Consider the following 115,343-nt stretch of genomic DNA (forward strand, 5'->3'; position numbering starts at 1 on the left):
TCAAAAGTAGATCCCAATCTATTCCAAATGTGAATTCCCTTCTAAAACCAAATAGTGAGTATATAAAAAAGATAATATTGGTCACCGCCAATGATCCAAGGACGCCTTTAGCCCCCATATCAAAGACAATTACGCTCAATAGCAACAAAGAGATGTTCAAAATAAAAAAACCCATATTGTTTTTGCCATACCGGATTCCTTCTTGTTTTGCCTGTAGAGAGTTTTGATAAATTGTATAGCAAGGATTGAACATCACGGATACCAAACCTAGCAACATGTATGGGAAAAATTCAATGTCCGCCAAAAAAGGCTGAAGTAGCCACTTTCGCCCTATGAACAAGATTAAAGAAATTAAGAGACTATTGAAAAGAACAAAAGTTACAATGGTTCCAAATAATTTTTTGACCAACTCATCATTCCCCTTGAACTCATAAAAAAAACGATTCAAACTTCCGTTAAGGGCCAGTAAATAAAAAACATTTAAAAAGGTGTTCACTGCCATAACCACGGCAACAACGCCATAATCATAAGGAGTCAAATAAATGGTCAAAACAGGGATCAGGAAGAAGTTGATTCCCTTTTGCAGTAGCATAATTACACTGTAGATTGCAGAATTTTTTAATAAGCTTCCCCTACTCATTCAATACTTAAAGTTTCCTTAATAATATTAGCAGCTTTTTTAGCAGAGGTTCCATAAAAATCACTCCCTATAGCAGCGTTATAATATGCGGCCTTTTTTTGAACATTCGGTTTTTCGCATTTCAATGAGATAATCTGTCTACTTAAATCATCAATTGAGTCGAAATGGTCAATGAGGCCATTCTGGACAAATCCATAATAATCAATGAAATTATTATTGCTAAAACTATAACTCATCGAAAAGATGTTTAAAAGTACCGCTTCTAAATGGATGGAAGAGTCTGAAGCAATCAGTGCATCGATTCTGGTTAAAAACTCAAAAGAATTTTCTTTGCGGGAACTTGAAAAATTTACTTTCAGGCCTTTCACTTCTCGTTGATCTGAGGGATGTGGTCTTATTATAAACTTTAAATCAGGAAAACTCTTGGTGAGGTGGCAAATCATTTTTTTAAGTAACTCAATGTCATCCATGGCATTATAGGCTATACCTATGGACTCTAATCTATTTTCTTTGTTGGCAAGCTCGACATACTGATCAAATTTAGGCATTCCAACAAGGTATATCTTTGTGTCAGTTTTTTGAATCTTCAAATATTTCTTTTTTGAATCTTCTCCCTCCAAAAGTGCAAAATCAAAGGATAGGGGGGGGAAATATTTTGATACCGATGCATGTTGCACATAATAAGTAGGGATGTTCAACTTTTTTGCCGCCAACAACAATGCCCTTGGCATAATTTCATGGTCATTGGTAAATACAATGGCTTTAGGGCAATATTTTCTTAAAACCCTTAAGCTTTCCGGGTAGCAACCATTGACTTTAAAAAGAAGGTCATAGAATCTGATTGCTTTAACAGGATTCCTGCTCGAATAAATCATTAAATTAAGAGGGAAAAAAAATAAGTATATAAATCTGAATCTATAATTACAGTAGTAGGTCCTATAACTTGGCTTCTCCTTTATAGTGTATTTTGAAACAAAAATGGAATCCTCTACATTTTCTTGAATAGATTTTAAAGCGTTATAGTTGTTAGGGGAAATGCTTAAAAACCATATTTTGTTTTTAGGTATTTTTTTAGTGACGAATAGTCTTATAAAACTCCCAATAAAATCTGTTATAATCAGCTTTGCTTTTTTTGAATGCTCTCGAGGGGAAATTTGATTTCTTCTTTCTTCAGAAACAATATTCAAATAACCTCCAAACCAAAGTTGTAAGATATCATTCCATCTGCTACTTATTTGGTTTGAATTATCATCCATATTGATTCGTCTTATCTAAAAAAATAGATTGAGAATAATGGTAGAAAATAGTATTCTACTTATATACCTTAAAAATAATCCCCGCAGGAGACAGAAGCCCTAACGACAATAATACTTTTTGAAATACTTGTAAAATTCCTTCTATTAATATTATTGGCCAAACTAGCAATCTTATCACAATCGATTTTAAAGGTGACTTTTTTTTATCTCTTGAAAAGAATCTTTTGGTAACCGTATTACTGAACCAAGATGTACGATAATATAAAATTTCATGACTAATTCCTACATGTTTTGATTTCTCCACCAAATATTTGAAACTATCTTTGGAGAATGAATAAAGATGTCTAGGGGGGTCACAATGCCAAAATCTTTTTAAAAACCCTCTAAAAGTCATTTTAATAGAATTATATTTTAATGCAGTGAATAAGTACTTGTTTATTGAAATCATAGGATTAAAATAAGTTTCAGTATTCCCTGAATGAGGGCTTTTTATTACCAACTGACCCCCATCATTCAACAAATTCAATAAATTTTCTATAAAAGTAAACGGGGTTTTTACATGCTCAATAACATTGTCAGAAAAAATCAAATCAAATTTCTTATCACAAGACTCAATATCTTCTATTATGTTTTTGGATTGCAATCCAAAATTTTTAATAGTAAAATCTTTTGCTTCATTATCAAGGTCCTGATAATAACATTCAAAACCAAGTTCGCATGCTGCTTTATATGCTATTCCTGTACCTGCTCCAAAATCCAAGAATTTTTTCCCCAATGACCAGTCCGTTTTATTTTCCTTTAGTTGAAAAAGCCGTATCAGTTCCTTTTTTTTTCTTTTAACTTTTCTATCAATTTCATAGGCCTCCGGTTTTTGGAACATAAAGCCCTGATAAAATGACGTAAGTTCGCTATCTAAAGGCAAAGGTGCGCAAAAAGTTAAACGACAATTTTCACATCGAATTATATCATATTTTCCCCAATTAATAAGTTGCTGTGTTTTTCTTGAATTACAAGCTGGGCATACTTCCATGTTTTATTGTTTAAAATGATTAAAATTCTCCTGATTAACAATTGAGAAATCTTATCCCATTGCCCAAGAGGTAAAGCTAGTTTTTTGTTCCTATCATACCGAAAACATAATTATTAATAAATCTAATTTTAGTAAGCTGACGTATTATTATTATAAACAGTATCTCAAGCATGAAAACCACTATATAAAAGTGTTGGAGATTATCTATACCAACCCAATTTTTATATGCTGTTATAGGAAGTACATGCCAAAGATAAATGGCAAGGGAATTCACTCCAATCCAGTGGATTATTGTCACTTGAGCCATTAGGTTCAGGCGTATGACCTTCACTACAGTCAATAACAAAGAAAAATTAAATAAGAAGAAAATCACTATTTCTATACTTACACTGTTTTTAAAAAAGAGATATATAACCCCTCCAAAACAAAGAATAGAAAATAAAGTGATTCCAGAAAAAGAATAGTTCCAAAATGCCCTTCTCAACCAAATACCCAAAACAAAAAAAACATAATAATAAGGCCTAAAGGTATGTAGTATAAATCCAAAAATATGGTTTACAGTTTCTGAATCATTATAAAACTTAGGGAAATATTTTAAAATTAAGAAAATAGAAGAAATGAAGATGCCAATAATCAATTGTATCCAAATAGATGTTTTCAATTTTAGAAAAATAAGCGAAAGCAACACCCAGCTAAGAAATGCAGGAATAAACCACAAATGATAAAAAGGAAATACGAATGCCCCTAAAATTGCTTTGGATGGTGGAATTATATTCTCATAATTTACAATAGTATAACCTATGACTGCAATTGTCCATGGTAATATGATACGAAAGAAATATTTTTTAAACAATGACGCTATTGAAAAGCCAGCTAGTTTATCAACGTTGATAAGATAGCCCCCTAAACCAATAAAAAGAGGCATATGAAAACTATAAATTAAATAGCGGCCAACGTTTTCATCTAGTGAGCCTTGTAACACATGGCCGACGATTACCAGTATAATCAATAAACCCTTAAAAAAATCGATGCTTTCTAACCTTGTACCATCTCCCACTATATAGTTATTGAATATTTTTTTTATTTATTGAAGCATTATTTTCAATCAATTGCTCTATAGAAATACCGTTGTCCACCAAAATTTTTTCTATAAACTCCCTAAACACACCTTCCCCTCCTTTTTTTGTCAATTTCCATTTTACTACTTTTCTAATGTATTCAGGTGCACTTGACGGACATGCACTTAAACCCACTCTTTTCAAGACATGATAATCATTAATATCATCACCTAGATAGGCGATACTTCCCCATTCGACTCCTAATTCCTCAGCTAGTCCCCCTATTATATCCACCTTATCCTTCACCCCTAGATAGATGTGCTCCATTTTCAATTTTTCACCTCTTCTCTTTACAGAATTAGCGTTTTCTCCTGTTACTAAACCACATGGAATACCTAGCATTTTACAAAAAAGAACTCCTGCACTATCGTAAGTGTTGAATTTTTTAAATTCGTTCCCATGTTCATCATAGTACATGCCCCCATCAGTCCAAACACCATCAATATCCGTAAGAATCAATTTGGGAAGCATAGGCTAATCTTTAAGGGTATTGGGGTATATGATTTCATCTTTTGGAAGATTCTGAATTAATTTTTTGCCTAGAATCAAATCCTTATCGGTCCATTTATAGCCGTCCCCAGGGCTTAAAAGGTGAATGTCATTTTCCGATAGTATATGCCCCTTTTGCAAGGGTTTTAGCGTAGCAATAGATCTTTCCAGTTTCTCCCGGGCCGATTTGACAGAATCTTCAATAAAAATCTTTTCCTCTCCAAATGAAAGCTCCAAATTCCTTATATCTCGCATCATTCTGTAGATACCATCAATAGCTAGGGAGCCAGCTTGATCCGTGCCCTTCATTTGTCTATCCAAAGTAATATGTTTTTCTATAATCTCAGCACCCATAGCAACTGCAGCGATAGGAGTGGCAATACCCACCGTATGATCTGAGTAACCAACAACAAACCTGGGATAATTTTTCTTCAGATAGGTAATGGTTTTTAAATTAACATTTTCATACTTTGTTGGGTATTCCGAAACGCAATGCAAAATAGATATATTGGAGTGATACCGCCCAATAGTGTCTAAAGCATTGTTAAGTTCTTTCTCCCCAGCCATACCTGTTGAAAGTATTATTGGAATTTTAGTCTCTGCCATGGCGGATAACAAAGGCAAATTAGTAAGATCTCTTGAAGCTACCTTTAGTTTGTCCGGGGTAAATAGTTTTAAAAGGCTTAAGCAGCCCACCGCACATAGGGTTTCAACAAAATCCAATCCTTTTAACTTTGCATATTTATATATCTCAAAATGCTGTTGGTCATCAAGCTCTAGAAAAGATCTATGCTCTCCATAAGTAGTGCCAAAAGAATGGGAGGTGTTGTAGGGCCTACTCATTTGTGAGGCGGACAGCTCCTTATTTAAATCTCTTTTTGTCAATTTAATCGCATCCATGACCTTTAGTTTCTTTCCAAAAAGTTTGTCATGAACTGGCCTACTAACTACATCAATCATTAGTTTAGCAATATCAACAGAACCATTATGGTTTTGTCCAATTTCTCCTATTATGTAAGTCATTTACTATATTTTTTAATGTTCTTAATCATGGGTAGTTTATAAAATGGATTGCAGTCTATATGTTCAATTGTTTTGAAAATATTAGAATCCATTTCAATATACTTGCCGTATAGTTCCGAAAGGTTCTCAAAATCATCTATATCATCAATCGTAAATCTAAGGTCCTTCCTACAAAAAACCTCTGGAAAAGCATTTTTTAGATGTATTTTAAACTTTTGCGGGTGTGAGTAAATATAGTTGGTAACATGTTCTCTATATATGATGTCTTGCGTTTCTTTATGTGTTTTTTCCAATGCAGCAAGGGTGACTATTTCAGCAAACAGGCCTATGTGAGTCTTTATAACCGGGACTCCTTTGTTGTCCTTATAGCTACAATAGTCCAAAAGCTTGTTCTTATCATAAATTTCAATCAGATCGGTAATATGATCAATATCCAAAAAAGGATTGTCAGAGCATACCCTAACTATTACATCAATTTCATAAAACCTTGCCGTATCAATAAATCTTTTGAGCACATCGGATTCACTTCCTCTATAAAAATCTATTTGATGTTTAGACGCATAATTCTCAAGTATGTTATCCTCGGAATTGTTAGGTGTAGTTAATATGACTGGATACCTTTTTTTTAATTGGTCAAACTTCTCAAGTAAAATATCCAGAATTGATTTATCATCGTAAAAGGGTAATACAATTTTTTTTGGCAGCCTAGAAGACCCTAATCTGGCTTGAATAAGAATACCAATTTTATACATTTAGATAAACCCTTGGTTTATTAGGTTCTTAACCATTCATAGAACCTTATCTATAGTTTGCGAAATGAACAGTGTTATTTTTGTTTTAATCTTTGACAAAACTACGATATTTATTATCCTTTACAACTTTTGACGGAGCCTACATTTTGCTTTTTTTACTTTGTGATGCAAAGTCATGGCATCACCGTCTGCACAGTGGTAGGCCTCATAAGTTCCATATCTGAGATAATAAAACTAATAGTTTATTTAGCCAAATTGATTGTGTTGGTAAGCGGCTTATATAACCGTTTGCAGTACATAATACTTTGGTTTGAGCATTTATATAATGGTCCTCGGCTATTTCCAAAAAGCACAACTGTTCATTAAATATTGGTTCTTATAAAAATCATTGGTTCTAACTTTACTTGGATGTTTTAGCCCACCAACATGGATTAAATAGTCTAAATTTTCATATGTAATGATGAGTTTGTCCAAAAAGTTAAGTGATTTAGTTAATGCCAATAAATCTTGTAAGTTAATCAAGTATATTTCTATTGGGGACTATAAATCTATTTCCATAGCTTTCTTGTTAACATACTTAATTACAGAAAACGCAAAAAACAAACCAACTAAAAATAATGGTACAAGCACAATGCCTCTTGCAAAAAAGTCTTTTTTTACCCGTTGAGCATTTCCAAAATTAATTATGTTAATGGCTTCCTTTTGCTCCTTTAGTTCCATGGTTTTTCTCTCCGTATTATTAATAATTTGGTTTTTTAGACTAAAAAGCCCTGTAACATTCATCTTTTCATTATTGTCCAAAACAATTCGCCCATCAATGTTCTGACTGCTTTGAGCATTAAAGCTTTGAGAGTAGATATTAATTAATTCATCTATTTGTTTGACAAATAATTCATTTCTTTCAATTCTTTCCTTTGCATTTTGGTTGGAAGTAGCCACCAAGTCATTAAAATACCCATTAGAGTTTATATATTCCATAACCTTTTCTGCAAAGATTTTACCTTCTGAAAGGTCCTTAAATAAAAAGGTGATTCTATGGTTCAATGTGCTTTTATTAGAAAGCTCAGATTTAATAATATCCATGAATTCCGAATTGGCCTGAAATTTCTCCAAGAGTTTAAGGTATTCCAAATCCCCTTCCTTATTTTTTTCATCTTCTATGGGTTCAATAGAAATTTTAAACTCCCCTAAATTAGAGAACTCAAGCCCTATGTTTTTAAAAAAGACTGAATCTTTGGATCTAATGTTACTTTCTATTTCTGCGACCACATCATATAGATAATTCTTACTTTCCAAATTAGGTTTTACGATTACCTCAATTTTCAACTTACTTCTAGAAATCTGATTGAGTCCGTATCCCAAGCCCACACCCACAACAGCGAGGATTCCCAAAACCAATGCGTTTTTTTTTAGGTACAAAAACAGTTTCAAGAAAGATATTCCAATCTTATTAAACCCTCTCCCTATCATTTGAAACAACTGTCCCAAGTCTATTTCGTCCGAAGTGCTGTTGTTTTTTGGTTGATCCGCCATTTTATGAATTAAATATTTGTTTTAAAATCCTATCTGTAATTAAATATGTGGGTTTTACGCCTGTTGTTCCCAATCCACCTGAAGCCAAAGTGCTTCCAGTTTCCAACGGGTTATCAGAAGCGTAATAAGCATACCTCACCTTCACATCTTTTTTGATGCTTTTCCTGATTTTGGATGCTGATTGAACTGCCTTTTGGTAATGCACCCCTTCCATTTCCAGTCCAATAACATTCCAAGTGGATTCATGAAAAAATCGCAGGATATCTTTATTCTGCAATGATGTACCTAAAACAGTAACCATGGTTCCCTCTAAAACCTTTAGGCCATAGCCTTCAAAGTCCGCCGCACATAATTCGTTTTTAAAGGGGTAGTTGTCCGCTGTTCCTTCAAAAATATGGGCTGAAGGAATCATTAAATCTCCCTTGCCTCCTTCTAAAATACCCGCCTTACCCATTACCGATATGGAATCCACATTTAAAAATTTCTTCTCCTCCTCTTCTCCGCCCATTGGCTTTAAAAGCTCATCTATGGTTTCATAGGCTTGCTCCCCAAATGCATAGTCCATAACAAAGATAACGGGTTTTTCATGGTCGGAAATGTTGGTTGGGAAATCATAGCAACAGGTGTTCTTTCCAAATTTGGCTGAATCAAAAATCTGCACATCAATGTTTGCTCCAGATTCGTCATCTATGAAAATCATTCCATTATTCTCCCCTACCTTCATGACTTTTCTTCGCAATTCCTTGTTTTTGGAAGAACTTAGCGCTTCATAAATATCCAATGATTTGGAATCCGGGAATTCTTTTGCCAAAACTTTCTTCGCAAACAACGAATTCATGACACTATGCATGTTTGCGCTTATGATATGAATTGGCCTGTCCAATAATTCATGCTTGCTCAATGTTTGTTTGATCCTAGCGGCCCAACGTTCACCATGTATGTGGTGCCCTAACCTTTCTCTTAGTAAAGGACTAAATGTAATTGTTCGTTTATTCCCGGTAGTTTCTTCTTCTATGGCTAACTTTCCCAACCAAAAAATGATGTTCAAAAAGCGATCTGGTTGCGCTGTGGTGCTTAGCTTATTTTCAATTTCCACTACTTCCTCAAAAGTTCTTCCAAGGATATTTGCTACATGTATGAGCGCAACTTCCCTTTCCGACTCGTTTTTTTCTTCACTTTGTACAAACTTGGCCAGTTTGTCCCAATCCCTAATAGTAGCATTTCCTTCTTCTACAAGAACTCTTTTGCAAATCTTCCCAGATTCTATAAACAAGAATGTGAGGTGGGTAAGAATATCGTAAATATCACTGCGTCCTCTGGTAATCTCAATATTCATCTGTTCATCGTCAATGCGATAACAGTTTCTTCTTCGCTTTGGAGGAACAATTGCTTTAAGATGTGATTTGGAAAAACCTTCATCCGAGGTTAGATTGATAAATCGACACTCTTCAATCCCATCTGGCAGCCTTTCTAAGACATAGATCAGTCCATCGAGTTCGGCTTTTTGCTCTGCGACCGATCCATAGATTTCTGGTCTTAACAGAAGTAGTGCGGTACGCAAAGCATTTCCTGAAACTCCTGAAGGTTTATAAAATCCACGGTTAAGCAAATGCCGCATTGTAATATACAGCCGTTCAATTGCGTTGGTGGATTCTTGCGCTCTTGTAGTTTGTTTTACTTCGGTTGCCATCATAAGTTCTGGCAAAAATACATGAATTCCTACTAAACAAGAACTGTTGTTCGTTATCTAAATTTGAAATGGGGCCAACCCCTCTGCTACTTTTCTGTCATTAGATAGTCTTTGAACTTTGTTTTGTCCTCCCAATTTCCCAATACTTCTCATATAATCCTGAAAACCTCCAGGTTTTACAAAGGTAATTTTCAATGGTTGCAATATGTTTCCTTCCAACAGATCAAAATAATAGCTGTTCTGTTTTTGCATACTTTCTTCTATGAAGTTTGAAAACTTAGAAATGTCTGAAGGCGCTCTTTCAAATTCTATAAACCATTCATGATAGGGAAGTTCGTTGTTTTCCGGTGATGTTTGTGGTGCAACTGTAAATTCATTTACTAGGGCGTCTGTCTGTTCGGTAGCAATTTTTATGGCCTGTTCCACCTCTTTTGCAATAACGTGTTCACCAAAGGCGGATATAAAATGTTTTATTCTTCCTGAAACAACGACTCGATATGGTTTTGAAGAAATAAACCGAACGGTATCGCCAAGGTTGTACGCCCATAAGCCTGCATCTGTTGAAATAATCATGACATAGTCTACATTTAGTTCAATCTCAGCTATTGTCAATCGGCTACGGTTTTCGTTGAAAAACTCATCTGCTTTTATAAACTCATAAAAAATTCCGGAATCTAATAGCAGTAGCATTCCTTCTTCCTTTTGGGAATCTTGGTAGGCAAAAAACCCTTCACTTGCTGGGAAAAGTTCTATGCTGTCCACTTTTCTGCCTATCAGGTTCTCGAATTTTGCTCTATAAGGCTCGTAATTTACACCTCCGTATATGAAAAGTTTAAAGTTTTTAAAGAGTTCCCCAACTTTTTTGCCAGATACGGCATTAAGTTTTTCAAAATATATCTGCACCCAAGATGGTATTCCCGCAATTACAGTCATGTCCTCATTTTTGGTCTCTTCTACAATCTTCTCTACCTTGGTTTCCCAATCTTCAATACAGTTGGTCTCCCAACTAGGCAATCTGTTTTTTTGTAAATAATTGGGTACGTAGTGTGCAGAAATGCCAGAAAGACGCCCCAATTTAATGCCTCCTTTTTCTTCAAGAACAGGGCTTCCCTGAAGAAAAATCATTTTCCCGTCTACAAAATCAGCTTTTCCAGTCTCATTGATGTAAGTTAAGATTGCATTTCTTGAGGCCTCCACCTGATGTTTAATGGATTCTTTGGTAATGGGGATGTATTTAGCTCCAGATGTGGTCCCAGATGTTTTGGCAAAATAAATAGGTCTTTCTGGCCATAGAACATCGCTGTCCCCTTCAATTATCTTTTCAACATAACCTTTTAGCTCCTCATAATCCCTAACCGGAACTTTTTCCGCAAAATCTTCATGTGTTTTTATGTTCGCAAAATCATGGTCTTCGCCAAATTGAGTCTTTTCGGCAACGGAAACGAGGTGTTTAAAAACCTTAAGCTGTGTTTGCACAGGGTCGGCAGCCCACTTATTTGTTTTCCTAACAATGTTTTTAGCAAAAAGTTTTGCTGCAAAGGATTTTAAGGACATTTATTTAAAATCAATGTAATTCAAAGGGTTTACGGGCTTTCCATTGTTCCAGAGTTCAAAATGTAAATGCGGGCCCGTGGTTAACTCTCCCGTATTACCAATTGAGGCAATAACTTCTCCTGCCCTTACCAAATCTCCCTGTGATTTACTTAAGGAGCCGTTGTGCTTATATACAGAAGTAAGATTGTCCTGGTGTTCAATAATGATCACATATCCTGTTTCTGCTGTCCACTCAGAAAAAAGAACCGTTCCATCAGCAATTGATTTTACCGGAGTATCCTTGGGCGCAACAACATCTACGGCGTAGTGCTTGGCTTTAGCATCAAAGGTTTGGGAAAGTGTACCGCTAACCGGCGAAAACAATAAACTGCCAACATTTTCCACATTTCGCTCAAAAAGATTGTACTTGTCCTCCAGCTCCACCTCTTCTCTTAGAAGTAAATCTTCTCGAATAGGTGTTAAATCCACTGTAGAGGGGTCAAGTTTGTATTTTTCAAAAAGTGAATCTCTGTTGACCTCATTATTTTCAATATCACCCCGTAATACAAGACGAACATTATCTAAATACCTGTTGGTATAATTTAAAACAGTTACCAGTGAGTCTGTTTTATAAGTAAGCTCTGTGGCCTGTCTTTTTAGCCTTGTAGATGAATACCCAGGTATATATTCTCGCAGGGGTGAAAAAGCGATAATAAGCGTCGTTAGGCCTATTAAGACTATAATGAACAGCGTTCCCGTTACAAAAACGTTGAGCCTGCTCAGCTTAAAAGAAATCTTTTCTTCAAAGGTGTTTTCGTTCAATATCACCAGCCTATACTTGTGAAGCAGCTTGCGTTTGATCTCTTTTCTTTTCTTCTTGTCCTTTGCCATAATGAACAAAGATAACCTTAGATTTTAATTTTGTTGTTAAGCTTTTTAAAATGTGTATGGGTCTTGCAAAAGGACATTAAACAATTTACAATGCTAATTTTCGTTAAATTGAACAGGGCCTTAAGGTTCTTTTTAGTAATTTTACTATTCATTTAAAGGCGTTGATGTTATGATTGCTCAAACTATTTTTCTTGGTATGCTAGGCCCTTGGCAAATTGTCCTCATTGTGCTTGTGGTTCTTTTGCTCTTTGGAGGGAAAAAAATTCCTGAACTTATGAGAGGTTTGGGCAGTGGCATTAAAGAATTTAAGGATGCTTCAAAAGAAGATGAAAAACTAGAGAACGGCAAAGAAACGGACTCTTAATTCTATTTTATTATAAAGGTTTTTCCTACTCACATAAAGCCCATACTTAAAGGGTTTATCGATGAAGAACCACATTTTTGCTACATTCACGTTATAAATTCCCTCTTTCACAACAAAAAGTTATAAACGCTAGTGCCATCATCTATTTTAGCGTTTGAAACTGGTATTATGCCTTTCTGGGCAATACCTAATCAATCACCTGACGACAATTTATGCAGACGGAGTGATTATGAAGAGACTGATTTTTATTTTATTTCTGATTCTTGCACCAGGGCTTAAATCCCAGGAGGTTACCCTATTGCAGTTTGACGATGAGGAATTGTCTTTTAACCACCCTAGCGAGCAACAGACTGAATATTCCAAGCCCGTTTTTATAAAACAACTTGAAAACCTTGACCGTAGAGAGTTAACCCAATTTGTTCGTGAAAAGGGCACAACCGCCAAGTTGATTAAGCAAGCTGATTCGTATTTTGATAAAATGTGGTATGCGGAGGCTGCCCGCGTATACGATGTCGTTCTGGAAAAAAGCGAGGCCAAGCATACATTCAAACTTCTATCCAATGCTGGAGACTCGCACTACTACACCGGTAATCTAGAGAGGTCCTATAAATGGTACCATGAGCTTTATGAGACATTCAGAGAACAAATAACCGAGGAAAAATTCTTTAAATATGCCCATAGTCTAAAAGGAACCGGTCGGTATAGAAGGGCTGCAAAGCTTACTAAACTATTCAGGCAAAAAAGAGATGAACCTCTCCACGAATTGGGCAAGGACAATGTTGATACTTATGCTCCCGCTTTGGTAGAGATTAAGAATATGGCCATCAACTCTAAATATTCGGACTTTTCTCCAATGTTCCACAACGAGTCAGAGGTGGTTTTTGCATCTGCACACGATTCTTCTTTTCTTACCACAAGAAGATATAAGTGGAACAACCAGCCATTTTTGGATTTATACGTGGCCAAGGCAGATAGTGAGGGTAAAGATTTAAGAAGTCCAAAAAAATTCTCTAAACAGATTAATACAAAATTTCATGAAGCCTCCGTGGCGTTCTCTCCCGATCAAAAAACCATCTATTTTACAAGGAACAATTATGGCAAAAAGCTTAAGCGCGGCAAAAACGGAATAAATCACCTCAAAATATACCGGTCCAAGCTTGTTGAAGGTGAATGGACCAAGGCACAAGAAGTATCCTTTAATAGTGAAAACTTTTCTACAGGGCACCCCTCTGTAAGCCCAGATGGCAAAAAACTATATTTTGTTTCTGACAGACCCGGTGGTTTTGGTCTAACGGATGTATACAAGGTGGACATTCTTGAGAACGGTGGTTTTTCTGAACCAGAAAACCTGGGAAGAACCGTGAACACCAATAAAAAGGAAATGTTTCCTTATATAACAGAAAACGCCCTTTATTTCTCGTCTGACAGAAACATGGGAATGGGAGGTTTGGACATATACAAAGCAGATTATGCTGGCGGTGTTTTTGGAGTAGGCATCAATTTGGGAGAGCCCATCAATAGCAATAGAGATGATTTTTCGTATATAATTGATGAGAATAATGAAAAAGGATATTTTGCTTCAAACAGAAAAGGAGGTAAAGGAGATGACGACATTTACTCCTTCAAGCACATCTTAAACCTCAATGCTATTTCTGGTTCAATACAAGACCTTATCAGTGAAGATCCCATTGCAGATGCCATGGTTACTCTGTTTGATAAAGATAACCTTAGGGTTGATTCCGTTTTAACAGAAAAAGACGGCAGTTTTATCTTTAAAAACCTTATGCCTTCAAATAAGTATACCGTTAAGACGGTTAAAAAAGGTTATTTTGAAGAAAGCCTATTAGCAACTACTAAAAACAATGAAAAGATTACGGTGACTCAATCTTTAAAACAATTAAAAGAAATCATCGCAGAAGAAAAAGGGGTCTTAAAGCTCGAAACAGAAACTATTTATTTTGACTTTGATAGGTTTAATATTAAGATGCAAGCGGCAGAGGAACTGGACAAATTGGTTCAGGTAATGAGGGAATATCCAGATATGGTCATAAAAATTGAATCTCATACTGATGCCATTGGAAAGAAAGCCTATAACAAATACCTCTCCGATAAGCGGGCAAAATCCACTAAGGACTATATTGTTTCCAGAGGAATAGATGCCTCTAGAATACAAAGTGCCATAGGTTATGGGGAAGAACAGCTATTGAATGAATGTTCTAGCGGAGTTAGGTGCTCCAGAACCAAGCACCAACAGAACAGGCGGTCAGAATTTATCATAGTAGAAATGTAACTGCTATTTTCTAACAATACTAAAGAAGCCCCTCTAATTTATTGGGGCTTTTTTTATGCCTTTTTATTCCTTGGAATGCATTACACCGATTTTCCTCTCGTTAACCTGTCATTCTTCAAGTGTATTTTGCCGATGAATATTTGTGCTTTATAGGATTTTAAAAATTCACAGGTTGTTTGTCGCACTTTTTTGGAATTTCATCTTGTTGTTTTTCAAGCGGATTGCCAAAGCCTAATCTTTGTCTTGTCTTTAAATCTTAAAAACTGACTTATGAAAAAATTATTACTCGTAAAAGAAATTTATTTAGAAGGGTTTAGAAACCTCGGCAGCATTATAGTGGAAAAATATTTCAAGGTGTTCGCCTGGTTTAGTTTTGTAATGTTCTTTATAGTGCTATACGCATTTGTATATAGAATTGCTACGGGTTTTGCTTTTGACTAAGTAGATCCAAAGTATTTAAAGAACAAAAAAGCCCAGTTAGCTGGGGAGCACTGGGCTTTTCTGTTTTACATTTTATCTTGCTTATTATTAGGAGCCGCTATTAAACTTTACGGTTCTTAAAATTGCTTCTAATTCAAACATATAGTCTCGTTTTTCAGCAGAAGGTGCAAAAGTAAACCCCTCCAGAACGAGTTTCCTATTGTTCTCCTTATCATTGATAATGTAGGTTAGAAAAGGACCTGCCATAGGATATCCACTGATTTCCCATATTCCTCTAGCTTCAGCTGCTTTCTTTCCCCCGATTTGAGCAGGAAAAATATACGGCGAAAAAGCTTTTTCCGTAACCATAAAAGTATTCTCATAAGGTCCAGGCACATATTTTTTGCCTATGGAATCTCTCATCTTAACAATATCGTTTACAAAGGTGGAATCATTGGAAAAACTATTCCACGGCATCGTATATGCCACAATGTTCATTGTCCCTTTAGGAATCTGAATATCCATCCAAACAAAGTTCTTCTCTCGCTTTCCCACCTTATATAAAGAGGGAACTTTTAGGCTTATGCCAAACTCTTCTTCAAATGCTTTTTCCTTATTCAAGGAACGGGTAAAACGCTTTTGAGCTTCGGAAATTTCCACTTTTTTAAAGGACGAAATTGCGATCCCCGCCAAAGAATCAATATTTCCCACCAAATCATTATACGTCTCACCTTTTACTACAGCAATCTTTTGCGGCTTGGCATAAACGTCTGTTTTTATATGGCCCAAAGACAATGTGTCCTGTTCCACAAAAAGTACCGATCTAGAGTAAGTAATAGCGCCCTTAAATACTTGAGGTGGAATTTGGGTTATGCTGAACTTGGGCTCTCCTTGTGGCAAACCCAATACTGGAGCGGCAAATTGTTCCCGTATCCTATCTCCTACACCGCCCTGCCAAAGTTCAGTGTCCATAACAACCATAAGAGAGTTAATCCCTCCTGTTGAAGGTGGCAGAAATCGTTGCTTTGGTCCAGAATCTTTACATGATAACATCACCAAAAAAGAAGTGGTGATGGATAGTATAATTAATTTTTTCATCTTGAGTTAAATTTACGAAGAACAATCGCACAATTTAAGTTTTGTGCCCGGTTTTAAGTTGTTACCACTAAGACCGTTCCATTTTCGTAAATTTTCAATAGAAACTCCAGGATATTTTCTTGATATGGTCCAAAGAGAGTCTCCTTCTTTGACTGTATGTATCTTTGACCCACTTGCCAGAGCAACACCAGATGTTGATTTTGATGTGCTGCTTTTTGCTACAGTTTGTTTGGGGATGTATGGCTTTCTGGGGAAAATTGTTAGCCGTTGTCCAACTCTTAGGTTATTGCTCCGCAATCCATTCCATCTTTTTATCTGACTTACACCAACGCCATATCTTTCAGCTATTTTTCCTAGGTAGTCCCCACTTCTAACTTTGTACCTGACTTGGTTTTTTGCCTGTGTTAACTGAGGTAAGGGTTTTTCCAAGGAATCCAATTCCTTTTTAGCATATGCATAAATGGCCTCTTCATTGTTTACAAACTTTCCAATTTTGGTTACCGGTAAACGAAGCGCATAGCTTTTACCCTTTATCTTGGGTATAATATTCAGTTTATAGGCTGGGTTCAACATTTCCAGTTCTTCCTTGCTTATGTCAACCAATTTGGAAATTTGGTCAAACGTAATCAGGTTTTTTACATGAACCGTATCCGTTTCAAAATAAGGCCTATCGGCTTTTTTATATTGAAGCCCATGCTCCTCAGCATATTCAAAAATGTACATGGTCGCAAGAAATGCAGGCAGGTATCCGGCCGTTTCACGTGGAAGGTTTCTTCTAATGTTCCAATAGTTTTTATACCCTCCTGATCGTCTTATGGCTTTGTTCACATTTCCCGGACCTGAGTTATATGCTGCCAATGCCAAATCCCAATCGTTAAAAATGCCATGGAGTTTTGATAAATACTTGGCCGCCGCTTTGGTAGCAAAAATAGGGTCGTTACGTTCATCTACGTAACTACTAACTTCCAAACCATACATTTTTCCAGTTCCATACATAAACTGCCATAGTCCTTTAGCTCCAACTCTTGATCTGGCTCTAGGATTTAATGCAGATTCTATTATGGCTAAATATTTTATCTCTAACGGAACGTCTTGGTTGTCCAGTTCTTGCTCAAACAAGGGGAAATAAAACTGGCTAGCAGTGATCATCCTCTGCATTAAATCTTTCTTTCTTACCAAAAAGGACTTTATAACACTCTCCAAAGAAGAATTGTATGAAATATTGAAAGGTGTTTTTTCGTCTAACAATGCCAATCTTGCCTTGAGTGTATCTGTAGGTAAATCAACCATTGTGATTTCTTCTTCGGATGGATTTTGTACCTCAAGCAGTAACTCACTAAAGAGCTGTGCGCTATCATGCAGCTCTTTGAGCCAAAGACTATCATATCTTCTTGCCTCTTCCAAGTCCATTAACTTGGTTTTGTTATCATCCCCAACAGACACTGCAATGGTGTTGCCGTCTATTTTCTCCTCAGCAACTTTTAAGTTCAATGGCTTGATCGGTTGTACAGAAACAGAGTCTTCTTGTAAAGTTTGTGACAAAACTTCCTTGGAATTAGTTTGTTTTGTGCCTGCAGAATCTATCTCTTGTGCAAAGAGTGAAGAAGCTGAAAAAAGAAACGCTGTAGATACAGCTATTTTAAATATTTGGTTCATTTTGGACAAGGTTTGATTTTGGGGCAAACGAAAATGGTGTTTTTTTCTGAAATATTAAAGTTTTCAGTCCAAAACCTCCCACCGCATAAGATTTCTCCTATTAATTCATAACGTGCATATTAGCCCAATATTGCAGCGATTCCAGGCAGTGTTCTTCCTTCTAAACTCTCCAGCATTGCACCTCCACCAGTAGAGACATAACTCACCTTGTCTTCAAAGCCAAATTGTTTTACTGCGGCTACAGAATCCCCACCTCCAACAAGTGAAAATGCTCCATTTTGTGTTGCTTCGTCAATAGCATTCCCTACGGCAATCGTTCCCTTGGCAAAATTTTCCATTTCAAAAACACCAACGGGTCCGTTCCAAAGTATAGTTTTGGAATCCAGAATCACTTGTTTGAAGTTTTCCAAGGTCTGCGGTCCGGCATCCAGACCTTGCCACCCATCAGGAATTTCGTTAACATCCATAAACTGAGTGTTTGCATTATTGTCAAAAGCATCCGCAGCCAAAACATCAACAGGTAAGTGGATTTTAACCCCCTTTTCAGACGCTTGTTTTAAAATATTAAGGGCCAATTCCATTTTATCATCCTCACATATGGAATCTCCAACCTTTCCTCCTTGAGCTTTTACAAAAGTGTAGGTCATTCCGCCGCCAATGATCAGGTTGTCCACTTTATCCAAGATGTTTTCAATAATTGTGATTTTGGAAGAAACCTTAGCTCCCCCTAAAATGGCAGTTATAGGTTTTTCGCCAGTTCGCATCACTTTTTCAATGGCCTTAATTTCCTTTGCCAATAAATATCCAAAACACTTGTTCCCAGAAAAATAGTTGGCCACAATAGTTGTTGAAGCATGTGCCCTGTGCGCAGTTCCAAATGCATCGTTTACATAAATATCACCATGTTTGGAAAGTGCTTCGGCAAAAGATTCATCTCCTTTTTCTTCCTCGCCATAAAAACGAAGGTTTTCCAACAACAGCACCTCACCACTTTGCAATTCTGAAACTGCAGTGTCGGCAATCTCGCCAATACAATCTTTTGCAAATTTGACTTGTACACCAATAATTTCCGAAACCTTCTCGCAAATATGAGATAGAGACATGTCAGGATTAACTTTTCCTTTAGGTCTTCCTAAATGACTCATCAAAACAGCACTTCCCCCATCTTCCAAAACTTTTAATATGCTAGGTTTGGCAGCTTCAATCCTACTGGTGTCCGTAACATTAAAATCCGCATCTAAGGGTACATTAAAGTCAACACGGATCAATGCTTTTTTATCTTCAAAATTGTAATCGTCTATGGTCTTCATTCGTATCTGTTTATGGCAAGGTCAAATGTAAAGATTTCCTGCTTTCCAGTTTGATGTTGGCGATCATATTTTTAGAGCTGCAACAAAAAACCAATCAAAACACATGGAACCTAAAAAATGTATCTTTGAAGCATGCTGTTTAAAGATGTTTTAGGGCTTGAGCATATCAAAAAGCATTTGGTGACCACAGCCGATTCTGGTAGAGTGGCCCATGCACAATTGTTTATAGGTCCTGAAGGTTCTGGAACATTGCCCATGGCAATTGCATACGCGCAATATTTGCTCTGTGCCAATAAAGGGGGTGAAAATGAGGGCGAAAATCTGGATTGCAACACCAAATGCAATTCCCTTACCCACCCAGATTTACATTTTGCATTTCCTGTTTCAAATTCTGACAAGGTAAAATCCCATGCCGTAAGTGACCATTATATACAAGATTGGCGGCAGTTTGTAAAAGAGCAGCCCTATGGCAACTTGTTTGATTGGTACAGACTAATTGGAATAGAGAAAAAACAGGGGCAAATAGGGGTCGATGAGGCACAAGATGTGGTAAAAAAGCTTTCCTTAAAATCATATGAAGGAGGTTTTAAAATATTAATCATCTGGATGGCAGAAAAAATGAATATTTCTGCTGCCAACAAACTGTTAAAACTCATTGAAGAGCCTCCTGAAAAAACCGTTTTAATTCTAATTGCGGAAGAAGAAGAGCAAATTATCAATACCATTCTTTCACGTTGTCAGATTCTACATTTTCCGCCATTGGCCCAAAGTGATATCACTGCAGAATTGATAAAGCGAGGAGCAGGTGAAAGTGAGGGGGCTTCAATTGCGCATGAGGCTCATGGTAATTTTAACAAGGCCTTGGATCTACTAAACAAGGACTCAGAAGATTTGGTGTTTGAACGCTGGTTTGTACAATGGGTGCGGAGTGCCTTTAAGGCAAAGGGAAATAAAGCGGCCATACAAGAGTTGATTCTCTGGAGTGACGAGGTGGCCAAGACAGGGAGAGAAGTTCAAAAGCAGTTCTTAAGTTATTGCCTTACCATGATGAGACAAGCCCTTTTATTGAACTATAAGGCAAATAGTCTGGTCTATGCCAAAATGCATTTAGAAGGGTTTGATTTGAACAAGTTTGCGCCCTTTGTTCATGAAAGTAATATCCTGGATATTGTGGAAGAGCTGGAAAAAGCAATTTTTCACGTGGAACGCAATGGGAACTCTAAAATTATTTTTACAGATTTATCAATAAAACTCACCAGGCTGCTGCATACCAGAGCAGCTTAAAAACCAACACAATATGGAAAATTTAACTTCACATGCAACGCAGATCTTGCTACTTGCATTTTTGGCCGTAACATTTTTGCAAAGCGGTATTGACAAAATCATGGATTGGAAAGGAAACCTAACTTGGCTAACAGGTCATTTTTCAAAAACTTTTTTTAAAGGTATGGTGCCCTTGCTTTTGGGGATAGTTTTGCTTGCTGAAATGATCTCGGGCATTCTATCGGCCGTTGGAGCCTTTCAATTTATAGCTGCTGGGGAGAGCAATATGGCTTTTTGTGCTGCCCTTCTTTCTTCAACTACTTTGTTGTTGCTTTTGTTTGGCCAAAGGGTTGCCAAAGATTATGAAGGAGCAAAAACTATAGTAATTTATTTTATCCCAACTGTCTTTTTGCTCTATTTGCTTCAATCCTAATTTTTGTCTTGGACAATCTTTTGAGCTAATATCACATCAAACCAAAAACACATCCTTCTAAAACAAACAACATGAAACATGCACTTTCCATTTTCCTAATTGTTCTGCTGGTCTCTTGCGGTTCTTCTGATAAAGAACAGGAGTATGCCTCAAAAAACTATAATGTTTATATGAGAGGAAATCTCGCTGGAAAGCACTCTAGTTCCTTGGATGCCGAGGGATTCTATGTTTACTCTTTTGAATATAATGATAGGGGAAGAGGGCCTGAAATTGAAGAAAAAATCAGATTAAATGATCAAGGTTCCATAGCCGCTCTTGAAATATCAGGAGTTAATTATTTAAAGGATACCATTTCTGAGGTTTTTAACTACAGTGAAGAAAAGGCAAGTTGGAAAAGTACTTCTGAAGAAGGGAATGCAGCATCAGATGGAAATCCATTTTACGCTAGTGTAAATGGAACTTTGGGTGATACGGAACTACTGGTGAGAAAGCTATTGGCCTCTCCCAACCATGCTGTGGAACTTTTGCCAAGCGGAACCGTTAAAATTGAAAATATTGAAGACATTGAAGTTAAAAACAAAACCTTAAGGCTTTTGGAAATAACCGGTTTTGGACTTGTTCCTTCTTACCTCTGGCTAGACGAGAACGATAGGGTTTTTGCTTCCGTCTCGTCATGGTTAACCATTATTGAAGAAGAAAATGCTGAACTTACAGAGCAGCTTTTGCAGATACAGACCGAAAAGGAAAACGCTTTCTTCAAATCTCTTGCCCAAGAGTTAACGGAGACGCCAAATGGTGCTGTTGTCATAAAAAATGTAAACCTGTTCGATTCCAATTCAGGGGAAATTTTACCAAACCGAACCGTTGTTGTTAACGCAAATACCATTGAGGCCATTTTAAACAACAATGAGCCCTTGCCAAGTGGCGCTACCATAATAGATGGAACGAACAAAACTTTGCTCCCTGGACTGTTCGACAATCATTGCCATGTACAAAAAGAAGACGGGTTATTACATCTGGCGGCCGGCGTAACTTCAATTAGGGATATGGCCAACTCCATGGAACTTGTTGAAATGAAAAAGGAATTTGATACCAACACCAATATTGGCCCACGGGTGGTGACAATGGCCGGGTTTATAGATCAAAAAGGTCCTTTTGCGGGTCCAGGGCTCACTATCACAAATGTTGATGAAGGAATAAAAGCCATCCAAGATTTTAAGGACAATGGTTATCATCAAATTAAACTATACAGTTCTATAGACCCTGCTTGGGTAAAGCCCCTTGCTAAAAAAGCGCATGATTTAGATTTGAAGCTCAGCGGGCATATCCCCGCCCATATGTTGGCGGAAGATGCAATAAAAGATGGTTTTGACGAAATACAGCATGTAAACATGTTGGTACTAAATTTCTTGTCTGATACTATTGATACAAGAACACCTCTTCGGTTTTCTGCCGTTGCCGAACATGCGCATGCCTTAGATTTGAAAGGAGAGGAGTTTAAATCATTCGTCACACTTCTAAAGGATAAAGGCATTGAGATTGATCCAACCGTTTCTATTTTTGAAGGTATGTTTACTACAAAGGCCGGTGAGCCCGACCCTCAGTTTGAAGCTGTTCTCGATAGGTTGCCCATTCAGCTTCAGCGCGGTTTTTATTCTGGAGGATTACCAATTCCTAAAGGAAAGGAACAACAGTTCAAGGATTCATTTCAAAAATTATTGGATATTATTTACGAATTGCACATCAATGGCGTGACCATAATTCCAGGAACCGATGCCACCCCCGGATTTGCCCTACATAAAGAATTGGAAAACTATGTTCGAGCCGGTATTCCAGCCAATGAAGTATTGCAGTTGGCCACAATAACATCTGCCAAAAACACTTCTACAGATGATAGATTAGGTTCCATAGAAAAAGGAAAGCTTGCAGATCTTATTCTGGTAGATGGTAACCCTTTAGAAAACATAAGTGATATTAGACGGGTTGTATTGACCATAAAAGATGGCAAAATCTTTAATCCAAAAAGTCTTTATGAATCTTTAGGTATTAAGCATTTTGAGTAAATAAATTTAGAAACGCCTGATTTGCTAAACCAAAAAGCCCCTTCTTTTGAAGGGGCTTTTATTCAAAGATTAATTCAATCTTATTTCTTGTACTTATCGTTCAATATTTTTAGAACCGCATCGGTAAGGTTTTGTGCATCTTCGCCATAAAGTACAGCTCCTCCATCTCCGCCTCCAAGAATATAGGTATAGCCATTTGCTTTACCGTAATCTTTTATCTCTTCTTTAATCTTGCTCACCAAAGAGTCCATTTCTATTTGGCTTCCTTGCTGCAGCACTTGTTCTTCTTGTTGCAATTGTTGTCCTACAAATTGTCCCCTTTGTTGCAAGAGACTGTATTCTTCCTGAGCATTTTTTTGTGACATTTTCTGTGCTTTTGCCTGAAAAGCTTGGAGCTCTATTTGAAAGGCTTGGGAAATACTATCTCTTTTCTTGGTCAATGCCTCAGCTTTAACCTTAAACCTAGCTTCAACATCTATCTTTTCTTGGTAACCATCCATTAGCTTTACATTGTCCACATATCCAATCTTGTTTTGCTGACAAGCGATGGCGGTCAAAGCGATTGCAAATACTATAAGTTTTTTCATGTTTCTCTTTTAATGATGCGCAAAAATAGAAAAGCTTTTTGAATGACTGTCATTATCTTTTATGAATCCAAAAAAACCTTTTGCAAGAACTATAAGCAATCTTTATCGAAAAAATGAATCAAAATTGATGTTGTCTATTTAGATGGCTTCCGGAAACAAGCCTTGACCAGCGTTTCTTTTTTTCAAAGGGCAATCACATCTGTTTAGGCAAGAAATCATCAGAAATGGCCTAAAATAGCTTAATTCTTCTTTTTTATCACATAAATTAAAGAAGAATATTCTTTTGAAAAATACGCCTTCATATTTGACCACAGTCCAACAAAAAAGGCGCTGATCAAATACAATTTGTTCCCCTTGTATTTTTCCGATAAAAGAGAAACATAAAACGAATCAAAAAGCATGGGTCGGATTTCAACTACCTCCATTGCATGTTTTTCAAAAAGTCTCTTTATTGATATTTGTGAGAAATGCCATAGATGTCTGGGAACATCATAGGCCGCCCAATAAGACCCGTAGTGTTTAGCATCGTAAGATTTGTAGTTAGGAACAGCGACCACCACTGTACCATCTTCCTCAAGTAAATTGCTTATTCCAGCTATTTGTATGTCCAAATTAGGTAAGTGTTCCAAAACATGCCAAAGTGTAATCACATCATAGCGCATTTCTTTTAGGTCTGCAGAATTAGCAGTTAACTGTATTCCTTTTCTTTCTGCATTAGCTCTTGCCTTCTCATTTGGTTCTATTCCTTCGGCATCAAAGTCCTTTGCCATGGCTTTTACCAAAAAATCTCCCGTTCCTGCGCCAAAATCTAGTAGTTTTTTTGATTTAACAACTTGATTTTCAACTAGTTGAATCTTTTTACGAAGGCTGTATTGTTTTACTCTTTGATATAGTTTATCGGTAAGTGAAGCTTTAGAATCAGTATGCGAAATGTACACCTCACTATCATAATACCGATTTGTATCTTTTGGCTGTGGATGAGTTACCAGCATTTCCAGTTCCGAGTCATAAACCAACTCAAAGGGTTCTTGAGAAACGGAAAAATCTTTAGTTTTTAAATACGACTTCATTGTAGTTATGGGTGGAAAGGTATTCCTGTTTGAGATTTCGAAGATACGGCAAAACCATATCCTTTGAAATTGAATCTTCTCTCAAACAATCCTTTTCCGTATTGCTAAAAACTTCTATGGCTATATACCAATTTCCCGATCTTAAAATTGGTTCGGCATCTTCTGAAAGAACAGGTTCAATTTCATCATTGCCAACCGCGGCACTAAAGGCAAGGTCAAAAACAATTGGAAAAAGGTTTATGGCCTTATCGTGAATTTCAACTTCGTAAAAGGACAAGTAGAACTGCTCATTCCCAAGCTGAAATGGCACCTGCGTATCCACATAATAATCCTGAAGTTGAAATTTAGTGTTGATGTAATTATAAAATTCATCGGCATTTTTAGAATCCTCAAAAACAAAAACCGTTTTCTTTGGCAAACCACGTTTGAATCTTTTGCCTTTCGTTATCTTATAATCTTTGATGCTTGGAGCAATTCTAACTGGGATACAAGAATTTAAGACAACACCTAAAACTAAGAGGAGCATTACACTTTTCATTGGTCTTTGTTTGATTCATGTATTGAATCAATAACTAAGCCAAAAAGCATGTGGTTTGTTCCACGTGGAACATAAGATGTCTATCTGCCGAGAAAAACCAATAAAACACTCACATCTGCAGGCGAAACACCACTTATTCTGGAAGCTTGCGAAATAGTAACAGGTCTAATCGCCTCAAGTTTTTCTTTTGCTTCATAGGACAATGACTTTAACTTGGAATAATCAAAGCCATCTGGAATCTTTACATTTTCCAAACGGTGAAGTTTATCAGCATTGTTCTTCTCTTTTTCTATGTAGCCAGAGTATTTCACTTGAATCTCTGCTTGTTCCAGCACTTCCGAATTAAATTCGTTTTCCTTTACAAAATCAGAAACAGCATCCAACTGGAGCATATGTTCCATGGTCACTTTTGGTCTAGAAAACACTTTAAAGAGTTTGTCTGACTGACGAACAGTTGCGGACGAGACTGATTCCAATATGGGATTAATTTCCTCTGGAGTAAAACTTGTCTTTCTAAAAAAGTTAATAAAACTATCGGATTCTTTTTGCTTTTTCTCCATGCGCTCTATGCGCTCTTTTGTAGCCAAGCCTATTTCAAAACTTCTAGGTGTCAGTCTTAAATCTGCATTGTCTTGGCGCAACAATGTTCTATATTCCGCCCTTGAGGTAAACATTCTATATGGCTCTTCTGTTCCTTTAGTGATTAAATCATCTATCAAAACACCTATATATGCCTCATCTCTTTTTAAAATAAAAGACTCCTTTTCATTAATCTTTAAGTGTGCGTTTATTCCCGCCATTAATCCTTGCGAGGCTGCTTCTTCATAGCCCGTAGTTCCATTAATTTGACCGGCAAAATACAAGTTGTCGATCAATTTGGTTTCTAGTGTGTGTTTTAATTGGGTAGGGGGGAAATAATCATATTCAATTGCATAACCTGGCCTAAAGAACTTCACATTTTCGAAACCCTTTACGGACTTCAGCGCAGTGTATTGAACATCTTCTGGCAAAGATGTTGAAAACCCATTTACATAAACTTCAACTGTATTCCATCCCTCTGGTTCTACAAAAATTTGGTGTGAATCCTTATCAGCAAAACGGTTGATTTTATCTTCTATGGACGGGCAGTACCTTGGTCCTATACTTTTAATTCTTCCGTTGAACATTGGAGAACGATCAAAACCTTCGCGCAACAGATCATGCACCAAAGCACTGGTGTGTGTCATGTGACAATCACGTTGCTCTGTTAAAATAGGAGTTTTCAAATATGAGAATTTCTCAGGATTTTCATCCCCAGGTTGAAGAATCATTTTAGAATAATCCAAAGAACGTCCATCAACCCTAGGAGGCGTTCCTGTTTTCATTCTTCCACTATCAAAACCAAAATCAACAAGTTGTTCTGTAATTCCCGTTGCAGCTCTTTCACCTGCTCTTCCACCACCGAATTGTTTCTCTCCTATATGAATAAGTCCATTCAAGAAAGTGCCATTTGTCAGTACAACTGCCTTAGACTTAATATCAACTCCAAGAGATGTTCTTACACCTACAATTCTATTTCCTTTAACCAATAAACCAGAAACCATCTCCTGGTAAAAATCAACGTTCGGTGTGTCTTCCAATGCCAGTCTCCACTCCTCGGCAAAACGCATTCTATCGTTTTGGGCCCTTGGGCTCCACATTGCAGGACCCTTAGATTTATTAAGCATCTTAAACTGAATAGCAGACTTGTCCGTTATAATTCCGCTATAGCCTCCCAATGCATCTATTTCGCGAACAATTTGCCCCTTTGCAATTCCACCCATAGCTGGATTACAGGACATTTGTCCAATATTCTGAAGGTTCATGGTAACCAGCAAAGTACTAGAACCCATATTGGCAGCGGCGGCAGCTGCCTCAGCTCCTGCGTGACCCCCGCCAACTACAATTACATCATATTCTTTTTCAAACATATCTAATGTTCCACGTGGAACAATTTAATCTTTTCCTCTTCTTTTCCTCTCATCAAAACCTTCTCATCATCCGTCTTGTCGCTAAAACCCATTAAGTGCAAAACCCCATGACACATAACCCTCAAAAGCTCCGTTTCCAGACTTACCTTATACACTAGTGCATTCTCCGCAACTCTCTCTGTAGAAATAAAAATATCGCCAGATAGGGTTTTACCGCTTGAATAATCAAAGGTGATAATATCTGTATAAGTGTCATGATTAAGATACTTCTGATTGATGCCCAATAGCTCATCATCCGCGCAAAAAACATAATCCAATTGTCCTACTACAAAGCCTTCAGATTCTATAATTCTAGCAACCCAGTCGGAATAATGGGTTTTGTCCTCTAAAACAAACTCTGACTTGAAATGGAAATCAATCATTCTTAAAATAAACCTTAACCTTCTCTTCGTAATTTTGCCGCAAAGGTAGTGCTTGTCTATTTAATATTTCAATGTCGTTCTGGTATTCCTTAAGTAGTTCAGGCTTTGTTGTTATTGGATTGGTAAATATGTTAAGGTTTGTATTGCTTTCTCTTTCCTTTTTTTTGCCTTGTTTTAAAGTAGCATTCTTAAGCTTTAGCAGTTCATGTTGAATCGTATTCACCTTGTTTTTGGTGCGCTGTGTAATTCCATTTTCTAAAACATCGTTTTCAAAATCTTCCATTTGTCTAATAAGCTTCTTGGCCAGATTCCTGTCAGCATTATTGATTAAATCATTTAGCTGTTTCTCTAATTGCTGTCGTATGTACTGCTGCTCCTTATAGATTTCATAAATCTCGCTTAGTCCCATTTCACCATCTCCGTTTTGGCCTTCATTCCCATTTCCACCTCCTTGTTGCCCATCTCCCTTTTGTCCTCCTTCACCTTCTCCCTTATCACCTTTTTTGCCTTTATTTCCAGACCCTTGCTTTTCTCCTTCGCCCTGTTGTCCTTCTCCTTCTTTGCCGTTCTGCCCTGATTTATTAGCGCCCTGCTCCCCAGAACTGCCCATCTTTTCCTTAACGCCTTGTTGTCCTTCTATAATGTCCGGCAGTTGAAAATCTGCGCCTCCTTGTCCACTTCCTTGCCCGGGCTTCATATTCTGTTGCATATTGTCAAGAATGTTGGCTAAGAAATCGGCCAATGCGTTAGTGGCATTAATAACATATTGCTGATAAGATGCCCCTTGGAACACTTGATTCTCCGCTATGCTTTCAAGTGATTTATCTATATTATAATATACCTCCGTTATTTGCTCATTCACAAATTCAGATAGCTCTGCCCTTCGAAGCGATAATGCAAACAAGCTATCATCAACATGTTCAAATAATCTACGCAATTCTTTCTGATCTCTTACTGTTCTTGAAAACTGAGCTATATCAACATCAGAGCCATCTACAGCTTCGAACAGACTTTCTTGCTTAAAGGAAAATGTGACCAAATTGTCTAAAATTTGTCTGAGCATTTCAGCATCCTCAGTAATAGAAGAACCACCTCCACTCATTGACCCCTGTTGAAGAGACTTGCTCATTTCTTTCATCTTCTGAGCGGCTGACTTCTGCTTCTGGGCTGCCTTACTGTCTGGAGACCCATTCTGCTCCTTCTCCGATTTTTCTTGTTGCTCTTTACTTTTATTTAACTCATTCAAAGCTTTTTGTTGGTCCTCTTTGACTGCTTGTTTATCCTTATCCTTTACGTTTAAGCTAACAGGCTTTTTTAAACCTTCATTGTCCCTTTTAAGTTCGTCCAACTCTTTGGCCAATTGATTAAAATCATCATTTAACTTTTGCTGTTCTTTCGCTTCTTCAGATACAGCATGTTCCTCTTTAGAAAGGTTTTCCTGTTCTTTGGATAACTTATCTAGCTCCTTGGCTAACTGAGACATTTTCTCAGTTACATAATACCTTTTTGTAAGCTCTAAAATCTGCTCCAAATTACGTGCCCCCGAACTCTGTTTCTTTCCAAGCTCATCAAGCTTCTTCTTTAATTGTTCTTTATCTATCTTATCTGCAAGCTTGTTTAATTCTTCCAACAGCTTTTCATTCTTCCTGGCTTCCAATTCCTGGCGCTCCAATCTTTCCCGTAACATTTTCTTCCTATCATCTGAGCTATCATCCTTGTCCAAACTTTCCTTTAATTGTTTGCTGAACTTTTCCATCAATTCTTCCTGCCGTTCCTGCTTTTGAAGAAAATCTCTTATCTCATTCTTGTCATCAAAGTTTAATGTATTTTCCTCTTTTTGTTTATTGTTTATTTTTGAAAGAGTTTCTTGTTGTTCTTTATATTTCTCAAGAGACTTGTCCAATTTGCTTAAAACATTGTTTTGAAACTCTAACTCATTCTTTTTCAGCTGATTATCATCATAAAGTGATGTGCTAAAGGTTTTGCTTTTAGTCACCTTTCCGTTTCTAAGTCCATCATTGTCAACAACTTCAAAATACAACTTATAGTTCTTCCCTTTTTCAAGTGCAAAGCCAGACGGAAAAGTGTAATAAAATTGATGAACATTGGTGTTTGGTGATTCTAAAACCACTCTCTGTGCATTTTGTTCATCATCTTGTGGGTAACAAACGGCACGTATCCTACTTACCTTGTAATCATCAGCTGCCTGGCCCGTATAAAACGATTGGTTTGGATTAATAGAATCCAAAAGCTGGCTAACATCCAATGACGGATATTCATCCTTAACCACCTCCAGTTGATACCCCAGTTTCTCAAAGTTCTTCACATTGGCATTTGAGGTACTTAACTCATACCCAAAATCACTATAAACCCTTTCCGAATATTCAAATGCATTACTCTCCTTGGTAAAAGCCAACGTTGTGTCTCTAGTGGACATATTAATTTCTTCAACATACTTTCCCCAAATACTCCATGTTACCCTGGTTCCCTCAGGAACAATTGCATTCCCGGTTCCCTTTATCAGTTCTGCCTTACGTTGTGTGTATGTTGGAAAAGTCAATTGCATGCCAAAATCCACCAAAGCAGGTGTTTTAAAGCTTCGAACGATATAGTTTTTAGAGCTCCATCCATTGGCTGTCAAATAAAAGCTGCTTTCACTTACTGGTGCCTCAAAAGTATAGGTATAAATACCATCCAAATTTCTAAGCAACAACTCTTCTCCTTGCACCACCATAAAAATATTATCCGGTTTTACATCGCCAGTTGTTGTAACCTGTATGGTCAGTGGCTCATTATCCAATACCTCCAAGCTCTCGTTTAACACTTGAAATGCAAAAGGCGCCGGTTGCTCAAATGCCATATCATAATTGACCACCCTTTTGTATGAATTAAAAAAGGAAACAATGTTCCCAGACAACCATATAAACCCTAAAATAAGAATAGGAACAACAACATACTTAGCGTACTTAAAACTCTCTTTAAAGTCTATTGCTTTGGTAAATGAAACCTGGCTCAGGTCCTTGCTTCGCTGCTCAATACTCGCCAATAAAAGTTCCGAAGCCGATTTGTTTTCTGCCAATTCCAGCAGGTTGTACAGTTTATCGTCTATTTGTGGGAAATGTTTCCCAATAAGCAGTGAAGCCTCCTTGTTGGATATTCCCTTTCTAATCTTGAAAAGTAAGAACACTGGAACCAAAATAAAATTGTAGACCAAGAACAACTCAACAATCAAAAACGCTACAAACAGGGCAAGTCGCCAATCTTGGTTCAACCAAAGTATATATTCCAAAGACATTACTCCCAACAAAAACAGGAGCCCAATTGCCAAAAACAGCAGGCTTCCCTTAATTAATTGCTTTGTATAATACTTCTTACTAAACTCATTGAGCTTGCCAAGTATCTTATGGTAACTATTCAAAATCTGTTATATTTATTACCAAGATACCTGATAGCAGGGAATAGTCCTGAAAACTTTTTGTTAAAACATAGCTATGAAAGATTTTAAGTACCTCGCAGCCATGACAATACCGCTTTCTGCTCTTGTTAGCATTTATTTAAAGGGATATTGGAGTTATTTTACCCCTTTTTATGCATTTGTCATTATTCCGTTTTTGGAACTTTTGCTCCCCCTGGATTCATCCAACCTATCCGATCAGGAACGAACAGAAAAATCCAAAAGCAAGTTTTTTGATTGGATGCTTTACCTCAACATTCCTATTGTATTTGGATTCCTATTCTATTCGCTCTGGGATATCACAACTACCAATTATGCACTTTATGAACTAATTGGTCTTGTGTTTTCTATTGGAATTGTATTTGGTGTAAACGGAATTAACGTGGCCCATGAACTAGGCCACCGCCAAACTACCAATGAACGCCATCTGGGAAAGTTGCTTTTACTTCCTTCTTTCTATATGCATTTTTATATTGAACATAATTTTGGTCACCACGCAAATGCTGCCACAAAAGAAGACCCAGCTACTGCAAAATACAACCAACCCGTCTATTCCTTTTGGCTCACATCTGTAGTAAGACAATATATTAGTGCTTGGAAACTGCAGTTTAGACTGTTAAAGAATGATAGACTTCCTTTCCTTAGTTTCAAAAACGATATGCTATGGTATAGCTTGTTTCAGACAGCGTATTTAGTATTGGTCTATATTTTATTTGGCGCCAACGGCACTTGGTTTTCTCTGGGAGCTGGAGTTGTAGGCTTTCTTTTGTTGGAAACCGTTAACTACATAGAACACTATGGGCTCATGCGAAATAAATTGCCCTCGGGAAGATATGAGCGGGTACGTGAAAGCCATTCTTGGAACAGCAATCATGTAATTGGTAGAATAGTGCTTTATGAACTTACCAGACATAGTGACCATCATTACAAATCTGCCAAGAAATACCAGCTGTTGGACTATCATGATATTTCACCACAAATGCCATATGGTTATCCAACGTCCATGGTGCTTTCTTTTCTGCCTCCTCTATGGTTTAAGATCATGAACCCCAGGATTCCCGCTAAAATGAAAAAGGCATATTCCTAATCTCTTTTTAGATCTTTTAATGCACCGTATCTTTGCGGCTCAATTCAGTATCGCATGAGTCAAAAAGTACGGGTTCGTTTTGCTCCCAGCCCAACCGGGCCTTTGCACATAGGAGGTGTACGCACAGCTTTGTTCAATTATTTGTTCGCCAAAAAAAATGGAGGTGATTTCGTGCTCCGAATAGAGGACACCGATCAAAACCGATATGTAGAAGGCGCGGAGGAATATATAGCTGAAGCCTTAAACTGGTGCGGTATTCCCTTTGATGAAGGGCCGGGGAAAGAAGGAAGCTTTGGTCCCTACAGACAAAGTGAGCGAAAACATTTGTACAAGGCTTATGCCTTGGAACTGATTGAAAAAGGACATGCCTATTATGCGTTTGACACCTCAGAACGTTTGGACTTTCATCGCAAAGACCATGAAGCCAAAGGCAAGACTTTTATCTATAATTGGCACAATAGACTAAAGCTTTCCAATTCCCTTTCATTGACGACCGAAGAGACGCAAAAGAAATTGGACGCTGGGGAAGATTATGTTATCCGTTTTAAATCTCCGCAAGACCAACAGTTGGTATTAGACGATATCATCCGAGGTGAAATTAAAATAGACACCAATATTCTTGATGATAAAATCATTTTTAAAAGTGATGGCATGCCCACCTATCATTTGGCAAATATTGTGGATGATCACCTTATGGAAATCACCCATGTCATCCGTGGTGAAGAGTGGCTTCCCTCTTTGGCACTGCACCAATTATTATATAATGCTTTTGACTGGAAAGCTCCAGAATTTGCTCATCTTCCCCTTATCATGAAACCCGTTGGCAAGGGAAAACTGAGCAAGCGGGATGGTGAAAAAGGAGGTTTTCCTGTTTTTCCATTGTCTTGGAACGAATCTCAAGGGTATCGCGAAGCGGGATATTTTCCAGAAGCTGTTGTCAACTTTTTGGCGCTTTTGGGATGGAACCCTGGAACGGAGCAAGAGCTGTTTAGTCTAGAAGAACTGATTAAAGCCTTTAGTTTGGAGCGTGTAAACAAATCTGGCGCACGCTTTGATCCTGAAAAAACAAAATGGTACAATCATCAATATTTGCAGAAGAAAAGTGATGAAGAGCTTGCATCCTCATTTATAACATTTCTTCAAAAGAGTTTCACTTCTCTTCCTGAATCTGCAGTCAAGCTAGAATACGTTACAAAAGTAGTTTCGCTAATAAAGGAACGTGCCGACTACGTCTCTGATTTTTGGGAGTTGGGCAATTACTTTTTTGAGGCTCCTGCCGCCTACAACGAAAAAGCGGTAAAAAAACAGTGGAAAGAAGATACGCCTCAACTCATGCAAAAAGTAGCTGAGATTTTGGCGGCAACCGAAGACTTTAGCTCAGCTACTGCTGAGGCCAATGTAAAAGCATGGATTACGGAAAATGAACTTTCTTTTGGAAAAGTGATGGGCCCACTCCGACTTATTATTGTTGGGGAACTAAAAGGGCCCCATATTTTTGATATTCTTGCGCTGCTAGGTAAAGAAGAAAGTGTAACGAGGATTAAAAAAGCTTTGGAGGTTTTGGGGTAGAGTTGAAATTGACCTACAACTGTTATAATTTTTAGTTTGATTGCTCCAGTCTTTCACCAAAGCCATATATACAACCTGAACAACTATTTATCGTGGAGTTTCTTTTTTTTAGGTGACTGATTATCCGCATTTGCTCTGTACCAACCTTGCCCAATTTAAATAGGCCTAGAGCACCTAATGTCTGTAATTCTGGTGAAAACGATGTTAAAAATCGGCTTAATTGCCGTTTCTTTTTCTTTCTAACAAACCTCATTGACTCCCTTGTTTTTTGAGAAATATCAATTCCTGTAAAGCCACAGCCAAACCCGACTAAGTATTCTGTAACCATTTGCTCTTCAAAATCTTCAACAGTCAAATTTGATTTATACAATTCGTTGTGCTTTAGCACGTACTCATTAAGAAATAGCGAAGAATTCTTGAAGGCTTGTATACCAAAATGTTTCTTCTGTCTTGGGTTATATTCAGAAATCCAACCATGAACTATAGTGTCATTCCTACTTATCATGTTAACCCTTAGTTCTTCAACTATTACTGGTAACATTAAATATCGTTGATGTAAGTATCCAAAATCCAGCTTTCTCTCAACAAGGTCTGTCACTACCAATGTTTCAAATGACCCAAACTTCATATTTTTCAAAGTGCTAACTTCCTTAACCCTAACTAGCTTTCCAACATATTCTTTTACTTGATTAAAATCATCCTGTCCAACTGCATACTGGACAGTAATGAGGCTTAAAAGAAAAAATGCTTTTTTCATCCTGAATAATTTAGAAGAGCTCCATGTTATCAAACACCATAGTTTACTAGTAAAGTTAGAAAAATCACTATTATACCTCCTTTATTTGTATCTCTTGCCGAAAATCCAGATTACCAATTGACGGATGTGTAACAAAACTTGATCATTGGCTACCTATATCTTACAGAGTTTTGTACTTTAACTTTTTAACTTAAAATCTATCTGCTATGGGCAACTTTCTTCTTATTCCTTTAATCTTTGTTGGGCTTATCATTCTATTTTCATCCTTCTTTACGGTAAAACAACAAACCGCAGCCATTGTGGAACGTTTTGGTCGTTTCAACAGTATTCGTCAATCTGGTTTGCAAATGAAAATTCCGTTGGTGGATAGGATTGTATCCCGTGTTGGGTTAAAAATTCAGCAACTGGATGTTATCGTAGAGACCAAAACCTTGGATGATGTCTTTGTAAAACTTAAAGTTTCCGTGCAATACGTAGTCATCAAATCAAAGGTCTATGAAGCGTTCTACAAATTGGAATACCCACACGATCAAATCACTTCTTATGTTTTTGATGTGGTACGGGCCGAAGTTCCCAAAATGAAATTGGATGATGTCTTTGTTAAAAAGGATGACATCGCCATCGCCGTAAAATCAGAATTGCAAGATGCGATGTTGGAATATGGATACGACATTATTAAAACGCTTGTTACCGATATTGATCCAGATGCACAGGTAAAAGAGGCAATGAACCGTATTAATGCTTCAGAACGTGAAAAAATCGCGGCACAGTTTGAAGGCGACGCAGCCAGAATCTTAATTGTAGAAAAAGCAAAAGCTGAAGCTGAAAGCAAAAGATTGCAAGGACAAGGTATTGCCGATCAGCGTCGTGAAATTGCAAGAGGGTTGGAAGAATCCGTTGAGGTTTTGAACAAAGTTGGTATCAACTCGCAAGAGGCATCTGCCTTGATTGTAGTTACACAACATTATGATACGTTGCAATCCATTGGAGAAGAAACCAACACTAATTTGATTCTGTTGCCAAATTCTCCCCAAGCCGGTAGCGATATGCTTAACAATATGGTTGCTTCATTTACTGCAAGCAATATGATAGGAGAGTCTATGAAAAAGACAAACGTTAAAAAAGAGGAATAGAAATATTTAGTTCAGTAAATAAAAAAGAGAGCGAATTCCGCTCTCTTTTTCTTTTCTATCTGATAAACAAGGACCCCTCATAAGAAGTCTTCCTGAAAAGTTCAATTTCTTAATTAAAAGAATGCTTTATTACTTTCTTGTTTAAGGAAAGGAATTGGGTTACATATTAAAGAACATTGCTTAAATCGCTTTAAAACAGGTTTGTTTTAATAAATAAACCAAATGGTATTCTTGGATTGAATAGATAAACTCTATGTTAAGATTTTTGCTCCAATTTGGCCCAAGTATCTCTCAAGGTCACCGTTCTGTTAAAAACCAAATTTTCATTTGTTGAATCCGTATCCACATTAAAATACCCTAATCGTTGAAACTGAAATCTATCTCCAACTTTTGCATCTTTCAGACTCGGTTCTAAATATCCTGTGATTTTTTGTAAAGAATTAGGATTCACAAATTCCATGAATTCCTTATCCTTATGTCCATCTGGATTTTCATCATTGAACAAACGATCATACAAACGAACTTCAGCCTTAACGGCGTGCGCAACAGAAACCCAATGCAGAGTTCCCTTTACTTTTCTCAAACTTTCTTCTGTACCACTACCACTTTTACTTTTTGGATCATAAGTGCATTGCACCTCAGTGATGTTTCCTTCAGAATCTTTAGTGCAGCTTTCCGCTTTAATAATATAGCCGTTCTTTAATCTAACCTCCCCACCAAGTTTTAATCTAAAAAACTTACGATTTGCCTCTTCCCTAAAATCTTCCTGTTCTATGAACAGTTCTTTAGAGAATGGAACCTTTCTACTCCCAGCAGATTCATCTCCTGGATTGTTCTCGGCTTCTAACCACTCCTCCTTACCTTCTTCATAATTTGTTATAACCACTTTTAAGGGATTGAGCACCGCCATCACTCTTGGAGCAATTTTGTTCAAGTGCTCCCTTACATGAAATTCCAACAAGGACACATCCACAATATTCTCTCTTTTTGCAATTCCAATGGTGTCCGCAAAATTCCTAATAGATTCAGGAGTATACCCTCTTCTTCTTAAGCCAGATATAGTTGGCATGCGTGGGTCGTCCCAACTATCGACCACGCCACTCTCCACCAATTGTAACAATTTACGCTTGCTCACAACGGTATGGCTTAAATTTCTTCTGGCAAATTCTCGTTGTTTTGGGCGAAGTTTTTTAGAATCTACCAATTGGTCTAAAAACCAATTATACAATTCTCGGTGTGGCAAAAACTCCAATGTACAGAGAGAGTGCGACACCTGTTCTATGTAATCGCTTTCACCGTGGGTCCAATCGTACATGGGATAAATACACCAATCGGTATTTGTTCTATGGTGTGGTTTGTGCAAAACCCGATACATGATAGGGTCACGCATCAACATATTGGAAGATGTCATGTCTATTTTAGCTCGAAGCACATGTTTTCCTTCTTCAAAATCACCATTTTTCATGCCCTCAAAAAGCGTGAGGTTCTCTTCAACAGAACGATTTCTATATGGGCTTTCTTTTCCAGCTTCAGTTGGAGTTCCTTTCTGATCAGCCATTTCTTGTGAACTTTGACTATCCACGTAAGCCTTACCCTGCTTGATTAACTCAACCGCCCAGTCATAAAGCTGCTGAAAGTAATCTGAAGCATAGCGCTCTGTATCCCATTCATACCCCAACCAAGAAACATCTTTTTTGATGGCATCTACATACTCTTTTTCCTCTTTTGCCGGGTTTGTATCGTCAAATCGTAAGTTCACAGGTGCATTGTACCTAAGCCCCAGTCCAAAATTTAGACAAATAGAGCTGGCATGACCAATATGAAGGTATCCATTTGGCTCTGGCGGGAAACGAAAACGCAGGTCTTGCCTATCATATCCATTTGCCAAATCTTCCTCAACAATGTGCTCAATAAAATTCAATGATTTAACTTCTTCCTCCATTTTAAAAAATTGAAGCGCAAATGTAGTAAAATTCGGCGTTCAGGGCCATTAATCGTGCATTGGTGTATACAAAGAAAGCCATTTTCACAACACTTTTACCATAGCCTACAACAATATCTTTCCATTAGGCGAAATAAAAATCATATTTGTTATTAGAATATTATATGAAATAGCGGGTGTTTATGGCGCCCGGCAGAACTGAACAAAATTAAGGGGCACAACTATAGGGCATTATTGCCCACAACCTCTTAAAACTAACGCTGATGAAGAAAACTAGTTCATATAATAGCATTTTTGTGATTGTATTCGCAATTATGCTGCTTGGCACCCACTTCCTTGGGGCACAAGTACTAGATAAACCTACAACCGTTTGGACCGCTGCATGTGCTTCGGATAGTTTTAATTCTTATGACGTAAGCTTCAGGTGGAGTCCTCCCTTGGTTGATTCGGGTAATGAGTTCATCCTTGAGCTTTCAGATTCAAACGGAAACTTTGGAAGCCCCAGAGAGCTTTCTAGAGTTGGTGACAGAAACACAGATTTTAATTTTGACTTCAATTTTGCCGTACCTACAGATGTAAGCGGTGAAAACTACAAGCTTCGTGTTCGTAGCACAAGTCCAGCTAAAACCAGCCCGGCAACAGATGCATATCCAATGCATTATGTGCAATTCAACTCCCCGCTTCTAATAAGCGAAGACGGAAATGGCTCCATTCCCTCCGGTGGTGTAATACAATCTTGTGGTGGTGGGTCCGTTACCCTTTCTCCACATAATATTCCGAATGCCAACACCTATACTTACAATTGGTACAGGAGCGGAACATTGTTAGCCGAAAAAACAGAAAACCTTACCGTTTCCACTCCCGGAATGTACTATGTAGAGTTGGATTACGGGTCTGTATGTTCTGGGTCTGCAAATACTCTTTCCAACTCGATTGAGATTTCCACGGGAAGCAGTGTTGGTATTGCAATAACTGGTTCTGATGATATTGGACTCTGTCCCGGAGATTCACATGCTCTTCAAGCTAATATAACCGGCTTAGGGCTAACCTATACTTGGTACAAAGATGGAGCAATAGTTGCTGGACCCACTTTAGAAGCAGATACATATAATGTAAATACCTCTATAACTGGTTATGAAGGAAGTTATGAAGTTGAGGTTGAAGGGGCCGCTGCCTGTTTAGAAAGATCACCGTCAATAACCATAAGAAATCTAGGTGACTTTACTGTGACAAGGCAAAATGATGGTGATATTGTTCTATTGCCTTCGCAAATCAAAACACTTTCTGTTACCACAACAGCTACAGCGCCATCTTATCAATGGTACAAAGATGGAGTGCCTATTTCTGGGGCAACCAATAGCTCTTTGGCGGTTGACCTTATAGGAGTATACTTTGCAAGAGTAATCGAAAATGGAGGTGGGTGTGCAGCTTCTCCTCTAGACTCTGAAACCACAACGGTTGTTTCACCAGACTCTTTTGAGTTTGAAATTGACTATGTTGGGTCGTATACTTCATGTCAAAGTGGTGGCGCAACACTTAGTCTATCTGCTATTAACGCTGTAAGTAGTTCGGGAGCAAGAACAGATGTTACCTCCGATATTGAATCTTCATTTAGTTATCAATGGGTAAATGATGGGGGCGATATTAGCGGAGAGACTTCTAAAACAATAACGGTCTCAAATTTTGAAGAAAACGGATCTTATACACTAAATGGTGTTTTAGACAGTTTTACTCCTACATCTAACGGTTTAGACGTGACATTGTCTACAAACCAAGTTTTAGAAATTACAACAAACGGAACCGTTCTTTGCGATGGTGCAGACCCTATTGTCTTCAATAGTTCAGAAAGCTTGGCCGATGAAACATTTGAATGGTTAAGAGATGGTGTCATTATAGATACCTCCTCAGAAAATATTACCGCAACAGAAGTTGGGGTGTACCAATTAGTTATTAGAACCCATGATTGTCCCATTACCTCTAACGAAGTAACAATAAGGGAATTTGATGAATCGTTGTTGACTCTTGATAAAGAACAAGACCTTGTAATAATTGAAGGTGAAACAGAAACACTAACTGCTAGTGGGGCCGAATCGTATCAATGGTATGATTCCAACAACACTCTTTTGGGCGAACAGAGTTTCTTCAACTTTGAACAAGAAGGAGAGTATTTATTGGTGGCCAGTTTTGGAAACTGTAATACCAGCAGAGTTGTTACAGTAACCTTTAGAGATACATTTTCCATCCCTAATGTTATTACGGCAAACGGTGACGGAATAAATGATTTGTGGGTATTACCAAACACATATTCCAGAAACCAAGATGTTGTTGTTACCATATTTGATGAGAGAGGAAGACAGGTGTTTAGCCAATCCAATTATGAAAACAATTGGCCTCAATCTACCACTTCGTTCAATAAGCCTAACATGATTTTTTATTATAAAGTTACAAGAGGAGGACAAAGTCTAAAACAAGGAACTATAACTGTGATCAGATAAAACAGAATGTACTCAAACAAACCCCAACTATTACTAATCTTCATCCTAATGCTTTCTTTTTCTGGATTACGCGCCCAGGAAGAGAATCCGTTTGTAGCATATGATGTTCCTTCTCAAAATCTGCTGAAATTCAACAGGTTCTTGATAAACCCTACATTTTCAACAGTGCGGGAGGATAAATCATATGTTAATCTATTCCACAGAAACCAATCGGTATCTTTTAATGATAATAATCAAGTTTATTTTCTGAGTTATAGTGGTAGAATAGGAGATCGCAGTGGGGTTGGACTTAGTCTTTTTACAAATCGTGAAGGGCTCTTCAATAATTTTGGAGTCCACGCAAATTACGCTTACGGAATTAAACTAAGCCAAAAAAGTAATTTCACTTTTGGGGCCAATTTCTCATATTATCAAAGTGCATTTAATCAAAACCGTGCCAATGCTTTAGACAACGACCCTTTCTTAAATAGTTTGGAAAGTAGTTCTTTGATTACTTTTCAGCCAGGCTTCAATATCTCATATGGCAATTTTGATTTCGGTGCTTTTGCTGAAAATCTTTTTGACTATAATCTTAAAAACAGTGAGTCAGTAACCGAGTTTAATGAGAAAACTTATTCAGGCCACCTACAATATACCCATCAGTTTAAAAACGGTTCGGGTATTTTAGAAAAAGGTAGATTAATGCCATTGGCTCGAGTTCGTAAGACCGGTGAAGAGAACCTTGTTCTAGGCGGTAACCTTATCATGGATTTACCAAAACTAGGGTGGGTTCAAGCAGGGTATGATGACTTCTATGGAGCCTCTGCCGGATTGGGCTTTAACCTTAACAAAAGTCTTTCTATAGGATACACTGTTGAAAAGGGACTCTCCAACAATTTTGAAAATTTTGGTGTGAGCCATGAGGTTTCTTTAGCTTATTCATTCACTCCAAACCTGACAGAAGACCGTGTAATGCTTGAAAAAGAAAACGAAGATCTAGTAGATGCAGAAACGGTTCCTGAAGAAAATCTAACCCTCTCTGAAAAGGACCTTAAGATTGCCGAACTGGAAACAAAGTTGGCAGAAAACGATGCCATCCTCGATGAGCTATTACTTCGTCAAGATTCCATTGAAAGTGCTCGAGAAAGAGACCTTGAAAGAAGGTTTGAAACCGTAATGAAAATGGTGCGGAGAGAAACGAAAGGGGAGATGCCAGAACTGGAAGAAAAAGCCAAGGAGGTTTATTTTGCCAACATGGACAGTGTTGATATACTGTCAAGACAAAAAACAAGCCCTATATCAAATCATGGGCTGTCCAATACCACTGCGGCCAAAAAAGTTATTCATCTAAATGACTCCGAAAATTCGCGAGTTGCAGAAAAAACAACTATAAAAAGAGATAGAACAAATCGTACTTCCAAAAAGACCATTGGCCGTTTTAGATCCTTCAATATTCCAAATGTGGAAAGTGGTCATTACTTAATTGCGAACGTCTTTAAAGACCCTAGAAATGTAGACGCTTTTCTCGAAACACTTCAAGCACAAGGCATAGATGCCGGCTATTTTGAAAACCCAAAAAATGGACTCAACTATGTATACCTAAAAGGGTATAGAGACAAAAAAGAAGCTGTTGAAGCATACCATACACAGTTTAATGGTGCCTACCAAGGCGATGCTTGGGTCATGAACGTTCAAGGCGTAAATCCTAACAACAGTTTTGTTAAAGTGGACACACACAAAGAATCAAAATACGGAGATAATGCGCTGCATAAAAATATTGCCAACTCCAAAACAAAGGGCAATACTTCTCAAGTCTCCTACAAAACATACAAAATTAATGGCCTTAGTTCAGGCTTTTACATTATTGCAAATGTTTTTGAAAAACCTTCAAACGCAAAGCGATTTGTTAAAGAATTGAATGCCAAAGGTTTAAATGCGAGCTATTTTATAAATCCAGAAAACAATTATAGGTATGTCTACCTTAAAAAACATGAAACCTGGAACAATGCTCTCACCTCATACTATTCCAAACTAAATGCTTCGTATGATGACAAAATGTGGATCATGCGAGTAAAACCAAACTCCAATAGTTAAGATGACCAATCAATTTCTTAAAACAGCACTTTGCCTTATCGGCATATGGTTTATAGGCTTTAAAGGTCAAGCCCAGGAAGTGCCCTTTACAGCCAGACTTACTGACGGCGCGGGCAACAACTACATCAACATAAAGGGTGACTATACCTTCTTGTCCAATAGTGTAATGAACCGCGTTTTCTCTAACGGAACGGGCGTGAACACACCATATAATGGTAATGGAAGTAACAACAGTCTACATATTGAATATGTGGATATAGATTCCGACCCAACTACATACAGTTCCAGTAGTTCCACTTTGTCCGTTCCGGATTGTTCCCAAATATATTGGGCTGGTCTATATTGGGCTGGTAACTATGATGAGGAGAGGAAAAACCAAGCGGGTGATTTTAATAATAATTTTACAGTAGACAATAATCATTATGATGTCACGGCCATAAAATTTATGGTACCCGGAGGCAGTTATGTAGACATTGTTGCAGATAACAATCCAGATCCAGTAGGAGATGAAGATGCCATTATTGTTGATGGTTATAACATTCTTCCCAATGATCCTTATGTATGCTATAAAAATGTAACGCCACTATTACAGGCGCTTGCCGATCCTGAGGGAGAATATACTGTTGCAAACGTTAGGGGGACAAGAGGGTCAACAAATCACGGTGCTGCCGGATGGACTTTAGTGGTCATTTATGAAAACCCAACCCTCACTGGAAAATATATTTCTGTCTTTGATGGGTATGAAGGAATAACCACACAATCTGGTAACAGAACGGCCGACATCACAGTTTCTGGTTTCAACACCATTCCTGTTGGACCTGTAAATGCAAGAATTGGAGTAAGTGCGCTAGAAGGTGAGACTTCTCTTTCTGGTGATACTTTTGGAATTATATCAAACAGTAGTGCAACCTTCACAGATATTACAAATGCGGCCAACCCAAACAATAACTTCTTTAATTCAACCATTTCAGAAGACGGGGTCAATGTCGCTACAAGAAACATAAACAGTACCAACGCCATTGGTTTTGATTCGGATGTTTTTGACTTAAACAATCCAAGCAATAGTATTATTGACAATGGTGATAACAGTGCAACTCTTAGACTTGGAACGAGTGGTGACTGGTTCGCTTCTTTTCTGGTCGCCTTTGGTGTCGAGATCATTGAGCCAGACATTGTTCTAGAGAAAAAGGTGGAAGATATTGCCGGTACTGATATTACAGGTCTCGGCGTTAATCTGGGCCAAGTTCTGGATTATGTTCTTTCCTTTGTAAATACAGGTAATGATGACGCAACCAATTATGTCATAAGGGATATTCTTCCAGCAAATGTAACCCTAGATGAAACCACCATAACGGTGCCCGCAGGCGTAACATATACTTATGATTCAGTTACTAGGGAAGTCGTCTTCTCAATTCCTGATAATTTAGTGGAAGAAGGAGATCCTATTTCAGAAATTAGAATGCGAGTGCAAGTGGCTCAAAATTGTTTTGATTTTGTAGATGCATGTACAGATATTATACAAAACTTAGCTTACTCTACCTACGAAGGAGTAATAAACTCCAACCAAATTAGTGATGACCCCAGTGTATCCGATTTTGATGATTGCGGCTTTACCACACCAGGGGCAACCAACTTTTTACTTGATGACTTAACGGCTTGTAGCTTTACTAGTACAGCAGAATTATGTGGTGCAGATGTCTTATTGGATGCAGGGGATAATTTTGATTCCTATACCTGGTATTTGGATGTGGATGGATCAGGGACAATAACCGCTGGTGATACAGTTGTAACGGATGCGGATGCGGATGCGGACCCTAGTACACTTTTAGTGGACACTCCCGGAACATACATCGTGGACAAACAGGTGGCTGACCCTTGTAAGGACTTCATAGAAATCATAGAAGTTACGGTTTTTGGAGCAGGAGCAGGGCTTACCAATCCAATTACTGACCTAATAAACGATACCACCAATACGGTTGATGGAGAAATTTTAATCTGTCCAAACGATGGTAGCGAATTGCCAGAAATATTTCTGTGTGGTTTAAATGATACCGAACTTATACAAATTAACATTCCTGCGGCAAGCAGTATTGTTTGGGAACAATTGGATGAAGCCAGCTGCGCTGCTGCAACACCAAACTGTGCCAACACTAGCAACAGTTGTACTTGGAACGCAGTGGGTGCCGGAAATGATTTTATGGCTTCAGATGCAGGTGAATTTCGTGTTACCGTCAACTATGCAAATGGTTGTTTTAGAAGATTCAACTTTAATGTTTTTAAAAACCCATTAGATCCACAATACAATTCCAGTGATATTATTTGTAACACCGATGGTAACATCACCGTAACCAATATGCCATTGGATTATGAGTACCGTCTAATAGACCAAGTATCAGGAACTGTTGTGGTCGGATACAATTCAAACCCAAGTTTTGACATCACTACCAATGGTGCATATACCGTTGAAATGAGACAGCAGGGCGTAACGGATGGTTGTGTCTTTGTTTTGGATAATATTGGTATCTTGGATAGAGATTTTCAGGTAGATGTTGTTCCTAGGGACACAGATTGTAATGGTTTGGGGGAGATAGCAATCTCAATTCTAAATGTAGAGCCTCAGTATTATTATGAAATCTCTCAAGGAGGAACAACGGTAGACACCTTTGGCCCTTCCAATGACAACAACTACACTTTCCAAAACTTAAATGATGGTGTTTATGACGTTGATGTTTCAACAGATGATGGCTGTGTTTATTCAGAGCAGGTTACCATTAATGATTTGACAGACCTTGATCTAACGGCAAGAGTTTCTCAACATATCACATGTAGAGAGGGTAATATTCAAATGGAATCTACAGGAGGACAAACTCCACATACCTATGCTATTTGGTCCTATATTGATGATGGGGGAACAACAGTAACTTCCTACCCAACGGTTGGGGATATTCCAGCAAGTGAATACCAAACAAGTGTCATTTTTGACATTCTTGATCCGGGTGATTACACCTTTGTTGTTGTTGATAGAAACAACTGTTCTGCTTTTTCTAACACGGTAACCATTTTCTTTGAGCCAGCTGTTCAATATACCACGGCAGAGACAGACGAAACCTGTTTTGGCGCCAGTGATGGAACCATTTCATTTAACATGACCAACACCAACGGGTACCAAGTAACCTTTTTCTTGCTAGATTCTGGAGGTGTAGAAATTGATTCCAACACATCAGGAAGTTTTACAAATCTTCCTCAAGGAGATTATTCAGTTCGCTTAAACCAAAGAAAAGGAAGTTCTTCCTGTGATTATTTTGAAAACTACACTATTGGAGGACCAACCTCGGGCGTATCAGGAAACGCCGTTTTAATACAAGACTACACCTGCTTGCAGAATGGAATTATAGAAGCTCAAAATGTTATTGGAGGTACTGCGCCGTATGAATATAGCATTGATGGTGTAAACTTCGTCAATGGAGCAGGAGCAGAACGCTTTTCCAACCTTACAAACGGAGCTCATACCATTACCATAAGAGATGCTAACAATTGTACATTTACCACTAATGCAATTACCTTAGACCCTCTAAATCCACCCACAGATTTAACCTTTACGGCTTCAACACCTAGTTGTCCTGCCTTAACATCAGATGTAACAGTAACAGTAGTTAACGGAAATGCACCTTTCGTATTTGAAATTACCGCACCGGCACCTGTTGCTGCAACTTCAATTACTGGCAATGCGGCTGATTTTGATGGCCTAGCTCCTGGTACCTACTCGTATAGAGTAACAGACAACAAAGGCTGCGTATACAACGAAACTTTTACCATAGATCCTGTTTTTGAAATAACAGTTGTTGGACAATTGGTGAGCAACATTACCTGTTTTACAGATACTGATGGCGAACTTTTGTTTACCGTAGCAGATTTTAATACCGATTTCGATTATAGCGTTACGGGTCCTGCAAACTTTTCAGGAAATGCACAAACCAACGGTTCAATTTCATTGACCGGTTTGGACGATGGAACCTATACTATTGTTGTAACGGATAATCTAACAACTTGCACGGCAACTGCCAACGTAACAATAAATGCACCTCCCGCAGCACTAACATTAAGTGCTTCGGAAACACAACCAACATGTCCTACAGATGGAAGCGTAATCCTTTCTTCAACAGGAGGATGGGGTGGTAATACCTATAGCCTAACCAATCCAGATACTACACCTTTCGGCACAAATTCTACTGGTGCTTTTGGTTCGCTTACCCAAACAGGAACATATACTGCATCCGTAACCGATGCCAATGGTTGCGTGGTTACCACAACCTTTAATCTTAATCCAGCTATTGCGCCGGTACTTGCAATTGTTCCAAACGATACCTGCTATGATGATGCTATCGGGTTAACCCTTACCGCTAATGTAACTTCCGGTGGTGATGGCAACTTTGAATATAGCCTTAATGGCGGTGCTTTTGGGCCAAGCAACGTGTTTGCTGGTCTAACCAATGGAACGTATACTATAGATGTGAGAGACGGTAAAAGTTGTACAGATTCTGCATCAATTACCATAAATCCAGAATTAAGTGTCATTGCCTCCGCTCCAAACATTACTGCATGTGCAACCAGCACTAATGTAAACATTACCGCTGTTGGAGGTGATAACAACTATGTATATGCAATTGTAGGTGATGGAGTTGCTCCGACACCAGGTGATTTTGCAACAACAAACCCAGTCAGCATAACAGGCGCAGGGGACTATGATGTTTATGTACGAGACAATGCTGGTAATGCTGGCTTTTGTGAAGCTTCTTTTGATCTTACAATTGTTCAAGATGCTCCATTGTCATTGTCCATTGTAGACACTGGAATTCAGTGTAGTGGTGAGGCTCAGGCCACTATTACCATAACAGCATCAGGAGGAGAAGCTCCATTTGAATATAGTATTGATAACGGAACAACCTATCAAACTTCAAATACTTTTGTAAATCAGGCCGCTGGAAATTATGATATTAGGGTAAGGGATGCCAATAATTGTGACATTTCACAAGCCCATAACATAACGGAGCCCTTTACGCTTTCCGCTTCAGCTGCAGTAACACAATTGGCAGAATGTAACCCAGGCCTAGGGGCTGAGGTAAGAATTACGAATGCTATTGGAGGTACAGCACCATATGAATACAGCTTTGATGGAGGCACAAACTATGTTGCCAGTCCAATTGGCTTCTTGCTTCCAGGAACCCACACTCTATATATTAGGGATGCAAACAATTGTACATTCCCAATGACGGTAACTATTGACCCAGAGCCAACCCCTCCAGGTGTAACGACTTCAATAGATTACGAATGTGATGGTGAGGGAATAATTACAATAACTCCTGATAATGCAGGATACAGTTATACTTACGAGATTGATGCAACTCCAAACACCCCAAGCACATCCAATGTGTTTGATAATGTGCTGGTTGGATCGCACACTATTACCGTTAATTATACAAACAATACACCCCCTGCGCCAAGTGTGCTGTTAACTGAAGATTTTGGTGTTGGGCCCAACATTCCAATCCCCGAAGTCGATACTGCTTTCTACTGTTATGAATCTCAGGATGCCTCTCTGGGTACATGTCCGGACGCCAACTTCCAGATCAATGATTTACAATATAGTGTTACCAGCAATATTGTAGCTCCTTTTGGTGCTTGGACAAGTCCAAACGATGCGTCCCTGACTCCTAACGGAAGATATTTAGCCGTAAACGTAGGTAACCCTGGAGTAAACACCGTTGTCTATTTTAAAGAAGATGTTGAGGTAATTCCCAATAGAGATGTCGAGTTTTCCTTAGCGGTATTTAACTTAGTTGATCAAGGTAGTGGTCTTATCGAACCCAACATCCTTGTAGAGCTTGTTGATCCATTTGGGGTGGTTATTTCTAGTGGAACAACAGGTTTAATTCCAGAAAATACCGGTCCTAACGACTGGCAAAACCTTACAATACCTGCGCTAAATCCAGGCGCAAACACCACAATTGATATCGTTATTAGGACCATTGCTACGGGCACCAGTGGAAATGATGTTGCCATTGATAATATACAAGCTACCCAAACTCCTGAAGTTTGTGCTGGAACATTGACCGTAGATGTTGAAGTAGAGGCCGGAAATGCTTTTGGAGCTTCAATAACCGGTTTTTCAGATATTACCTGTAATGCAGCCAATGACGGGACAATCACTTTTGAAGTAGAAAACTTCGACGCTGTAAATGGTTTTGAATATAGACTAGGAGGAGCAGGGCCATATACTACTGCTTTTGCAAGTCCAGTAACAATTTCAGGCCTTCCAGCTGCAGCTCCTCATAACATTGAGGTTAGAGATGTATTGGACAATACTTGTTCTATTCCATTAACACAAGCGTTAGCTGAACCTGTTGTTCTAGAGACAACAGCAGTGATTACTGATGGCATAACCTGTATAAATGGAGGTGCAACCATTACGGCCTCTGTTACCGGGGGAACGCCGGCATATGAGTACCAATTAGAAGATGGTGTTGGCGGAGTGATTACTGCCTACCAAAATTCAACAATATTCTCAGGTCTTGCAGCCGGAGATTATATCGTGCGCGCAAGAGATGCAAATCTTTGCGAGGACCCAATAGACACTGCGTTGACAGTTGCTCCATTTATTCCAGTCACCTATACTTTTACTGCCTGCTATGGTGGGAACAATGATGGTACAATCCAAATTGATGTGACTGCTGGAAATAATGATTATGAATTTAGTTTAGATGGAGGGCCTTGGGTAACACCAACTCCGTCAACTGCAACAACACATACATTTACAAATCTTCCATCTGGAAATTACACCATTAACGTAAGGGATGGCTTTGGATGCACTGGAACATTAGAAAATGTCACCATACACCCGGCTCCAACGATTGATGTTGTTGATATCAGCACTTGTGCCGATGGAAGCATAACCGTAACTGCCCCAGCAGCTCTAACGAATTTGGAATATGCATTTGTGCCAACAGCGACAAGCCCTACAGGGTTATTCTCTGCAACAAACACGTTTGCCGTAACAGCAGGAAATGATGGAGACTATGATGTTTATGTTAGAGATACCTCAGCAGCAAATGCATACTGTGATTACGTTGAAACTGTAACCGTTAATCCTGCAACTCCATTAACTATTACCAATACACCAACGGACCCTCTTTGTCATGATGGTACAGGTTCCATTCTTGTTGATATTACTTCTGGAATCAGTCCATACATCATTCAGATTATTGACCTTGACAACGCAGGGGCTTCAGACCAAACAGATACTAATGTATTGACAACCAGTAGAACCTACTTCAACCTAATGCCAGGAGATTACACTATAAATGTAACCGATGCCACAGGCTGTACAGTTTCCGAAACACCGGTAAATATTGCTAATCCAGATGAGCTTACGGCTACAATTTTAGGTGTTACGCCAGCTACATGTACAGGAGATCCTAATGATTTTGGTTTTGAGTTCACTGCTTACCCAACTACTTTGGGAACTATTCAATTTAGCGCGGACGGAGGAACAACATGGGTTGTCAATACTACACCTGGAACCACTGACCAATTTACAGGATACAACTCTGGTAATGTCGTAAACCCTTCTATGCGAATAGTGGATGGGTCAAATAACACCGTATGTCAAACTGATTTTCCTCCATTTATCATTCCATATCCATTGGATGATTTAGATATTACCATTTTACCAATTATTGTTAACTGTAACGAATTACAGGTAACCGTAAGAGGGCAGAACGGAACGGATCCTTATGAATACACGTATTCAGATGACCCAGCAAACTTTAATCCCGCTACGGCCACATGGACAGCTCCTTTGCCATTAGGTACAACACATACATTTTTGGGGTTGGTGCCAGGTAGAACGTATACATTCTATGTAAGGGATTTTGCAGGTTGTGTAAGGGAAAGTAGTGTCAATGTAAACGACTTAATTGCCATTCCGTTAGACATCACATCAACGATAACTCCAACCTGTTCTGGAGCAACAAATGGAAGTATAACATATACCGTTACAGATACTCAAGCTCCTTTTGGACCGCAATTTAGATGGGAAGTCTTTGATATGAGTTCTGGTGCTCCTGTTTCCGTAGCTAATAGTGGAGGAAATGTTGCGTTTTCATCGCCACAAAATGTTACCATACCAGGTCTTGGTGCAGGAAATTACTTTATAGAAGTAGTTGAGGTAGACGGCGGTGGAGTTGATAGCTGTATTGGTGCTACTGAAAATGAATTATTGGAAGAATTGGATCCGTTAACAGGAACGCCAATTGTCCTACAAAATATAAGCTGTGATAATCCAGGATTAATCCAGGTTCAAAGTCCATTTGGTGGTGGCGGTACATACACTTATACTGTAACCGGACCAGCTCCTTTTGTTACAATCGTATCTACATCGGACAACCCAATAGAGATTCCTGCAAACTCACCTGCCGGAAATTATCATGTGACCATGGAGGATCAATATGGTTGTGCTGCGCCTTTAGGAAATGTTGCATTAACACTTACTCCAAACCCAACAATTGATGGAATCGTGGTGGACAACTGCACCAACCCGTCAACAGTTACCATATCGGTAACTAGTGCTGCCGCTCAGGTATTGTATTCTTTGGACAACGGAGCTACATATGCGGACAACGGAGGTATCTTCAATAATGTAACCGCCGGAACTTACAATGTTGCCATTTTGGATAGCAATGGTTGTTCTGCTACAAGCACGGTTACGGTTCATCCTATTCTAGAGGTGGATATCGCACTTACAAAACTATTGGATTGTTCTGGAACTCCAGATGCCCAAATAACCATTGAGGTCCTTTCAGGTTCTGGCGACAACTTGGGGTTTGCAGGAAGCTACGATTACGAAATTGTTGATGGAACGGGAACTGTGGTGAGCAGAACTGCATTGCCAAGCAATCCTTTTGTCTTTAATACAACAACAGTTGAGAATTATACCATAACCATTTTTGACAATAATACCTCAACTCCCTGTACACGAGTATCAAATATAGCTGTTGACCCAGCAATTATGCCATCCTTTAGCATAGATTCAAACACTGATGTTACTTGTAACAGTGATGATGATGGAACCATTAATGTAAGTGCTATTGATAATGGTATAGGCCCTTATGCCTTTGAAATTATTTCTGGCCCAGGAAGTGCCGCAGTGTTCCCAATTTTGCCTGCTTCAAACAGTGCTTCGACGGCTTCGTTTGCTGGTCTAGAGGGAACCGCTGCTGGAATAACTTATACTATCGAGGTTACAGCAGCGAATGGTTGTACCACAACACTAACGCAAGTAATTACACAGCCTGATCCGATTACCAATGTGTCAACAGAAGTAGTTGAGTTTGGATGTGCCACTGGAAACAATAGGGACAACGCAACCATTACCGTGAATACTGGGACTACTCCTTTGCCTACGGGACCAATTGTGGGTGGTAGCGGAACCTATGTTATCTATGAGTTTATTGAAGAAGATGACCCTAACACTGTTCCTGTTGAAGCCCCTGTAGTTGTTCAGTCTGGAGCAAGCAATGTATTTACTGAGACAGATCCTGCAGGTGGAAGCTATACCATAAATGTTTATGACAGCAATGGTTGTTTTGCAACAGTAACGGAGACTATTAATCCATTTGATGAATTACTAAGCGCAAGCGTAGCAGTTGACGTAGCCGCTACTTGTGTAACCGGTGAAGACATCACTATTACCGCTACAGGTTCTATAACAACTTCTGTAACAACCCCAGCTAACTATGAGTTCAGACTTTTATCTGCAGGTGCTTTTCAACCTTCAGGAAGTTTCACTGGTTTGGCCGTAGGAACCCATAACTTTGAGGTTAGAAACACGGTGACTGGATGTATCATTGCTGTGTCACATGAAGTCGTTGATCCACAAGTGCTTGATTTAATTGTGGTGAACACAACCAATATTACCTGTTTTGGTGACACCAACGGTACGGTTGAGTTTGATCTTCAAGATGCTGGTGCTGTAACTTATGCAAGCGCAACAAATTATACGCTATATTATGATGTAAACAACACGCCAACCAACTTGGCAGATGATGTTACTTCAATTGGTTCAGATGCAGATGGTAGTTTCACTATAAGCACCCTGGCAGCTGGAACATATTTCATTGAAGTAGAGGATACAAACCCTCCTGGATCAGCTTGTACCTATACGCAATCATTTAATATTGCAGGTCCAAGTGTTGGCATTTCTGCAAATACCCAAGTTACTCCTGTAACTTGTGCTCTTGGTGATGGTAGTATCGAAATTATTAACCCTGCTGGAGGATGGGGTAGCTATACCTACTTCGTAGATTTGGCTTCCAATCCTGCACCAACATTCCCTGGAAGTTATCAGGCTTCACCGCTGTTCTCTGGTTTAGCTGGTGGTGTTGGCCCAGGAACTGATTATCAGGTTTGGGTAGCAGATCAAAACGGATGTGAATTCCAGTTGCCAAATGAAAACTTGGTAGACCCTGCTCCAATTGTAGCTGATTTACAAATCAATCAAGAAAATTGTACTAATCTTCAAGGTGAAATTGAAGTAGTGGGTATTCCTGCAGCTAACCCTGTAACGGGTGGTCAAGGAAGCAACTATACGTATCAACTTGTTCGAAATGGAGCCAATGTTGGTTCTCCACAAACAAACCCTGTTTTCAGTGGTCTAGGTGAAGGGTCATATGAAGTGTATATAGAAGATCAATGGGCTTGTAATACCTTGGTTGGACCAGTAGTGTTGCTCAATGCGATGACTGCAACTCCAACTGTGGTAAAACCAATTGATTGTACCCCTGATCCAGGTGGACATGTGACCATTAATGTAACTGGTGGCTCTGCCAACCTAAACTACGATGTGGTTTTCCCTGATGGATTTACAACAGCAAACAATACATCCGGTGTGTTTACAGGGCTTGTACAACCAGGAACCTACACCTTTACGGTTACAGATGGGGATACTGTAACTCCATGTGTGGTTACGGTAACTCAAGATTTAGACGATAAAGTAGATCCCGTTATTACCAATGTGATTATGAATCCTGTAAGTTGTAATGGTGGTTCCGATGGAAGTCTTACTGTAGAATTGGATCCTGCTTCTGCAGTCAATCCGATTTATACTTACGAGCTTTACGAAACTTCTAACCTTGTTACACCATATAGAGCTGCACAAAACAGTGCCATTTTTGATAACCTTCCTCAAGGAGATTATCGTGTGCGCGTAATTTCATCTAGGTCTTGTGATGATTTCCATGATGAAACCGTTACGGAGCCTACTGCTTTGTTGGTTTCTGCTTCGGCAACACCGTTCTTGTGTAACGCTAGTAATACGGTTAATACATCAACCATTACCGTTGCTGCGGGCGGAGGAACAGGGCCTTACTTGTACAGTATAGACAACGTTAACTTCCAGACCGCAAATACATTTGATGTAGTAGATACAGGAGCTGTACAAAACATTACGGTATTTGTAACGGATGCCAACTCTTGTCCACAAACAGCAATAGTTGCACCTATTCAGCCAATTAATGTGTTCACTGTGGCAGTAACTCAAAACTTAGCAATTACATGTAACAATGATGAGGAAGTTTTGATTACGGTTACAGATGATGGAAATCCTGCAAACAACTATACCTATGAATTGTTGCCAGTAGGCAATGCCTTGGGCACACTTACAGGAACACCAACAAATGTTACCACAACTTTTGATTTAACCGATTCTGGCAGTTATACCTTCAGAATTACGGACACAACAACAGGTTGTTACGTAGATACTGCTCCATATGAAATTCTTCCTTATGATTTGATTGAAGTGGTTGCGACAGCAACGGCTCCCGCCATCTGTTTTGGAGATACAAATGGAGCTTTAGAAATCAATATAACAGGATATACAGGAACATATGATTATCAGGTTTTTGATAGTTCCAACAATCCTATTGGTCCCTTAGTGAATACAGATACCAGCGTAAACCCAAGACCAATTACAGGTCTTTCGGGAGGAAATTATTATGTAAGGGTAACCGAAACCGCCAACCCATTATGTAACGAAGACTCAAACACGGTAACCATAGCTTCTCCGGATAGGGCCTTAACCGCAACACCTGTTGAGGCGGCCAACGTTACATGTTCCAATGACCAAGGTGAGATCGAAGTGTCTCCTGATGGTGGGTTTACACCATATAATATTCAATTGACCAATACGACAACCGCTCAGGTATACAACGCCAATAATGTTGTAAGTTTTGTATTCTCTGGTCTTTCTGCCGGAACATTTGATGTTCAAATAACGGATAACGCGGGCTGTATCATCAATGAGCCTATTGTACTGGTACAACCAACGCCAATTACTGCAGATATTGATGCAACCCCAACAAACTTGGTTTGCTACGGTGATACCAATGCGACTGTTTCTGCCATTAATGTGTTGAACGGTGAAGGAGTTTATCAATATCAATTGAATGTTTATGATCCCGCCGGAACAACTATTGTTTCTTCTTCTGGTGCCCAATCAAGTCCAGTTTTTAACAACATTGGGGCCGGAATATATAGTATTACTGTATCTGACGGATGGAGTTGTGGTATGGAAACCATTCAGGTTACCATTTCCGAACCTGCTGAAGTTATGGCAAATTTGATTCAGTTAACACAACTTACCTGTACCGCTCAAGCCCAAATAGAGCTTTCAGCAGCAGGTGGTACTGGACCTTATGAATTTAGTGTAGATGGAAGCCCTGGCTCATATGCAGCAATGGCTGGAGGAACAACTCATACATTCACAGTGCCAGCAGGTCCATACCAGTACTATGTCCGTGATGCTTTTGGCTGCGAGGCCATGATCTCTAATCAAGTAACGGTTGACCCTATCGTTCCTTTATCAATTAATATTGATGATAGTGCCGCCATGATCAATTGTACGGGCGAGGCATCTGCCACCATAGCAGCAACAGCTGTTGGTGGTCTTGGGAACTATAGCTATGAACTCTTTTCTGACCCTGGGCTGACTGCTTCGGTAGCTGGGCCTCAAACTACAGGTGACTTTGCTGGTCTTGTAGCAGGTCAATACTATGTTCATGTTATTAGTGTGGATTGTCAGGCAACAAGTACAGTGATTGACATCATTGATCCTGCTCCGTTGCAAATAGATAGACAAGAATCTACAGATGTTACCTGTGCCGGTTTAGAAGATGGTACCATTACTGTTGAGGTTTCTGGTGGAACTGGTGAAATATTCTATGCCATTACCCCCAACCTTGACCAGTTTGATACAGAAAATACTTTTACTGATCTTGCGCCTGGTATTTATGATGTTATTGCCCAAGATAGAAATGGTTGTTTTGAAATCTTCCAGTTTGAAATAATTCAGCCAGCACCTATTCAAGTTCAGGCAATAAATGTAATGCATGAAGTATGTTTCAACAGTGCCGACGGTTCTTTTGAATTAGATATTACCGGTGGAACAGCACCTTACGAATCAAGTCTCAATTCCAATGCCGATGCAGACTATGTTCTAGACCAGGTCTTGTTCCAAAACCTTCCTGCAGGAACCCATGTGGTGTTTGTAAGAGACGCTCAAGGTTGTGAATCCAATGTTTTTGTTGAGATTAACCCAGGCGTTAATTTGGCCGCCACCGTAACACCAATTTATGAGTGTTCTGGTAATCTGCCAACCAACCGTTTGGAAATAGTGTTTGAAGACCCAACGGTTTCTGGGGATGTGCTTTATGGTTTGGATACTTCAGATCCTGCGATGATGCAGTTGACCTCGGACTTTACGAATATCCCGGCTGGTGACCACACACTGACCATTTTACATTCAAATGGTTGTCCAAACACCATCGATTTCAGCATTACCGGATTTGAGCCATTAACACTTGTTCTAGAAAACAGTAATATCAATGAAATTACAGCTACGGCTGAAGGAGGTCTAGAAGATTATACTTTCTTCTTTGGAGATGTTGATAATGGAACTGATAACACTTTTATAATAAATAGAACAGATACTTATCCTGTAACCGTTATTGATCAAAACGGATGTGAGGTTACAATGGAAATTTTTATGGAATTCATAGACATAGAAACTCCAAATTTCTTTACTCCTGACGGTGATGGTCTAAACGATCGCTGGTTACCCGATAACCTAGAGGCCTTTCCTAACGTACTAATGATCATTTTTGATCGTTATGGTAGAGAGCTCTATCGTATGGGATATGGCGATAGTGGTTGGAATGGAATATACAACAACAGCGACCTTCCCACTGGTGACTACTGGTACATCATTAAGCTTCAGGGCGAGACGGATGACCGTGAATTTATTGGACATTTTACCCTTTATCGACAATGATAGCTTAACCTACAACATCATGTTAAAAAAACTATATACCTCTATCTTTATACTCTCGCTAACCATTGGCGTGAAGGCCCAGGAACTGACCATTCCGCAGCTTTCCCAATACATTGCGGACAATCCTTTTTTAATGTCCCCAACCTACGCCGGAATTGGAGATCATATTAAAGTTCGACTTAACGGGTTAACACAATGGGTGGGTATTGAGGATGCTCCTGATACACAAACCTTGGCCGCAGATGCACGAATAGGAAACCGGTCCGGGATTGGCATGCTCATGTACAATGATAGCAATGGAGAAACAAAACAAAGGGGTGCCAGGGTTTCATTTGCTCATCATCTTATTTTAAATAGATATGATGATATTTTCCTTTCTTTTGGTATATCCTATAATTTTAATCAATTTAGAATTGATGTAGAGAATTTTGTGGATAATAATGGTCAGCTACCAACAGATGATAAGTCAACAACCAACCATAATTTTGATTTAGGTATTCTGTATCGTTTAAACAAATTCTATATCAGTGCAAATGCTTCTAACATCCTAAACAAGGATTTAGCGCAGTTCAACCCTGTATTTGAGCCGAACACGTTAAGAAATTACTACGTGTATGCCGGAGCAAGCATATCTAAAAACAAAAACAGCAAGTTGGAATTAGAGCCCTCCGTTTTCTTCCAATGGTTTGAAAGTGATGGCCGTTCCGTTACAGATGTGAACGCAAAATTCAGGTTCCATGATTTTGAGGATTATTACTATGTTGGACTTACTTATCGTTTTTTAAATGATCAAGTAGGAAAACCATTATATATTGCACCAATAGCTGGTCTAAAAAAGAGTGATTTCTATTTTGGTTATTCGTATCAGGTAATTACCAATGAAATTCTAGGGTACAGTTCTGGTACCCACGTTCTAACTGTGGGTCTAGATCTTTTCCAAGGTATTAGCAATTGTAGGTGTATGTACTAATTATTTGGTTTAACCTATTTTTGTCCCGCTTAACAAATACGTTGTGGGGAAAATTAGACTAAATAACATTAGGGTACACTCCAATCATGGGTGCCTTAAAGAGGAAATGTTAATTGGCAGTGATTACCGAGTGGACCTTGAGGTCTATGCTGATCTATCCAAACCTTCCCTATCTGATAAACTTACGGAAACCGTTGATTACGTTCATTTGAACAACATTGTTAAGGAAGAAATGGATATCCGGTCCAATCTTCTGGAACATGTTGCCAAAAGGATATTGAACCGTGTTTTTCTAGAAATAGAGTCTGTGACTACAGCTGAAGTTCAAGTTTCAAAAATTAACCCTCCTATTGGGGGAGATGTGGAAAGTGTCACCGTGGTTTTAGAGGCCAAAAGGCCAAGATAATGGTTTGGGTAAGCTAAAAAAGTAGTACATTTGCACCACTAAAATGGCATCGTGGCCGAGTGGCTAGGCACAGCTCTGCAAAAGCTTGTACAGCGGTTCGAATCCGCTCGATGCCTCTTCAAAACCCAGCAAAATTGCTGGGTTTTTTATTCGCTTATTCTTTCAATACCTTCTTTAATATTAAATTTTTCTTTGGGTAAAAACCCTTTTGTAATCAATACTATTCCGCATACTATCAAAACTATGCCCAATCCTTTCTTTATTAATACAATCCTTTCTTGTGTCAAATACTTTTTAAGTTGCTTTGCAAGCAATATCTTAATAAGGTCTGTGGCAAAGTAAACAATGATAACAGTACTAAAAAAGACTATTATTCTATTTGGACTATTGTCCAAACTGGGCCCAACAATCACAATTAATCCCAACCAAAATGCAAGCACCCCAATATTAATGAAGTTTAGCAAGAAGCCTTTAATGATAAGGTTTAAATACGTTCCCGTTGAAGCTTTTACATTATCTTTTTTTGAGGCTTTTTTAATGAATATTACTATTCCGTATACCAGTAAAATCATTCCGCCAAATACAAATAGACCTGGTTGGTTACTCAAGTTTTCCAACAACTGGAAACTACTAAAATAGGCAATGACCAGAAAAACAATATCTGCTATAATAACCCCAACATCAAAACTTACACCGGCCCTAAAACCTTTTGTAGCACTTGTTTCCAATAAAACAAAGAAGACTGGTCCTATCATAAAGCTTAATAGAAACCCTAATGGAATAGCCGTTTGAATGTCTTCGATCATTTTCTCAGTTCACTCTTTTTATTTTACCTCCAAATACTGTTTTTTCGTCCATTTTCAATGGATCTCCATATACCAAAACCTCCCCTCCTGCCTTAACATTGGCCTTCACATATTCAGTTGCATAAATATTTGCATTGCCCCCGGCATTTACTGTAATTGTGGTGTATTTTGTTTTGAAACCTTTACCATCATAGATTCCCCCAGTATTGATTATAACATCTTGATTATCTGAAAACCCTTTCACTAAGATTTCTCCTCCAGTTACTGCCTTTATTAAAAGCTGCTCTGTTTGGCAATTAACTGCCAATTCTCCACCTTCTTGTGCTTTAAGTTCTAAAACACCCTGAATAAATGGTTCTTCAGAAGATATTCTTGCATCCTCGTTTACATCTATTACCTTAAGTTCTTCTGTATAGTATAGGTCTATAAGTGTTCTATAACCGCTAAAGATTTTATCTATTTCCATCCGCAGCTTTAGAACACCTGTATTATTGACAATGGCAACTTTTTTTGTGTTTGCACCTGTTATGACGGCTCTGTTTACATCAGATTTTATAAGGTTTATGGAAAGACCATCAAAACCCTTTACTTCTGTAAATCTTTCAAGTTCTTGCGTAATCTTTTCTTCTTGTGCACATAATGTTTGAAAAGAGAACAATATCAATAAAACCTTTACTGTTTTCATAAGTTATAAATTGATTCTCAATGCATAACAAAATTTATTCCAAAAAAGTATCCTTATTTTTTACCAATCAACGAAAAATCTAAATGCCGTTTGATCAAATCTGTGCTTTTGACCATTACCTTTACCTCATCTCCTAGTTGATACATTCGTTTGGAACGTTCTCCAATAATTGCAAATTGTCTGTCATCAAAAACATAGTAATCATCTTTTATATCACGTATCCGAACCATTCCCTCACATTTATTTTCTATAATCTCTACATATATTCCCCATTCCGTTACTCCAGATATCACCCCTAAAAACTCACTGTCCTTATGATCTTCCATGAACTTGATCTGCATATACTTAACAGAGTCACGCTCCGCACTGGAAGCTAACAATTCCATGTTTGATGAGTGCTTGCATTTTTCTTCATATATAGTTTGCTTTGGTGGCTTTCCGCCATCTAAATAATGCTGCAACAACCTATGTACCATTACATCGGGATATCTTCTTATTGGTGATGTAAAATGACTATAATATTCAAAACCCAACCCATAGTGACCAATATTCTCTGTAGTGTAAATGGCCTTGCTCATACTTCGAATTGCCAAAGTATCTACCAAATTCTGTTCTTTCTTTCCTTTTACATCTTGCAATAACTGATTTAAAGAACTATTGATGCTCTTTTTATCTCTTAGGTTAATACTATGTCCAAATCTTGAAATAACCCCATTTAGAGCTATTAATTTATCTTCATCTGGGCGGTCATGAATACGATAAACAAATGTCTTTTTTTGTTTGCCTATAAATTCGGCTACTTTTTTGTTTGCCAAGAGCATAAACTCTTCAATAAGCTTATTGGCATCTTTTGCTTCTTTAAAATAAACCCCTTCTGGTTCGTTATTTTCATTAAGGTTAAATCTAACTTCAATCTTATCAAAAGAAATGGCACCATCATCCATTCGTTTTTTGCGCATGATTTTGGCAAGCCTGTTAAAAGTCAGTGTAGCATCAACTATTTCTTTAGAAACTTTGTAGCTACCTTCTCTAATAGAAATGCCCTCGGGAATAGTAGCTTGTTCCGTTTCTATAATATGTTGCGCCTCCTCATATGCAAAACGTTCATTCGAATTAATAACTGTTCTTCCAAACCATTGGTTGGTCAAATTAGATTTTTCATCCATTTCAAAAATGGCAGAAAAAGTATATTTTTCCTCATTGGGCCTTAAAGAGCATGCATTGTTGGATAAAACCTCTGGAAGCATTGGAACGACCCTATCAACCAAATACACCGAAGTTGCCCTTTCATAAGCTTCATCTTCTAGAATCGTATCCGGCTGCAAATAATGGGATACATCTGCAATATGGATTCCTATTTCAAAGTTGCCATTTTCCAGTTTTTTAAAGGAAAGTGCGTCATCAAAATCCTTGGCATCTTTAGGATCAATAGTAAAGGTGAGCACATCTCTCATGTCTCTCCGTTTTACAATCTCCTCTTTTTTTATGGAAGTATCCAATGTCTGCGCAAACTGTTCCACCTCATAAGGAAATTCATATGGCAATCCATACTCTGCTAGAATAGAATGAATTTCTGTGTTGTGCTCTCCTGGTTTTCCAAGTATTTGAGTTACTTCTCCATACGGAGAATCAGCATCTTTAGGCCAATCACCTAGATCAACTAAAACCTTATCCCCGTCTTCTGCATCTTTAAGCTTCTCAAGAGGAATGAATATGTCTTTGTACATTCTGGAGTCTGATGGTCTTACGAAAGCAAAGGTTTTTTGTTTGTCAACAATACCAACGTATGATGTTTTTTTTCGTTCTAGAATCTTCGCTATTTCACCTTCTGGTTTTTTCCCATTACGCCGGGGTTTAAGAAAAACTTCAACACTATCGCCATGCAAAGCCTTATTTAACCTGTTATAGGGAACAAATATGTCATCTTCCATTTCATCAACCACTATATAAGCATTTCCGCTTGAGGTCAAATCCACTTTTCCTGTAAAATAAGTGTGCAAAGAAGGCTTTTTCTTGAACTTTCCGCGACCTTCTTCTATGATTCTATCGGTTGATTTTAACTGCCCTAGCCGTTTAATTAATTCATTTCTGTCCTTAGTATCTGTAATCCCAAGTTTAGCAGCAATTTGCTTGTAATTAAAACTTTTGGAGGGTTCTTTTTCCAGTATTGTAAAAATGCCTTTCGTTATCTCATTCTTTCTTTGACTTCTTGTCCTCTTCTTTTTCTTTGACATTTATATTTTTAATTTCCGGAAAATTACAAATTAAAATCCTTGGCTACTGAAGTAACATAAAACTAATCCAAATCAAGAAGAAGTTTTATTAACACTATTAAATAATATTATTTTACTTTTTTTTAAATTAATATAAAAATGATGATAATGATTGCTTGTTGAAATGTGGAATAAAATATCTATTAAAAAATTGCTTTGAACACATAAAAGTTTTTGTTCACAATCTATAACATTGAAATTAGACTAATAATCAATTATTTACACTTCTTATAAACGATATTTAATAAGTGATTTCAACAGCTAATTTTTAAAAATTAAATAATGACGAAATGTTAACTAATAGAATTTAATGTTTCTTATATGTTGATTAATTTTTAATTGAATAGATATTGATGATTGAATAATAATGAGTAATGGAATTATTTTAGAGAAAAACAAAATTTATTTTTAGTAAAACAATAAACAAATAGACTTGTTTTACAAATGTCTGACAATTAGGGAAATGTAGAGGTTCTGTATTTTTTTGTCAACATACCTCCGTTAAAAGAATTGTACCTTTGTAAAGCATCAAGTTAAAAGAATAACCATGAAAGTAGCAATAGGAAATGATCATGCTGGCACAGACTATAAATTAGCGATTATTGGTCTGTTAAAGTCCAAAGGTATTGAGGTAATCAATTACGGCACCGACGGCACCGATAGTGTTGATTATCCTGATTTTGTGCATCCTGTTGCCACAGATGTAGAAGAAGGAAAAGTTGATCTTGGTATTGTAATTTGTGGAAGTGGAAATGGAGCAAGCATGACGATTAACAAACACCAAAAAGTTAGAGGAGCGCTCTGTTGGACCAAAGAAATAACGGCCTTGGCAAGAGAACACAATGATGCGAACATATTAAGTCTTCCAGCTCGTTTTATAGCTCTACCACAAGCTCTGGAGATGGTGGAAACTTTTTTGAACACAGAATTTGAAGGAGGCCGACACGAAAGAAGAATTGAAAAAATAGCCTGTAGATAGCATAAACCAAAACACATGGGGCACCACCACCATGGTCACTCACATTCACACGACGACTTAAAAGGAAGAAACCTATTAATTTCCATTCTTCTCAATATAGCCATTACCGTTTCTCAGGTAATTGGCGGAATTATCTCTGGTAGCCTTGCGTTATTATCTGATGCACTTCACAACTTTAGTGATGTTCTTTCCTTGATCATTAGCTATATAGCAACACGTTTGGGAAAAAAGAAGGCCTCAAGCCTTAAAACATTTGGTTACAAAAGAGCGGAAATTATGGCTGCCTTTGTTAATGCTGCAACACTTGTAGTAGTGGCTGTAATATTGATGATTGAGGCCGTAGAGCGCTTAATGGAACCTAAGGAAATAGAGTCCAATCTAGTTATCTGGTTATCATTGTTCGGTATTTTAGCCAATGGGTTTAGCGTTCTTTTATTAAAAAAGAACGCCAATGAAAACATGAACATGAAATCAGCCTACCTACACTTGTTAACAGATATGATGGCCTCGGTAGCTGTATTTATAGGAGGGCTTTTAATGAAATTTTATCAAGTTTACTGGGTAGATGCCATATTAACAATGGCGATTGGGGTTTATCTTATTTATATGGGGTATGATCTATTAAAAGAATCTACAAAAGTATTGATGCTCTTTACACCAAAAAGTATTGTGGTTAAAGAAATTGTAGAATCCATTTGTACTATTGAGCCGATAAAAAATGTACATCATGTTCACATTTGGCAGCTTAATGAAGAAGAGATTCATTTAGAGGCCCATATTGATTTTAAAGAAGATATTAAACTCTCAGAGTTTGATGAAATATTGGACAAAATAGAAGAACACGTTTATCACAAACACGGTATCAACCATGTTAATATTCAACCTGAGTTTGATAAATGTGATTCTAAAAATGTAATTGTACAGGATTAATGGAGGTTGTTGTAAAGACATTTGAAGAACTCACAAACACAGAACTTTATCAATTAATGCGGTTAAGAAGTGAGGTTTTTGTTGTGGAACAGGACTGTGTTTATCAAGACTTGGACAACAAGGACCAAAAAGCGCTCCATGTTTTAGGAAAAAAAGACAATAAAATAGTTGCATATACCCGAGTGTTTAAACCAGGAGATTATTTTAAAAACACCAGCATAGGCAGAGTGGTAGTACATGAAAAAGAACGAAAGTTTGGATATGGAATGATTATAATGGAGGCCTCACTGAAAGAAATAAAGAAAAGGTTTCCGGATAATTCCATTGAGCTTTCTGCGCAGACATATTTAGTAAAGTTCTACACCAGTTTAGGCTTTAAAGTCTTTGGGGAGGAATATCTTGAAGATGGTATTCCACATATAAGAATGATCAGAAAGTAAGGTTACACAAATTTTTTGCCCACACCCGCTTCAATTAAAAAGTCTAGTTTTAAAATCAGGTTTACTGGTTTTTCTGCCTTATTTTTTCTTGAGAAAAAAAGATATCCCTCACTTTTTACATTTAGTGCCTCTAGCGCTAATTTTCCATGGAAAGTTTTCACGGAGGTCACAATTTCTTGTAACCGTTTTTTTGTCAACCCACGGCATTTTAAAAACTCAATAAGCTTTTTTCTGTTTATAAAAGTTATGCTGCAAGAGGTAAACGTGTTTTCTTCATCAGCATAAATATTGGTGACCAAGGCATAAAAATGCGTTTTCTTGTTTGGGTCAAACAACCAGCCTTGTTTTTTAATCCCATTTTTTTCATAGAAAAGCTCAAATGCGAAAGTGGGGAGACTATCATTTATATAATCCAATTGCGCTTTTTCATCAATATAAAAAACAGCATCAACAAATTTGCTGGAAAGGACAAGGTCTATGCCTTTTTTTTGCTCCTCAAGAGCATAAACCCTCTTAAAACAGTATCGCTTTAAGTGCCTTTTGTAATATTTGTCCAGTAATTTAGATAATTGTTTTTCTTTGTCTAAGTCCGATTTAAAACTACTTTTCAACCTCTGTTATTTTTTTAAACAAAACAGCTCCAATTTTCTCAACAACACCTACTACAAGGGCATTTCCCATAAAAAAGGCTCTCTTTGTATCTGAGATTCCCTCTAACTTGGTGTGGTTGTCCGGAAACATGTTCAATCTTTCCAGCTCTAAAGGCGATAATCTTCTAAGACCTTTGTTGGTTGCAATCACATGTTTAAACCTTGAGGGTGATTTACCCCCTTCTCCCGTAATAATTGTTCTTGAAGGTTGATCAAGGGCATCTGGAAAAACCATGCTGCCCTCACTATAATTATACTCAAAACCAGCTTTGGTTTTTCGAATTTCTTTTTTTGCACCCTTTAGGTACTCCCACTTTGATAAATCGGTTTCGGAAATGAAAAGCTCCTCACCGGCAGAACCATTTTCCAAAATATCCGAAAGAACAGTTCGGTTTTCATCATACAGGGAATTGATTTTTAATGTGGACACAGTTCCATCCACACAAATGCCCGAGTTAAAAAATGGGGAAAGGGACTTTTCTGCATTAAAGGATTCAGATAGACATACCAAATCCTCATTTAAGAAAAATGACGTTATATTTTGTGTGGTATTTTGAGCAGGAAACGCTGTGGCCACAACACCCTTTTCCAACAACCATTCTTTGGGTACAGGATTCTTTATTTTTTTATAAAGTTCGGTGGACTTATGGTAGCCTAAGAAAAACACCCTTCTCCTACGCTGTGGCATACCGTAGTCCGCTGCATTGATGACCCTCCACTCCACGGCATAGCCCAAATCATTTAGACTTCTGAGCATAACCGCAAAATCTCTTCCCCTTTGGTTTGAAGGGGATTTTAGAAGACGGTCAACATTTTCTAAAAAAAGGTACTTAGGCTTTATTTTTTTTTCTGTAAGAATACGATGAATGGACCACCAGAGCACCCCCTTTTTTCCAATAAGCCCTTTAGAATTTTTAAGCGTGGTGGCAACAGAATAATCCTGGCAAGGAAAACCGCCCACTAAAACATCATGATCTGGCACTTCAGATGTGGGCACTTCTTCAATATTGGTGTTGGAATGATTTTTAGCCCCAAACCTAGCTTCATAGACCAAAGAAGCGTGTTGTGCTTTTGTGGAAGGCTCCCATTGGTTGCTCCAAACCACGTTGTAATGGCCCGTATTTTCCAGACCCAGGCGAAAACCGCCAACTCCGGCAAAAAGTTCGCATACCTTTAGTTGTTGCATGGTCAAAAATAAGATTTGTTCATTGGGATGCCAACATAACCATACTTATTCTCTTTTTGTGTCAACCGAAGTTCTTCGCTATTCTTTCATTATTTCATTTAACTCCTTGACTTTCCAACCCTTATTTTCTGTTATAAAAAGCTCAAACATTGCGGCGTGACTTGCTCCGGCCAAAACCATGATTCTTTGGTCGGACGAGCCTGTGTTCTTTTGAATTAACGACCACATATATAGATTTCTCTTGAACCATTCAGAAGTTAAAAAAGGTCCAGAAAAATCGTTAGGCGTACCAGCCAATAACATTAAATTATTATGAAAATGGTTAGAAAAACTGCGCATTTCTGGGCTGTTAAGATAATAGGTGAGATCCAAAAGCGAAGCACCTGATACAATCTTGTTATCAAACTCTGTGGTAAATTTGGCAATGGCGTCCTCTATCTTTGATTTAAGTTCAGGTTGATTACTTTTTTCAATATCGGCCATGACATCCCCAAAAGGAAATGTTGTTTCATTATAGTCAATACCATAAACAGTTTTTAGGTTGTTTTCCTTTGCTGTTCTAAAAGCCAACTGAAATATTTCGTTTTTAAGATAAAAGTCAGAAAGACTATCGTTTTGAAAGTACTGGCCCTTTGTGTACAGATGATATAAGGAATCCAATTCTTTTTGCTCATTGTAGGGCCATTCCACAAATACTTTGGTTGGATTGTATTTTTTGATGTTGGACGAAATCTTTTTTAATTCTTGCTGAGACTTTTCGTTCATTACGTCGAATGATTTGGTCTTGGCAAGATCAGCACCTGGGTTATTATAATGAAAGGTGCCAATAAGCAAGACTTCTTTGGTATTGGAATTGTCAACAAGCTTTGGTGGCGATTCTTCTTCTTGACCGCTACAGCCAAAAAGTAAGATTGCAAACAGTAAAAAGGACAAGGAAATCTTCATGGTTTCTAAAATTGATGAGCTACAAATCTCTTAATTATTGTGGTCTTAAAATTGTAAAACATTTACCCATTGTTAAAAATCCAATGGATATTGCTCTTCTCTATGGTTGATAGGTTTTTAAAGAACTTTTTTGGTGAGAGGCCGGTCAACATTTTAAAGTTTGAGACCATGTGCGATTGGTCAAAAAAGCTGGTTATATAGCTAAGTTCGGTTAGTTTTGTTGTTTTGTCAGAAAGCTGCATCTCCAACAACGCTCTCCTAAAACGCAGTATTTTTTTGTATTCGGTTGGTGTTTTGCACAAGTGCCTTTTAAAATGCTTTATAAAAGTCTTCTGACTAACCCCGTATTCATTCGCTAAATAAGATGAAGTTATATTGGGCTGTTCACCTATCCTATTTATGGCATCACTAAGGAAGGGGTGTTCAAACCCGATAAGTTTTTTAAGCCAATACGCTTCCAACCCAGAAACAAGCAAACTTTTGTCATTGACCTTCAGCAAGGCTATCATGGACTCTGTGTAGTCTGGAAAGGGAATGAAGGGGTCAAAGTGGCTATTGCTGTATGCTTCCAAAGGGTTTTCTAAAAAAGCATTAAGCCCTAAAGGTTTAAAATAAATACAGACTTCTTTAATGTCTCCTTGGTATTGAAAACAAATGGGCTTATTGAATCTACAAACCAAACTCGTTTCTAAGGGCTTTGATGGACAAAACTGGGTAGTGACACCATTAGGGTTAATGATGTTCTCCGCGTTGCTTACAATGGCTATAACAGAAAATAAAGTAGGAAATGTTAGGTAACTTACTTTTTCCTCATTTTTTGAATGCGTAAGGATGTAATAGCTTTCAATATACTTTTGAAGCTCTTTGTTTTTTGGCTTAAAAGTTTCAATCTTCATTCTGGACTATTGAACCCATAGATCGTTGTTTGCATGCCCGCAATCTTCCATTCTCCATTTACTTTTTCCATTAACCTTGTTTCACGTTTTAGTCCACGGAGAGAATCTTGTTGTTCATAGGTAACCCAAGCTCCGTTTCCATAGAGCCTAACATTTATTTTTTCTAACAACTTTGGAACGGGTTCAGGCTCAGGGTGTTCTTCAATAAATGTTTTGACGAATCTACTTATTTCATCCCAACCAACAGATTCGGAAAAGGTACTATCCGCAAAATCTATGTATGTTTTTGTTATGTTTTTATCATGAACCCATTTTTCTTTCCATGCTTCATAATCCCTATCAAAAGCAGCTTTGGTCTCACTGTTCAATGTTTCCAAAATAGCTTTTTTTTCATTGTCAAAATCCACAACCTTATTTTCTACAAGGGCTATAGTTGGCTTTTTTGCTTCTTGACAACTTGTTGCCAATAGCAACAGTATACATGCAAAGAAAATTTGGCTTTTACCGGTCATATGCTATTTTTCATAAGTTAAAAATATGGCGTCTATCTGCCCTTGAAAATTTCGACTAAATATTAAAGTTATAAATTTTCATTTTTGGCGCTGAAGTTTTTTCAAAGCTCAGCCATACTTTTAAAAATAGCCCTGCTTAGTGGTATAGTAATAAAAAACATGGTTGGAACAACCAAAACTGTCAGAATCAAAGTTTTAACAGGTAGTATTACATTGAATAAAATAGGCTCTAAAAGGTACAAAACCATGGTGATTAGCGGATAGATAGCCAACCAGTTAATAAGCAAAGTTTTTATTGAGTTGTTTTTTCTCATACGAATACAATTTCAAATGGAGTAAGGCCTAGTGTTTCATTAAATAAGCACTATACCCCTTTGTGGGATATAGCGCTTGAAAGTCAGCGTGCGGGTTAAATATTATTGTATAAAGCTGTTGAATTGAGCCTCAAAACCTCCTGCATCTATTGTTCCTTTTCCCATTTCTTCAAAAACCGTTTCGGGAAGGGTTGCTTTAAACCCAAAACCATTTGCTAAAATATCGTAAACAGTTATTGCACTTGTTAGGCCTATTACATCTTCAATTGTTTGGTCATTCCACCCCTTTGCCCTAAGACCATTAATGTCGTTTTCGGAAATATTTTTTGAATCTATCGATAACTTGCGCACAAATTTTAAGACCGGTTCAATCCTTTCTTGTCTAACCTGAAGATGAGATTCATCAAAAGAATTTAGAACGCCTTTGTGGATTGCTGCACAAAACTCAGCGCCATTGGATTTTGAAACTTCCAATGAAATAAGTTCACGCTCTTTCCAGGTTAATTCAGATTCTTGTTGCGTTAAATTATCCAGATATCTCATTATTGGTAGATATCTTTTGGGGTCTCTAACCAGTACTTCTAAAAAATTCTCTGTGTTTTTTGTCTGCTCTAAATATGCCATTTTTTGTTTTAAAAGATTAATACTAGTAAGACAAATGACAATTGAGAACTGTGACAATTAATGAAGAATCAGCTTAAATAGAATTTTTTGGCAAAAAACGAAAGTGTCCACAAACTTTAATTTGAGCTGCGCTGATTTAGGCTTCTTGCAATAGTTTTTTCAACTGGGAAATATTCCTGTTTTTTATAGCCGCAACAAAGCTTTTAAGACAGCTTAAAGTGGCCTTGTCAATTTTTTGTGGTAGTGCAAATTTTATTGACCTTAATTTGATTTTTGCCCTGCTCAGTATTTTTCTTGAATTTTCTGAGGAAATGGACAAAACCTCTGCGATTTCATAGTGATTGTAATTAAAAGCTTCTTTTAAAATGAAGACGGCCCTTTCATTAATGTTTAATGAATTTGATAAGATCTGAAATGACATAGTTGCTATGTCTTCAATGTTTAGATTGGTATCTGCAAACCTTGTTGAAATGGGCTCTTGTTTAATACTGCCCAATGGCAGTGTTTTATCATTCTTTTTTTTAAGATTTATTGATTTGTTAATCGTGCTTTTGATCAAATAGTTTCTTGGGTTCTTTACATCCTTCCTTTCGGAAGAGAGGTAATCTGCCATCACCTCTTGCGAAACTTCTTTTGCATCTTCAATGGAGTTCAAAACTCTAAAAGCAAACGGGAACAATGCGTTAGGGCACTCTTTTATTTTGAGTTCTTTGCTTTTCATGATCTTGCTTTTCATTAAGACAATTTAGTGGGCACAAATGTGACTAAATAACATCCAGAGCTTGAGTAAAGAAATAGGTTTACATTGTAAATAACTTATTAAAATGTGGATGATGAGGCCATTTTTTGGTTGCGTGAAAGCTGGTTTAGGGGACTATTGCGCTAATGAGGATAGATTACAAAATTATCATACACCCCTCTTGTTGGGTTGTCTCCTAATTCAATAAGAGCAGAATGAAGGTTCAATAAATCCTTTTTTGTCAATGGAAGCCCGTGTTCTTCAGGTTGGTAGGTTGTTCCCATGGGATAGCTAACACCTTTCTTAGAAGACATTTCAACATGATTTCCCAGTATATACGCTATCTCATTATTTTTAGAAAAATCTACAAGCCTATTAATACTTTCTTTAAACAATGACCAATTGTTTTCTTTCATGTAAAGGCGGCCTGGATAAAATGTGTCGCCGGTCAACAACAGTTTGGAAGAAGGGTCATATACAGATATTGATGCTTCTTGGTGTCCTGGGATGGGAATAACTTTTAGAGCCCTATTTCCAAGTTCAAATTCCACAATGTCATTTGGCCAATTTGCGAACATAAAAAAGTCTATCACATCATTTTTTTCAAGACCCACCAATGTTGTCTTTGGTTTTCCCTGAAACTGACCATCAGCAGCGTAATGATCACCATGTTTATGGGTATGTGCGACTATTAATTCTATTGATTTGTTCTGTTGCTTTTCCCAATTACTCACAATTTGATCAACAGTTGCTTGCAAAGGAAAGTCTTCTTCTTCTTTAGTGGCTCCAGTGTCCATTAAAAGCGCTTTATCCTCACCTAAAAATAAAAACATGAACGGCGCTTCAAAATTCAAGCATTTGTTTTGCCTTAGAATCCAGGTGTTTTGATCATATTGAACAACTTGTATAGAAGGGTCAATATTTTCATCGCAATCTTCTGATCCATGAATCCAATTCTGTTCATTTAGATCAACATGACCATTAAATGAACGTTGGTTTTGGACATTGATAATTTGCGGCGCTTTATTGTCTGAAGAGCTTTTACAACTGATCAAGAGGATAATGGAAAGTAGTGATATGGCTTTAAGGTTCATTCGGTAAATATTAAAACATAGAGACGCTTAGCTATACTAGTTGTTACATTTGATTTTCCCTGTTGGGCCTTATCTTCTTTTCCGAAACGGACATTACAATACTTTTGGTTTTTTCATTTTTCTCCAGTAGCTCCTTGTTCCGCTTTTCTGAAACTTCAACAGCCTCCCAAATCAATGCTTCCATTTCATCTTTTGGAAATGATTTCATATCCTTTACTGAAAGATGTCTTATTAGTTTTCCCTTTCCCTCCAATTTTAGTGTTCTACTGGTCAACTCCGCTCCACGATTAAATCCAAAGTTTATATGTTTTGAATAAACGGAAATATGACAAAACGCGTCTTTTAGTTTTTCCGATTTTGAGTAAGCAATTGCAACTGCGTTGTAATTATCCCAAATCAGTTCGTTGGCCTCGGGCACCAAATCAGTAATAAAATTCCGCAAATCCAAAGTCAATTTTTGAATTTCCTCGTTATAAGGAGCTATGATTTTTTTAAATTCTGGATTTGGTTTCATTTCTTTTTATTCATACAGATAGTTTGCAGCGAATTCTGCCATTTTTTTCTGATTGTGCCCAACATTGGCAATGACCTCCAGTTTCCAATTAAACTTCATGCCTAGGTTTTTGGCGGCTTCTGTGCTATAACTACAAAAGTATTTGCCTCTTGCCAATCTATGTGTTCCTTGTATATCGGCAGTTTTTGATCTTAACATTCTGCCTCTTGTTTCACTCTCATTATCGAGCTCTCCTAAAAACAGCACCAATTCTTTTTTGAAAGAAGCTCTTAATTTTCTAGCGTCAACATTTTTCATCCCAAAGGGATAGTTCTCTTTGTAATCTGGCAATGTATATGTTCCGGCATTGGACGCAAGGATTTTATTGGCTTTTGAATTGGGGCTGAACAACACAAATCTATGTAGAATTTGACCACCTGCAGAATGACCGAACAGATCATATTTTTTTTGCCTTGATTTTGTAGCTCTTTTAACCATTTCAAATATTCTATCAAAATCGTCATAGATCCAATCTTCTTTTTTGTTATTTATGTTGAACAAAACAATGTTTTCATCTACTAAAACCTGATTGGTGCCTTTCTTAAAAGAAATTCCTTTGCTTAAGTTTAAGTCTTTTACAACACCCCCCAGATGATAGTCGCCATAGTTGTATTCCTTTTCTGGATACGATGGCGAAATAATTAAGACACTATGTTTTTCAGAAGTTTCAATCCAAGAATCCCTATAGTCATCTCCATTTCTACCAGCGCCAGGAATAACCATTAATATCTTAGAGTTTTGCGTAAAGTTTACGGGTCTATGATAGAAAATGGTTATTGAATCGCCATGATGATTGTTGCCTCCATCAACTTTAAATGAGCCAGACCCTTCATTTACCATGTCACTTTGGGCAACAATAACTTTTACAACAAAAAGGGTTGCCATAAGCATTACTAATTTAGTGTTCATTGTTCAATTGTTTTTTAGGTTGCGATAATTTGCATTGTAGTTTCCTTTCAAACCGAACGGATTATTGAGCAAGAATTTCTGTTTAAGCATGCGATAGAACAGGAAACATAAAATAATTATCCTTAAAAAAGTCAACCCCGCCATTCAATATAAACAACGTGTCCTCTTCTTTTAACAAATTTCTATTAAAACCAGCCGGGTTTAATGGGGCAAACCCTAACACCACTCTTTTAACACTGCTATCTGACATGACTTTTATTACATAGTTCAGATCAATGTTCTGGTTGGAAAACACATCATTTAAATAAAGTGTGTCACCTTCTATGTCTGCAATAATGATAGCGTTTAGCTTATCAATATAGTAAATGCTGTTTTTCTTATATGATAAACAATAAAACAGGATTAATCCTGTATTGTTTCGCATTGATATCTTTGATATTGGAATTGAATTGTTTATCGCCTCTATCAGCAATTCTTTGTCATTATTTTCCTCTATGTTCAATCTTCTAAATGATGCTTGGGTTTCAGAAATATTCAGCGGTTTTGAGTGTTGATATTCATTTACTATTCTAAAATTAAACTTCGGATAGAAATCAAGAACACTGCTATTTGCGAAGAGATATATAAAATCAGACTGACCTTCCCATTCATTAATGACTTGTTCAAGAAGGAATTTATTAAGCCCTCTGTGCCGGTATTTTTCATCTGTCATGACGGTCCCAATTTGAATGCCCGTTTTTCTCTCATTTCCAAAAAGAAATTCAATTCTAGTAACGGAAACATTTGATATCACCTCATCATCGAGCATTAGCGAATAGGGGATGTAATGGTTGCCCCAATAACCATTTTGATACCAATCTTCCAAACTGAATCCAAAAATGGACTCAGTCAACTTATTGAAACTTAGTCTAATGTCTTGGTTGTCCTTAAAGTCTTTGGCAAAACGATAAGTGATGCCGTTTAATGTTACATTTTTCATTCAATTGGGATATATAGGTCCACAACAAATTTGTGTTCGGGATGTTCCCTAAAATCATTGTGATAAATTTCGAATGGATTTTCTATGCTCTTTTTATATCCGTGTTCATTCATCCAAAGAAAAAGACCTGTCCAAGATTTTTCAAATTCGTCGGGGGTGATTTCAAAACGGCCAACAATACATTTTCCTTTATCAATTGTCAACTTATGGATCTCGCCTTCTGTTTCAAAAGGCTCATGAGCTATCAAAAATATACCCATACGAACCTTGTTGGGAGCTGTAACTTTAAAACTGTCATAGAAAACTCTGCCCATTTTGTTTTCTGGATTTTTTAGTAAGCCTTTTGGTGTTGCCCATTTTGTGAGTTTTTCAAAAGCGCTTTCAATACCGTTCACCCCTACGTGAGTCACTCCTGCAAGATTCAATTCAGAGGTTTCTTTAATTTCAATTTTTGCATTCATTTCTATCCATTTTTTTAGATTGTCAATGATGCAAAGGTATTTTTCATAGTCAGGATACACTTGTCCATTCTTGCTTTTGAGTTGACGAATCTTGCTATGTTTATTTGGGTTTTGTTTTTTAAATTCCGTTGGGCTTACTCCAAAAAACTTTTTAAAGGCTCTTGAAAATGAAGAGTTATCGCTAAACCCGTAATTATGTGCAATTTCTGTTGTCGTAACGCTCTTATGAAGCAAGTCTAAGGCAGATTTTTCTATTCTTTGCCTAGATACATATTGATTTAAGGTCTCCCCAGTAACAAATTTAAAAATCCGATGAAAATGAAAAGGGGAGAAAAAAGCAACTTCAGAGACAGCCTTTAATGATAGGTCAGACGCCAAGTTTTCGTCAATAAATTCAAAAACTCGATGAACACGAGTTCTATAATCTGTTTGTATCTTATTATCCGTAATCGCCATTTTAAATGCTGTTGAACAGTCTTGCTATGACTCCGCCATAATAAATTATGTTCATTATTGGTTGCTGTTTGTATGCTCGATTCGTTCTTTTAGTCGAATAAAATCTATCCAGCATATATCTCCAATTTCCTCTTCACCTTGAACATGGCCCCCTCTGTGGAAAAACAACAAAATGTTGAGGCGCATAAGCATTGGAGCTATTATTTGGACAATCTGTTTTTTACAAGAGCTATTTGCCCCATGTGATTTGCAGAGTGTTCTAAAATATGAAACCAAGCCCAATGGTTTTTCATGTTCTCATCTATATTTGCTGCGAACCAAGTATCATCTCTAACTTTTAGATCTTCAAGTGTTTTTTCGCGAGCCTCGTTCCAAAGCTCCAAATAATACTTTACTTATGGCAACTAAATGCCCAATATTATTAATACTTCTATTGTGATTTGGAGCGATTTTTTTAAAAAGTGATTCTTTTGTCTTTCTCACTTTTGGTAAGTATTGATTTTCTTTGGAAGGGTAACCTTCTTCCGTTAAAACAACAGCATCTAACTTTTTCCTATCCAAACTTGAACTTTTTCCAACCCCTGTAGGGTCAAATCCTTCCATAATACAGGCATCAATCTTTAATTCTGTACAGGTATTTATTAGATTATCCAGTCGAGAACTCTTGCTATAACAGTCTTGACTCTTCTTTTGAGAACATTTAGATAAAATGAGCGATTGAAATACCCAAACATATCACTACCAGTTTGGATAAATTAAACTTATGCCCTTTACCAGTTTCAAATAGAATAGTTGTAGCAATATGCAAAAAGACACCAATCACTATAGCATTAACAATATCTATATATTCAGCAGCTAAGACCGTATTATTAGATATGTAGGTGCCTAGAGGCGTCATTGCAGTAAACACTATCAAGAAACCAATAATTTGAACTTTGCTATAACTAGATTGAAATAAAAATGTAGTTATTAATGCCGCTATCGGAATTTTATGAATCAATATACCATACACCATATTATTATGTTGGTGAATAGGAAATCCTTCTAAAAAGCTATGAATACAAAGACCTATAAATAGCACCCACGGAAACTCTTGATCTTCTTTATGTATATGGTCATGGCCATGCTCCACGCCTTTAGAGAAAAATTCTAAAGTAATTTGCAATAAGATACCACAGATTATAAAAAGTCCGGTTTGTTTGGCACCTAAATGATGATACACTTCTGGCAATAAATCAAACAGTGTTAATGCTAATAGAAATGCGCCACCGAATGCTAGTAAGAGCTTAGTGCCTACTGATTTTTGTTTCTTGGTTATAAAAGCAATAATAACACCGATAATAATTGCAAAAACTGGAAGTAAATATGTATTCATAACTTTATCTGAAAAAAATAACACATAGGTCTATTCTTATTCTCCTATTCTTTAGTGCTTTTCGTTCTTGTCGAATAAGTTTTACTAACAATTTTCCACTTCCCGTCAATTTTTAGTAGATGCATAAAATCAATATAGGAAAAGGTGCTATACTCCAGTTCTAACTGGGCGTTTGCTGCATCTCCTGCTATATTTATGGCCATAATGCTGGTTTTTGTTTTTACGGGATCATTAGCGTTGACATATTCGCTTAACGCTTCAATAGCATTTACTTCCTCATATTTTTTTTCTATCCACTTCATGGTGGCATTGGTATGGAATGCTTTTTCAAAAGACTCTGCATTATGTGCAGTCATTCCATCGAGGTAATAATTGATCGTTTTTTCAATCAGTTGTAGATCGTTATTTTGTGCTTGTACTTGTGTCATAAAAATTGTGATTAAGATGAATGTGAAAAATATTTTTTGCATGTTAAATTTTTTATTTGATTATGAATTTCGAATGCAAAAAGGTTATGGACGTAATGCAACTTTAAGCGTTCCCGATGAACGATCGCGCATCAAATCATACCCTTTTTCTGCTTCAGACAATGGTAAAATATCGGTAAAGATCTTACTAGGGTCAATAACACCTCTCTCCACTATAGGAAGTAATTTTTCCATGTATGCAGCTACGTTTACAACACCAGTGTGGATGGTTATATTTCTGAACAAAGCCGATGAATAAGGCTGCTCTACTGGTTCATAAAGGTGACCAAACCCTAGTACACTTATAGATGCGCCAGCCTGAGTCATCTCCATACCTTGTGCAATCGCTGTTTTATTGCCCACAGAATCGATAACAGAATTTGCACCTCTTCCTTCTGTTAGTGACTTAACAAATGCTACAGCGTCCTCATTTTTAGAATTTACAACATGCGTTGCTCCAATAGTTTTTGCTAATTCTAACCGACTATCATGACGCCCAACTAAAATAATAGTGGATGGGCCAAACAAAGTAGCGGCCATTACAGCGCTTAGACCAACTGCGCCATCACCAATAACCACTACGGTTTCTCCTGTCTTGATATTAGCATTTAATGCACCGTGATAACCGGTAGCAAAATTATCTCCTAAGGGAAGAACTTTTGTATCGTGCTCATCGCCAGTTAAACCTTCAGGAAGTTTGAATAGTGAAGAATTGCCGTAAGGAACACGTATAAATTCGGACTGGCCTCCTTGGATATCGTCACCACCATGTTGAGCAAATAGGGGGGTTCCAAACAAACCTCCATGGTCACATGCAGAAGGTAAATCGCGTTTGCAATAGTAACAATCTCCATCAACGAACATGGCTGAGGCTACAACACGGTCTCCAATTTTTAGGGTATGTATGCCTTTACCTACTTGGTCCACTACACCAACAAATTCATGACCTATTCGCATCCCTTTAAATAAACCCATTTCTGGTCCGTTTTGGGTAAATTCTAAATCTGCACCGCAAACACCTGCAAGTGTAATACGTACGATGACATCATCATCTTTTAATAATTGTGGTTTTGGTATATCTGCGACCTCAATTTTTGCTCGTTCCTTATACACTACTGCTTTCATACTAAATCTTTTAATTTGTTTTTCTCTTTGTTTTTTTGAAAAAGGTTGGGATTTAGTTTTACAGAACTATTGGTCGAATAAAACTTGAACCAAATCTAAACCTGTCAATTATTGACATGACAAAGTTGCGTCACATGTGAAGAGATTAATATGACCTGTGGTAAGAAAAACGCTTGACCTAAATCAACGTATGAAATTGATTTAAATCAATTTTTGTTAGGAGCGTGAACGAATTCTACTTATTGATTCGGGAGAGATTCCTAAATAGGATGCTAAGACATACTGTGGTACTCTATTGGCAATTTGCGGATATTTATTAACGTAGTCCCAATAACGCTCCTCAGAAGTTTTGCTGATATTGGTAATAACTCTTTGATTAGAATAGGACAAGGCCCTTTCTATATAAAGCCTAAAGTATTGGCATAAAGCATGTATTCTTCCACAGAGTTCCTCTACATCGTCATACTTCATTTGTATGATTACAGAATCCTCAAGTGCTTCGGCATGGTATTCCGCTGGAGTTCTACTTAGATAACTGTGAAAGTCCGTGAAGAACCAATCTTCTACTCCGATACTAACCGTATGTTCTTTTCCAACATCATCTAAATAAAAAACCCGGACGGCACCTTCTACGATATAGTTTCGATATTCGGATACAAACCCAGGTTGAATAATGAATTGTCTTTTCTTCACTCTGGTGATCTTTAATATGGAAGTAAACTCCGCTATTTCACTATCTGACAATTCAACATATCTGGCTACATGATCCAATATTCCTCTGTATTTGCTCATCTATTTATGTTTTTTTGACTCTTTTCAATAACAGCTACACGACTATGGCGAGCAGCGTTACAAGCGAAGCTTGCAATAACTATTGGTGGCCATTAGATGCTAATTGGTCATGGTCCATGTTGAGAACTGTACCGCATAGCTATTGCGAGAGGCAGTTATTGGGTATTAAATATAAGGTTAATCTGGACGAATTGGCAGTGGCACTGTGTGGCTATTGGGGAAAATAGTTGAAGGGGAGGTATAGCATAGCGATAGGCCTTAAACGACCGTTGGTGTTTTTCTCAATGTGCTGGTAAATATTACTATTCTTTTCTTGGGTAAAGCATATCTAAAAAACGATCTACAAGGGCAGCTTGTTCTTCATTAGAGCTATAGAGCGGTGCATTTTTTCTGGAATACGCCCTGACAAAGAGGTCAAATTTTATGCGGTATACCATTTTATCTACTTCAACACCTTTCCTTTTCTTAAGCGTATTGAGCTTGTTCAATTCTTTCTCCCACCAACCAAAATCGGTTTCTCCGGGATTCTTAAAATCTGAAGTTATTTGGGCTCTTAATTTACCTGCCAACTTACGCTCCATTTTTAGGACATTGGTATGAGAGGCCAACCTTTTCTTATAATCCGCAGAGGTCAAGAGTTCCTGGTATTGTTTGGCCAAACTATCTACCGAAACCATTGGGCTATAGCTTTTTAAAATACGTTCATACTGTTCAGAGGCGTACAAAAGGGCACCAGCTTCTTTAAATGGCCCAATTCTGTCATAATCAGATTTGTACAGTCCTAAGATTTCCTTAGAAGCCTCAGGGGGCGATTTTTTCAATTTTTGTAGGCGAAGCCAATCGAACGCACGAGAAATCTGTTCTGGCGGAGGCCATGAATGGTCCCCATCGTAGGTTATTAAAGTACTATTGAACTTAATTAAATTGAGGTAATCTTTGTTTTCTAGCAATTCTCGGTAGTTCATATCTCTATCTCCACAAAGGCCTACATAGGCATAATTTTGTGTTGAAGGCATATGTTCCTTTATATTAGAGAATCCTGCGCCACAGCCAATTACTCCAGCAAATTTGTTGGTTAATGAAGCTATGGCACTAGCTAAACGAGAACCTCCGGAAAAACCGGAAATATACATTTCGTCCTCTTTGACAGTGAAGTTGGAGAAAATGTGGTTGAACAGGTTATTGGCAATATCAAAATTTCGTTCATATGGACCATTTCTAGAGTTGTTGGAGCAAACAAGAATATGCCCATATTTTTCAGAAACTTCAATAAAAGAACCAATACCTATAGCAGCCCTTGCCCCTGGATCAAAAATAAAAACAATGGAACTTAACTCGTTTTCTTGATAACGTTCAGGTAAGTAAAGTGCAAAGCTTTCATTGGCCGCTCCAAGAACAGGGATAGAATCATGAATCACCCCTTTTGTAAATGCTGTTTGGGCACTTATAGAGAAAACCAAACCAGAACAGATATACAGAAAGAAAAACGTAATGCGCATGCTTTACTTTAAAATACCAGAATATTTAGAGTTGTTGGACAACAGTTCTCTTGCCGCCAAAATGGCGTCATCGTGCTTTAAGTAGTATTTGTACAATCCTTCGCGATAGAAGTAACGCTTAATAATCTCGTCTTCAAGGTTTTTCTGGATCTCTGTCTTAAAATTGTCCAAAGCAGAAATCTTTCCCTTGTTCACCGCCAACAACAGGTCCTTGTACTTTTCTTGAACATCTGGCCCTAGGAGATGCTCATCTGCATTTATGGATTCTTCCAATAGTTCTTCTGTTTCTGTCTGAAAGGAAAAATTTTGTGTTCTTGCAAAAGCTTTGAAGGAATCAAAATCCGAATCTGAAAAAGTAAAATTATCAACAGAATCGTAGGAATGGTCGTAATAAAAATCGGTAGCAAAATCAAAGACAATACTGTTCCTTTGCAGGGCATCTATTAGAGTATTCGACTTTAACGAAGCTATTTGAACATCTGGCATTACCCCACCGCCATCTTGAACCTTACGCCCATTTCTGGTGGCAAATTCTTTAAAGTCGGTATTTTTAACAGCCTTGCCTTCCTCATCCCTGTTCCAATAATCCAAAGACTGAATACAACGACCAGAAGGCGTATAATATCTGGAAATGGTCACTTTTAGTTGTGTTCCATAAGTAAGCTTAAGAGGTCGCTGCACCAAACCTTTTCCAAAGCTCCTAGCACCCATGATAACGGCACGATCCAGATCTTGAAGCCCACCAGAGACTATTTCACTTGCAGAGGCACTTTTCCCGTCTATAAGAACCACTAAAGGAATATCTAAATCTTCTGGAGCGTTTTTGGTTTTATATTGTTGATTGAACTTTTTGACCTTTGATTTTGTCGTTACGATCAACTCTCCTTTTGGAACAAATAAATTAGTGATATTGATGGCCTCTGAAAGAAGTCCTCCTGGGTTTCCACGGAGATCCAAGACCAGTTTTTCAGCACCTTTTCCTTTTAGATCTTGCATGGCAGATTTGGTTTGAGAAGAGGCTTTTCTGTTAAACTTTGAAAGAACGATATAACCTGTTTTTTCGTCGATCATATCATAATAAGGTACAGCATCCACATCAACACCCTCCCTTTTTAAGGTTGCTGTCTTTGTTTCTCCCTGCCTTACAAAGGTTACATTTACACTAGTATTGTTTGCACCCTTTAAAAGCTCGCTTGCGTTATCGTCAAAATCCGAAACTTTGATATCCCCAATCTTAATAATTTCATCACCAGCTTTTAACCCAGCTTTATCTGCAGGGTAATCCTTGTATGGCTCAACAATTACCAACTTACTTTCATAGGAACGAACAATGGCCCCTATTCCAGAGTATTCACCGGCATTGTTGATTTTATAGGCCTCAACATCTTGCTCGTTTAAAAAACGCGTATACGGATCAAGACCATCTAGCATGTTCTTGATCGCAGAATCCATGAGCTCTGCAGGATTTGTTTCATCTACATAGTTCATGTTTAATTCCTTAAAAAGCGTAGTGAAGATTTCTATCTGCTTTGCAATCTCAAAAAAATCACTTTTAAAACTACTTCCTACAAACAGCAAGGTTAGCGCTAAGACAGGAATTACAACCTTTTTACTGATCAATCTTTTCATGGGATTGTTTTTTTAGGAAAGTTTCCAAGAGCTGTTTTATTGCCCTATCCACTTCCTGATAATTTGGCATCTTACCACCAAGATATAAAAATAGGAACGCAAAGTTTCCCTCTATGTTGTTAAAAACAAGATGCTTGTTAAGGCGATATCCTTCTCGTAACAGCCTTTTAACCCTATTTCTTTTTATAGCGTTCCTAAACTTTTTCTTTGGAGCAACTACACCAACTTTAATATGAACATCGTCATCAAAATCAGCGTTTGTGTATAACAACTTAACAGGAAAGGTTGTTATACTCTTCCCCTCGGTAAAGAGCTGTTCAAAAAGCTTTTTGCTTTTGAGTTTTTCTTCCTTTGGAAAAACAAAGTTCTTCGGGTTTTCTGTTAAATGCTCAGTCATATTGACCATAGTAATATGGTTTATGACTACAAAGATACTTTTAAAGCAACATGGTCAACCAAGTACAAAGTTGAATTATTCTGGCTGATACACATTGTTTTCTGGGTTAACATCTGCCATTAGTTGAGATGGATCAATTGCAATAGCTTGTATAGAGGTTATGGGTTTGTCTATGATAAATTCATATGTGGGATAGGCCCAAGCCCAGTCTTCTACTACAGTTCTGTTCACTGCAGGGTAAGGATTTGCTTTTTCTCCTCGCATCATACGCAAAGGAACATAATAGGTCTCTTGATTGCCATCTGCACCAACGACCAATAAATCCAAAGGCATTGGCATTTCTCCCAATCTTTCTAAAATGACCTTGGTTTGGTTTCCTTCGGCCTCAACACTTTTTATACCATAATCTATGGTATTTGTGGTTTGGGTCCAATCTGTTAAATACCAATCCAGTTCTAATCCAGAAACCTTTTCGGCAGTTCGCTTAACATCATTGGGCACAGGGTGTGTAAATTTAAAATCGTCGTAATATTTTCTAATCGTTTCCATCAACTTATCCTGGCCAATAACATAACCCAGTTGTGACAGGAAAATGGAGCCTTTGCTGTAGGCAGAAATACCATAGGCAAAATTTGTTGTGTAACGATCTGCATGTGCCGCTTGCGGAAGCTCCATGCCAGAATTGACAAGGGCATAGTATCCTTTATAAGAACCATCAAAAGGGTTTTCTTTATTTTGCTCCATAATTTCGTTCATGCACAAACTACTGATAAAGGAAGTAAAGCCTTCATCCATCCATTCATGTTTGGATTCGTTAGTTGCTAAAACATGTTGAAACCAAGAATGCGCCATTTCATGCACCATAACACCCACTAAGCTAGAAAACTGACGTTTTCCGGTAATCAATGTGCTCATGGCATATTCCATACCCCCATCACCTCCTTGCACCACGGAGTATTGATCATAAGGATATTTACCAATATTCTTACTGAAGAATCGCATGGCTTCTTCAGTTTTTGGCTGTAGATTTTTCCAGTTCTCTAGAATTTCAGGGTCATTCTTATAGTAGAAATGAAGGGTAGGTCCATCTTCCATTTTTAATGTATCATGAATATAGTCTGGATCGGCAGCCCACATAAAATCGTGAACATTGGGTGCTTTAAAGTGCCAAGTCAATGTTTTGCCTTTTGTCTTTACCTTGGTGCCCGGTGTTTCGTAACCATGGCCGACCTCTTGTGGGTTTTGCAGATACCCAGAGCCACCAACGGTGTAGTTTTTGTCAATGGTCAATTTAACATCAAAATCCCCCCAAACGCCATGAAATTCACGAGCTATGTAAGGGTTTGGGTGCCAACCCTCAAAATCATATTCAGAAAGCTTTGGGTACCATTGGCTCATAGAAAGGGCAACACCCTCACTGTTGTTTCTTCCGGACCTTCTTATTTGTAAGGGAACCTGACCCTTAAAGTTCATATCCAGAACTGTTTTTCCTCCAGAAGGAATAGGGTTTGCTAGATCTACTACCAAAATGGTGCCTTCTTCTTTAAAGCTAACGGCATTTCCATCTTGAGTTAAGGACTGTGTATGCAGATACCCAATTTCACTTTCTGAAAGCGAAGCAATTCTGCTCTTTCCATTATCCATCATTCGCCCGTCGGGATCTTTAACGTTTTGCAGTCTGGCATCCATTTCGCTACCTGGTTGAAAGGCATTAAAATAAAGATGATAATATACTCTATCCAATACATCTGGTGAATTGTTGGTATAGGTCAGTTTTTGTGTTCCTGTATATTGATATGTTTCAACATCCATTTGAACATCCATAGCGTAATCTACATGCTGTTGCCAATAGGAATCGTTTTTCTGTCCTGAAACTAGGAAAACACCCGATAAGATTGTAAAAAAGAGGAAACGTACTATAGTCATGTTATTTTGTATTATTATTTAAGATGGTTTTGCCTTTTGAGATGCTTTCTGCCATAAGCAGTGCGTTGTAGGCATTGACCATTTTTCCTGATTTGGAAACATTATCAAAAGTGGTTGCGTTGGAGGGATCTCCTGACACAATCACGGAAGCTTTGGAACGCAATCCTGATTGCATAATAATCTGCTTTACTTGAGAGGCGGATAGTTGAGGATGATAAGACCTTATTAAAGCGGCTACACCGGCCACTGCTGGAGCAGCCATTGAAGTTCCTCCCTGAAAATCATATGTGTTGTTGGGCAATGTAGAATAGATTCCATCTCCGGGAGCGAAAACATCAACGTTCTGTTTACCATAATTTGAAAAATTGGCAACCATTTTAGAACCATAGCTGCTGGTCAGTGCACCAACGGTGATTACGTTATTGGAGAACTCAGCGCCTTCATATTTATGATCATTTGGGTAGTTGGGGTTTTCCATATTGTCTAAATCATCACCATCATTTCCGGCAGCATGAACAATCAAAACATCTCTAGATGCTGCATATTGAATGGCATCGTAAACCCATTGCGCGTTTGGAGAGTAAGATTTGCCAAAGCTACAGTTAATGATTTTTGCTCCATTGTCCGTTGCGTAACGAATTGCCATTGCTATATCCTTGTCATATTCATCACCGTTGGGAACTGCCCTAACGCTCATTAATTTTACGTTTTTGGCAACACCATTGGCACCTTTTCCATTGTTTCTTTTGGCGGCAATGATTCCAGCAACATGGGTTCCATGGCTTTCGGTGTCTACTCTGTTTTTTGGGTTTCCATTTCCGTAAGACTTATCGGATAAATCATAAGGATTGTCACCAACTGGAGTTCTACCGTCAAAATCTTTGTTGAGGTTATAATTTACTTGATCAGCAAAATAGGTAATACCCTCGGAAAGCTCTTCCATTACACTGGGAATGTTTTCACCATAAGAGAACATTTGTGTTAAAACCGCTACATGCTGCTGCATTTGTTCTGTTTTGGCATCAATGGCCATAAGTTCTTTTTTGGTATAGGAGCTTTTCCCCAACTCTTTTTTTACAGCTTCATCAGCACTTTTTACCACTTGGAAAATTTGCTCGTACTGTTGCTTGTTCTGAAGTGCTTTTGGATATTCCTCATCTAACTTTAGCCTAGCTTTTGCCCTTAATGAAGCATTACCAACATTTAATCTTAGCATGCGTACATATTCCAGCTGCTCATTGTAAGCTTCTCCTAAAAAGTTGTAGCCATGAACATCATCTATGTATCCATTACCGTCATCATCTTTGCCATTATTTGGCCGCTCTCCTTTGTTGGTCCACAGTACATCTCTTAAATCTTCATGCTCCAAGTCCATTCCAGAATCCACTACGGCAACAATTACGGTCTTTCCGGCTTTGTTTTTGATGATTTCCTTATAGGCTTTATCCACACTCATACCAGGAATGGTATCCGCTATTAAATCGGCATGTCCCCAATTTTTTTTCTGGGCCTCGGTTAGTTCTGAAATTTTAAGGGGTACGGCATCTATGTTTTCAACTGGGGTGGAAACCAGAGAGGTGGCACCACAACCCAATAAGAACAATGATGCTGAAAGTAATGTGAAATTAAGTTTGATATATCTGCGAGTCATAAAAACTTTTTTGTAAAAATGTAAAACTTTATTGCGGTTTGAATATTTCATTGAAAGAAAACAATTCGTCCAACCGCACTCCTTTTTCAGTATGTTTTAAGGTGCAAAGCTGGTTGTAAGCATCATGTTCAAAGAACAGTAAGGAATTGCTTTCAACAGTATTATCTAAAAATTTAGCTTTTTCATCAAGTGTTAGCAGCGGCCTGGTATCGTATCCTATCACATAAGGCAATGGAATATGGCCGACCGTTGGAATGAGGTCAGCAACAAAGACGATATTTTTTCCTTTATATTTGATATGGGGGAGCATTTGCTTTTCGGTATGTCCATCTACAAAAAGAATACCAAACCCAAGTTCGGATTTTTCTAAAAAAGGGGTGTCATTTCGTTTCACAAAGTGAAGCTGCCCGCTTTCCTGCATAGGCAATAGATTTTCTTTTAAGAAAGAAGCCTTCTCGCGAGCATTTGGATTTGTTGCCCATTCCCAATGCGCTTGATTGGTCCAGAAACGGGCATTTTTAAACGCAGGCTCATACCCTGTTCTATCATTATTCCATTGAATGCTTCCGCCACAATGGTCAAAATGAAGGTGGGTCATAAAAACATCTGTAACATCATCCCTATGGAAGCCCAATTCTTTTAATGAATTATCTAAAGTGTGGTCCCCCCAACGGTAGTAATAGCTAAAAAACTTTTCGGATTGTTTATTCCCCATTCCGCTATCTATCAGAATAAGCCTGTTGCCATCTTGTATAAGAAGTGATCTTGCGGCAATATCGATCATATTGTTGGAGTCAGCAGGATTAGTTCTGTTCCATATGGATTTAGGAACTACTCCAAACATGGCTCCGCCATCTAACTTAAAATTACCGGTCTCAACGGGATAAATAGTCATTCAGAAAAGGAAATGGCATGCAAAATAAGAAAAGCCAAACGCAAATGGCTAATAAACATATGTTTATTAGCCCTATTTTAACAAAATTAAACCACCAACGAATGCTTTAATAGCTTTTGCAGCTGTTGCCCAAAATAAATCATGGCCTTTATTTCCTGGACACTCAACAAGCGCTCCTTTTTAAGTATCAAGAGAGAATTACCGTTTGATTCAACATGATAATATGGATTGCTCTCTAGGAAGAAGATGAGATCATCATGGAACAATGCCTGTATTTCTGTCTTTTTTTCACCGCTGAGGAAAAAACGGCGATTAAAATCAGGGTGGTTCTTAATGGAAATATCTTTGAAACCTGCTAGTTTGTAAATTCGTTCCAAAAGCCCTTCTTTATCTAAGGAAAAAATAGGGAGCTGATGTGGCAGGGCAACATACATTATAGTTGTTTTTACTACTTCTTTTGCAACAAAAGCCCCTTCCGTAAATTCAACATCAAAGACAGAGCAATTATCTTTTTCATCAATAAGTTTATTGTAGAAATAACTTATTTCACGTGTTTTGAAAAAGATAAAGTTTGATAAAAACTTTGTTTTGATGCTTTTCTTAGCTTCATAGGACCAGTCATATTCAAGCGCGGTTGCTTTTAAACTGGCCTGTCTTCGCGTAAAGTACTTTTCTATGGGCTTTAGGGTTTCTAGAGGCAGTATTTTTCTTATTGCAAAAGGGTGTTTAGAATCTGCACCATGTTTATCCAAACCAACAATCTCTATACTTCCTCCTTTTTTTGAAAAGGTATCCATATAATTCTCTAACCCCTCCATAACGGTATGGTCCACAAAACTACAGACAGAAAAATCTATAATTACATTTTGATCCTCAGGAACGGCATCCAACTTGTTTTTTAGTCTGTAAAAATTAAGAAAACTACAGAAGTACTTTACGCTTATATAGTATGTTTTCTCTTCATGTTCTTGAAATAAGAGCACGTTTGGCTTAAAGACATTGGCCAAGAATAAAAGAGAACTTTTATTGATGATCATATGAATGACCATAGTAGATAAGATACCAACACTTATTCCCGTAATTAAGTTGGTGAAAAGGGTGGTGAGCAACGTGATAAGGAAAATCACAATTTGCTCTTTACCAATTTTTGCCACTTTGCGAAATGTTTTGGGTGTGGCCAGCTTATAACCGGTGTACACCAAAATAGCTGCGAGTGCCGCCAAAGGAATTTTTTTAAGCTGCTCTTGAAACAACAAAATAAAAACAACAAGAAAGGAAGCATGAAAAAGATTGGCAGATCTATTGGTGGCACCATTATTAACATTTACAGAACTTCTGGCAATAACAGTGACCACATTTAGCCCCCCCACAAGACCACTTAAGGAGGTAGCTAGGCCAAGCGCTTTTAAATCTTTGTTCACATTGGACCTTCTGCTTTGAGAATCCAGCTTATCCACAGCTTTTATGCTCAAAAGGGACTCTATGCTGGCAATAAGTGTAATGGCAAATACGCTAACAATAAAATCTGTTTGCAAGATTTTTGAGAAGTCTGGAAAGGCAAGATTGGAAAGCACATTTTCCGGGATAGAAATAAGGTAGGATGAATCCATAGGAAAAGGAAGCCTTAACCACCCAAAAGAATAACTAAACCCAACGGAAAGAATCAAAATCCACATTGGTGCAGGAATCAACTGAAAGTATGGATTACGAAGCTTTGAATAAAAGATCATGATTAAAAGGCTGATAATTCCAATCCCGGCCGCCACCATTTCCTCTATAGAACCATTTTGAATTAAATCTACCAGTCCATTTGGAATTTGAGCAAGCAACTTAACAATGCTTCCGTGTTCATTATTATGCCCGATCATTATATGAAACTGCTTTGCAAAAATGCCCCAGCCTATTGCGGCCAACATTCCCTCAATGGCAGAAGCAGGAAAAAAATCGGCCAACCTTCCCATCTTCAGAAAACCAAGGAGCAACATCAATATTCCAGAAATCACAATAGCGGCAAGCGTAAATAAATATCCTTGATATAAGTCTCCAGCACCCAAGGTTGTAATCGCTCCCAAAAGCACAATGACCAATCCATTTCCTGGCCCTGTTATAGTAACATGGGAACCTCCCAAGATGGCAACAACAACGCCGCCAACAATAGCCGCAATAATTCCAGAAATAGGTGGAGCGTCGCTTGCAATGGCCAATCCAAGTCCTAAAGGAAGGGCAATTAAGGAAACCACAAAACCAGAAAAAAAGTTCTTGGGCAATTCCTTAATAATTGTATTGTTATGGTTGGTTTTTGGTGTCAATTGGTTTTTCTAACAATTAGAAGGTCGGTTGGTAAATCGGATAAAATATATTCAATATCATGCGGAAAAATTCGATCCAGCACTCCAGTTTTTTTTGGCGCGTTCATCACCAATAGATCGGCACGAACAACTTCGGCATAATGGCCTATAGAGTACCCTCTTTTTCCGAAGATACTTTGAGTCTTTATTTTTAAGTCTTTCAAATATTCCTTTGGAATGGACTTTAGGATTTTTCTAATTCTGGAATCCTCTCTGTTTTTTAGCTTTTCCTTTAATATGGTTACTCGCTTCAAAGATTTATCATCTTCGATGTTCACCGCTATTTCTTTTTGCCTAATTTCTTCAACTATGGTAAGTTGTTTGGCACCTAAAGCATGTGATACATAAAAGGCGTTAGAAATGGCAAAAGGCGTCTCTTGGTCCTCTAAGCCATTGACCACTACGTGTTTGCAGGGCACTCTTTCTTTAGAAGGCTTAATCAATAGGAGTACCGAACAACAAACTTTTCTTGTAAGTTTTCTAGCAATTGATCCAACATAGAACTGATAAAGGTTTTCATGTTGAAGCGCACCTAGAATGAGAAGGTCAATACCAGAACTTTGACAAGTCTCTAGTAAAACCTCATCAGGTTTTCCAGTTTTCCATTCAATTGAAATCTCTAGGTTCTTATGCTCAACATGAGATAAGATTTCATGAATTTGCCGCTCTTTTTGATCAGACTTACTACCTACATGAAGCAAAATGAGTTTTGCGCCAAAAAAGTGTGCGATTCTTGAAGTTTCCATTATGTTGATTTTCAAGGTGGGAGAAAACGCAAAACCAAATAAAACTGTTTTAAACGGGTTATTCAAAGACACTATTTTTAACAAGATGAAATGCCAATATAGCACTTAATGTATAAAGATCGGAACTGCCCTTCCATATTAGTTAAAATATGAAAGAAAAACAGTAAATTTCAAGAAAACTAAAGGAATGCTTGAACTTGCAGGAATAATCATTCTTGGAATTATTGCACAATGGGTGGCATGGCGTTTTAAATTGCCGGCAATTTTACCCCTTATTTTAATTGGGCTGTTGGTGGGCCCAATTGCAACCCTCTATACTGAGGATGGAGCAAAACTGATTGAGCCGATATGGAATGGAGAAAAAGGACTCTTCCCTGGCGATGGCCTATACTATTTTGTTTCTTTGGCCATTAGTATCATTTTATTTGAAGGAGGGCTTACTCTAAAACGAGCCGAAATTAAAAACGTTGGCCCGGTTATTACTAAATTAATTACCATAGGCTCTATAGTCACTTTTTTTGGTGCAGGAGTTGCAGCGCACTATATTTTTGGACTTACTTGGCAAGTCTCATTTCTTTTTTCTGCCTTGATCATTGTTACGGGGCCTACCGTGATAACCCCTATTCTTAGAAATATTCCTCTTAAAAAAGATGTTTCGGCTGTTTTAAAATGGGAAGGAATTCTTATCGACCCAATAGGCGCTTTGGTGGCGGTATTGGTGTTTGAGTTTATCAGCGTAGGAGAGGGCAGTGCTTTTACACAAACGGCCCTAGTTGAATTTGGTAAGATCTTACTTTTTGGGACCACTTTTGGTTTTACGTTTGCCCATGCATTGGCCTTTGCAATAAAAAAGGATTTAATCCCACATTATTTAATGAACGTAGTATCGCTTTCCGTTGTGCTTCTTGTGTTTGTAGAATCTGATGTTTTTGCACATGAGTCTGGGCTTTTGGCCGTGGTTGTTATGGGCATGGTAATGGGCAATATGAACCTGCCCAATCTTAAAGAGCTGCTTTACTTTAAAGAATCTTTGAGTGTTTTACTGATATCCATTCTTTTCATATTGCTGGCAGCAAACATTAACATTAGCGATATGGAGCTAATTTTTAATTGGAACACTGTAGTACTTTTTGCCATTATAGTCTTCATAATTAGGCCGCTTGGCGTTTTTATTAGCGCACATGGTTCCGGACTAAAACTTAAGGAAAAACTGTTTATAGGGTGGGTGGGTCCAAGAGGTATTGTTGCCGCAGGTATAGCCTCTTTGTTTGGGTCCAAATTATTGGCAAAAGGAGTGCCTGGCGCGGAGTATATTACACCATTGGTTTTTATGATCGTTTTAGGAACTGTTCTTTTGAATGCAACAACAGCTAGACTTTTTGCAAAATTGATTGGAGTATTTTTAACCAAGTCTGAGGGCATATTAATTATTGGAGCCTCCAAAGTATCAAGGATAATAGGTGATTACCTAAGAAAGAACAATAGACATGTTGTGCTAATTGACAATAACCAAACCAATGTGGAAAAGGCTCAGAGCTTAGGCTTGGAGGCAATGACGGCCAATATTTATTCGGATTCCTTGGCGGACAACATTGAATTGAATGACATGGGCTATTTGATGGCACTTACAGGAAATTCGGATATCAACAAGTTTGCGATTGATAAGTTTAAAAAGCAATTTGGAGAGAACGGTGCATTTAGATTGGTAAACTCTGAAGAGATGAACAATCCGGAAAATAATCCGGAAGAAGGTCTTTTTTCACATAATGATGATTTCATTAAACTAACGGATGCCGTACGCAAGTACCCAGCAATACATGAAATTGGTTTAAAGGACAAAGAACACTATGATGGCCTTATCGATATTACTCAAAAGGATAACAACATCATCCCGGTATTCACCAAATCACCAGATGGCAGTATACAGATAATCCCGGCAAATAGTAAAGACTTTACTCCTAATGGAGAAGGACACAAGCTGGTATATTTAGGAAAGAAGTTCGATATAGATTAAAAGCCGCTCACCATTAAAACATTTTTTTACTTCGTTCATGTGATTTTTCATGCACACATCAATTCATTTAAGGTATTCATATATTTTTAAAAAGGTTTTACGCGCAGCAATTATACATTGCAGCAGTCTAAATAAGAACCTAAATTTTAAAAATGAAAAAAACTATCTTTTCTCTAGCAATGATTGCCTCAATCGCACTCATAGGATGTTCAAATGATGATGGTGCAAAAATAAAATGTGATTCTTGTGTTCTTGGTGATGGTAAAGCAGAAATATGCGATAACGGTGATGGAACTTTTACTGCAAAGCATGGTGGAGAAACTGTTGAGTTAACTCAAGAAGATCTAGATGCCCTAGAACTTACGGCAAAAGAGTACATACTGCTCGTATGTGCAGTGGGAACTGGAATATAGGAAGAGAAAACAAGAGAGGTCTTGCTTAATCGTTCAGCTTTAAAACGGCCATAAAAGCTTGTTGTGGAATCTCCACATTTCCTACTTGGCGCATTCGCTTTTTACCTTTTTTCTGTTTCTCCAATAATTTTCGTTTTCTAGAAATATCCCCACCATAACATTTCGCAGTAACATCCTTGCGAAGCGCTTTAATTGTTTCTCTGGAAATGATTTTGGACCCAATGGCCGCTTGAATAGGAATATCGAATTGCTGCCTTGGAATTAGCTCTTTTAGTTTTTCGCACATCTTTTTTCCAATATGATGGGCATTGTCAAAATGGACCAATGCGGATAAGGCATCAACAGGCTGGGCGTTAAGAAGTATGTCTACCCTAACCAGTTTGGACGTTCTCATTCCAATTGGGGTATAATCAAAAGAGGCATACCCTTTAGAGACCGTTTTCAACCTATCATAAAAATCGAAAACAATTTCTGCCAATGGCATATCAAAAATGAGCTCTACCCGCTCTGTGGTCAAATACGTTTGGTTTGTAATTTGTCCACGCTTTTCTATACATAGGGACATAACATTACCCACAAAATCTGCTTTTGTGATTATTGTTGCCTTAATATAGGGTTCCTCCACACGATCGACAGTTGAGGGATCTGGAAGATCTGAAGGATTATTTACAATCAGAGGAACTTCTCTGTCTTTGGTTGTAAAAGCATGATAGCTAACATTGGGAACCGTAGTGATTACGGTCATGTTGAACTCACGCTCTAAACGCTCCTGAATAATTTCCATGTGCAGCATCCCCAAAAACCCGCAACGAAAACCAAAGCCCAGTGCGGCACTGCTTTCTGGAGTAAAAACCAGAGAAGCATCATTAAGTTGTAACTTCTCCATGGAGGAGCGCAGTTCTTCAAAATCTTCCGTATCTACAGGGTAAATTCCTGCAAATACCATGGGCTTTACATCTTCAAAACCTTCAATGGCATTTTGTGTAGGGTTCTGTGCGTCTGTTATTGTGTCTCCAACTTTTACTTCGCGAGCGTCTTTGATTCCCGTAATCAAATATCCCACATCGCCAGAGGAAATAATGTTTTTAGGAACTTGAGAGAGTTTTAAGGTACCTATCTCATCAGCAAAATAGTCTTTACCAGTAGCCACAAACTTTATCTTTTGGCCCTTTTTGATTTCGCCGTTAATTACTCTAAAATAGGTTTCCACACCTCTAAAAGGGTTGTAAACGGAATCAAAAACCAAGGCTTGCAGAGGTTCATCAAGATTACCTTGCGGGGCAGGAATCCGATCAATTATAGCAGTAAGGATTTCTTTTATGCCAATGCCAGTCTTTGCGCTGGCAGGAATTACTTCTTCGGGTTTGCATCCTAATAAGTCTACTATATCATCTGTTACCTCTTCAGGATTGGCGCTTGGTAAATCTACCTTATTGAGAACTGGAATGATTTCCAAATCGTTTTCTAATGCCAAATAAAGGTTGGATATTGTTTGTGCCTGAATACTTTGTGCGGCATCAACAACCAAAAGAGCGCCTTCGCAGGCAGCAATTGAGCGCGAAACCTCATAAGAAAAATCTACATGTCCAGGGGTGTCAATTAGGTTGAGCACATAGCTTTCTCCCTCATGTTCATAATCCATTTGAATGGCATGGCTCTTAATAGTAATGCCACGTTCCCGCTCCAAATCCATACTATCTAAAAGCTGGTCTTGTTTTTCACGTTCGGTTACCGAACCTGTAAAATCCAACAAGCGATCGGCCAAGGTACTTTTACCGTGGTCTATATGTGCAATAATGCAAAAATTTCTAATGTTCTTCATAACAACTCCTGCTAAGCAAAAATGAGGGCTTGTAAGCAACTGCAAATATAGGTCTTTATAACACCTAGAATAGGGTTTTTTGCAAATATGGAAAGAGGGGCGTTTACATCGCTCTAAAATATTTTCTTAGATTTGATATTGAACCCCAAACTCGACTAATGCGAATCGCCTGTATTTTTTTATTGGTGTTTTTGACATCTCTCAATTTAGTTGCGCAGACCTATCAGATCAAAGGAAAGGTAGTAAATAGAGAAAACCAGATTATTCCATATGCAAATATTTTGCTGTTGCAAGCATCAGATTCCACTTTTGTAAAAGGGACCTCAGCGGATGATAATGGACTTTTTGCAATTACAGAGGTAGAACCAAATTTGTATTTACTTCAGGCAAGTTATGTTGGGATAGGGTCAGAGCCTCGCGCATTGGATATTACAAAAGACGTATCGTTAGGTGCTTTGATAATTCCTTTGGAAACCAATGATCTTGAAGAGGTGGTTGTTACCGCAAAAAGGCCCACATTAAAAAGGTTGGCGGACAGACTGGTATTCTCGGTTGAAAATACGGTCGTCTCGCAAGGAACTTCTTGGGATATTTTAAGAAATACTCCTGGAGTCATTGTAAATCAAGAAGAACTTCAGATAAGGGGGCAAAGCGCAACAGTTTACCTAAATGATAGAAAAGTACAGTTATCTGGTCAAGAGGTGAAAAGTTTACTAGAGGGACTTTCGGGCACTACCATAAAATCTGTAGAGGTAATAGCTAACCCACCTGCGAGATATGAGGCAGACGGAGGGCCAATTCTAAATATAGTCACGGCCAAGAATATAATTCCAGGGTATAAAGGAAGCGCTAATGCAAGCTATACCCAAGCGGTATTCCCAAAATATAATTTTGGGACGAGCCATTATTATAAAACGGACAAGCTAAATCTATTTGCCAATTATTCCATAAGCCCTAAAAAGGAAATCAAGAAAACAGATAAGGGAATTAATTTCATTGACAACACCAATTCAATCTTTTCAAGGTGGGACACAAAATACAATCAGATTATTCGCACTCAGGCGCACAGTGCAAACCTTATTCTAGATTATGACTTTAATGATCAAAATAGTATAAACCTTACTTCCAATATGACCCTTAATCCAGGTCAGGAAAGTGAGACTTTTTTAACCAACGAGATAAGGGATTCTCAGCGGGTTCTTGACTCTACGTTCACCACCCAGAACAACACGGGCGCTGACAATACTAATTTAGCCCTTGACTTAACGTATGTGCATAAATTAAAGAAACCGGGCGCAAGACTTTCTTTAAATGGACATTACACCTATTATGACGCAGAAGCGGAACAAAACCTTAGTTCTATTTATTTTGACGACAATGGCAGTTTTATTAGAAATTTTGGTTTCGACACAGGTTCTCAACAGGACATTCAAATATATACAGGTCAGGCAGATTATTCGTCGCCAATAGGAAATGCTTCTATTGAGGCGGGGTTAAAGGTTTCATCCATCAGTTCGGAGAGCAGTGTTGATTTTTTCAATTTTATTGGAACAGATGACGAGGTAAACGCTTCATTATCTGATGATTATGTATATGACGAGAATGTCTACGCAGCATACTTTAGTTTGGTAAAAAACTGGGAGAAATGGTCAATGAAAGTGGGGTTAAGAGGAGAGTTGACGAAGGCAGAAGGAACCTCTTTGACCTTAAACCAAGTAAATACCCAAGATTTTTTTGAACCTTTCCCTTCCTTGTATGTACTTTATTCACCTTCGGACAACCACAGCTTTGCTTTTGATTATGGAAGAAACGTGAATAGGCCAAAGTATAATGATTTAAATCCGTTCCGTTATTTTTTCAATGAAAATGATTTTGAAGAAGGCAATCCAGGATTGTTTCCCAGCTTTGCCAACAACTTTAACCTAAACTACACCTTGAACAGTGAGTTTTTCTTTGATATATACTATCGTGACAACGGCAAGAACATTGCTGATTTGGTTTTCCAGAACAACAACAGTCAGACTTTGGTGGAGTTAAAGCAGAATGTATTGGGAAGTAAATCTTACGGGCTGGACTTTACAGTGAGCAAGAACGTTTTTCCTTTTTGGTTTCTTTATGCATACACTTCCTTGTTTCATGAAGAAGAAACATTTTTGGCCGTAGAAAGCAACAATCAAGAATTCACCAATGAGGTAGATGGGGTTTACAGTTATTTGGCCAATTATTTAACCCTTTCAAAGGATGGCACATTTACAGGGGAGCTAACGATGACATATCTTTCCAAATTTTTATTTGGCTCTTATGTTTCTGGCGAACAACTAAACTTGACATTGGGACTAAGAAAATCGTTTTTCAATAATAGGGCTACCATTTCTGTTGCTGCAGAAGATCTGTTGGAAAGGAATATCACCACCTATACTTCAAGATACCTTAATCAAGATAATTTTTACAGGATAAGATTAGAGCAGCAATTTATAAGGGTAGGGATAACCTATAACTTTGGAAACTTTAGACTACAGGACAACCAGAGGGAGATTGACAAAAAAGAACGAGAAAGGCTAGAGTTAGAATAAAACACTGGTTTTCTCACATTTTGTATTTTTGCTGTCCGAAAAAAAATGGTTTGCCCAAAATAGGAAATATAGAACTCCCAGATTTTCCGCTACTTCTTGCACCAATGGAAGATGTAAGCGACCCTCCTTTTAGAGCTTTGTGCAAAGAGCAAGGGGCAGACGTGGTGTACACAGAATTTATTTCTTCAGAAGGCCTCATTAGGGACGCAGCCAAGAGCACCATGAAGTTGGATATATATGAAAAAGAGCGTCCTGTGGGAATTCAAATATTTGGAGCTGAATTGGATTCCATGCTGCAAGCTGTTGATATCGTAGAAAAATCCAACCCAGATATTATAGATATAAATTTTGGATGTCCGGTAAAAAAAGTGGTCAGTAAGAATGCGGGCGCCGGAATCTTAAGGGATATTCCTTTAATGGTCAAATTAACGGAAGAAATTGTAAAAAGAACCAAATTACCGGTCACCGTAAAAACCAGATTGGGTTGGGACAGCGATTCCATTAAAATTGTTGAGGTTGCGGAACGCTTGCAGGATGTTGGCATAAAGGCCATTGCCATACATGGGCGAACAAGGGTTCAGATGTATAAAGGAAATGCAGATTGGAAACCAATTTCGCAAGTAAAAAACAATTCTAGGATGCATATTCCCGTTTTTGGAAATGGGGATATTGACACACCGGAAGCCGCGGTTAAAATGAGAGATGAATTTGGATTGGATGGAGCAATGATCGGCCGGGCCAGCATTGGAAACCCATGGTTCTTTGCTGCGGTAAAGCATTTTTTTAAAACGGGGACCCATTTAGAACCTCCAACTATGGAAGAACGGGTAGATGCCGCTAGAAGACATTTGCAAATGGCAATTGACTGGAAAGGGGAAAAACTTGGGGTTTTTGAAACAAGAAGACACTATACCAACTATTTTAAAGGGATTCCTCACTTTAAGGAATATAGAATGAAAATGGTTACGAGTGATGAATCTGCAGACGTATTTGCAGCTTTTGATGAGGTGTTGGAAAAGTTTGGAGACTTCCAGTTTGCTTAGGCCTCAATTAATTTTCTAGAAATACTCCTGCTGGCAATTTTTGAAGAGATAAAACCAAGTACCACGATTGTGGCCAATACAACAAACACGTTCATTAGATCATATTCCACAGGATAGGATAATGAGGGTGTTATTTTCAACCAACCAAAAGCGAGCTGGGATCCTATTAGCAATGATCCTATTAATACTCCAATAAGCCCACCAAGCGAAGTAACCAAAAGCCCTTGTGTAAAGTATATGGTACGTAACTCCTTTATGGTCGCCCCTAGGCTAAACAATGTTTTAGAGTTTTGCTGTTTATCTAAAATCATCATGATAATGGCGCCAACAACATTAAAAAGAGCTATGATCAATACAAGGGTAAAGATTAAATATGTTGCTAGGTTTTCGGTATTGAGCATTCTGTACAGCGTGCTGTTTTGCTCTTGTCTATCCAGCACCAAAAGGTCGTCTCTCAAAACATCCTTTATTGCAGCCTTTATATCTTCAATAGGAATTTCACCATTCAGTTTAAAGTTTATTCCGGAAACTTGGGTACTATCTTTTTCCAATAAAGCCTGAACCAAGGGCAGTTGGGCAAAAACATATTTTTTGTCCAGATTTTCTTCTACTGCGTAAACGCCGCTCACAACAAGGGGCAGCTCATTATAAGGTTTGGTGTTTAAGCCTTGCTGAGACAATGAGCCCTTACCTGGTTTTGGAACCAAAACGGTCATAGGTGTCCTATAATTATCTAAGGGCACACCTAATAAATTGTAAATGCCTATTCCCATAACACCATTGTACTCCGTAACGCCCCAATTTCCAAAATATAAGGTGCTATCTACTCCCGTGACCGAACGGTAATTAGTATCTATTCCTTTAATATAAGCGATACAACTTTTTTCTCTGAAAGTAAGGTAGGCTCTTTCTTCAAGCTCCTTGGAATAATTTGCTAGGCCGGGAATATTACCCAATGCAATTTCTTCTTCAGCAGAAACAGAAAAATACTTTCCCGAGATGGGCAATGCTTTTAAATCTGGGTCAAAAGTATTGGTGAAAGAAAGGCTAAAGGTCTTTAGTCCGGCAAATGCGGAGAGTACCACAAAAAGTGCTGCGGAGCCAATTACAATGACCAGAAAGGTGATGAAATTAATAATGTTCACCGCATTTTGGCTGCTTTTGGAACGTAGGTACCGTTTTGCAATGTAAAAGGAAAAATTCAAGATCAGGATTTCTTTCGTTTGTCCAGCAAGTCTCTATTTTCAATGGGGTTTTCCTCTCCTTTAAGGGAGTTTTCAATTTTATCTATGTATTCCAAAGAATCATCCAAATAAAAATTGAGTTCAGGTACACGGCGCAGCTGATTTTTTGTGCGCTGTGCCAGGTCATGCTTAATAAGGCTTTGGTTAGATTTAATGCCTTCAAGCAATTCACCAGCACTTTTATTAGGAAAAATACTTACATAAACTTTGGCTATGGATAAATCTGTGGTAACATAAACCTTGGAAACCGAAATGAGCGTCCCTTTTAGTCCTCCGTCAGTAGCAGCACGCTGTAAGATATCCGCGATATCCTTTTGGATGATTCCTGCAATTTTCTTTTGCCTTTGTGTTTCCATATCTGCAAAAATAGTGGAATTAATGACTAACCTCATGATATGATTGGCTTACAGTGCGTAATTTTGAAGAATGTAAAAGGCATTTGCATAATAAGGGAGCAACAAAACCTAGCATATAATGGAAAAAATTGAGCATATCGGCATTGCAGTTAACAACTTGGAGGACGCTAATATTTTATTTGCCAATCTTTTAGGGGCACCACATTACAAAATGGAGGAAGTGCTTTCTGAAGGAGTGAAAACCTCTTTTTTTAAATCTGGCCCAAACAAGATAGAATTGTTGGAAGCCACAAATGAAGATAGTCCTATTGCAAAATTTTTAGAAAGGAAAGGAGAGGGCATCCATCACATTGCCTTTGCGGTTGATGATATAGTATCGGAAATAGACAGATTAAAGCAAGAGGGCTTTAAGGTGTTAAACGAAATCCCTAAAAAAGGAGCGGACAACAAATTAGTTGCATTTTTACACCCAAAGGGAACAAATGGGGTTTTGGTAGAGCTTTGTCAAGAAATAAAAGCAGTGTAGAGGCGTTAAAACCTTGCTATGAAGAAAAATAAATGGTAATATTGCATCCGCAAAATTGCAGGTCCTATAGCTCAGCTGGTTAGAGCACCTGACTCATAATCAGGGGGTCCATGGTTCGAGCCCATGTGGGACCACAGAAAAAATCCGTAACGCATTGATAAAAAGATGGTTGCGGATTTTTGTTTATAATAGTAAGCAGCTTTTTTATTTTTAAGGTACATAAAAGCCCCCACTTTTATTGAACTTTTTCGTAATCATGGGTTCATTAGTTCCATAAAGTCTATTTGTCCGTACTAAATAGATAATCTACATTTTTACCTTTATTTAAACTTACCCAATATGATTTTTGGATATGCCAGAGTAAGCATTCCTCAAAGAAGGAATTCCCCAAAAGAACATTTTTACTGCATTGGATCAAGGGGAAAGAAATATTCTTATTGAGGGGATCAAAGCTGGTGTGGAGTCAGCAAAACGATGAGGAAAAACTTTGGGTCCTCCAAAAGAGATAAGTAAGAAAAACCAACAAAAAGCCGTACTTTGTGAAGAGTGTTTATTGAGGTAAAATTAACCGTTTCCGAAATCTGCAAACGATTGAATATTTGACGAGCTGTTTATTATAAACACCTTAGGTATCGTGGACTTTCTGGAAAGTTGAGGTCATATAAAAAACAACCTTTTACATCGATTATGTTCCAATTTGGGTGTATATAGATGTATTTTACATCCATATAAACAAGTTGTAGCACATTACCAAAATATACATTATTAAAAATGCCTTAACTTATAATCAACTATTAACCAAATAAATATAAGATTATGAAAACAAAAATGATTTTTACATCAATTATGATTTTCGGAATTGCAATTACAGGATGCAAACAAAAAGAAAAAAAAGTGGAAATCGAGGAAGTGAAAATCGACCTATTAAACGATGAATTTCCAGAAGCAATGCAAGAAGTTAAACTAACTATGGATAGTATAGGTCAAAGTGTAAAAGATGGAGATTTAGACAAATTAATTTCCTATCACGCATATAGTCCAAAGTTTACTGAATTTAAGAATGGAGAAGTTAGGAATAATGGAGAGGAAAACGAAAAATTTGAACGTGGTGTTTTTGGTTCAGTTACAGAAATCTTGAAATTCGATATGAATGATATGAAAATTGCAGTATACGATAAAATTGCAAACGTAACACTCCATACTGATTTTCATTTAAAATTTGGAGAAGACCTAGCAGTTGTGAATGAACAAATGACATTACTATTTCTTAAAACCAACAGTGGTTGGAGAATTGTTCACGAGCACCATTCACCTTTGAACAAAACAGAGGAATAAAAAACGTGCTACAACAATGGCTATAAGTAATTGCTTGTTCTTGCCTACTTCTGAAAATCCTCGCGGATTTTCAGTTTGGTGTGTACTTGCAAAGTTAATTGCCAACACACGCAACTACTCATAGCCGAGACCGTTTTGGTTAATGTCCAAAAACCGTAAAACTGAATGAATAAAACAGTATTTGAAATTACTAAAATGGATTGTCCTTCAGAGGAAAATCTAATCCGAATGAAATTGGACGGAATTTCAAGTATTGCAAATTTGGACTTTGACATTCCTAACCGAAAACTGACCGTTTTTCACAGCGGAGAAATAGACCAAATCGAAAAGTCAGTTATCGAACTGAATTTAGGCGGAAAGAAAATCTCGACCGAACAAACCGACCAAACAGAATTTATTGAAAACGCAAACCAGAAAAAACTACTCTGGACTGTCCTCGGAATAAATTTCGCATTTTTCCTAATCGAAATGACAACTGGAATAATTTCAAAATCAATGGGATTGGTTGCAGATAGTTTGGATATGCTTGCCGACAGTTTCGTTTACGGAATTAGTTTGTTTGCAGTTGGCAGAACTTTAACAAGAAAAAAACGGATTGCCAAACTTGCTGGATATTTTCAAATAACACTTGCGATTATTGGATTTGTCGAAGTTTTAAGGAGATTTTTAGGAGACGAGAAACTTCCCAACTTTTCGACAATGATAATTGTGTCGATTTTTGCACTTATTGCAAACGGTATTTGCCTTTATATTTTACAAAAGTCAAAAAGTAAAGAAGAGGCTCATATGAAAGCAAGTATGATTTTCACTTCAAATGACGTGATTATCAATTTGGGAGTTATTACTGCGGGACTTTTGGTAAATTGGTTGAGTTCAAGCAAACCTGATTTGATTATCGGAACAATAGTTTTTGTTTTAGTAATTCAAGGAGCTTTTAGAATTTTAAAATTGAGTAAATAAATAAAAAAACACTAACCACAACAATGGCTATAAGTAATTGCTTGTTCTCGCATACTTCTGAAAATCCGCGAGGATTTTCAGTTTGGTGCGTACTTGCAAAGTTTAGTGCTAAACCACGCAACTACTCATAGCCGAGACCGTTAGCACTTATTTGATAAAAAAAATGAAACGATTAACAAAGATCATAGAAAAGAATATTTCAGGAAAAAAGGTTTTAGGACTTTTTATCTTGACCAATGTTGTTTACACCTTTATGCTGACTGTTACAATTCCCAAAACAATGGAATTCTCTAACGGAATGAAATTATTGGATATGATGCCCGCCGGATATGATTTGAATTATGTTAGTGAACTATTTAGTTCGCTTGGAGAAAATGGACGGATGACTTATCTAAACAACCAAATACCTGTGGATATGATTTACCCACTACTATTCGGACTTTCTTACTGTTTGCTTTTGGGATATTTCTTGAAGAAGTTGAACAAATTAAATTCCCCATATACTTATCTCTGCCTAATACCGATAATTGCCGGAATTGCAGATTATTTAGAGAATTTGGGAATTATCACAATGCTTAAAAACTATCCCGAATTGACAGAGATTACAGTTTATGCAACTAATATGTTTTCAGTTACAAAAAGTATTTCAACAAGTATATTTTTTATTGTATTGATAGTTGTCTTGATAACACTTGGAATTATATTATTAAGGATAAAAACAAGTGCTAACAATGTATAACCGCAATTACGGCGGATTCGACTACGTCCGAATCCACTCTGTAATTGCTAAAGTCTGTGCCAAACCATAAATTAACGCATATAAACACGTAACTGACGGTTATACGAGACCGTTGTGTGTCATTTGTAAATCTGAAGATGAATCGTAAAAATTGGATTTTAATTGCATTAGCCTCTTTGGTAGCCCTAGCCTACATCTTTCTAAAAATTTACGCGACTCCGGAAATGTTGATTAACGACTTAATGGAGGGGACAAAGGAGGAATTCGAAAAAATGGCAGAAGAATTCAACCAAAGGGCTAGTTTAGACCAAGAACGATTAGAAGAGTTTTATAAACGAGCGGATATAAATCTTGAACATGGAATCGATTACATTGACTCAATACTAGAATATGATAACAAACTTCGAAAATCAGATAAATCACATTTGAATATTATCACAGGTGAGGCTTTATATGACAATGGATTCCATAAAGAGGCCTTGCAACGGTTCGAAAATCCTAAATTCAATTCCGTTTCTCCTAGATTGCTTGCCGACAAAGCTGGTTCATATTCAAAATTGGGAGATTTCAAAACAGCAATCTCTCTACTCAATCAAGCTGCAAATATCAACCACAGTTTTAAGTGGCATAAGGGCAATGTTTTTGAAATGTCCAACGAATTAGAAAAGGCAAAAAAAGAATACTTCGAATTATATCAAAAGGACACTACTCATTACAAATATTGTTTAGAAAGAATTAATGAACTAGAAAGTGATAATCCAGAATTACTGGAAAATATAATCTTTAGGAATCGGGACTCTCGAATTTATATTTACTTGGAATCCGAAAAAGAGGGCGAATCAGTAATGGATATTGGTAAAATTAAGTTTAAAAAAAAATAAAAACGGCACACAACACCGGCTATAATTCATTGCTGCTTTATCACTAAATTTAAACCTAACAACCATTAACAGGGCCCGATTTCATACCGACCATTTTCGTTGGAAATGTCCACAACGAAATCATAGCCGAGGCCGTCAGCTAAAAAAGACCGCACACAAACTAAAAAAAGGAAATAACATGAAGAAAAAAATATATGTGTTTCTATTTGATGGGTATTCGGATTGGGAAATATCCTATCTAACTCCAGAGATTGCTAAAGATGAACGTTTTGATTTGGTTTATTTCTCAGAGACTGGAGATGAAGTAACTTCAATGGGTGGCTTACAAGTGATTCCAACCGCATCACTCAATGAATTGAAAATTGAAGAAGTGGAGATGTTAATTCTTCCAGGAGGAGTAGCTTGGGAGAAAAGAGAAATAACAACGATTAACAATCTGGTTTCAGAGCTATTTGAAAAGGGGAAAACAATTGCTGCAATTTGTGGGGCAACTTTTTATTTAGGACAGTTGGGGATTTTAGACAATTTGAAGCATACAAGCAACGATTTGAGTTATTTAAAAGCTGTTGTTCCAGAGTATGATGGACAAGAAAATTACCAAAACAAATTAGCAGAGACCGACAAGAATATCATTACAGCGAATGGAATTGCCCCGATTGAATTTGCGACTGAAATTTTTAAGAAAACAGAATTAAAATCTGATGATGAAATTGAAAAATGGTTTCAATTATTCAAAAATGGGATATGGAGTGAATAATAAAGCCGAACACACAACAAAGTGTCATATGTAATGCGGGTTTCAGTGGTTAATTCAACAGCGGATCGCTGTTGCAACACCGCCAATTCGTCTCTGGCGATTGATGAAAAATTTGAAATGTTGAATAAACGAATTGGCTCCGTGCGCGAGTTTAAAGTTTCGTGCTTTTAATCCCGCACTGCGCATAGCCAAACCGTTAGGTTTTATTAAAAAATAAAATGGAAGAGTTTTATGGAAGTATTTTTTTATGGCTCATTTATGGATGTCAACATTTTATTGAAAAATGGAATTAAACCATCAAATCCAAGAAGAGGCTATCTTAATGATTATGCTTTAAAAATTGGAAATCGAGCGTCATTAATTCCTTGCAAGAATGAAAAATCATATGGAATCGTGATGACTATCGATAATGATGTAATTCATAATCTATATGCCGAAGCCAGTGTAGCTGACTATATTCCGGAAGAAGTCAACATTATCACAAATACGAATGATTCTATAACGGCAATATGTTACAATCTGCCTTCCGAATCACTAACCGGAACTAATGAATTATATGCTATATCCCTATATAAATTGGCTAAACAGGAGGGTTTCCCAGATGATTATTTAGAGAAGATCAAAAAGATGACAAAAACAACACCTAACAAAAAATAAACGCGTCATTCCCCCCTGCCGGACGGGCAGGAAAACGGGCGTTTATTCGAGACGTTGGGTTTAATGTAGCAGAACCGCTAAAAAAATGAAAAATCTTAAAGGAATTTGGTTAATGATTAAAACAGGAGACGATTATTGTTCTCCAGAATTTATCGAATTTGAGAACAACCATATTTTTCATTTTGAACTGGTGGAGGCAAATGGAGGTAGACTATCAAAAAAAACAACTGATTGGAATGAAAAAATTTCTGAATCTAAATATGAGTTTGTAAACGTTAATCGAATTAGAATATTCAGAATGGGAAAAACCCATAAGATTATCAGTGAAACTGAATCTATAACTGAGGATACTGAATTCGCAACAGACTATGAAAGAATTTTCCCAACGAAAACAGAATTAAGCAAAAAGCAAATTGAAGCACTTGAATTCAAGGCCGAATGGAATAATGAAAAAATCCCAATTATTTTTAATAAAGGTTTAGACAGTTCAACAATAAAGGAGATTAATAAAAGGTTGAACCGAGAAGGACAAAAATTAGTATTAGAAAATTTTCAAGGAACATATTTCGCTTCGATTTATGACAATGGAGAAAGAAGAACACTCATCGGAATTAGGGAAATTGACGAGGAAAAAGCAATCCTTTTCGGTTTTCCAGAAAAACCATACGAAATATTGGCAGAATGATTGAAAAAACACTAAACACAATAATGTATAACCACAATTACGGCAGATTCGACCATGTCCGAATCCACGTGGAATTGCCAACATCTGTGCTAAGGCAAAATAACGCATATTAACCCGTAACTTAGGGTTATACTCACCGTTACCAGTAATTAGAGAATAATGAATCCAGAAGAATTTATTAAATCATATGAAATAGCTTTAGGAACTCAGGATTGGAAAGCAGTTGAGCCTTTAGTTTCCGACAATGTAAGTGTTACATTTTCTAATGGAACAATTCATATTGGAAAAGAAAATGTTCAAAAAGCATTTGAGAAAAATTTTCATAGAATTAAGAATGAAAAATATGCTGTTGAAAATATTAAATGGCTAGTAAAGGATAAAAAGTATGCGGTCTATTTGTTCGAATTTAATTGGACCGGAATTATAGATGGAAAACCTGTTTCTGGAAATGGAATTGGGACTTCTGTTTTGATAAAAGAAGATGCTAGATGGAAATTATTGACTGAGCATTTGGGAAGAAAACCATAATGAATTTGAACAAAAATCCGCTGCCACTCCCGTACGTGACCGTTGGAGCACATTAAAAAACCTTAAGACACCTCAATTATTATGACGACCAAACTCTTAAAATCAATGATTGTATTTCTTTTGTTGAGCTTAACAGTGTATACACAGGAATCGAGTAAAAAAGATTACCCACTTCAAGAAGATGTGCAAACAATAGATGGTATTGTTAGGGCTTATTATGATGTTATCTCTGGTCAGGCAGGACAGCCAAGAGATTGGAAAAGAGATACGTCATTACATCACCCAGATGCCTTAATAACAATTACGGGAAAAGATGAAAACCATAATCCCTATATCAGAACACAGAGTTTATCCGAATATCATGAAAGTTTTGGGGTTCCTAAAAGTGGGTTTTGGGAGTATGAAATCAACAGAGAAACACAAACGTTCGGAAATATTACCCACGTTTGGAGCACCTATGAAACAAAAAAAGAAAAAAATGGGCCAGTAACTCAAAGAGGAATAAACAGCATTCAATTATATTATGACGGAAATAGATGGTGGATTCTTTCTTGGATGTTTGATAGCGAGAGAACTGATAGTCCTATACCTAAAAAGTACAAATAAAGGATGAAGCTTAAGCATAAATGGGGCTTGGAAAAAATTGATTCAGCTTGAATTAAATGGCAAAGAAATCATTTAAATTTTTTATTGAAACAATAATGAAAATTAGAATATACCCCTCTGAAATGACCATAATAAAAGAAATGACATTTAGATGACATCTAAATGTCGTTATAAAAACATAAGCTTAGGTGTAACTTTGTAGTATCAAAAAAATAAAATCTTGAAAACCAATTCCATAGGAAAAAATTTAATCTATCAAAGAAAATTAAAAGGATATACCCAAGAGCAATTATCTGAAGAAACCAAAGTTACCGTAAGAACCATTCAACGCATAGAAAAGGGAGAGGTTAATCCTCATCTCAATACTGTAAAGTTATTGGCCAATGCTTTAGGTATAGAGATTGAAGAGCTTATTGTTTTAGATAATCCCAAAGAAGAGAACATACAAAAGAAGTGGCTTATTCTATTGCACAGTACACCATTTCTAGGGTTTATCATCCCACTGTCTAACATATTATTCCCATTATTTCTATGGATTCATAAACGAGAGGATAATAGCATTTATGACGCTCATGGCAGGAAAATTATCAACTTTCAAATTAGTATGACCATCCTTTATATTTTAAGTCTAATTGCCTTAATAACTATTGAAAAGTGGGGATTTTTCTTTTTTATAGGAGTTATTCCATTTAGCGTTCTAGTAATGCTCATCAATATAATTCGTGTGACAAGTTCTGGAACGTGTTTTTATCCATTGGCATTTCCTTTTATTGGGAATAAATTAAAAAGTAAATCAGCAGCATTGCTTAGCTTGGCAATCATTGGAATGTTATTTTTTACCAGTTGTAGCCATACGAATATCGATAATATTGCACGTTTAGATGGCACTTATATTCCTAAGGACTCATTAACAAATAAGGTAAATCAACTCCAAAAAGATGCCCAAGTGCATGGGATTGCAATTACAGTCTTTAATGATAAAAAACCTGTTTATCAAAATACTTTTGGATACAAAAATGCTCCTGAACAACTTACTCTTACAGATTCCACGAACGTTTACGGCGCTTCTTTAAGTAAAGCTGTTTTTGGCATGCTTGTTATGAAATTAGTGGAAGATAGTGTCATTGGTTTGGATACGCCACTTGAATCGTATTTGTCAAAGAAAATTTATGAATATCAGCCATTAACACGCTGGCATGATAACTATTCAGATTTAAAAACTGACAGTTTATATCATAAGATTACAGCAAGAATGTGCCTAGCACATACCACAGGATTTAATAATTGGAGGTTTTTTGAGTCTGATAGAAAGTTAAGAGTGAATTTTGAACCAGGAACAAAATACTTCTATAGCGGCGAAGGTTTAGTATACCTTCAGGTTGTTTTAGAAAAAATTACGGGTAAAGGTCTTGATGAGCTGGCTCAAGAATATATTTTCAAGCCTTTAGGAATGAACGATACATCCTATCAATGGCAACCAAGATTTGAAAAAGACTTCGCTCATGGGCATAATACCAAGGGGGAACCTTATGGCAAAGACATCGATAATGAACCTAGATCGGCCAGTACGATGGAAACAACGGCGAGTGATTACACAAAATTTCTTACTGCTGTGTTGAATGGCCAAATATTAAGTAAAACCTCTTATGATGAAATGTTTAGTCCTCAAATTAGAATTAAATCCTTAGCACATTTTGGTCCCAATGCTAAAACTACAACCAATAAATATGACGCCATTAATCTAAGCTGTGGGTTAACATGGTTGTATTTTGATACACCATACGGAAAGGCAGTCACTAAAAGTGGTCATGGAGATGGATTTCAACATTATTCCATTTTATTTCCTGAAACAGGAAAAGGCATTTTAATCATGACTAATAGTGACAATGGAGAAAGTATCTATAAAGAGTTGTTGGAAGTTGCTTTAGCTGATAGTTATACGCCATGGGAATGGTCTAACTACATTCCTTATGATCAAAAGCCTAATAAATAAAAAGCAGCAATGTTAATCAGATACATTTTATAAATATCGAGGCAGAATATTGTAAGGAAATTATGCCTTAAAACTTCAACAAAATTAAATAACGGGCTTTAGAATTAAGCAGCTAACTTCATTGTTTTCATTTTCCTCACTTTAAAAATTCTACAATCGATTATCTTTAGAGAATAACGAAAACCTAACTAGGTTCTATTTGTATTCAACACACTCATATGTCAAAAATTTTTGGAAAAATTCGACGTACATTATTGAAAGAAAATAGATTTAGCAAGTATTTACTTTATGTCTTAGGAGAGGTGGTACTTGTGGTTATTGGAATTTTGATTGCGCTGCAAATCAACAATTGGAACGAGGCGAGAAAACAAAGTATCAAAGAGGAAGGGTTACTGGTTGCTCTAGTAGAGGACTTTGAAGAGAACAAAATTAGAATTGAGGAAGCCATAAGCAAGGAAAAGGACATGATCGAGATGAGCAAGTCCTTAATAGGCGCAATGCAATCGGACCAAAAAGATGTGAACACAGACTCCATTAGATTCTGGGTCGCTTCAGGGGCCAAATCATGGTGGAAAGCACAATTTGTAACTGGCACTTATGATGCCATGGTAAGTTCCGGTAAAATTGAAATTCTAGAAAGCGATGACCTGAAAAGAATTTTATCCCAATTTGCTGCAGATATCGATTCAGGTTTTGAGGACCATGAAGAATCTATGAGTTATTTGGTCGAGATGAACAGAATATCCGCTGATGTTGCTCCCGCGGTACTTCATGACATTCAACGTGAAGAACTTGGTGTTTCAGCAAGTAGTAAAGACTTTGATGCGTCAGTTAAGAAATTAATTGGGAATAACGCCTATCTGGGATTGTTGATTTCAAAGACATGGCTAGAAACCCTTAGAGTTGGTTATCAAGAAAAACTACTGGTCTATATTGATGAAATACTTACAATTTGCAAAGCGGAACAAAATAAATAATCAATTGAAAGATAAATATTTATGAAGCGAGCACCATTGATTGTCTTATTGAGCATTGCTTTTTTTTCCTGCAAAAAAGACCCAACAGTTCAAAAGACCCAAAGGTTTGAAATTTTAAAGGACTCCTTGTCCCATGAGTTGACTGAGATTCAAAGAAAAGGCGATATAAAGGGGTTCGGCGTTGCAATTGTCAATGAAGATACCACGCTATATGCCAAGGGGTTCGGCTACTCGACAATTGACCCTGAACAGGCCTATACCAAGAATACAGTCCAAAACATTGCTTCCGTTTCAAAGACGCTCATAGGTATTTCCCTGTTGAAGGCCCAGGAAATGCAAAAACTGAACCTGGAGGATCCAGTGAACAACTATTTGCCTTTTGAGGTATTCAATCCTTTTCATCCTGAAGACGCCATAACCATTAGGCAGCTCGCAACTCACACTTCTTCGATCCAAGACGGCGATTTATATGGAAAGAAGTCATACATTCTTGAGAATGCAAAGGATACTTTGAGAATCAAGTCGATACCCAGCGCTGAAGAGTTCAATGCTCCCGAATCGGACTTGGATATGGGCAGATTCTTAGAAAACTTCTTATCGGTGGAAGGCGAGTGGTATCAACAAACGAGTTTTTTAGAGAACAAACCTGGCGAACTCTACGAGTATACAAATGTCGGCGCCACTTTGGCAGCCTACATAATAGAAATTGCTACGGGAAGTTCATATGCGGACTTTACCAAAAAACATATTTTGGCGCCCTTAGAAATGGCTTCATCTGACTGGAACACAGCTGAGTTGGATACTACCCACCTTACCCAACTTTTTACCGTTGATGGCAAACAAATACCAAGCTATAAATTAATTACCTACCCTGACGGCGGACTAATAACTTCGGTCGATGACAAAGCAAAATATCTTTCTGAGATTATTAAAGGATTTTCAGGAAACGGCAAACTTTTAACGGAAAAGAGTTATAAACTTTTCTTTACCAAGTTTCTTTCAGAAAACAATTTCGAGGGGGAGCGAGACACGGATAGACCGTTTGACGATGAATATAACAGTGGACTCTTTATTGGGCACACTCCTATTGGACAGGTAGGTCATATGGGGGGAGATCCCGGGGTATCAACATTTATGTTCTTTGATCCAAATACTAAAATTGGAAAGTTGCTTTTTGTCAATACAGATCTTGATGAGAAAGGTGCTGATCAATTCTACACAATATGGGACAAAATAGGATCATATGAGAAACGAATGAATAAGCAAACTGAGAATTGAAAGTTCAGAAAAAGGATTCGATATAATGAAATCACTTATTAAAATATGTTTACAATCAAGAACATTTTCATAGGTTTTGGGTTGATTCTGGTTGACGTAGCTGTTTACATTTTTTTTGGGTTACTCTTGATGGGTTATGATGATTTTTATGATGAAAGTAAAGGGCCATATTGGAGCTTAGAAAGTATGACGAATACGGAAAAAATCACATATATAGGCCTGAACGTTTGGCACGTTATTAACTTCGTAGCTATTGGAATTGTTATCTATAGAATAATCAAACTTGTAAAAAGCAGACGTTAGCAACAAAGAACTATGTAAATTCAAAGTTCAAATAAACGATAAGTAAACTGTGGTATTTGATTGAAAATAAGTAAACCAAAGAAAAACCTATAGAATGAGGCAAATTTTTAAACTATTTGTAGTTGCAGTTTTCTTTTCCTGTAACGATTCTAAAACTATTCCTGTAAATGAATTTCTAGCAGACGGACTTGAAGAGCCTGTTGAAATCGTTAGGGATAAATGGGGCATTAACCATATTTATGCCAAAAACCAACACGACCTGTTTTATGCACAAGGTTATGCAGCAGCAGCAGACCGGCTTTTTCAGTTTGAGATCTGGCGAAGACAGGCCACGGGTACTGTGGCAGAAATTCTTGGGGAACGGGAATTAAACCGAGATATAGGTACACGTCTGTTTAAGTTTAGAGGTGATATGACCACTGAGATGAATCATTACCATGACGATGGCGTTGAAATTATTACAGCTTATACAGATGGCGTAAATGCCTATATCGATGCTATTTTAAAGACTCCGGAAAAGTTGCCAATCGAGTTTAAACTCCTGGATATACAGCCACAAAAATGGACTCCAGAAATAGTTATTTCAAGACACCAAGGTTTATTGGGAAACATCGGTCAAGAATTACAAATTGGACGTGCAGTAGCAAAACTTGGCCCAGAAACCGTTAAAGATTTATATTGGCTTCATCCAAAGGAACCCAATTTAGCAATTGACCCTAGCATAAATACAGACTTGCTATCGGATGATATTTTAGCATTATACAATGCCTATCGTAAACCTGTGAAATTCAAAAAAGATGATATCGTTCCTGTTTATCAAAATACAAAAGAAGAGGAAACAATGTTATCACTTTATGAAGGCAAAAATGATTCTTTGGCCATTGGCAGTAACAATTGGGTAGTTAAGGGTAGTCGTATGGCAGATGGCAACACCTATATGGCCAACGATCCACATAGAACCATTGCTATACCATCCTTACGTTACATGAACCATTTAGTTGCACCAGGGTGGAATGTTATAGGTGGTGGCGAACCAGAAATACCTGGTATTTCCATAGGTCATAATGAATATGGCTCTTGGGGACTTACCGTTTTTAGAACGGATGGCGAAGATTTATATGTTTATGAACTAAATCCTAATAACCCCAATCAGTATAAATTTAAAGGCGGTTGGGTAGATATGACACAAGTTTCTGAAACTATAAAAGTAAAGGGACAAGAAGACCATACCTTACAATTATCTTATACCTTGCATGGACCTGTTACCCATATTGATACCGAAAACAATGTGGCCTATGCCGTACGTTGCGCCTGGCTAGAACCAGGAGGGTCTCCATATTTAGCTTCATTGCGTATGGACCAAGCAAAGAATTGGGAAGAATTTCGGGAAGCTTGTAACTATAGCCATATCCCTGGAGAAAATATGATATGGGCCGATAAAAAGGGACACATAGGCTGGCAAGCTGTAGGCATTGCCCCAATTCGTAGAAATTTTAGTGGTCTTGTTCCAGTTCCGGGCGATGGGCGCTATGAATGGGACGGCTATTTACCCATCATAGAAAAACCAAACGACTATGATCCAGCCAAAGGTTTTATTGCTACCGCGAACCAGAATGTAACCTCAGAGGATTATGCCCATTGGGATGCTGTTGGTTTCTCATGGTCAGACCCGTACCGGGGTGACCGTGTAAACGAAGTGCTAGGGGCAGATAAAAAATTGACCATGGAAGACATGAAGGCCCTACAAACAGATTACCTCTCCATTCCTGCAAGGATTTTAGTTCCTATGTTGGAGCATCTCGTTTTTACAGGAAAAGCTGCGGAGGCTAAAAACAGATTAACTAATTGGAATCACAAACTCGAAGCAAGTTCCATTCCTGCCGCCATTTATGTAGCTTGGGAAAACCAAATTAAAAAAATGGCGAATGAACAGTTTATTCCCACCAATGGAAAGGGCATAGTTCCCGGAATTCAGATGGCACGAATTATGGAGTGGCTTAAAGCGCCTGATGCAAGGTTTGGGGAAAACCCAATTTTAGGTAGAAATAAATTTTTGAACACTGCTTTTAGCAATGGCGTGAACGACATAGAAAAAAACCTCGGATCAGATATGAGCTTATGGCAATATGGACAAAAAAAAAACAAGCACACTTATATGAGGCATGCTTTGAGCGATGTTGTAAATGATACAACAAGAGCTAAACTGGATCTTGGGCCATTGCCAAGAGGGGGTAATGCCTATACCCCTGGTTCAACAGGTGGTAATTTAAGACAAAGCAGTGGTGCTTCTTTTCGTATGATTGTGAATACTGGTGATTGGGATGCTGCGGTGGGCTCCAATGGGCCTGGACAATCTGGTAATCCTGATAGTCCGTTTTATAGTAACCTGTTTGAGCCTTGGGCGAAAGATGAATATTTCCCTGTTTACTATTCACGTGGTAAGATTGATTCGGTAGCTATAACCATAAAAAAATTAATCCCTCTACGGAAGTAATAAGTTGACGGGCATTAAAGTAGTGCATGCCCAAAACCATTAAAAGTTCAAATAAAGGATAATAGACAAACAAAATCATAAATGAAAAGAGGCAAAATAGTATTGATGCATATTGGAATATTTATTGTGCTATCAATTCTATTGGTCCTTTTCGCAGAATCTATTTTGATCGTTGTAGCGCCAGGTTTTCATCATGTTGAAATGTGGATTGCTTTAATAATATATGGAATACTTGGGATTTTTCTAACTCTTTTAATTTCATGTATAGTATTTCTCATGAAAAAGAAAAAACAAGTTCAATAAAACGATGAATATCAATAAGTTAATCCCTAAAGATAAAGGAGACATAGAAACAGCTGAGAAACTGAATAGGTACGCATATGAAGAATTGAAGCCTATTGTCCCACAACTTTTGACTTGGATTCAAGATATGAATTGGCCTGTATCTCGCCCAGTCGCCAAATATTTGGAATCAATTTCTGAACATTTGACTGATGACATAATAAATATTTTGAAAGGGACAGATGAAATATGGAAATATTGGTGCATTCATGTTTTTGGCCTGGATACAGACAAGGCTATTGACCCAAGGCTAATGAAAGAGTTTAAAAGAATTGCAACTAACCCAACTCAACAGGAAGTAGCTGAGGAGGTACAAGAGTTAGCTGTTGAGCTAATTAGCGAAGAATAAAGTTCAAATAAACGATTGGGAAGATATAAGGAATAATAACCGAGCAAAATGGCAGTAATTATAGCATGTGTACTTTTTGCGATAGTGACAGGAGTTGCATGGAGGTTTTATCCACTGATACCGAAATTTGTCAAAAATAACCTTGAGTTTTTTTTGGTAATAATTGGTTTTGTAGGTGTTCTGGCTGCTATCTCTCAAATATCTGCTGATACCCGAAAAACGAAGTCCCTTGAATTGGTCAATGAAGCTAAGGAGATGTTTGGATATATGATGCAACAAATTGAGTATCGTATGGATGAGTGCCAAGTTTGGTGGGATGTGGCGTTAGACCAGACAAATAAGGACCCTGAGGTCTGCAGAAAGGATAAGGAGTGTTCCAATACTTGTAGAATAGCCCATTTTGTTAGTCAATATAGATGGAGACCCATAGATACAGAGGTAGACGACTGGGAAAACTTTAGAATGTTAATATGTGATAACCCAGAGGGTAATGAGGAAGAAAATAAGGTTGATCCATTATGCCCTTCGGCAATTAAATTCTTTGAGGCCTTAGATAAAGCAAATGAATCAAAGCTTGAAGCCGATAAACAGCCTTTTTCCAACAAATTTGTATTAATGGTGATTCAATTTCTAATCGCGATAGGACTTGGGTTAGAGGTGGGAAAACTAAAATCTCGGAAACAGAAATCGTTAAATAACTAAATCGTTATCTTCAAGTTAAAGTTCAAAAAAGGATTATAGAATAAGAAGTAAAAAACCCAGCATAGAGATTGAAGTTAGAAAGCCAAAGCTAGAGTATAATTATTGAGAGGTTGATTTTTCATTGTCGCCCACAACGTTGTCCTCATTAATAGCTGTTTTATCTCTCCACCAAGTAGCTAAAGAGGATCCGGATATATTCATCCAAGGCCCAAAAACCGCCGGTGCCAAGCCCATGGTAGCTATTCTTCCCATTTCTAGGGCAATGCCAGATGCCAATCCTGCATTTTGCATTCCAACTTCGAAAGCTACCGTACGCGCAGATTTTTTGTCTAAACCTGTTAATCGGCTACCCCAATACCCTAAAAAGTATCCCGTTGTATTATGTAAGATTACCACTAATACAAGTGTGAGCCCAATGGTCAATAGTGAATCACGACCTGCGGCGGTAATGATTGTAATGATAATGGCAATACCGGCCATTGATATTTTTGGCATTGCTTTATCTATCCACTTGAAACGACCATGTGCAAATCTGTTAAAAATCAAGCCCGCTATGATAGGAAGGATGACTATTTTAAGAATGCTTAACAGCATTCCCCAAAAATCTATAGGCACTAGCTGATCCGCCAACAATTTCATTAAAAAAGGGGTCATAATTGGGGCGAGCAACGTAGCTACGGCGGTCAATGTTAACGATAAAGCCAGATTAGCACCGGATATGTAAGCCATTACGTTTGAGGCCAATCCACTTGGGGAACAGCCTACTAAAATAACTCCAGCGGCAACTTCTGGAGGCAGGTC

At 37.7% G+C, this 115,343-nt stretch carries 92 protein-coding genes and 2 tRNA genes (2 of these 94 running past the window's edge); 40 read left to right on the forward strand and 54 right to left on the reverse strand.

Going from position 1 to position 115,343, the window contains the following annotated elements:
- From DKG77_RS03175 to DKG77_RS03230, 11 genes are all read right to left on the reverse strand, one after another.
- Positions 1-640, reverse strand: the 5' portion of a protein-coding gene (locus DKG77_RS03175; protein WP_109660110.1) for a lipopolysaccharide biosynthesis protein. It extends 797 nt beyond the left edge of the window; 640 of the gene's 1,437 nt are visible here — the first part of the coding sequence; it begins with the start codon at positions 638-640; its stop codon lies beyond the left edge, outside the window.
- Positions 637-1,896 (reverse strand): glycosyltransferase family protein, encoded by a 1,260-nt coding sequence (locus DKG77_RS03180; RefSeq protein WP_109660112.1) that lies wholly within the window; start codon positions 1,894-1,896, stop codon positions 637-639. The genes DKG77_RS03175 and DKG77_RS03180 overlap by 4 nt, the downstream gene beginning before the upstream one ends.
- 55 nt (positions 1,897-1,951) lie before the next feature.
- A complete protein-coding gene (locus DKG77_RS03185; protein WP_243414808.1) occupies positions 1,952-2,671 on the reverse strand; it encodes a class I SAM-dependent methyltransferase in 720 nt (239 codons plus the stop codon).
- Between the two features lie 331 nt (positions 2,672-3,002).
- A complete protein-coding gene (locus DKG77_RS03190) occupies positions 3,003-3,983 on the reverse strand; it encodes an acyltransferase family protein (protein ID WP_165819339.1) in 981 nt (326 codons plus the stop codon).
- A gap of 7 nt (positions 3,984-3,990) precedes the next feature.
- A complete protein-coding gene (locus DKG77_RS03195; RefSeq protein ID WP_109660118.1) occupies positions 3,991-4,515 on the reverse strand; it encodes a KdsC family phosphatase in 525 nt (174 codons plus the stop codon).
- 3 nt (positions 4,516-4,518) lie between these two features.
- Entirely contained in the window at positions 4,519-5,556 is a 1,038-nt protein-coding gene (locus DKG77_RS03200; protein ID WP_109660120.1) for an N-acetylneuraminate synthase family protein, read from the reverse strand.
- Complete coding sequence (locus DKG77_RS03205) at positions 5,553-6,308, reverse strand: cytidylyltransferase domain-containing protein (RefSeq protein ID WP_109660122.1); 756 nt, start codon at positions 6,306-6,308, stop codon at positions 5,553-5,555. Before DKG77_RS03205 ends, DKG77_RS03200 begins: the two co-directional genes overlap by 4 nt.
- Positions 6,309-6,848: 540 nt before the next feature.
- Positions 6,849-7,841 (reverse strand): hypothetical protein, encoded by a 993-nt coding sequence (locus DKG77_RS03215; protein ID WP_109660126.1) that lies wholly within the window; start codon positions 7,839-7,841, stop codon positions 6,849-6,851.
- A gap of 1 nt (position 7,842) precedes the next feature.
- Positions 7,843-9,534, reverse strand: a complete 1,692-nt coding sequence (locus DKG77_RS03220) for a DUF6909 family protein (protein ID WP_109660128.1) — start codon at positions 9,532-9,534, stop codon at positions 7,843-7,845.
- Positions 9,535-9,588: 54 nt separating this feature from the next.
- Positions 9,589-11,085, reverse strand: a complete 1,497-nt coding sequence (locus DKG77_RS03225) for a GH3 auxin-responsive promoter family protein (protein WP_109660130.1) — start codon at positions 11,083-11,085, stop codon at positions 9,589-9,591.
- On the reverse strand, positions 11,086-11,955 hold the full coding sequence (locus tag DKG77_RS03230) for a M23 family metallopeptidase (RefSeq protein WP_109660132.1): 870 nt from the start codon (positions 11,953-11,955) through the stop codon (positions 11,086-11,088).
- Between the two features lie 169 nt (positions 11,956-12,124).
- Here DKG77_RS03230 and DKG77_RS03235 point away from each other — a divergent pair, with 169 nt between their 5' ends.
- The 3 genes from DKG77_RS03235 to DKG77_RS16940 all read left to right on the forward strand — a co-directional run bounded on the left by DKG77_RS03235 (position 12,125) and on the right by DKG77_RS16940 (position 15,050).
- Positions 12,125-12,319: a twin-arginine translocase TatA/TatE family subunit gene (locus tag DKG77_RS03235; RefSeq protein ID WP_109660134.1), complete on the forward strand. Its 195-nt coding sequence runs from the start codon at positions 12,125-12,127 to the stop codon at positions 12,317-12,319.
- Positions 12,320-12,548: 229 nt separating this feature from the next.
- Positions 12,549-14,609 carry an OmpA family protein gene (locus DKG77_RS03240; RefSeq protein ID WP_109660136.1) on the forward strand — a complete coding sequence of 687 codons (2,061 nt, stop codon included), beginning with the start codon at positions 12,549-12,551 and terminating at the stop codon, positions 14,607-14,609.
- A 270-nt stretch (positions 14,610-14,879) separates the two neighbouring features.
- Positions 14,880-15,050: a DUF6747 family protein gene (locus DKG77_RS16940; RefSeq protein ID WP_165819340.1), complete on the forward strand. Its 171-nt coding sequence runs from the start codon at positions 14,880-14,882 to the stop codon at positions 15,048-15,050.
- Between the two features lie 87 nt (positions 15,051-15,137).
- Here the strand turns inward: DKG77_RS16940 and DKG77_RS03245 are convergent, their stop codons facing one another.
- From DKG77_RS03245 to DKG77_RS03255, 3 genes are all read right to left on the reverse strand, one after another.
- Positions 15,138-16,127: a DUF4837 family protein gene (locus DKG77_RS03245; protein WP_109660138.1), complete on the reverse strand. Its 990-nt coding sequence runs from the start codon at positions 16,125-16,127 to the stop codon at positions 15,138-15,140.
- Positions 16,128-16,139: 12 nt separating this feature from the next.
- Positions 16,140-17,783: a lytic transglycosylase domain-containing protein gene (locus tag DKG77_RS03250; RefSeq protein ID WP_109660140.1), complete on the reverse strand. Its 1,644-nt coding sequence runs from the start codon at positions 17,781-17,783 to the stop codon at positions 16,140-16,142.
- Between the two features lie 119 nt (positions 17,784-17,902).
- Entirely contained in the window at positions 17,903-19,093 is a 1,191-nt protein-coding gene (locus DKG77_RS03255; protein ID WP_109660141.1) for a phosphoglycerate kinase, read from the reverse strand.
- Between the two features lie 132 nt (positions 19,094-19,225).
- On the opposite strand from DKG77_RS03255, the gene DKG77_RS03260 reads away from it, so the two are divergent.
- The 3 genes from DKG77_RS03260 to DKG77_RS03270 all read left to right on the forward strand — a co-directional run bounded on the left by DKG77_RS03260 (position 19,226) and on the right by DKG77_RS03270 (position 22,852).
- Positions 19,226-20,377: a DNA polymerase III subunit gene (locus DKG77_RS03260; RefSeq protein ID WP_109660143.1), complete on the forward strand. Its 1,152-nt coding sequence runs from the start codon at positions 19,226-19,228 to the stop codon at positions 20,375-20,377.
- 13 nt (positions 20,378-20,390) lie between these two features.
- Entirely contained in the window at positions 20,391-20,789 is a 399-nt protein-coding gene (locus DKG77_RS03265) for a DoxX family protein (RefSeq protein ID WP_109660145.1), read from the forward strand.
- Between the two features lie 71 nt (positions 20,790-20,860).
- Positions 20,861-22,852: an amidohydrolase family protein gene (locus DKG77_RS03270; protein ID WP_109660148.1), complete on the forward strand. Its 1,992-nt coding sequence runs from the start codon at positions 20,861-20,863 to the stop codon at positions 22,850-22,852.
- An 80-nt stretch (positions 22,853-22,932) separates the two neighbouring features.
- On the opposite strand, the gene DKG77_RS03275 is transcribed toward DKG77_RS03270, so the two are convergent.
- From DKG77_RS03275 to DKG77_RS03300, 6 genes are all read right to left on the reverse strand, one after another.
- Positions 22,933-23,439, reverse strand: a complete 507-nt coding sequence (locus DKG77_RS03275) for an OmpH/Skp family outer membrane protein (protein WP_109660150.1) — start codon at positions 23,437-23,439, stop codon at positions 22,933-22,935.
- Between the two features lie 239 nt (positions 23,440-23,678).
- Positions 23,679-24,509 carry a class I SAM-dependent methyltransferase gene (locus DKG77_RS03280; protein ID WP_109660152.1) on the reverse strand — a complete coding sequence of 277 codons (831 nt, stop codon included), beginning with the start codon at positions 24,507-24,509 and terminating at the stop codon, positions 23,679-23,681.
- Entirely contained in the window at positions 24,487-25,047 is a 561-nt protein-coding gene (locus DKG77_RS03285) for a hypothetical protein (protein ID WP_109660154.1), read from the reverse strand. The genes DKG77_RS03280 and DKG77_RS03285 overlap by 23 nt, the downstream gene beginning before the upstream one ends.
- An 80-nt stretch (positions 25,048-25,127) precedes the next feature.
- Positions 25,128-26,996, reverse strand: a complete 1,869-nt coding sequence (mnmG, locus tag DKG77_RS03290; protein WP_109660156.1) for a tRNA uridine-5-carboxymethylaminomethyl(34) synthesis enzyme MnmG — start codon at positions 26,994-26,996, stop codon at positions 25,128-25,130.
- A 2-nt stretch (positions 26,997-26,998) separates the two neighbouring features.
- Positions 26,999-27,418, reverse strand: a complete 420-nt coding sequence (gene ybeY, locus DKG77_RS03295; protein WP_109660158.1) for an rRNA maturation RNase YbeY — start codon at positions 27,416-27,418, stop codon at positions 26,999-27,001.
- Positions 27,411-30,836 (reverse strand): hypothetical protein, encoded by a 3,426-nt coding sequence (locus tag DKG77_RS03300; protein ID WP_109660159.1) that lies wholly within the window; start codon positions 30,834-30,836, stop codon positions 27,411-27,413. The genes ybeY and DKG77_RS03300 overlap by 8 nt, the downstream gene beginning before the upstream one ends.
- A 73-nt stretch (positions 30,837-30,909) precedes the next feature.
- Between DKG77_RS03300 and DKG77_RS03305 the strand changes: the two genes are divergently transcribed.
- Together DKG77_RS03305 and gltX are read left to right on the forward strand one after the other, a co-directional pair.
- Complete coding sequence (locus DKG77_RS03305) at positions 30,910-31,959, forward strand: alkane 1-monooxygenase (RefSeq protein WP_109660161.1); 1,050 nt, start codon at positions 30,910-30,912, stop codon at positions 31,957-31,959.
- A gap of 54 nt (positions 31,960-32,013) precedes the next feature.
- Complete coding sequence (gene gltX / locus DKG77_RS03310) at positions 32,014-33,528, forward strand: glutamate--tRNA ligase (RefSeq protein WP_109660163.1); 1,515 nt, start codon at positions 32,014-32,016, stop codon at positions 33,526-33,528.
- Positions 33,529-33,559: 31 nt separating this feature from the next.
- Here gltX and DKG77_RS03315 read toward each other — a convergent pair whose 3' ends face one another.
- Positions 33,560-34,285: a hypothetical protein gene (locus DKG77_RS03315; RefSeq protein ID WP_109660165.1), complete on the reverse strand. Its 726-nt coding sequence runs from the start codon at positions 34,283-34,285 to the stop codon at positions 33,560-33,562.
- Positions 34,286-34,491: 206 nt separating this feature from the next.
- On the opposite strand from DKG77_RS03315, the gene DKG77_RS03320 reads away from it, so the two are divergent.
- On the forward strand, positions 34,492-35,418 hold the full coding sequence (locus DKG77_RS03320; RefSeq protein ID WP_109660167.1) for an SPFH domain-containing protein: 927 nt from the start codon (positions 34,492-34,494) through the stop codon (positions 35,416-35,418).
- A 256-nt stretch (positions 35,419-35,674) separates the two neighbouring features.
- Here the strand turns inward: DKG77_RS03320 and DKG77_RS03325 are convergent, their stop codons facing one another.
- Positions 35,675-37,360 carry a glutamine--tRNA ligase/YqeY domain fusion protein gene (locus DKG77_RS03325; protein ID WP_109660169.1) on the reverse strand — a complete coding sequence of 562 codons (1,686 nt, stop codon included), beginning with the start codon at positions 37,358-37,360 and terminating at the stop codon, positions 35,675-35,677.
- A 263-nt stretch (positions 37,361-37,623) separates the two neighbouring features.
- Here DKG77_RS03325 and DKG77_RS03330 point away from each other — a divergent pair, with 263 nt between their 5' ends.
- From DKG77_RS03330 to DKG77_RS03355, 6 genes are all read left to right on the forward strand, one after another.
- Positions 37,624-39,855, forward strand: a complete 2,232-nt coding sequence (locus DKG77_RS03330) for a T9SS type B sorting domain-containing protein (protein ID WP_109660171.1) — start codon at positions 37,624-37,626, stop codon at positions 39,853-39,855.
- A 6-nt stretch (positions 39,856-39,861) separates the two neighbouring features.
- Positions 39,862-41,928, forward strand: coding sequence for a PorP/SprF family type IX secretion system membrane protein (locus DKG77_RS03335; protein WP_109660173.1), 2,067 nt, complete (start codon positions 39,862-39,864; stop codon positions 41,926-41,928).
- A gap of 1 nt (position 41,929) precedes the next feature.
- Positions 41,930-56,308 (forward strand): T9SS type B sorting domain-containing protein, encoded by a 14,379-nt coding sequence (locus DKG77_RS03340; RefSeq protein ID WP_109660175.1) that lies wholly within the window; start codon positions 41,930-41,932, stop codon positions 56,306-56,308.
- A gap of 19 nt (positions 56,309-56,327) precedes the next feature.
- Positions 56,328-57,278, forward strand: a complete 951-nt coding sequence (locus DKG77_RS03345) for a PorP/SprF family type IX secretion system membrane protein (protein ID WP_243414812.1) — start codon at positions 56,328-56,330, stop codon at positions 57,276-57,278.
- A gap of 43 nt (positions 57,279-57,321) precedes the next feature.
- Positions 57,322-57,684, forward strand: coding sequence for a dihydroneopterin aldolase (gene folB, locus DKG77_RS03350; protein WP_109660179.1), 363 nt, complete (start codon positions 57,322-57,324; stop codon positions 57,682-57,684).
- Positions 57,685-57,729: 45 nt separating this feature from the next.
- Positions 57,730-57,800 (forward strand) — tRNA-Cys (locus DKG77_RS03355).
- A 30-nt stretch (positions 57,801-57,830) separates the two neighbouring features.
- Here the strand turns inward: DKG77_RS03355 and DKG77_RS03360 are convergent.
- Genes DKG77_RS03360 through rnr form a run of 3 tightly spaced genes read right to left on the reverse strand, consistent with a single transcriptional unit; the run spans position 57,831 to position 61,409 of the window.
- Positions 57,831-58,490 carry a LysE family translocator gene (locus DKG77_RS03360; protein ID WP_109660180.1) on the reverse strand — a complete coding sequence of 220 codons (660 nt, stop codon included), beginning with the start codon at positions 58,488-58,490 and terminating at the stop codon, positions 57,831-57,833.
- Between the two features lie 4 nt (positions 58,491-58,494).
- The gene (locus DKG77_RS03365; protein WP_109660182.1) at positions 58,495-59,175 is read right to left on the reverse strand and encodes a head GIN domain-containing protein; all 681 of its coding nucleotides are present in this window, start codon (positions 59,173-59,175) and stop codon (positions 58,495-58,497) included.
- Positions 59,176-59,228: 53 nt separating this feature from the next.
- On the reverse strand, positions 59,229-61,409 hold the full coding sequence (gene rnr, locus DKG77_RS03370; protein WP_109660184.1) for a ribonuclease R: 2,181 nt from the start codon (positions 61,407-61,409) through the stop codon (positions 59,229-59,231).
- 586 nt (positions 61,410-61,995) lie between these two features.
- Here rnr and rpiB point away from each other — a divergent pair.
- The 3 genes from rpiB to DKG77_RS03385 are packed head-to-tail and all read left to right on the forward strand — an operon-like array spanning position 61,996 to position 63,797.
- Entirely contained in the window at positions 61,996-62,427 is a 432-nt protein-coding gene (gene rpiB, locus DKG77_RS03375; RefSeq protein ID WP_109660186.1) for a ribose 5-phosphate isomerase B, read from the forward strand.
- Between the two features lie 15 nt (positions 62,428-62,442).
- Positions 62,443-63,357: a cation diffusion facilitator family transporter gene (locus DKG77_RS03380; RefSeq protein WP_109660188.1), complete on the forward strand. Its 915-nt coding sequence runs from the start codon at positions 62,443-62,445 to the stop codon at positions 63,355-63,357.
- A complete protein-coding gene (locus tag DKG77_RS03385) occupies positions 63,357-63,797 on the forward strand; it encodes a GNAT family N-acetyltransferase (protein ID WP_109660190.1) in 441 nt (146 codons plus the stop codon). Before DKG77_RS03380 ends, DKG77_RS03385 begins: the two co-directional genes overlap by 1 nt.
- Before the next feature lie 2 nt (positions 63,798-63,799).
- Here DKG77_RS03385 and DKG77_RS03390 read toward each other — a convergent pair whose 3' ends face one another.
- The 25 genes from DKG77_RS03390 to DKG77_RS03525 all read right to left on the reverse strand — a co-directional run bounded on the left by DKG77_RS03390 (position 63,800) and on the right by DKG77_RS03525 (position 88,965).
- Positions 63,800-64,408, reverse strand: coding sequence for a hypothetical protein (locus tag DKG77_RS03390; protein WP_109660192.1), 609 nt, complete (start codon positions 64,406-64,408; stop codon positions 63,800-63,802).
- On the reverse strand, positions 64,398-65,633 hold the full coding sequence (dcm, locus tag DKG77_RS03395; protein WP_109660194.1) for a DNA (cytosine-5-)-methyltransferase: 1,236 nt from the start codon (positions 65,631-65,633) through the stop codon (positions 64,398-64,400). Before dcm ends, DKG77_RS03390 begins: the two co-directional genes overlap by 11 nt.
- Before the next feature lie 78 nt (positions 65,634-65,711).
- Positions 65,712-66,578 carry a DUF5694 domain-containing protein gene (locus DKG77_RS03400; RefSeq protein WP_109660196.1) on the reverse strand — a complete coding sequence of 289 codons (867 nt, stop codon included), beginning with the start codon at positions 66,576-66,578 and terminating at the stop codon, positions 65,712-65,714.
- Between the two features lie 62 nt (positions 66,579-66,640).
- Entirely contained in the window at positions 66,641-67,474 is an 834-nt protein-coding gene (locus DKG77_RS03405) for a helix-turn-helix domain-containing protein (RefSeq protein ID WP_109660198.1), read from the reverse strand.
- Positions 67,471-67,986, reverse strand: a complete 516-nt coding sequence (locus DKG77_RS03410) for a hypothetical protein (RefSeq protein WP_109660200.1) — start codon at positions 67,984-67,986, stop codon at positions 67,471-67,473. The genes DKG77_RS03405 and DKG77_RS03410 overlap by 4 nt, the downstream gene beginning before the upstream one ends.
- Before the next feature lie 416 nt (positions 67,987-68,402).
- Positions 68,403-68,924 carry a carboxymuconolactone decarboxylase family protein gene (locus tag DKG77_RS03420; RefSeq protein WP_109660204.1) on the reverse strand — a complete coding sequence of 174 codons (522 nt, stop codon included), beginning with the start codon at positions 68,922-68,924 and terminating at the stop codon, positions 68,403-68,405.
- A gap of 136 nt (positions 68,925-69,060) precedes the next feature.
- The gene (locus DKG77_RS03425; protein WP_109660206.1) at positions 69,061-69,660 is read right to left on the reverse strand and encodes a sigma factor-like helix-turn-helix DNA-binding protein; all 600 of its coding nucleotides are present in this window, start codon (positions 69,658-69,660) and stop codon (positions 69,061-69,063) included.
- A 146-nt stretch (positions 69,661-69,806) separates the two neighbouring features.
- A complete protein-coding gene (locus DKG77_RS03430; protein WP_109660208.1) occupies positions 69,807-70,757 on the reverse strand; it encodes an MBL fold metallo-hydrolase in 951 nt (316 codons plus the stop codon).
- Positions 70,758-70,800: 43 nt separating this feature from the next.
- The gene (locus DKG77_RS03435) at positions 70,801-71,271 is read right to left on the reverse strand and encodes a DUF1801 domain-containing protein (protein WP_109660210.1); all 471 of its coding nucleotides are present in this window, start codon (positions 71,269-71,271) and stop codon (positions 70,801-70,803) included.
- Positions 71,272-71,277: 6 nt separating this feature from the next.
- Positions 71,278-72,219, reverse strand: a complete 942-nt coding sequence (locus DKG77_RS03440; RefSeq protein WP_109660212.1) for an alpha/beta hydrolase family protein — start codon at positions 72,217-72,219, stop codon at positions 71,278-71,280.
- A gap of 82 nt (positions 72,220-72,301) precedes the next feature.
- The gene (locus tag DKG77_RS03445; protein WP_109660214.1) at positions 72,302-73,198 is read right to left on the reverse strand and encodes a GNAT family N-acetyltransferase; all 897 of its coding nucleotides are present in this window, start codon (positions 73,196-73,198) and stop codon (positions 72,302-72,304) included.
- On the reverse strand, positions 73,195-74,115 hold the full coding sequence (locus DKG77_RS03450) for an AraC family transcriptional regulator (protein ID WP_243414815.1): 921 nt from the start codon (positions 74,113-74,115) through the stop codon (positions 73,195-73,197). The genes DKG77_RS03445 and DKG77_RS03450 overlap by 4 nt, the downstream gene beginning before the upstream one ends.
- 345 nt (positions 74,116-74,460) lie before the next feature.
- Positions 74,461-74,718, reverse strand: a complete 258-nt coding sequence (locus tag DKG77_RS03460) for a nitroreductase family protein (protein WP_109660218.1) — start codon at positions 74,716-74,718, stop codon at positions 74,461-74,463.
- Positions 74,719-74,815: 97 nt separating this feature from the next.
- Positions 74,816-75,490, reverse strand: coding sequence for a ZIP family metal transporter (locus tag DKG77_RS03465; RefSeq protein WP_109660220.1), 675 nt, complete (start codon positions 75,488-75,490; stop codon positions 74,816-74,818).
- A 44-nt stretch (positions 75,491-75,534) separates the two neighbouring features.
- Complete coding sequence (locus DKG77_RS03470; RefSeq protein ID WP_165819341.1) at positions 75,535-75,918, reverse strand: nuclear transport factor 2 family protein; 384 nt, start codon at positions 75,916-75,918, stop codon at positions 75,535-75,537.
- Between the two features lie 84 nt (positions 75,919-76,002).
- Positions 76,003-77,082, reverse strand: coding sequence for a zinc-dependent alcohol dehydrogenase (locus DKG77_RS03475; RefSeq protein ID WP_109660224.1), 1,080 nt, complete (start codon positions 77,080-77,082; stop codon positions 76,003-76,005).
- A gap of 216 nt (positions 77,083-77,298) precedes the next feature.
- A complete protein-coding gene (locus DKG77_RS03480; protein ID WP_109660226.1) occupies positions 77,299-77,874 on the reverse strand; it encodes a Crp/Fnr family transcriptional regulator in 576 nt (191 codons plus the stop codon).
- 302 nt (positions 77,875-78,176) lie between these two features.
- Positions 78,177-79,373, reverse strand: a complete 1,197-nt coding sequence (locus DKG77_RS03490; protein WP_109660230.1) for an alpha/beta hydrolase — start codon at positions 79,371-79,373, stop codon at positions 78,177-78,179.
- Between the two features lie 3 nt (positions 79,374-79,376).
- Positions 79,377-81,002 (reverse strand): S41 family peptidase, encoded by a 1,626-nt coding sequence (locus DKG77_RS03495; protein WP_109660232.1) that lies wholly within the window; start codon positions 81,000-81,002, stop codon positions 79,377-79,379.
- The gene (gene rnpA, locus DKG77_RS03500) at positions 80,983-81,408 is read right to left on the reverse strand and encodes a ribonuclease P protein component (protein ID WP_243414817.1); all 426 of its coding nucleotides are present in this window, start codon (positions 81,406-81,408) and stop codon (positions 80,983-80,985) included. Before rnpA ends, DKG77_RS03495 begins: the two co-directional genes overlap by 20 nt.
- A gap of 66 nt (positions 81,409-81,474) precedes the next feature.
- Positions 81,475-83,325, reverse strand: a complete 1,851-nt coding sequence (locus tag DKG77_RS03505; protein WP_109660235.1) for a M1 family metallopeptidase — start codon at positions 83,323-83,325, stop codon at positions 81,475-81,477.
- A 1-nt stretch (position 83,326) separates the two neighbouring features.
- Complete coding sequence (locus tag DKG77_RS03510) at positions 83,327-84,976, reverse strand: S8 family peptidase (RefSeq protein ID WP_109661413.1); 1,650 nt, start codon at positions 84,974-84,976, stop codon at positions 83,327-83,329.
- 28 nt (positions 84,977-85,004) lie between these two features.
- Positions 85,005-85,871 (reverse strand): MBL fold metallo-hydrolase, encoded by an 867-nt coding sequence (locus DKG77_RS03515; protein WP_109660237.1) that lies wholly within the window; start codon positions 85,869-85,871, stop codon positions 85,005-85,007.
- An 86-nt stretch (positions 85,872-85,957) separates the two neighbouring features.
- Complete coding sequence (locus tag DKG77_RS03520; RefSeq protein WP_109660239.1) at positions 85,958-88,180, reverse strand: SulP family inorganic anion transporter; 2,223 nt, start codon at positions 88,178-88,180, stop codon at positions 85,958-85,960.
- Complete coding sequence (locus DKG77_RS03525) at positions 88,177-88,965, reverse strand: universal stress protein (RefSeq protein ID WP_109660241.1); 789 nt, start codon at positions 88,963-88,965, stop codon at positions 88,177-88,179. Before DKG77_RS03525 ends, DKG77_RS03520 begins: the two co-directional genes overlap by 4 nt.
- Before the next feature lie 187 nt (positions 88,966-89,152).
- On the opposite strand from DKG77_RS03525, the gene DKG77_RS03530 reads away from it, so the two are divergent.
- Both DKG77_RS03530 and DKG77_RS03535 read left to right on the forward strand, forming a co-directional pair.
- The gene (locus tag DKG77_RS03530) at positions 89,153-90,979 is read left to right on the forward strand and encodes a cation:proton antiporter (protein WP_109660243.1); all 1,827 of its coding nucleotides are present in this window, start codon (positions 89,153-89,155) and stop codon (positions 90,977-90,979) included.
- A gap of 179 nt (positions 90,980-91,158) precedes the next feature.
- Entirely contained in the window at positions 91,159-91,392 is a 234-nt protein-coding gene (locus DKG77_RS03535) for a hypothetical protein (RefSeq protein ID WP_133248412.1), read from the forward strand.
- Positions 91,393-91,417: 25 nt separating this feature from the next.
- Here DKG77_RS03535 and lepA read toward each other — a convergent pair whose 3' ends face one another.
- On the reverse strand, positions 91,418-93,214 hold the full coding sequence (gene lepA / locus DKG77_RS03540; RefSeq protein ID WP_109660247.1) for a translation elongation factor 4: 1,797 nt from the start codon (positions 93,212-93,214) through the stop codon (positions 91,418-91,420).
- Positions 93,215-93,372: 158 nt separating this feature from the next.
- On the opposite strand from lepA, the gene DKG77_RS03545 reads away from it, so the two are divergent.
- Positions 93,373-95,787, forward strand: coding sequence for an outer membrane beta-barrel family protein (locus tag DKG77_RS03545; RefSeq protein ID WP_109660249.1), 2,415 nt, complete (start codon positions 93,373-93,375; stop codon positions 95,785-95,787).
- A gap of 50 nt (positions 95,788-95,837) precedes the next feature.
- Positions 95,838-96,830: a tRNA dihydrouridine synthase DusB gene (gene dusB / locus DKG77_RS03550; RefSeq protein ID WP_109660251.1), complete on the forward strand. Its 993-nt coding sequence runs from the start codon at positions 95,838-95,840 to the stop codon at positions 96,828-96,830.
- Here dusB and DKG77_RS03555 read toward each other — a convergent pair.
- On the reverse strand, positions 96,827-98,035 hold the full coding sequence (locus tag DKG77_RS03555; RefSeq protein ID WP_109660253.1) for an ABC transporter permease: 1,209 nt from the start codon (positions 98,033-98,035) through the stop codon (positions 96,827-96,829). The genes dusB and DKG77_RS03555 overlap by 4 nt on opposite strands.
- A gap of 2 nt (positions 98,036-98,037) precedes the next feature.
- Positions 98,038-98,430 (reverse strand): 30S ribosome-binding factor RbfA, encoded by a 393-nt coding sequence (gene rbfA / locus DKG77_RS03560; protein WP_109660255.1) that lies wholly within the window; start codon positions 98,428-98,430, stop codon positions 98,038-98,040.
- Between the two features lie 118 nt (positions 98,431-98,548).
- Between rbfA and mce the strand changes: the two genes are divergently transcribed.
- From mce to DKG77_RS03655, 18 genes are all read left to right on the forward strand, one after another.
- Positions 98,549-98,956: a methylmalonyl-CoA epimerase gene (mce, locus tag DKG77_RS03565; RefSeq protein ID WP_109660256.1), complete on the forward strand. Its 408-nt coding sequence runs from the start codon at positions 98,549-98,551 to the stop codon at positions 98,954-98,956.
- Between the two features lie 60 nt (positions 98,957-99,016).
- Positions 99,017-99,090, forward strand: a tRNA-Ile gene (locus DKG77_RS03570).
- Positions 99,091-99,772: 682 nt separating this feature from the next.
- Positions 99,773-100,291 (forward strand): nuclear transport factor 2 family protein, encoded by a 519-nt coding sequence (locus DKG77_RS03575; RefSeq protein WP_109660258.1) that lies wholly within the window; start codon positions 99,773-99,775, stop codon positions 100,289-100,291.
- Between the two features lie 165 nt (positions 100,292-100,456).
- Positions 100,457-101,251 carry a cation efflux transmembrane domain-containing protein gene (locus tag DKG77_RS03580; RefSeq protein ID WP_109660260.1) on the forward strand — a complete coding sequence of 265 codons (795 nt, stop codon included), beginning with the start codon at positions 100,457-100,459 and terminating at the stop codon, positions 101,249-101,251.
- A gap of 163 nt (positions 101,252-101,414) precedes the next feature.
- A complete protein-coding gene (locus DKG77_RS03585; protein WP_109660262.1) occupies positions 101,415-101,990 on the forward strand; it encodes a hypothetical protein in 576 nt (191 codons plus the stop codon).
- Between the two features lie 137 nt (positions 101,991-102,127).
- Positions 102,128-102,871, forward strand: a complete 744-nt coding sequence (locus tag DKG77_RS03590; protein ID WP_109660264.1) for a hypothetical protein — start codon at positions 102,128-102,130, stop codon at positions 102,869-102,871.
- Between the two features lie 178 nt (positions 102,872-103,049).
- Positions 103,050-103,628: a type 1 glutamine amidotransferase family protein gene (locus DKG77_RS03595; protein ID WP_109660266.1), complete on the forward strand. Its 579-nt coding sequence runs from the start codon at positions 103,050-103,052 to the stop codon at positions 103,626-103,628.
- Positions 103,629-103,859: 231 nt separating this feature from the next.
- Entirely contained in the window at positions 103,860-104,285 is a 426-nt protein-coding gene (locus DKG77_RS03600; protein WP_109660268.1) for a gamma-glutamylcyclotransferase family protein, read from the forward strand.
- Positions 104,286-104,370: 85 nt separating this feature from the next.
- On the forward strand, positions 104,371-104,970 hold the full coding sequence (locus tag DKG77_RS03605; protein WP_109660270.1) for a hypothetical protein: 600 nt from the start codon (positions 104,371-104,373) through the stop codon (positions 104,968-104,970).
- A 159-nt stretch (positions 104,971-105,129) separates the two neighbouring features.
- Entirely contained in the window at positions 105,130-105,498 is a 369-nt protein-coding gene (locus DKG77_RS03610; protein ID WP_109660271.1) for a nuclear transport factor 2 family protein, read from the forward strand.
- Positions 105,499-105,603: 105 nt separating this feature from the next.
- Positions 105,604-106,104: a hypothetical protein gene (locus DKG77_RS03615; RefSeq protein ID WP_243414821.1), complete on the forward strand. Its 501-nt coding sequence runs from the start codon at positions 105,604-105,606 to the stop codon at positions 106,102-106,104.
- A gap of 220 nt (positions 106,105-106,324) precedes the next feature.
- Positions 106,325-108,097, forward strand: a complete 1,773-nt coding sequence (locus DKG77_RS03620; protein WP_109660273.1) for a serine hydrolase — start codon at positions 106,325-106,327, stop codon at positions 108,095-108,097.
- Between the two features lie 218 nt (positions 108,098-108,315).
- Entirely contained in the window at positions 108,316-109,074 is a 759-nt protein-coding gene (locus tag DKG77_RS03625) for a DUF6090 family protein (RefSeq protein WP_109660275.1), read from the forward strand.
- Positions 109,075-109,095: 21 nt separating this feature from the next.
- Positions 109,096-110,352 carry a serine hydrolase domain-containing protein gene (locus tag DKG77_RS03630; RefSeq protein WP_109660277.1) on the forward strand — a complete coding sequence of 419 codons (1,257 nt, stop codon included), beginning with the start codon at positions 109,096-109,098 and terminating at the stop codon, positions 110,350-110,352.
- Positions 110,353-110,397: 45 nt separating this feature from the next.
- A complete protein-coding gene (locus DKG77_RS03635) occupies positions 110,398-110,655 on the forward strand; it encodes a hypothetical protein (protein ID WP_109660279.1) in 258 nt (85 codons plus the stop codon).
- Positions 110,656-110,749: 94 nt separating this feature from the next.
- Positions 110,750-113,149, forward strand: a complete 2,400-nt coding sequence (locus DKG77_RS03640; RefSeq protein ID WP_109660281.1) for a penicillin acylase family protein — start codon at positions 110,750-110,752, stop codon at positions 113,147-113,149.
- A gap of 307 nt (positions 113,150-113,456) precedes the next feature.
- Positions 113,457-113,840 (forward strand): DUF5071 domain-containing protein, encoded by a 384-nt coding sequence (locus DKG77_RS03650; protein WP_109660285.1) that lies wholly within the window; start codon positions 113,457-113,459, stop codon positions 113,838-113,840.
- Positions 113,841-113,888: 48 nt separating this feature from the next.
- Entirely contained in the window at positions 113,889-114,542 is a 654-nt protein-coding gene (locus DKG77_RS03655; protein ID WP_109660287.1) for a hypothetical protein, read from the forward strand.
- Positions 114,543-114,641: 99 nt separating this feature from the next.
- Here DKG77_RS03655 and DKG77_RS03660 read toward each other — a convergent pair whose 3' ends face one another.
- Positions 114,642-115,343 carry the 3' portion of a bile acid:sodium symporter family protein gene (locus DKG77_RS03660; RefSeq protein WP_165819342.1) on the reverse strand. The gene runs 417 nt beyond the window's last position, so the window shows 702 of its 1,119 coding nt (coding positions 418-1,119); its start codon lies off the right edge, out of view; it ends in the stop codon at positions 114,642-114,644.

This window comes from Flagellimonas aquimarina, from assembly GCF_003149745.1.
Lineage (GTDB): Bacteria > Bacteroidota > Bacteroidia > Flavobacteriales > Flavobacteriaceae > Flagellimonas > Flagellimonas aquimarina.

Coding starts and splice junctions, on each gene's coding strand:
- DKG77_RS03180 (WP_109660112.1), bottom strand. CDS start 1,896: ATGGATGATAATTCAAACCAAATAAGTAGCAGATGGAATGATATCTTA.
- DKG77_RS03195 (WP_109660118.1), bottom strand. CDS start 4,515: ATGCTTCCCAAATTGATTCTTACGGATATTGATGGTGTTTGGACTGAT.
- DKG77_RS03200 (WP_109660120.1), bottom strand. CDS start 5,556: ATGACTTACATAATAGGAGAAATTGGACAAAACCATAATGGTTCTGTT.
- DKG77_RS03205 (WP_109660122.1), bottom strand. CDS start 6,308: ATGTATAAAATTGGTATTCTTATTCAAGCCAGATTAGGGTCTTCTAGG.
- DKG77_RS03215 (WP_109660126.1), bottom strand. CDS start 7,841: ATGGCGGATCAACCAAAAAACAACAGCACTTCGGACGAAATAGACTTG.
- DKG77_RS03220 (WP_109660128.1), bottom strand. CDS start 9,534: ATGATGGCAACCGAAGTAAAACAAACTACAAGAGCGCAAGAATCCACC.
- DKG77_RS03225 (WP_109660130.1), bottom strand. CDS start 11,085: ATGTCCTTAAAATCCTTTGCAGCAAAACTTTTTGCTAAAAACATTGTT.
- DKG77_RS03230 (WP_109660132.1), bottom strand. CDS start 11,955: ATGGCAAAGGACAAGAAGAAAAGAAAAGAGATCAAACGCAAGCTGCTT.
- DKG77_RS03235 (WP_109660134.1), top strand. CDS start 12,125: ATGATTGCTCAAACTATTTTTCTTGGTATGCTAGGCCCTTGGCAAATT.
- DKG77_RS03240 (WP_109660136.1), top strand. CDS start 12,549: ATGAAGAGACTGATTTTTATTTTATTTCTGATTCTTGCACCAGGGCTT.
- DKG77_RS16940 (WP_165819340.1), top strand. CDS start 14,880: ATGAAAAAATTATTACTCGTAAAAGAAATTTATTTAGAAGGGTTTAGA.
- DKG77_RS03245 (WP_109660138.1), bottom strand. CDS start 16,127: ATGAAAAAATTAATTATACTATCCATCACCACTTCTTTTTTGGTGATG.
- DKG77_RS03250 (WP_109660140.1), bottom strand. CDS start 17,783: ATGAACCAAATATTTAAAATAGCTGTATCTACAGCGTTTCTTTTTTCA.
- DKG77_RS03255 (WP_109660141.1), bottom strand. CDS start 19,093: ATGAAGACCATAGACGATTACAATTTTGAAGATAAAAAAGCATTGATC.
- DKG77_RS03260 (WP_109660143.1), top strand. CDS start 19,226: ATGCTGTTTAAAGATGTTTTAGGGCTTGAGCATATCAAAAAGCATTTG.
- DKG77_RS03265 (WP_109660145.1), top strand. CDS start 20,391: ATGGAAAATTTAACTTCACATGCAACGCAGATCTTGCTACTTGCATTT.
- DKG77_RS03270 (WP_109660148.1), top strand. CDS start 20,861: ATGAAACATGCACTTTCCATTTTCCTAATTGTTCTGCTGGTCTCTTGC.
- DKG77_RS03275 (WP_109660150.1), bottom strand. CDS start 23,439: ATGAAAAAACTTATAGTATTTGCAATCGCTTTGACCGCCATCGCTTGT.
- DKG77_RS03280 (WP_109660152.1), bottom strand. CDS start 24,509: ATGAAGTCGTATTTAAAAACTAAAGATTTTTCCGTTTCTCAAGAACCC.
- DKG77_RS03285 (WP_109660154.1), bottom strand. CDS start 25,047: ATGAAAAGTGTAATGCTCCTCTTAGTTTTAGGTGTTGTCTTAAATTCT.
- mnmG (WP_109660156.1), bottom strand. CDS start 26,996: ATGTTTGAAAAAGAATATGATGTAATTGTAGTTGGCGGGGGTCACGCA.
- ybeY (WP_109660158.1), bottom strand. CDS start 27,418: ATGATTGATTTCCATTTCAAGTCAGAGTTTGTTTTAGAGGACAAAACC.
- DKG77_RS03305 (WP_109660161.1), top strand. CDS start 30,910: ATGAAAGATTTTAAGTACCTCGCAGCCATGACAATACCGCTTTCTGCT.
- gltX (WP_109660163.1), top strand. CDS start 32,014: ATGAGTCAAAAAGTACGGGTTCGTTTTGCTCCCAGCCCAACCGGGCCT.
- DKG77_RS03315 (WP_109660165.1), bottom strand. CDS start 34,285: ATGAAAAAAGCATTTTTTCTTTTAAGCCTCATTACTGTCCAGTATGCA.
- DKG77_RS03320 (WP_109660167.1), top strand. CDS start 34,492: ATGGGCAACTTTCTTCTTATTCCTTTAATCTTTGTTGGGCTTATCATT.
- DKG77_RS03325 (WP_109660169.1), bottom strand. CDS start 37,360: ATGGAGGAAGAAGTTAAATCATTGAATTTTATTGAGCACATTGTTGAG.
- DKG77_RS03330 (WP_109660171.1), top strand. CDS start 37,624: ATGAAGAAAACTAGTTCATATAATAGCATTTTTGTGATTGTATTCGCA.
- DKG77_RS03335 (WP_109660173.1), top strand. CDS start 39,862: ATGTACTCAAACAAACCCCAACTATTACTAATCTTCATCCTAATGCTT.
- DKG77_RS03340 (WP_109660175.1), top strand. CDS start 41,930: ATGACCAATCAATTTCTTAAAACAGCACTTTGCCTTATCGGCATATGG.
- DKG77_RS03345 (WP_243414812.1), top strand. CDS start 56,328: ATGTTAAAAAAACTATATACCTCTATCTTTATACTCTCGCTAACCATT.
- DKG77_RS03360 (WP_109660180.1), bottom strand. CDS start 58,490: ATGATCGAAGACATTCAAACGGCTATTCCATTAGGGTTTCTATTAAGC.
- DKG77_RS03365 (WP_109660182.1), bottom strand. CDS start 59,175: ATGAAAACAGTAAAGGTTTTATTGATATTGTTCTCTTTTCAAACATTA.
- rnr (WP_109660184.1), bottom strand. CDS start 61,409: ATGTCAAAGAAAAAGAAGAGGACAAGAAGTCAAAGAAAGAATGAGATA.
- rpiB (WP_109660186.1), top strand. CDS start 61,996: ATGAAAGTAGCAATAGGAAATGATCATGCTGGCACAGACTATAAATTA.
- DKG77_RS03380 (WP_109660188.1), top strand. CDS start 62,443: ATGGGGCACCACCACCATGGTCACTCACATTCACACGACGACTTAAAA.
- DKG77_RS03385 (WP_109660190.1), top strand. CDS start 63,357: ATGGAGGTTGTTGTAAAGACATTTGAAGAACTCACAAACACAGAACTT.
- dcm (WP_109660194.1), bottom strand. CDS start 65,633: ATGCAACAACTAAAGGTATGCGAACTTTTTGCCGGAGTTGGCGGTTTT.
- DKG77_RS03400 (WP_109660196.1), bottom strand. CDS start 66,578: ATGAAGATTTCCTTGTCCTTTTTACTGTTTGCAATCTTACTTTTTGGC.
- DKG77_RS03405 (WP_109660198.1), bottom strand. CDS start 67,474: ATGAAGATTGAAACTTTTAAGCCAAAAAACAAAGAGCTTCAAAAGTAT.
- DKG77_RS03410 (WP_109660200.1), bottom strand. CDS start 67,986: ATGACCGGTAAAAGCCAAATTTTCTTTGCATGTATACTGTTGCTATTG.
- DKG77_RS03420 (WP_109660204.1), bottom strand. CDS start 68,924: ATGGCATATTTAGAGCAGACAAAAAACACAGAGAATTTTTTAGAAGTA.
- DKG77_RS03425 (WP_109660206.1), bottom strand. CDS start 69,660: ATGAAAAGCAAGATCATGAAAAGCAAAGAACTCAAAATAAAAGAGTGC.
- DKG77_RS03430 (WP_109660208.1), bottom strand. CDS start 70,757: ATGAACCTTAAAGCCATATCACTACTTTCCATTATCCTCTTGATCAGT.
- DKG77_RS03435 (WP_109660210.1), bottom strand. CDS start 71,271: ATGAAACCAAATCCAGAATTTAAAAAAATCATAGCTCCTTATAACGAG.
- DKG77_RS03440 (WP_109660212.1), bottom strand. CDS start 72,219: ATGAACACTAAATTAGTAATGCTTATGGCAACCCTTTTTGTTGTAAAA.
- DKG77_RS03445 (WP_109660214.1), bottom strand. CDS start 73,198: ATGAAAAATGTAACATTAAACGGCATCACTTATCGTTTTGCCAAAGAC.
- DKG77_RS03450 (WP_243414815.1), bottom strand. CDS start 74,115: ATGGCGATTACGGATAATAAGATACAAACAGATTATAGAACTCGTGTT.
- DKG77_RS03460 (WP_109660218.1), bottom strand. CDS start 74,718: ATGGAAGGATTTGACCCTACAGGGGTTGGAAAAAGTTCAAGTTTGGAT.
- DKG77_RS03465 (WP_109660220.1), bottom strand. CDS start 75,490: ATGAATACATATTTACTTCCAGTTTTTGCAATTATTATCGGTGTTATT.
- DKG77_RS03470 (WP_165819341.1), bottom strand. CDS start 75,918: ATGACACAAGTACAAGCACAAAATAACGATCTACAACTGATTGAAAAA.
- DKG77_RS03475 (WP_109660224.1), bottom strand. CDS start 77,082: ATGAAAGCAGTAGTGTATAAGGAACGAGCAAAAATTGAGGTCGCAGAT.
- DKG77_RS03480 (WP_109660226.1), bottom strand. CDS start 77,874: ATGAGCAAATACAGAGGAATATTGGATCATGTAGCCAGATATGTTGAA.
- DKG77_RS03490 (WP_109660230.1), bottom strand. CDS start 79,373: ATGCGCATTACGTTTTTCTTTCTGTATATCTGTTCTGGTTTGGTTTTC.
- DKG77_RS03495 (WP_109660232.1), bottom strand. CDS start 81,002: ATGAAAAGATTGATCAGTAAAAAGGTTGTAATTCCTGTCTTAGCGCTA.
- rnpA (WP_243414817.1), bottom strand. CDS start 81,408: ATGGTCAATATGACTGAGCATTTAACAGAAAACCCGAAGAACTTTGTT.
- DKG77_RS03505 (WP_109660235.1), bottom strand. CDS start 83,325: ATGACTATAGTACGTTTCCTCTTTTTTACAATCTTATCGGGTGTTTTC.
- DKG77_RS03510 (WP_109661413.1), bottom strand. CDS start 84,976: ATGACTCGCAGATATATCAAACTTAATTTCACATTACTTTCAGCATCA.
- DKG77_RS03515 (WP_109660237.1), bottom strand. CDS start 85,871: ATGACTATTTATCCCGTTGAGACCGGTAATTTTAAGTTAGATGGCGGA.
- DKG77_RS03525 (WP_109660241.1), bottom strand. CDS start 88,965: ATGGAAACTTCAAGAATCGCACACTTTTTTGGCGCAAAACTCATTTTG.
- DKG77_RS03530 (WP_109660243.1), top strand. CDS start 89,153: ATGCTTGAACTTGCAGGAATAATCATTCTTGGAATTATTGCACAATGG.
- DKG77_RS03535 (WP_133248412.1), top strand. CDS start 91,159: ATGATTGCCTCAATCGCACTCATAGGATGTTCAAATGATGATGGTGCA.
- lepA (WP_109660247.1), bottom strand. CDS start 93,214: ATGAAGAACATTAGAAATTTTTGCATTATTGCACATATAGACCACGGT.
- DKG77_RS03545 (WP_109660249.1), top strand. CDS start 93,373: ATGCGAATCGCCTGTATTTTTTTATTGGTGTTTTTGACATCTCTCAAT.
- rbfA (WP_109660255.1), bottom strand. CDS start 98,430: ATGGAAACACAAAGGCAAAAGAAAATTGCAGGAATCATCCAAAAGGAT.
- mce (WP_109660256.1), top strand. CDS start 98,549: ATGGAAAAAATTGAGCATATCGGCATTGCAGTTAACAACTTGGAGGAC.
- DKG77_RS03575 (WP_109660258.1), top strand. CDS start 99,773: ATGAAAACAAAAATGATTTTTACATCAATTATGATTTTCGGAATTGCA.
- DKG77_RS03580 (WP_109660260.1), top strand. CDS start 100,457: ATGAATAAAACAGTATTTGAAATTACTAAAATGGATTGTCCTTCAGAG.
- DKG77_RS03585 (WP_109660262.1), top strand. CDS start 101,415: ATGAAACGATTAACAAAGATCATAGAAAAGAATATTTCAGGAAAAAAG.
- DKG77_RS03590 (WP_109660264.1), top strand. CDS start 102,128: ATGAATCGTAAAAATTGGATTTTAATTGCATTAGCCTCTTTGGTAGCC.
- DKG77_RS03595 (WP_109660266.1), top strand. CDS start 103,050: ATGAAGAAAAAAATATATGTGTTTCTATTTGATGGGTATTCGGATTGG.
- DKG77_RS03600 (WP_109660268.1), top strand. CDS start 103,860: ATGGAAGTATTTTTTTATGGCTCATTTATGGATGTCAACATTTTATTG.
- DKG77_RS03605 (WP_109660270.1), top strand. CDS start 104,371: ATGAAAAATCTTAAAGGAATTTGGTTAATGATTAAAACAGGAGACGAT.
- DKG77_RS03610 (WP_109660271.1), top strand. CDS start 105,130: ATGAATCCAGAAGAATTTATTAAATCATATGAAATAGCTTTAGGAACT.
- DKG77_RS03615 (WP_243414821.1), top strand. CDS start 105,604: ATGATTGTATTTCTTTTGTTGAGCTTAACAGTGTATACACAGGAATCG.
- DKG77_RS03625 (WP_109660275.1), top strand. CDS start 108,316: ATGTCAAAAATTTTTGGAAAAATTCGACGTACATTATTGAAAGAAAAT.
- DKG77_RS03630 (WP_109660277.1), top strand. CDS start 109,096: ATGAAGCGAGCACCATTGATTGTCTTATTGAGCATTGCTTTTTTTTCC.
- DKG77_RS03635 (WP_109660279.1), top strand. CDS start 110,398: ATGTTTACAATCAAGAACATTTTCATAGGTTTTGGGTTGATTCTGGTT.
- DKG77_RS03640 (WP_109660281.1), top strand. CDS start 110,750: ATGAGGCAAATTTTTAAACTATTTGTAGTTGCAGTTTTCTTTTCCTGT.
- DKG77_RS03650 (WP_109660285.1), top strand. CDS start 113,457: ATGAATATCAATAAGTTAATCCCTAAAGATAAAGGAGACATAGAAACA.
- DKG77_RS03655 (WP_109660287.1), top strand. CDS start 113,889: ATGGCAGTAATTATAGCATGTGTACTTTTTGCGATAGTGACAGGAGTT.